The organism is Pseudomonas sp. KK4, assembly GCF_001984065.1.
Taxonomy (GTDB): domain Bacteria; phylum Pseudomonadota; class Gammaproteobacteria; order Pseudomonadales; family Pseudomonadaceae; genus Aquipseudomonas.
Genome location: NZ_LYVP01000008.1, coordinates 1 through 113,803 on the forward strand (window position 1 = coordinate 1; position 113,803 = coordinate 113,803).

109 protein-coding genes, 1 tRNA gene, 1 other RNA gene, 2 pseudogenes and 1 riboswitch (1 of these 114 cut by a window edge) are annotated in these 113,803 nt (G+C 60.9%); of the genes and pseudogenes, 54 read left to right on the forward strand and 59 right to left on the reverse strand.

The genetic code is table 11. The features are described 5' to 3' along the window. The first annotated feature begins 142 nt into the window (after positions 1-142). The 3 genes from B0W55_RS04925 to B0W55_RS04935 all read left to right on the forward strand — a co-directional run bounded on the left by B0W55_RS04925 (position 143) and on the right by B0W55_RS04935 (position 1,974). Positions 143-607, forward strand: a complete 465-nt coding sequence (locus B0W55_RS04925) for a multidrug transporter (RefSeq protein WP_077044906.1) — start codon at positions 143-145, stop codon at positions 605-607. Positions 608-637: 30 nt separating this feature from the next. Then, positions 638-1,462 carry an SDR family oxidoreductase gene (locus B0W55_RS04930; protein WP_077044907.1) on the forward strand — a complete coding sequence of 275 codons (825 nt, stop codon included), beginning with the start codon at positions 638-640 and terminating at the stop codon, positions 1,460-1,462. 116 nt (positions 1,463-1,578) lie between these two features. Next, positions 1,579-1,974: a DUF4440 domain-containing protein gene (locus tag B0W55_RS04935; protein ID WP_077044908.1), complete on the forward strand. Its 396-nt coding sequence runs from the start codon at positions 1,579-1,581 to the stop codon at positions 1,972-1,974. Positions 1,975-2,124: 150 nt separating this feature from the next. Here the strand turns inward: B0W55_RS04935 and B0W55_RS04940 are convergent, their stop codons facing one another. The 4 genes from B0W55_RS04940 to B0W55_RS04955 form a co-directional block, all read right to left on the reverse strand. After that, complete coding sequence (locus B0W55_RS04940) at positions 2,125-2,985, reverse strand: HlyD family secretion protein (protein WP_077044909.1); 861 nt, start codon at positions 2,983-2,985, stop codon at positions 2,125-2,127. 10 nt (positions 2,986-2,995) lie between these two features. Continuing rightward, positions 2,996-3,196 carry a DUF1656 domain-containing protein gene (locus tag B0W55_RS04945; protein ID WP_077044910.1) on the reverse strand — a complete coding sequence of 67 codons (201 nt, stop codon included), beginning with the start codon at positions 3,194-3,196 and terminating at the stop codon, positions 2,996-2,998. Then, positions 3,186-5,366 (reverse strand): FUSC family protein, encoded by a 2,181-nt coding sequence (locus B0W55_RS04950; RefSeq protein ID WP_077044911.1) that lies wholly within the window; start codon positions 5,364-5,366, stop codon positions 3,186-3,188. Before B0W55_RS04950 ends, B0W55_RS04945 begins: the two co-directional genes overlap by 11 nt. A 172-nt stretch (positions 5,367-5,538) precedes the next feature. Continuing rightward, positions 5,539-7,020, reverse strand: coding sequence for an efflux transporter outer membrane subunit (locus tag B0W55_RS04955; protein WP_077044912.1), 1,482 nt, complete (start codon positions 7,018-7,020; stop codon positions 5,539-5,541). Positions 7,021-7,194: 174 nt separating this feature from the next. On the opposite strand from B0W55_RS04955, the gene B0W55_RS04960 reads away from it, so the two are divergent. The 7 genes and pseudogenes from B0W55_RS04960 to B0W55_RS04990 all read left to right on the forward strand — a co-directional run bounded on the left by B0W55_RS04960 (position 7,195) and on the right by B0W55_RS04990 (position 16,814). Beyond that, on the forward strand, positions 7,195-8,163 hold the full coding sequence (locus B0W55_RS04960) for a LysR family transcriptional regulator (protein WP_077044913.1): 969 nt from the start codon (positions 7,195-7,197) through the stop codon (positions 8,161-8,163). A 257-nt stretch (positions 8,164-8,420) separates the two neighbouring features. After that, positions 8,421-9,581, forward strand: a complete 1,161-nt coding sequence (locus B0W55_RS04965) for an efflux RND transporter periplasmic adaptor subunit (protein WP_077044914.1) — start codon at positions 8,421-8,423, stop codon at positions 9,579-9,581. Next, positions 9,578-12,678, forward strand: a pseudogene (locus B0W55_RS04970) (multidrug efflux RND transporter permease subunit). The gene B0W55_RS04965 and the pseudogene B0W55_RS04970 overlap by 4 nt, the downstream one beginning before the upstream one ends. 9 nt (positions 12,679-12,687) lie before the next feature. Next, on the forward strand, positions 12,688-13,365 hold the full coding sequence (locus B0W55_RS04975; protein ID WP_077044915.1) for a heavy metal response regulator transcription factor: 678 nt from the start codon (positions 12,688-12,690) through the stop codon (positions 13,363-13,365). Further along, the gene (locus B0W55_RS04980; protein WP_077044916.1) at positions 13,355-14,719 is read left to right on the forward strand and encodes a heavy metal sensor histidine kinase; all 1,365 of its coding nucleotides are present in this window, start codon (positions 13,355-13,357) and stop codon (positions 14,717-14,719) included. Before B0W55_RS04975 ends, B0W55_RS04980 begins: the two co-directional genes overlap by 11 nt. A gap of 131 nt (positions 14,720-14,850) precedes the next feature. Then, entirely contained in the window at positions 14,851-15,039 is a 189-nt protein-coding gene (locus tag B0W55_RS04985) for a hypothetical protein (RefSeq protein ID WP_077045003.1), read from the forward strand. 275 nt (positions 15,040-15,314) lie between these two features. Beyond that, positions 15,315-16,814, forward strand: a complete 1,500-nt coding sequence (locus B0W55_RS04990) for a sensor domain-containing diguanylate cyclase (RefSeq protein WP_077044917.1) — start codon at positions 15,315-15,317, stop codon at positions 16,812-16,814. 49 nt (positions 16,815-16,863) lie between these two features. Here B0W55_RS04990 and lpxC read toward each other — a convergent pair whose 3' ends face one another. The 18 genes from lpxC to rsmI all read right to left on the reverse strand — a co-directional run bounded on the left by lpxC (position 16,864) and on the right by rsmI (position 36,437). Further along, positions 16,864-17,775, reverse strand: a complete 912-nt coding sequence (gene lpxC, locus B0W55_RS04995) for a UDP-3-O-acyl-N-acetylglucosamine deacetylase (RefSeq protein ID WP_075945611.1) — start codon at positions 17,773-17,775, stop codon at positions 16,864-16,866. 112 nt (positions 17,776-17,887) lie between these two features. Next, positions 17,888-19,081 carry a cell division protein FtsZ gene (ftsZ, locus tag B0W55_RS05000; RefSeq protein WP_053154973.1) on the reverse strand — a complete coding sequence of 398 codons (1,194 nt, stop codon included), beginning with the start codon at positions 19,079-19,081 and terminating at the stop codon, positions 17,888-17,890. 73 nt (positions 19,082-19,154) lie between these two features. Then, positions 19,155-20,414 (reverse strand): cell division protein FtsA, encoded by a 1,260-nt coding sequence (ftsA, locus tag B0W55_RS05005; RefSeq protein ID WP_077044918.1) that lies wholly within the window; start codon positions 20,412-20,414, stop codon positions 19,155-19,157. A 15-nt stretch (positions 20,415-20,429) separates the two neighbouring features. Continuing rightward, positions 20,430-21,296 carry a cell division protein FtsQ/DivIB gene (locus tag B0W55_RS05010; protein WP_077044919.1) on the reverse strand — a complete coding sequence of 289 codons (867 nt, stop codon included), beginning with the start codon at positions 21,294-21,296 and terminating at the stop codon, positions 20,430-20,432. A 4-nt stretch (positions 21,297-21,300) separates the two neighbouring features. Continuing rightward, positions 21,301-22,281, reverse strand: a complete 981-nt coding sequence (locus tag B0W55_RS05015) for a D-alanine--D-alanine ligase (protein ID WP_077044920.1) — start codon at positions 22,279-22,281, stop codon at positions 21,301-21,303. Then, the gene (murC, locus tag B0W55_RS05020; protein ID WP_077044921.1) at positions 22,278-23,738 is read right to left on the reverse strand and encodes a UDP-N-acetylmuramate--L-alanine ligase; all 1,461 of its coding nucleotides are present in this window, start codon (positions 23,736-23,738) and stop codon (positions 22,278-22,280) included. The genes B0W55_RS05015 and murC overlap by 4 nt, the downstream gene beginning before the upstream one ends. Further along, complete coding sequence (gene murG / locus B0W55_RS05025) at positions 23,731-24,801, reverse strand: undecaprenyldiphospho-muramoylpentapeptide beta-N-acetylglucosaminyltransferase (RefSeq protein ID WP_077044922.1); 1,071 nt, start codon at positions 24,799-24,801, stop codon at positions 23,731-23,733. The genes murC and murG overlap by 8 nt, the downstream gene beginning before the upstream one ends. Continuing rightward, a complete protein-coding gene (gene ftsW / locus B0W55_RS05030; protein ID WP_077044923.1) occupies positions 24,791-26,008 on the reverse strand; it encodes a putative lipid II flippase FtsW in 1,218 nt (405 codons plus the stop codon). Before ftsW ends, murG begins: the two co-directional genes overlap by 11 nt. Beyond that, positions 26,005-27,351: a UDP-N-acetylmuramoyl-L-alanine--D-glutamate ligase gene (gene murD / locus B0W55_RS05035; RefSeq protein ID WP_077044924.1), complete on the reverse strand. Its 1,347-nt coding sequence runs from the start codon at positions 27,349-27,351 to the stop codon at positions 26,005-26,007. The genes ftsW and murD overlap by 4 nt, the downstream gene beginning before the upstream one ends. A 6-nt stretch (positions 27,352-27,357) precedes the next feature. Then, complete coding sequence (mraY, locus tag B0W55_RS05040) at positions 27,358-28,440, reverse strand: phospho-N-acetylmuramoyl-pentapeptide-transferase (protein ID WP_008016698.1); 1,083 nt, start codon at positions 28,438-28,440, stop codon at positions 27,358-27,360. Then, a complete protein-coding gene (gene murF, locus B0W55_RS05045; protein ID WP_077044925.1) occupies positions 28,440-29,807 on the reverse strand; it encodes a UDP-N-acetylmuramoyl-tripeptide--D-alanyl-D-alanine ligase in 1,368 nt (455 codons plus the stop codon). Before murF ends, mraY begins: the two co-directional genes overlap by 1 nt. Continuing rightward, positions 29,800-31,263, reverse strand: coding sequence for a UDP-N-acetylmuramoyl-L-alanyl-D-glutamate--2,6-diaminopimelate ligase (locus B0W55_RS05050; protein WP_077044926.1), 1,464 nt, complete (start codon positions 31,261-31,263; stop codon positions 29,800-29,802). The genes murF and B0W55_RS05050 overlap by 8 nt, the downstream gene beginning before the upstream one ends. After that, entirely contained in the window at positions 31,263-33,002 is a 1,740-nt protein-coding gene (locus B0W55_RS05055) for a penicillin-binding protein 2 (protein ID WP_175645471.1), read from the reverse strand. The genes B0W55_RS05050 and B0W55_RS05055 overlap by 1 nt, the downstream gene beginning before the upstream one ends. Further along, complete coding sequence (gene ftsL / locus B0W55_RS05060) at positions 33,002-33,295, reverse strand: cell division protein FtsL (RefSeq protein ID WP_030129814.1); 294 nt, start codon at positions 33,293-33,295, stop codon at positions 33,002-33,004. Before ftsL ends, B0W55_RS05055 begins: the two co-directional genes overlap by 1 nt. Further along, positions 33,292-34,239, reverse strand: coding sequence for a 16S rRNA (cytosine(1402)-N(4))-methyltransferase RsmH (rsmH, locus tag B0W55_RS05065; RefSeq protein WP_077044928.1), 948 nt, complete (start codon positions 34,237-34,239; stop codon positions 33,292-33,294). Before rsmH ends, ftsL begins: the two co-directional genes overlap by 4 nt. Next, a complete protein-coding gene (gene mraZ, locus B0W55_RS05070; RefSeq protein WP_007917012.1) occupies positions 34,236-34,691 on the reverse strand; it encodes a division/cell wall cluster transcriptional repressor MraZ in 456 nt (151 codons plus the stop codon). Before mraZ ends, rsmH begins: the two co-directional genes overlap by 4 nt. Before the next feature lie 444 nt (positions 34,692-35,135). After that, positions 35,136-35,489: RNase P RNA component class A (rnpB, locus tag B0W55_RS05075), an RNA gene on the reverse strand. Between the two features lie 75 nt (positions 35,490-35,564). Further along, positions 35,565-36,437 (reverse strand): 16S rRNA (cytidine(1402)-2'-O)-methyltransferase, encoded by an 873-nt coding sequence (rsmI, locus tag B0W55_RS05080; protein ID WP_077044929.1) that lies wholly within the window; start codon positions 36,435-36,437, stop codon positions 35,565-35,567. A gap of 208 nt (positions 36,438-36,645) precedes the next feature. Here rsmI and B0W55_RS05085 point away from each other — a divergent pair, with 208 nt between their 5' ends. From B0W55_RS05085 to B0W55_RS05100, 4 genes are all read left to right on the forward strand, one after another. Then, positions 36,646-38,457, forward strand: a complete 1,812-nt coding sequence (locus tag B0W55_RS05085) for a penicillin-binding protein activator (protein ID WP_077044930.1) — start codon at positions 36,646-36,648, stop codon at positions 38,455-38,457. After that, positions 38,457-38,819: a YraN family protein gene (locus B0W55_RS05090; protein ID WP_077044931.1), complete on the forward strand. Its 363-nt coding sequence runs from the start codon at positions 38,457-38,459 to the stop codon at positions 38,817-38,819. Before B0W55_RS05085 ends, B0W55_RS05090 begins: the two co-directional genes overlap by 1 nt. Positions 38,820-38,920: 101 nt before the next feature. Continuing rightward, the gene (locus B0W55_RS05095) at positions 38,921-39,514 is read left to right on the forward strand and encodes a phosphoheptose isomerase (RefSeq protein ID WP_077044932.1); all 594 of its coding nucleotides are present in this window, start codon (positions 38,921-38,923) and stop codon (positions 39,512-39,514) included. After that, complete coding sequence (locus B0W55_RS05100; RefSeq protein ID WP_056853208.1) at positions 39,511-40,089, forward strand: BON domain-containing protein; 579 nt, start codon at positions 39,511-39,513, stop codon at positions 40,087-40,089. Before B0W55_RS05095 ends, B0W55_RS05100 begins: the two co-directional genes overlap by 4 nt. A 151-nt stretch (positions 40,090-40,240) precedes the next feature. On the opposite strand, the gene B0W55_RS05105 is transcribed toward B0W55_RS05100, so the two are convergent. The 7 genes from B0W55_RS05105 to rplM form a co-directional block, all read right to left on the reverse strand. Next, positions 40,241-40,657 carry a ClpXP protease specificity-enhancing factor gene (locus tag B0W55_RS05105; protein ID WP_077044933.1) on the reverse strand — a complete coding sequence of 139 codons (417 nt, stop codon included), beginning with the start codon at positions 40,655-40,657 and terminating at the stop codon, positions 40,241-40,243. A gap of 16 nt (positions 40,658-40,673) precedes the next feature. Continuing rightward, positions 40,674-41,291, reverse strand: a complete 618-nt coding sequence (locus B0W55_RS05110) for a glutathione S-transferase N-terminal domain-containing protein (RefSeq protein WP_007989864.1) — start codon at positions 41,289-41,291, stop codon at positions 40,674-40,676. Between the two features lie 150 nt (positions 41,292-41,441). After that, the gene (locus B0W55_RS05115; protein WP_077044934.1) at positions 41,442-42,224 is read right to left on the reverse strand and encodes a cytochrome c1; all 783 of its coding nucleotides are present in this window, start codon (positions 42,222-42,224) and stop codon (positions 41,442-41,444) included. Continuing rightward, on the reverse strand, positions 42,224-43,435 hold the full coding sequence (locus B0W55_RS05120; protein ID WP_077044935.1) for a cytochrome bc complex cytochrome b subunit: 1,212 nt from the start codon (positions 43,433-43,435) through the stop codon (positions 42,224-42,226). Before B0W55_RS05120 ends, B0W55_RS05115 begins: the two co-directional genes overlap by 1 nt. Then, a complete protein-coding gene (gene petA, locus B0W55_RS05125) occupies positions 43,435-44,028 on the reverse strand; it encodes a ubiquinol-cytochrome c reductase iron-sulfur subunit (RefSeq protein ID WP_077044936.1) in 594 nt (197 codons plus the stop codon). Before petA ends, B0W55_RS05120 begins: the two co-directional genes overlap by 1 nt. A gap of 268 nt (positions 44,029-44,296) precedes the next feature. Further along, complete coding sequence (gene rpsI, locus B0W55_RS05130; RefSeq protein WP_003228056.1) at positions 44,297-44,689, reverse strand: 30S ribosomal protein S9; 393 nt, start codon at positions 44,687-44,689, stop codon at positions 44,297-44,299. A gap of 14 nt (positions 44,690-44,703) precedes the next feature. Then, entirely contained in the window at positions 44,704-45,132 is a 429-nt protein-coding gene (gene rplM, locus B0W55_RS05135; protein WP_003228062.1) for a 50S ribosomal protein L13, read from the reverse strand. 245 nt (positions 45,133-45,377) lie between these two features. Between rplM and B0W55_RS05140 the strand changes: the two genes are divergently transcribed. Further along, positions 45,378-46,418: an NADP(H)-dependent aldo-keto reductase gene (locus tag B0W55_RS05140; protein WP_077044937.1), complete on the forward strand. Its 1,041-nt coding sequence runs from the start codon at positions 45,378-45,380 to the stop codon at positions 46,416-46,418. Between the two features lie 134 nt (positions 46,419-46,552). Here B0W55_RS05140 and B0W55_RS05145 read toward each other — a convergent pair whose 3' ends face one another. Beyond that, complete coding sequence (locus B0W55_RS05145; RefSeq protein WP_077044938.1) at positions 46,553-47,689, reverse strand: acyl-CoA dehydrogenase family protein; 1,137 nt, start codon at positions 47,687-47,689, stop codon at positions 46,553-46,555. Positions 47,690-47,911: 222 nt separating this feature from the next. Here B0W55_RS05145 and B0W55_RS05150 point away from each other — a divergent pair, with 222 nt between their 5' ends. From B0W55_RS05150 to B0W55_RS05170, 5 genes are all read left to right on the forward strand, one after another. Continuing rightward, complete coding sequence (locus B0W55_RS05150; RefSeq protein ID WP_175645472.1) at positions 47,912-48,832, forward strand: GlxA family transcriptional regulator; 921 nt, start codon at positions 47,912-47,914, stop codon at positions 48,830-48,832. 222 nt (positions 48,833-49,054) lie between these two features. Beyond that, positions 49,055-51,013, forward strand: a complete 1,959-nt coding sequence (locus tag B0W55_RS05155; RefSeq protein ID WP_077044940.1) for an FAD-dependent oxidoreductase — start codon at positions 49,055-49,057, stop codon at positions 51,011-51,013. 116 nt (positions 51,014-51,129) lie between these two features. Beyond that, positions 51,130-52,017 carry a nitrilase family protein gene (locus B0W55_RS05160; RefSeq protein ID WP_077044941.1) on the forward strand — a complete coding sequence of 296 codons (888 nt, stop codon included), beginning with the start codon at positions 51,130-51,132 and terminating at the stop codon, positions 52,015-52,017. 17 nt (positions 52,018-52,034) lie between these two features. Further along, complete coding sequence (locus B0W55_RS05165; protein ID WP_077044942.1) at positions 52,035-53,225, forward strand: hypothetical protein; 1,191 nt, start codon at positions 52,035-52,037, stop codon at positions 53,223-53,225. A 76-nt stretch (positions 53,226-53,301) separates the two neighbouring features. Continuing rightward, entirely contained in the window at positions 53,302-54,285 is a 984-nt protein-coding gene (locus tag B0W55_RS05170; RefSeq protein ID WP_077044943.1) for an asparaginase, read from the forward strand. Positions 54,286-54,371: 86 nt separating this feature from the next. On the opposite strand, the gene zapE is transcribed toward B0W55_RS05170, so the two are convergent. The 3 genes from zapE to B0W55_RS05185 all read right to left on the reverse strand — a co-directional run bounded on the left by zapE (position 54,372) and on the right by B0W55_RS05185 (position 57,566). Beyond that, positions 54,372-55,466, reverse strand: coding sequence for a cell division protein ZapE (gene zapE, locus B0W55_RS05175; protein ID WP_077044944.1), 1,095 nt, complete (start codon positions 55,464-55,466; stop codon positions 54,372-54,374). 90 nt (positions 55,467-55,556) lie between these two features. After that, positions 55,557-56,912 carry a tryptophan--tRNA ligase gene (locus B0W55_RS05180; protein WP_077044945.1) on the reverse strand — a complete coding sequence of 452 codons (1,356 nt, stop codon included), beginning with the start codon at positions 56,910-56,912 and terminating at the stop codon, positions 55,557-55,559. 24 nt (positions 56,913-56,936) lie between these two features. After that, entirely contained in the window at positions 56,937-57,566 is a 630-nt protein-coding gene (locus B0W55_RS05185; protein WP_077044946.1) for an alpha/beta hydrolase, read from the reverse strand. 144 nt (positions 57,567-57,710) lie between these two features. On the opposite strand from B0W55_RS05185, the gene B0W55_RS05190 reads away from it, so the two are divergent. Then, positions 57,711-58,145 carry a YhcB family protein gene (locus B0W55_RS05190; protein ID WP_077044947.1) on the forward strand — a complete coding sequence of 145 codons (435 nt, stop codon included), beginning with the start codon at positions 57,711-57,713 and terminating at the stop codon, positions 58,143-58,145. A gap of 268 nt (positions 58,146-58,413) precedes the next feature. Here B0W55_RS05190 and B0W55_RS05195 read toward each other — a convergent pair whose 3' ends face one another. The 6 genes from B0W55_RS05195 to B0W55_RS05220 form a co-directional block, all read right to left on the reverse strand. Beyond that, positions 58,414-59,145: an OmpA family protein gene (locus B0W55_RS05195; RefSeq protein WP_077044948.1), complete on the reverse strand. Its 732-nt coding sequence runs from the start codon at positions 59,143-59,145 to the stop codon at positions 58,414-58,416. Between the two features lie 101 nt (positions 59,146-59,246). Further along, entirely contained in the window at positions 59,247-59,888 is a 642-nt protein-coding gene (locus tag B0W55_RS05200) for an MBL fold metallo-hydrolase (protein ID WP_077044949.1), read from the reverse strand. 87 nt (positions 59,889-59,975) lie between these two features. Then, positions 59,976-62,714, reverse strand: coding sequence for a LuxR C-terminal-related transcriptional regulator (locus B0W55_RS05205; protein ID WP_077044950.1), 2,739 nt, complete (start codon positions 62,712-62,714; stop codon positions 59,976-59,978). Between the two features lie 256 nt (positions 62,715-62,970). Then, entirely contained in the window at positions 62,971-64,335 is a 1,365-nt protein-coding gene (locus B0W55_RS05210) for a DUF1329 domain-containing protein (RefSeq protein WP_077044951.1), read from the reverse strand. Between the two features lie 28 nt (positions 64,336-64,363). Continuing rightward, positions 64,364-66,250 (reverse strand): DUF1302 domain-containing protein, encoded by a 1,887-nt coding sequence (locus B0W55_RS05215; protein ID WP_077044952.1) that lies wholly within the window; start codon positions 66,248-66,250, stop codon positions 64,364-64,366. Positions 66,251-66,588: 338 nt separating this feature from the next. Continuing rightward, positions 66,589-68,271: a fatty acid--CoA ligase gene (locus B0W55_RS05220; protein ID WP_077044953.1), complete on the reverse strand. Its 1,683-nt coding sequence runs from the start codon at positions 68,269-68,271 to the stop codon at positions 66,589-66,591. A gap of 262 nt (positions 68,272-68,533) precedes the next feature. Between B0W55_RS05220 and B0W55_RS05225 the strand changes: the two genes are divergently transcribed. Next, entirely contained in the window at positions 68,534-69,427 is an 894-nt protein-coding gene (locus B0W55_RS05225; RefSeq protein WP_077044954.1) for a glycosyltransferase, read from the forward strand. A 47-nt stretch (positions 69,428-69,474) separates the two neighbouring features. Further along, on the forward strand, positions 69,475-70,113 hold the full coding sequence (locus B0W55_RS05230; protein WP_077044955.1) for a CatB-related O-acetyltransferase: 639 nt from the start codon (positions 69,475-69,477) through the stop codon (positions 70,111-70,113). 50 nt (positions 70,114-70,163) lie between these two features. Here the strand turns inward: B0W55_RS05230 and B0W55_RS05235 are convergent, their stop codons facing one another. Beyond that, positions 70,164-70,793 (reverse strand): LysE family translocator, encoded by a 630-nt coding sequence (locus tag B0W55_RS05235; protein ID WP_077044956.1) that lies wholly within the window; start codon positions 70,791-70,793, stop codon positions 70,164-70,166. Between the two features lie 243 nt (positions 70,794-71,036). On the opposite strand from B0W55_RS05235, the gene B0W55_RS05240 reads away from it, so the two are divergent. The 3 genes from B0W55_RS05240 (at position 71,037) to B0W55_RS05250 (ending at position 73,883) form a co-directional block, all read left to right on the forward strand. After that, positions 71,037-72,002 (forward strand): 2-hydroxyacid dehydrogenase, encoded by a 966-nt coding sequence (locus B0W55_RS05240; protein WP_077044957.1) that lies wholly within the window; start codon positions 71,037-71,039, stop codon positions 72,000-72,002. Between the two features lie 33 nt (positions 72,003-72,035). Further along, complete coding sequence (locus B0W55_RS05245; RefSeq protein WP_077044958.1) at positions 72,036-73,034, forward strand: class I SAM-dependent methyltransferase; 999 nt, start codon at positions 72,036-72,038, stop codon at positions 73,032-73,034. A 51-nt stretch (positions 73,035-73,085) separates the two neighbouring features. Next, positions 73,086-73,208, forward strand: a riboswitch (yybP-ykoY riboswitch). Positions 73,209-73,298: 90 nt separating this feature from the next. Further along, positions 73,299-73,883 (forward strand): TMEM165/GDT1 family protein, encoded by a 585-nt coding sequence (locus tag B0W55_RS05250; protein ID WP_077044959.1) that lies wholly within the window; start codon positions 73,299-73,301, stop codon positions 73,881-73,883. A 150-nt stretch (positions 73,884-74,033) separates the two neighbouring features. Here the strand turns inward: B0W55_RS05250 and B0W55_RS05255 are convergent, their stop codons facing one another. After that, entirely contained in the window at positions 74,034-74,849 is an 816-nt protein-coding gene (locus tag B0W55_RS05255; protein WP_077044960.1) for a M48 family metallopeptidase, read from the reverse strand. A gap of 1,360 nt (positions 74,850-76,209) precedes the next feature. Between B0W55_RS05255 and B0W55_RS31465 the strand changes: the two are divergent. Together B0W55_RS31465 and B0W55_RS31470 are read left to right on the forward strand one after the other, a co-directional pair. Further along, positions 76,210-76,407: pseudogene (locus B0W55_RS31465) on the forward strand (HAMP domain-containing protein); the annotation flags it as partial. Between the two features lie 111 nt (positions 76,408-76,518). Further along, on the forward strand, positions 76,519-77,262 hold the full coding sequence (locus B0W55_RS31470; RefSeq protein WP_371807252.1) for a methyl-accepting chemotaxis protein: 744 nt from the start codon (positions 76,519-76,521) through the stop codon (positions 77,260-77,262). 99 nt (positions 77,263-77,361) lie between these two features. On the opposite strand, the gene B0W55_RS05265 is transcribed toward B0W55_RS31470, so the two are convergent. The 3 genes from B0W55_RS05265 to B0W55_RS05275 are packed head-to-tail and all read right to left on the reverse strand — an operon-like array spanning position 77,362 to position 78,473. After that, positions 77,362-77,985, reverse strand: coding sequence for an SOS response-associated peptidase (locus B0W55_RS05265; RefSeq protein WP_077044962.1), 624 nt, complete (start codon positions 77,983-77,985; stop codon positions 77,362-77,364). A 36-nt stretch (positions 77,986-78,021) separates the two neighbouring features. Further along, positions 78,022-78,282, reverse strand: a complete 261-nt coding sequence (locus tag B0W55_RS05270; protein WP_077044963.1) for a putative signal transducing protein — start codon at positions 78,280-78,282, stop codon at positions 78,022-78,024. A gap of 8 nt (positions 78,283-78,290) precedes the next feature. Then, positions 78,291-78,473: a CPXCG motif-containing cysteine-rich protein gene (locus tag B0W55_RS05275; RefSeq protein ID WP_077044964.1), complete on the reverse strand. Its 183-nt coding sequence runs from the start codon at positions 78,471-78,473 to the stop codon at positions 78,291-78,293. A 138-nt stretch (positions 78,474-78,611) separates the two neighbouring features. Here B0W55_RS05275 and B0W55_RS05280 point away from each other — a divergent pair, with 138 nt between their 5' ends. Next, the gene (locus B0W55_RS05280) at positions 78,612-79,778 is read left to right on the forward strand and encodes a 1-acyl-sn-glycerol-3-phosphate acyltransferase (RefSeq protein WP_077044965.1); all 1,167 of its coding nucleotides are present in this window, start codon (positions 78,612-78,614) and stop codon (positions 79,776-79,778) included. A gap of 87 nt (positions 79,779-79,865) precedes the next feature. Here B0W55_RS05280 and B0W55_RS05285 read toward each other — a convergent pair whose 3' ends face one another. Beyond that, positions 79,866-80,135: a hypothetical protein gene (locus B0W55_RS05285; RefSeq protein ID WP_077044966.1), complete on the reverse strand. Its 270-nt coding sequence runs from the start codon at positions 80,133-80,135 to the stop codon at positions 79,866-79,868. 192 nt (positions 80,136-80,327) lie between these two features. Between B0W55_RS05285 and B0W55_RS05290 the strand changes: the two genes are divergently transcribed. Further along, positions 80,328-80,534, forward strand: coding sequence for a hypothetical protein (locus B0W55_RS05290; protein WP_077044967.1), 207 nt, complete (start codon positions 80,328-80,330; stop codon positions 80,532-80,534). Positions 80,535-80,691: 157 nt separating this feature from the next. Here B0W55_RS05290 and B0W55_RS05295 read toward each other — a convergent pair whose 3' ends face one another. Beyond that, positions 80,692-81,276, reverse strand: a complete 585-nt coding sequence (locus B0W55_RS05295; protein ID WP_077044968.1) for a YajG family lipoprotein — start codon at positions 81,274-81,276, stop codon at positions 80,692-80,694. A 201-nt stretch (positions 81,277-81,477) separates the two neighbouring features. On the opposite strand from B0W55_RS05295, the gene B0W55_RS05300 reads away from it, so the two are divergent. Beyond that, a complete protein-coding gene (locus tag B0W55_RS05300; RefSeq protein WP_077044969.1) occupies positions 81,478-81,711 on the forward strand; it encodes a hypothetical protein in 234 nt (77 codons plus the stop codon). 751 nt (positions 81,712-82,462) lie between these two features. Then, positions 82,463-83,971, forward strand: coding sequence for a malate dehydrogenase (quinone) (gene mqo, locus B0W55_RS05305; protein WP_077044970.1), 1,509 nt, complete (start codon positions 82,463-82,465; stop codon positions 83,969-83,971). A gap of 186 nt (positions 83,972-84,157) precedes the next feature. Here mqo and B0W55_RS05310 read toward each other — a convergent pair whose 3' ends face one another. From B0W55_RS05310 to B0W55_RS05325, 4 genes are all read right to left on the reverse strand, one after another. Continuing rightward, positions 84,158-84,445: a PA4642 family protein gene (locus B0W55_RS05310; RefSeq protein ID WP_077044971.1), complete on the reverse strand. Its 288-nt coding sequence runs from the start codon at positions 84,443-84,445 to the stop codon at positions 84,158-84,160. 63 nt (positions 84,446-84,508) lie between these two features. Next, positions 84,509-84,994 (reverse strand): hypothetical protein, encoded by a 486-nt coding sequence (locus B0W55_RS05315; RefSeq protein ID WP_077044972.1) that lies wholly within the window; start codon positions 84,992-84,994, stop codon positions 84,509-84,511. A gap of 144 nt (positions 84,995-85,138) precedes the next feature. Then, positions 85,139-85,612 carry a WbuC family cupin fold metalloprotein gene (locus tag B0W55_RS05320; protein WP_077044973.1) on the reverse strand — a complete coding sequence of 158 codons (474 nt, stop codon included), beginning with the start codon at positions 85,610-85,612 and terminating at the stop codon, positions 85,139-85,141. A 3-nt stretch (positions 85,613-85,615) separates the two neighbouring features. After that, positions 85,616-86,173 carry a hypoxanthine-guanine phosphoribosyltransferase gene (locus B0W55_RS05325; RefSeq protein WP_077044974.1) on the reverse strand — a complete coding sequence of 186 codons (558 nt, stop codon included), beginning with the start codon at positions 86,171-86,173 and terminating at the stop codon, positions 85,616-85,618. 164 nt (positions 86,174-86,337) lie between these two features. On the opposite strand from B0W55_RS05325, the gene upp reads away from it, so the two are divergent. Both upp and B0W55_RS05335 read left to right on the forward strand, forming a co-directional pair. Then, entirely contained in the window at positions 86,338-86,976 is a 639-nt protein-coding gene (gene upp, locus B0W55_RS05330; protein ID WP_077044975.1) for a uracil phosphoribosyltransferase, read from the forward strand. 2 nt (positions 86,977-86,978) lie between these two features. After that, positions 86,979-88,253, forward strand: a complete 1,275-nt coding sequence (locus tag B0W55_RS05335; RefSeq protein ID WP_077044976.1) for a uracil-xanthine permease family protein — start codon at positions 86,979-86,981, stop codon at positions 88,251-88,253. 113 nt (positions 88,254-88,366) lie between these two features. Here the strand turns inward: B0W55_RS05335 and hemH are convergent, their stop codons facing one another. Together hemH and B0W55_RS05345 are read right to left on the reverse strand one after the other, a co-directional pair. Next, positions 88,367-89,392, reverse strand: coding sequence for a ferrochelatase (hemH, locus tag B0W55_RS05340; protein ID WP_077044977.1), 1,026 nt, complete (start codon positions 89,390-89,392; stop codon positions 88,367-88,369). Between the two features lie 13 nt (positions 89,393-89,405). Further along, on the reverse strand, positions 89,406-90,308 hold the full coding sequence (locus B0W55_RS05345) for a TIGR01777 family oxidoreductase (RefSeq protein WP_077044978.1): 903 nt from the start codon (positions 90,306-90,308) through the stop codon (positions 89,406-89,408). A 197-nt stretch (positions 90,309-90,505) separates the two neighbouring features. Here B0W55_RS05345 and B0W55_RS05350 point away from each other — a divergent pair, with 197 nt between their 5' ends. The 12 genes from B0W55_RS05350 (at position 90,506) to B0W55_RS05405 (ending at position 100,656) form a co-directional block, all read left to right on the forward strand. Beyond that, positions 90,506-91,492, forward strand: coding sequence for an NAD(P)/FAD-dependent oxidoreductase (locus tag B0W55_RS05350; protein ID WP_077044979.1), 987 nt, complete (start codon positions 90,506-90,508; stop codon positions 91,490-91,492). Further along, positions 91,489-91,704, forward strand: coding sequence for a TIGR02450 family Trp-rich protein (locus B0W55_RS05355; protein WP_077044980.1), 216 nt, complete (start codon positions 91,489-91,491; stop codon positions 91,702-91,704). Before B0W55_RS05350 ends, B0W55_RS05355 begins: the two co-directional genes overlap by 4 nt. 217 nt (positions 91,705-91,921) lie before the next feature. Then, the gene (locus B0W55_RS05360; protein ID WP_077044981.1) at positions 91,922-92,881 is read left to right on the forward strand and encodes a DUF523 and DUF1722 domain-containing protein; all 960 of its coding nucleotides are present in this window, start codon (positions 91,922-91,924) and stop codon (positions 92,879-92,881) included. After that, on the forward strand, positions 92,881-93,822 hold the full coding sequence (locus B0W55_RS05365) for a MerR family transcriptional regulator (RefSeq protein WP_077044982.1): 942 nt from the start codon (positions 92,881-92,883) through the stop codon (positions 93,820-93,822). Before B0W55_RS05360 ends, B0W55_RS05365 begins: the two co-directional genes overlap by 1 nt. Positions 93,823-93,843: 21 nt before the next feature. Next, on the forward strand, positions 93,844-95,292 hold the full coding sequence (phrB, locus tag B0W55_RS05370) for a deoxyribodipyrimidine photo-lyase (protein WP_175645470.1): 1,449 nt from the start codon (positions 93,844-93,846) through the stop codon (positions 95,290-95,292). Continuing rightward, a complete protein-coding gene (locus B0W55_RS05375) occupies positions 95,285-95,707 on the forward strand; it encodes a nuclear transport factor 2 family protein (protein WP_077044984.1) in 423 nt (140 codons plus the stop codon). The genes phrB and B0W55_RS05375 overlap by 8 nt, the downstream gene beginning before the upstream one ends. Continuing rightward, complete coding sequence (locus B0W55_RS05380) at positions 95,704-96,486, forward strand: SDR family oxidoreductase (RefSeq protein ID WP_077044985.1); 783 nt, start codon at positions 95,704-95,706, stop codon at positions 96,484-96,486. Before B0W55_RS05375 ends, B0W55_RS05380 begins: the two co-directional genes overlap by 4 nt. Next, positions 96,483-97,730, forward strand: coding sequence for an NAD(P)/FAD-dependent oxidoreductase (locus B0W55_RS05385; protein WP_077044986.1), 1,248 nt, complete (start codon positions 96,483-96,485; stop codon positions 97,728-97,730). The genes B0W55_RS05380 and B0W55_RS05385 overlap by 4 nt, the downstream gene beginning before the upstream one ends. Then, positions 97,727-98,542, forward strand: a complete 816-nt coding sequence (locus tag B0W55_RS05390; RefSeq protein ID WP_077044987.1) for a DUF1365 domain-containing protein — start codon at positions 97,727-97,729, stop codon at positions 98,540-98,542. Before B0W55_RS05385 ends, B0W55_RS05390 begins: the two co-directional genes overlap by 4 nt. After that, positions 98,529-99,800: a cyclopropane-fatty-acyl-phospholipid synthase family protein gene (locus tag B0W55_RS05395; protein ID WP_077044988.1), complete on the forward strand. Its 1,272-nt coding sequence runs from the start codon at positions 98,529-98,531 to the stop codon at positions 99,798-99,800. Before B0W55_RS05390 ends, B0W55_RS05395 begins: the two co-directional genes overlap by 14 nt. Then, positions 99,793-100,296, forward strand: coding sequence for a DUF2878 domain-containing protein (locus tag B0W55_RS05400; RefSeq protein ID WP_077044989.1), 504 nt, complete (start codon positions 99,793-99,795; stop codon positions 100,294-100,296). The genes B0W55_RS05395 and B0W55_RS05400 overlap by 8 nt, the downstream gene beginning before the upstream one ends. 54 nt (positions 100,297-100,350) lie before the next feature. After that, positions 100,351-100,656 carry a YkgJ family cysteine cluster protein gene (locus B0W55_RS05405; RefSeq protein ID WP_077044990.1) on the forward strand — a complete coding sequence of 102 codons (306 nt, stop codon included), beginning with the start codon at positions 100,351-100,353 and terminating at the stop codon, positions 100,654-100,656. A 126-nt stretch (positions 100,657-100,782) separates the two neighbouring features. Here the strand turns inward: B0W55_RS05405 and B0W55_RS05410 are convergent, their stop codons facing one another. From B0W55_RS05410 to hemA, 6 genes are all read right to left on the reverse strand, one after another. After that, the gene (locus B0W55_RS05410) at positions 100,783-101,301 is read right to left on the reverse strand and encodes an acyloxyacyl hydrolase (RefSeq protein WP_077044991.1); all 519 of its coding nucleotides are present in this window, start codon (positions 101,299-101,301) and stop codon (positions 100,783-100,785) included. A 112-nt stretch (positions 101,302-101,413) separates the two neighbouring features. Beyond that, positions 101,414-102,205, reverse strand: a complete 792-nt coding sequence (gene murI, locus B0W55_RS05415; RefSeq protein ID WP_077044992.1) for a glutamate racemase — start codon at positions 102,203-102,205, stop codon at positions 101,414-101,416. Further along, positions 102,198-102,953, reverse strand: a complete 756-nt coding sequence (locus B0W55_RS05420) for a molybdopterin-synthase adenylyltransferase MoeB (RefSeq protein WP_077044993.1) — start codon at positions 102,951-102,953, stop codon at positions 102,198-102,200. Before B0W55_RS05420 ends, murI begins: the two co-directional genes overlap by 8 nt. After that, positions 102,947-103,777: a peptide chain release factor N(5)-glutamine methyltransferase gene (gene prmC / locus B0W55_RS05425; RefSeq protein ID WP_077044994.1), complete on the reverse strand. Its 831-nt coding sequence runs from the start codon at positions 103,775-103,777 to the stop codon at positions 102,947-102,949. Before prmC ends, B0W55_RS05420 begins: the two co-directional genes overlap by 7 nt. 1 nt (position 103,778) lies before the next feature. Further along, the gene (prfA, locus tag B0W55_RS05430; protein WP_077044995.1) at positions 103,779-104,861 is read right to left on the reverse strand and encodes a peptide chain release factor 1; all 1,083 of its coding nucleotides are present in this window, start codon (positions 104,859-104,861) and stop codon (positions 103,779-103,781) included. Then, the gene (hemA, locus tag B0W55_RS05435; protein WP_077044996.1) at positions 104,858-106,147 is read right to left on the reverse strand and encodes a glutamyl-tRNA reductase; all 1,290 of its coding nucleotides are present in this window, start codon (positions 106,145-106,147) and stop codon (positions 104,858-104,860) included. The genes prfA and hemA overlap by 4 nt, the downstream gene beginning before the upstream one ends. A gap of 211 nt (positions 106,148-106,358) precedes the next feature. Here hemA and B0W55_RS05440 point away from each other — a divergent pair, with 211 nt between their 5' ends. The 8 genes from B0W55_RS05440 to ychF all read left to right on the forward strand — a co-directional run bounded on the left by B0W55_RS05440 (position 106,359) and on the right by ychF (position 113,282). Further along, positions 106,359-108,083, forward strand: a complete 1,725-nt coding sequence (locus B0W55_RS05440) for a tetratricopeptide repeat protein (RefSeq protein ID WP_077044997.1) — start codon at positions 106,359-106,361, stop codon at positions 108,081-108,083. 4 nt (positions 108,084-108,087) lie between these two features. Continuing rightward, positions 108,088-108,705, forward strand: a complete 618-nt coding sequence (lolB, locus tag B0W55_RS05445; protein ID WP_077044998.1) for a lipoprotein insertase outer membrane protein LolB — start codon at positions 108,088-108,090, stop codon at positions 108,703-108,705. 5 nt (positions 108,706-108,710) lie between these two features. After that, entirely contained in the window at positions 108,711-109,562 is an 852-nt protein-coding gene (ispE, locus tag B0W55_RS05450) for a 4-(cytidine 5'-diphospho)-2-C-methyl-D-erythritol kinase (RefSeq protein WP_077044999.1), read from the forward strand. A 37-nt stretch (positions 109,563-109,599) separates the two neighbouring features. Further along, a tRNA-Gln gene (locus B0W55_RS05455) sits at positions 109,600-109,674 on the forward strand. A gap of 47 nt (positions 109,675-109,721) precedes the next feature. Beyond that, positions 109,722-110,663 carry a ribose-phosphate pyrophosphokinase gene (locus B0W55_RS05460; RefSeq protein ID WP_003171603.1) on the forward strand — a complete coding sequence of 314 codons (942 nt, stop codon included), beginning with the start codon at positions 109,722-109,724 and terminating at the stop codon, positions 110,661-110,663. A gap of 141 nt (positions 110,664-110,804) precedes the next feature. Next, positions 110,805-111,404, forward strand: a complete 600-nt coding sequence (locus tag B0W55_RS05465; protein ID WP_077045000.1) for a 50S ribosomal protein L25/general stress protein Ctc — start codon at positions 110,805-110,807, stop codon at positions 111,402-111,404. A gap of 170 nt (positions 111,405-111,574) precedes the next feature. After that, a complete protein-coding gene (gene pth, locus B0W55_RS05470; RefSeq protein ID WP_008037207.1) occupies positions 111,575-112,159 on the forward strand; it encodes an aminoacyl-tRNA hydrolase in 585 nt (194 codons plus the stop codon). A 22-nt stretch (positions 112,160-112,181) separates the two neighbouring features. Next, positions 112,182-113,282, forward strand: coding sequence for a redox-regulated ATPase YchF (gene ychF, locus B0W55_RS05475; RefSeq protein ID WP_077045001.1), 1,101 nt, complete (start codon positions 112,182-112,184; stop codon positions 113,280-113,282). 184 nt (positions 113,283-113,466) lie between these two features. Here ychF and B0W55_RS05480 read toward each other — a convergent pair whose 3' ends face one another. Further along, on the reverse strand, positions 113,467-113,803 hold the 3' portion of the coding sequence (locus B0W55_RS05480) for an MFS transporter (protein WP_077045004.1). 881 nt of this gene lie beyond the right edge of the window; the window shows 337 of its 1,218 coding nt (coding positions 882-1,218); its start codon lies beyond the right edge, outside the window; the stop codon is at positions 113,467-113,469.

Genomic DNA, 113,803 nt, shown 5'->3' on the forward strand with positions numbered 1-113,803 from the left:
TCTGCCTGAAGAATGCGATCGAATGTGGGAGCGGGCTTGCTCGCGAAGGGGCCGGTACCTCCACCCCTGCAATCCTGCCCATCGCCAACCTCCCCCGCCCTTAGGTAGGATGACCTCCTCTATCCCCCGAGGTTTGCGCGTCATGTTCATCGGCGTCCTGCTGGTCATCACCTGGCTGATCCTGTTGCTGCGCTATCCGGCCAAGGCCCTGCCGGTGTCCCTGGCTGCCGCTGTGGGGCTGGGCGTCGTCGCCACCTGGGTGATCTGGATGGATCACCGCGAACTCAAGCAACTGGAGCGCCTTGAACTGCGCATCAGCTACGCCCCGCAGGCCTGCCCCGCCGATCGTCCTCTGCAACTGACCATGAACAACGGCAACGACGTACCGCTGATTGAATTGCGCTGGCGAGTCGCCGCTTATGCCCCGGGCGACACGGTCAACCTGGCCGACAATCAATACACCGCCCCGCGCTACCGTGGCCCCGGCGAATTGCAGGCCGGTGGTAACTGGCAGGACTGTTTGCCGCTGCCGCCCCTGCGCCCCGGCTATCGCCCGGAAACCCTGGAGTTTCGGGCCGAGCGTTTGCAAGGCAGTTTCTCAGACTGAGCCCCCCACTGATTGCACAAGGAATGCGCCATGCCCGTTGCATTGATTACCGGATGTTCCAGCGGCATCGGCCGCGCCCTCGCCGATGCGTTCAAGGCGGCGGGGTATACCGTCTGGGCCAGCGCCCGCAAGGCTGAAGACGTGGCCGTACTGGACGCGGACGGCTTCACCGCGGTGCAACTGGACGTCAACGACGGCCGGGCTCTCGAGCAGTTGAGCGAGCGGATCAACCAGCAACATGGCGGCCTCGATGTGCTGATCAACAACGCCGGCTACGGCGCCATGGGGCCGTTGCTCGATGGCGGCGTGCAGGCGATGCAGCGCCAGTTCGAAACCAATGTCTTTTCCATCGTCGGCGTGACCCGTGCCCTGTTCCCGGTGTTGCGTCGGGCCAAAGGGATCGTGGTGAACATCGGTAGCGTGTCCGGGGTGCTGGTCACGCCGTTTGCCGGTGCCTACTGCGCGTCGAAAGCGGCGGTGCATGCCTTGAGCGATGCCCTGCGCATGGAACTGGCGCCGTTTGGGGTACGGGTCATGGAGGTTCAGCCCGGAGCCATCGCATCGAGTTTCGCCAGGAACGCCGGCCATGAAGCCGAGCAACTGATCAGCGAACAATCACCGTGGTTCCCGCTGCGTGAAGGTATTCGCGCACGGGCCAGGGCGTCCCAGGACAAACCGACACCGGCCAGTGAATTTGCGGCCGGGTTGCTCAAGGCAGTGCAGCAGGACAAGCCGCCGCGATTGGTGCGCCTGGGCAATGGCAGCCGGGCGCTGCCATTGATGGCGGGGTTGTTGCCCAAAGGCTTGCTGGAGTCGGCGTTGATGAAGCGGTTCGGGTTGCGTGGGCAGCTCTGAGACCTGAGTCGACCCCTTCGCGAGCAAGCCCACAATTTGAGATGCGTGCCCCTGTGGGAGCGGGTTTGCTCGCGAAGACGTCAGAACAAACACTGCAAATTCAAGGTATGACTGGCATGACCGACTACACCGAATACTTCGACGAAGTGATCCAGGCCCATGTCCTGATCGAAAAATGGCTGGCCGAGGAGCAGGACGCGTCGGCACTGGAACGACTGCTCAGTCGCTTTTCCCCACAGTTCTCTATGGTTTCGCCCTTGGGTCGAGCCCTGGATTTCGCCGCGCTCAATGAATTGTTCATGCTCGCGGGCGGCAAGAAACTCGGCTTTCGCATCGCGCTCAGCGAGCTGAGCGGCCTGGCACTGCACGACCGCGGCGCCACCGTCAGCTACCGCGAACAACAGACCGACGCCACCGGCCTGCACTCCGATCGCCGCTCGACCGTGGTGTTCGAGAAGATCAAGGGCAAAATCGTCTGGCGCCACCTGCAGGAAACTTTCTGCCAAGGTTGACCCAACTGCTTTTGTGGCGAGGGAGCTTGCTCCCGCTCGGCGGCGAAGCCGTCGTAAACCATGATGCGCGGTGTACCAGGTCAACGCCCGTCGCGAATATCGGGGCTGCTGCGCAGCCCAACGGGAGCAAGCTCCCTCGCCACGGGGTCATCAACCGGCCGCTGGGTTGACCACCACCGTGCAGGTAATCCCCGCCGCCAACAGCACCCCCTCCGGCACTTCATCGATGTGAATGCGCACCGGCACCCGCTGGGCCAGGCGCACCCAGTTGAAGGTGGGGTTCACATCGGCGATCAGCTCGCGGCTTTCCGGGTTGTCACGGTCGTAGATCCCTCGCGAAATACTCTCCACATGCCCCTTGAGCACTTCGCCGCTCATCAGCTGCATATCGGCTTTATCACCGACCCGCACGTGGGGCAGCTTGGTTTCCTCGAAGAAGCCGTAGACCCAGAACGAGTTCATGTCGACCACGGCCATTTTCGCTTCGCCGATGCGCGCATAGTCGCCGCGGTGCACGTTGAGGTTGGTCACGTAGCCGTCCACCGCCGCCCGCACTTCGGTGCGCTTGAGGTTCAGCTCCGCCGCTTCCAGTTGCGCCTGGGCCTGTTGATAGTCCGCCAGGGCCGAGTCGGCGATGTTGCTGGCGTCGTCGCGGTTTTCCTTGGAGATCACCAGGTTGTCCAGGTCGGCGCGGCGGTGGGCGTTGACCTTGCGCATTTCCCAGGTGGCCTTGCGTGACGCCACCATCGACTGTGCCTGCTTGACCGCCAGGCGGTAGTGCTCCGGGTCGATCTGCATCAGCAGGTCGCCCTTCTTCACCAACTGGTTGTCGCGCACTGGCACGTTCACCACTTCGCCGGTGACGTCGGCGGCCACGTTGATGATGTCGGCGCGCACCCGGCCATCGCGGGTCCAGGGGGTTTCCATGTAGTGCACCCACAGGGTCCGGCCGATCCATATCGCAAGGGCCAGCACCAACAGGGTCGCGAGCAGGCTGAAGAGCTTTTTCATCAAGGCGTTCTCAGTGATAGAGCGTCAGCGACATGGCGCCGAACAGACAGGTAAACAGACTCAGGCGCAGCAGCGCCGGGTGCCAGAAGAAGCGGTACAGGTCGAACCCGGCCAGGAACCGGTCCAGCGCCCAGGCCAGGGCCGCGGCAATCAGGAACATCAGGGTCATGGTCGGCATGTACACGCCGTGGAAGGCGATTTCACGGGGCATGTTCAAGTCCTTGGGGGTTGACGCTCGCGTAGGCGGCCAGGGGTGATTGCGGGTCCAGCAGCGAGGTGCGGATGAAGTGCAGGTAGCTTTTCACGCGGCGCAGGGCCGAGGTGTCGAAGTGCGGGGCGAAGGGCTCGTCGGTGGCCTGCACGCGGCTGAGTGCATGGTCGACGGCGACCAGTGCGCGTTGCAGATTACTCTGGCCCGGTTGCAGGAACAGCCGCACCAGCGCCCGGCCCATCACGCGGATCGACTGGCGCCACGGCTGGGATTCGGCATACGCCGGGTGCACCGGCAGCACCGCCTGTTCCTTGCGCAACTCGATGATCGCGTGCCCGACCTCCAGTACCACGAACATCCAGCGCAGCAGGTCGCGCTGCACTGTCGGCTGCCCGGCCGCGAAGCCATAGGCCTGATGCACCAGGTCGCGGGTGCGGCTTTCGAAACTCGACGCCAGGCCCTTGAGCTTGCCGCTGATGGCGTAGACCACTTGGCCGCGCAAGTCCTGCTCCAGCCGGCGCCACAACCAGCGGCTGTTGGGCGGCAGAATGATCGCCCCCGCCGCCGCGCACACCAGCATGCCCAGGACCATGGCGATGTAGTCGTTGATGAAGGTGTAAGGGTTGTAGACCGTGAGGTTGTCCGGCACCGAACCGATACTGAAGAAGATCAACAGGCCCACCCCGACCCCGACGTACTGCGGCCGCGACGCGAGGAACGCGCCGAGCACGAAGACCGGCGCGAGCATCACGCACAGCAAGGGGAAACCGTCGATCCACGGGAAGATGAAAAACATCTCGACGAAGCCGATCAGCGCGCCGATGAAGGTGCCGCAGGCCATCTGGAACGCCATGCGCTTGGGGTTGGGCGTGGCGGCGGACAGGCCCACGGTGGCGGCGGCGATCAGGGTCATGGTCGCCCCGCTCGGCCACGCCGTGGCCACCCAGTAACTGCCGAGCACCAGCAGAATGAACGAGGCGCGAATCCCCGACGCGGCGGCCGCCAGCCAATTGGTTTGCGGGGTATAGGGCTCGTCCCAGCGTTCGCGTTCATGGCTGTGATCGGCCAGGGAGGCGTGGGTCTGTGCATAACTGTGCAGGTCATCGACGAAGCGATAGAGCAGTTCGTAGGCGGTGTGAAAATCCAGCAACTCGGCGTCGCTCGGGTGGCTCGCCTGGAACGTCGCCCGCAGGCTGCGCACCCGCGTCGGCAGGCCCTCCTTGTAAGCCGTCAGCACTGCGACCAGGCGCGCTGCATCGGCGCTGGTCAGGGCGCGCCCGCTGAAGCCGTCGAGCACTTCGGCCAGGTCCTGCAGGCCCGGTTTGATCGCCGCCAGGGCGGCATCGCTGCAATTGACGCGCAGGCGCTCGAGCAACTGATGCAGGGCGTTGAAACGGGTGGTGATGCCCATGAACTCGCTGTTCAGGCGACTGAGGCGACCGTTGCGCCGGCGCATGTGCGGGTCTTCGAACACCGTGACGCTGCGCAGCCCCTCCAGGCCCACCGCTTCGGCGATGAACCGCACGTTGCTGGCTTCGAAAGCCTCCTGTTTGCTGCGCCCGCGCAAGCCATCGGTGACGAACTGGGCGAACACGCCGAAGCGCTGGTACAAGGCGTTGCGCATGGCGGCGCTGGCCGATTGCGGCAGGATCGCTGCGCTGACCAGGGTCGAGCAGAGGATGCCCAGGGAGATTTCCAGCACCCGCCAGACCGCCATCATGAAGGCGCCCTCGGGATGCGCCAGCGCCGGCAGGCCGACCATGGCTGCGGTGTAGCCGGCCAGCACGAAACCGTAGGCGCGGAAGTTGCGGCTGCGGGTCGCCCCGGCGGTGCAGACCCCGACCCAGATCGCCAGCGCACCGAGGAACAGTTCGGTGTTCTGCGCAAACAGGGCAATCAACACCACCATCACCGTCGACCCGGCCAGGGTGCCGAGGAAGCGATAGAAACTTTTGGCGAACACGTGTCCGCTCTGCGGCTGCATGACGATGAACACGGTGATCATCGCCGTGCGCGGCTGCGGCAATTCCAGGCGCATGGCCAGCCACAGCGTCAGGAACGCTGCAATCAGTACCTTGAAGATATAGACCCAGGTCACGCCGTCACTGCGTGCCCAGTCGAAGAACCCCCGACGCCATTCCAGGGAGTACAGCCAGCGCAAGGCGATCATGGGAGCCTGCTCATTTGAGGAAAGTCCGAATATGTGGCGAGCGAGCTTGCTCGCGCTGGGCTGCGAAGCGGCCCCAAGCATCTGGCGGATAATGCAAATCTTCTGAGTGCTGCGCACTCAAGCGGGAGCAAGCTCCCTCGCCACGAAGACGGCTTGACCTGGCACGCCTTCATTACCGCAACAGCACCGGGGTTTTCGGGGCGGCGGTCTGGCTGTCTGTCGGCACATCATTCCCCGCGCCCAAACCACCACCCAGCGCCGTCACCAATTCGGCATGGGCACTCAGCCGCGCCGCCTGCACCTGCTGCTGCACCTGCTGCTGCTTGAACAGCAAGGTCTGGGCATTGAGCACATTGAGGTAGTCGGTCAGCCCACGCTGATAAGCGATCATCGCGATGTCGTAAGTCTTCTGCGCCGTGGCCACCGATTCGGCGGCGAAGGCTTGCTGCTTGTCCATGGACTCGCGGCGGATCAACTGGTCGGAGATGTTCTTCAGCGCATTGACCAGGGTCTGGTTGTACTTGGCCACCGCCAGGTCATAGCCGGCCGAGGCCTCGCCCAATTCGGAACGCAGGCGCCCGCCATCGAAGATCGGCAGGGAAATCGCCGGGCCGACGCTGTAGTTGAGTTTCTTGCCGGTCAAAAACTCCAGCGCCCCACCACCGGTGGCGATGAAGCCCAGGCTGCCGACCAGATCGACGTTGGGGTAGAAACCGGCGTGGGCCACATCGATGCCCCGAGCCTGCGCCGCCACCTGCCAGCGACTGGCGACCACGTCCGGACGCTGACCGAGCAATTGCGCCGGCAACGACGACGGCAATTTCAGCGCCGCGCCCAGCGACAGGGTCGGCCGTTGCAGTTGCGCGCCCTCCCCCGGGCCCTTGCCGGCCAGCGCCGCCAGTTGATTGCGGCTCAGGGCGATTTCTTCGTCCAGTGCGTCGATCTGCCGATGGGTTTCCGGCAGCGGCGTCTGGGCCTGGCTGACTTCAAAATGGGTGCCGATGCCGCCGTTCAGGCGTTTCTGCGCCAGGTCGAGGATCTGCTCTTGCTGCTTGAGCGTCGCCTCGACGATGTCCCGCTGGGCGTATTGCAGCGAGAGCTCGATGTAGACACGCACGACGTTATTCTGCAATTCGAGCTGGGCCTGGCGCGCCTCGGCCACTGTCATGTGGGCGATGTCCACGGCGCGCTCGCTGTTGTTGCTTTCACGGCCCCACAGGTCGAGGGCGTAGCTGAAGCCCAGCGCGGCGTTGTTGTCCCAGGTGGTGGTGTTGGCCAGGTCACCGGGACCATAGAACTGATCGGTGGCCCAGTTATGGCGCTTGAGGCTGGACTCGCCATTGATCTGCAGCGATTCGGCCGCTTCGGCGACGCCGGCCATGGCCTTGGCCTGACGCACCCGCGCCGCGGCCATGGCCAGGCTCGGGCTGCCTTGCACGGCCAGATCGATCCAGCGGTTCAGTTGCGGGTCGCCATAGGACTGCCACCATTGCGCGGTGGGCCAGTGCGCATCCTGAGCGGCGCTGCGGATGGCTTCGTCGGTGGCCAGTGCATTGGCCTCCAGCGCCTCGCCCTGCGGGGCTATACCTCCGGTTCCGATGCAGCCGCTGATTGCCAGGGTTAAAGCCAAAAGACCGATGATGCGACGCGGCACTGCTGCAAATTCCTGAGGAAGGGGGGGATCGGTGCAATTCTATGGGGGGCCTTTGTGGGCGATAAGCTGGGATTCCTGTGAATCTTTGTTACCGTTAACGAGATAATCCCTTGGTCGGGGTCTCAGACCCTGAAACTTCGTGTCACAATTTGCCATCGCACCCGAGAGCACCCCATGGACACATTGCAAAACATGCGCGCCTTCAGTTACGTGGCCGAGGCCGGCAGCTTCACCGCCGCCGCCGTGCAACTGGACACCACCACGGCCAACGTTTCGCGCGCGGTTTCCAACCTGGAAGCCCACCTGCAAACCCGTCTGCTCAACCGAACGACCCGACGCATCGCCCTGACCGAAGCCGGCAAGCGCTACCTGCTGCGCTGCGAGCAGATCCTGGCCTACGTCGAAGAAGCCGAAGCGGAAGCCAGCGACGCCCATGCACGCCCGGCCGGGCAGTTGAAAGTGCACACCATGACCGGTATCGGCCAGCACTTCGTCATCGACGCCATCGCCCGCTACCGCAAGACCCACCCGGACGTGACCTTCGACCTGACCATGGCCAACCGCGTCCCGGACCTGCTGGACGAGGGCTACGACGTGTCCATCGTGCTGGCCAGCGAACTGCCCGACTCCGGGTTCGTGTCCCAGCGGCTGGGCATCACCTACAGCATCGTTTGCGCCTCGCCGGCCTACGTCAAAGCCAACGGCTGCGCGCAAAAGCCCAGCGACCTGCTCAACCACGCCTGCCTGCGCCTGGTCAGCCCGGTCATCCCCCTGGAAAAATGGGCCTTCGACGGTCCCGATGGCCAGGAAATGGTCACCATCAACAGCTCACCCTTCCTGGTGAACTCTGCCGACGCCATGAAATCGGCGATCATCAGTGGCATGGGCGTGGGCGTCCTGCCGCTGTATGCCGCCATCGAAGGCCTGCGCAATGGCTCGCTGGTGCGGGTGATGCCCAAGTACCGCTCCCAGGAGCTCAACCTGTACGCGATCTATCCGTCGCGGCAATACCTGGATGCGAAGATCAAGACCTGGGTGGAATACCTGCGCGGATCGCTGCCAGAGTTGCTGGCGGCGCATCAGGCGGAACTGGCCGCCTACGAACTGAGCGGCAGCCTGGCCGGGGCGCGGATGGCGAACTGACCTCTTCCCCTGTGGGAGCGGGCTTGCTCGCGAAAGGGCTGGTACATGCCGCATCAATGGCGACTGATACGGCGCTTTCGCGAGCAAGCCCGCTCCCACCTGTTGAGTCGGATCGCCGCCTGCTCGCTCCTGCAAAAGCAATCAGCTGCCCCAAACTGACAGCGCCGTCAGTTGGCAGTCACCTTCCTGACCGTCAAAGAGGTTTATAAAGGAAGCTACCCACCGACCCGATCACCCAGCCCTGGCGCCTCACTCGCATGCGAATCCAGCAAAAACCCGTCCTGCTCGTCGCCCTTCTGATTGTCCTGGCAGCGCTGGGCCTGTGGTACGTCACCAAGCCCGCCAAGGCCAAGCTGGCGGCGCCCAATGCCATTCCGGTGCGGGTGGTCAATGTTGTCGAAAAGGACGTCCCTCGTTATGTCAGCGGCATCGGCTCGGTGCTGTCGCTGCACAGCGTGGTGGTGCGTCCGCAAATCGACGGCATCCTGACCAGGATCATGGTCAAGGAAGGCCAACTGGTAAACAAAGGCGACCTGCTGGCCACCATCGACGACCGCTCGATCCGCGCCAGCCTGGACCAGGCCCGGGCACAGTTGGGTGAGAGCCAGGCGCAACTGCAGGTGGCCCAGGTCAACCTCAAGCGTTACAAATTGCTGAGCGTTGACGATGGCGTCTCGAAACAGACCTACGACCAGCAACAAGCACTGGTCAACCAACTCAAGGCCACCGCTCAGGGCAACCAGGCCTCGATCGACGCGGCCCAGGTGCAACTGTCCTACACCCAGATTCGCTCCCCGGTGACCGGCCGTGTCGGGATTCGCACCGTGGACGAAGGCAACTTCCTGCGCATGACCGACGCCCAGGGCCTGTTCACCGTGACCCAGATCGACCCGATCGCCGTGGAGTTTTCCCTGCCGCAGCAGATGCTGCCGACCCTGCAGGGCCTGATCAACGATCCGCAACATGCCCAGGTCAAGGCCTACATCGGCGCCGACACCGACGGCGAAACCGGCAACCTGCTCGGTGAAGGCCACCTGACCCTGATCGACAACCAGATCAACGCCAACACCGGGACCATCCGCGCCAAGGCCGAATTCAGCAACGCCGCGCAGAAACTCTGGCCGGGCCTGTTGGTGACGGTAAAAATTCAGACAGCACTGGACAAAGATGCCCTGGTGGTACCGCCCACCGTCGTACAGCGTGGCCTGGACCAGCCGTTCGTTTACCGGATCAAGGGTGACAAGGTTGAAACCGTGCCGGTGCAGATGGTCTACCAGGGCAGCGGGCAGAACATCATCACCGGCGTCGCGCCGGGTGACGTACTGGTCAGCGACGGCCAGTCGCGGCTCAAGCCCGGTTCCACCGTGCAGGTACTGACCGACCCGCCGCAAGTGGTGCAATCGGAGACCGAGCAATGAAGGGCCAGGGTTCGGTATCCGCCTGGTGCATCGACCACCCGGTAGCGACAGTGCTGCTGACCTGCGCGCTGGTGCTGCTGGGTTGCATTGCCTTTCCACGCTTGCCGGTGGCACCGTTGCCCGAGGCGGAATTCCCGACCATTCAGGTGGCGGCGCAACTGCCCGGCGCCAGCCCCGAGACCATGGCGTCTTCGGTGGCCACGCCCCTTGAAGTGCAATTCAGCGCCATCCCCGGCGTGACCCAGATGACCTCGAGCAGCGCCCTGGGCTCGACCAACCTGACCCTGCAATTCACCCTCGACAAGAGCATCGACACGCCGCCCAGGAAGTGCAGGCGGCGATCAACACCGCCGCTGGCAAGTTGCCCAAGGACATGCCGAACCTGCCGACCTGGCGCAAGGTCAACCCGGCGGACAGCCCGGTGTTGATCCTCAGCGTCAACTCCGCACTGATGCCCGGCCCGGAACTCAGTGACCTGACCGAAACCCTGCTGTCGCGTCAGATCAGTCAGATCGACGGTGTAGGCCAGGTCGCCATCACCGGTCAGCAACGTCCGGCGATTCGCGTCCAGGTCTCGGCAGACAAACTGGCGGCCATCGGCCTGACCCTGGCGGACATCCGCCTGGCGATCCAGCAAACCAGCCTCAACCTGGCCAAGGGTGCGCTGTACGGTGAATCCAGCATTTCGACACTGTCGACCAACGACCAGTTGTTCCATCCCGAGGACTACAGCCAGCTGATCGTTTCCTACAAGGACGGTGCACCGGTGCACCTCAGGGACGTGGCCAAAGTGGTCAACGGTTCGGAAGATGCCTACGTCCAGGCCTGGGCGGGCACATTGCCCGGGGTCAACCTGGTGATCTTCCGCCAGCCCGGCGCCAACATCGTCGAGACCGTCGACCGCATCCAGGCCGCGCTGCCGGGCCTGGAAGCCATGCTGCCGGCCTCGGTGCAAGTCAAGACCCTGATCGACCGTACACAGACCATCCGCGCCTCGCTGCATGAAGTGGAAATCACCCTGCTGATCGCGATCATGCTGGTGGTGGCAGTGATGGCGCTGTTCCTGCGCCAGTTGTCGGCGACCCTGATCGTGTCGGCGGTGCTGGGCGTGTCGCTGGTCGCCAGTTTCGCCCTGATGTACGTGATGGGCTTCAGCCTGAACAACCTGACCCTGGTGGCGATCGTGGTGGCCGTGGGCTTTGTGGTCGACGATGCGATCGTGGTGGTGGAAAACATTCACCGTCACCTGGAGGCCGGCGACGGTATGCGCGAGTCGGCGATCAAGGGCGCCGGGGAAATCGGTTTTACCGTGGTGTCGATCAGCTTCTCGCTGGTGGCGGCGTTCATTCCACTGCTGTTCATGGGCGGCGTGGTCGGGCGGCTGTTCAAGGAGTTCGCCCTGACGGCCACCTCGACCATCCTGATTTCGGTGGTGGTGTCCCTGACCCTGGCACCGACCCTGGCCGCACTGTTCATGCGCGCGCCGGTGCACGATCCCCACGCCAAGAAAGGATTCGGCGAACGCCTGCTGGCCCTCTACGAGAAAGGCCTGCGCCGCGCCCTCGCCCACCAGAAGCTGATGATCGGCATCTTCGGCCTCTCGGTGGCGTTGGCCGTGGGCGGATACGTGTTCATTCCCAAAGGCTTCTTCCCGGTGCAGGACACCGGTTTTGTGCTGGGCACCACTGAAGCGGCCGCGGACATTTCCTACGGCGACATGGTGAAAAAACACCTGGCCATGGCCGAAATCGTCGCTGCCGACCCCGCCGTCGAGACCTTCTCCCACTCGGTCGGCGTCTCAGGCAGCAACCAGACCATCGCCAACGGCCGTTTCTGGATCGCCCTGAAAAAACGCGGTGACCGCGACGTGTCCGCCAGTGAGTTCATCGACCGGATTCGCCCCAAACTGATGAAAGTGCCGGGCATCGTCCTGTACCTGCGCGCCGGCCAGGACATCAACCTCAGCTCCGGCCCGAGCCGTGCCCAGTACCAGTACGTGCTCAAGAGCAACGATGGCGCGGTGCTCAGCACCTGGACCCAGCGCCTGACGGAAAAACTGCGGGGCAACCCGGCATTTCGCGATGTGTCCAACGACCTGCAACTGGGCGGCAGCATCACCCACATCAGCATCGACCGCAGCGCGGCGGCGCGCTTCGGCCTGACCGCCAGCGATGTCGACGAAGCGCTGTACGACGCTTTCGGTCAACGTCAGATCAATGAGTTCCAGACCCAGATCAACCAGTACAACGTGATCCTGGAACTCGACACCCAACAACGCGGCAAAGCCGAAAGCCTCAACTACTTCTATCTGCGCTCGCCCCTGAGCGGGGAAATGGTGCCGCTGTCGGCACTGGCGCGATTCGATGCGCCCACCGTCGGCCCGCTGTCCATCGCCCATGACGGCATGTTCCCGGCTGCCAACCTGTCGTTCAACCTGGCGCCGGGCGTGGCCCTGGGCGATGCGGTGATCATGCTCAACCAGGCCAAGGCCGAGATCGGCATGCCGGTGGCGATCAGCGGCAACTTCCAGGGCGCGGCCCAGGCGTTCCAGAGCTCCCTGGCCAGCCAGCCCTGGCTGATCCTCGCGGCGCTGGTGGCGGTGTACATCATTCTCGGGGTGCTCTATGAGAGTTTCGTGCACCCGCTGACCATCATCTCGACCCTGCCGGCGGCAGGGCTCGGTGCGGTGATCATGCTGTGGATCTGCGGCCAGGACTTTTCAATCATGGCGCTGATCGGCCTGGTGCTGTTGATTGGCATCGTCAAGAAAAACGGCATCCTGATGATCGACTTCGCCCTCGAGGCGCAACGCCATGGCGGCCTGTCACCGCAGGAGGCGATCTTCCAGGCCTGCATCACGCGGTTCCGGCCGATCATCATGACCACCCTCGCCGCCCTGCTTGGCGCCCTGCCGCTGATGCTCGGCTACGGCACCGGCGCCGAACTGCGCCAGCCCCTGGGGATCGCGGTGGTCGGCGGCCTGCTGGTCAGCCAGGCGCTGACCCTGTTCACCACGCCGGTCATATACTTGTGGCTGGAGCGACTGTTTCATCGGCCAAAACCTACGCCCGTGCCGGCGCTGGCAACCACAGACTGAGGCAGGGTCATGCGCGTTCTGATTATCGAAGACGAGGAAAAAACCGCGGACTATCTGCACCGCGGCCTGACGGAACAGGGTTACACCGTGGACCTGGCTCGCGATGGCGTGGAAGGCCTGCACATGGCACTGGAAAGCGACTATGCGGTGATTGTCCTCGATGTGATGCTGCCGGGCCTGGATGGCTTCGGTGTGCTGCGTGCCCTGCGTGCCCGCAAGCAAACGCCTGTGATCATGCTCACCGCCCGCGAGCGTGTGGAAGACCGGATCAAAGGCCTGCGCGACGGTGCCGACGATTACCTGGGCAAGCCCTTTTCCTTCCTTGAACTGGTGGCACGCCTGCAGGCGCTCACCCGACGCAGCGGTGGCCACGAACCGGTGCAGGTGAGCATCGCCGACCTGTGGATAGATTTGATCAGTCGCAAGGCCACCCGCGCCGGCACGCGCCTGGACCTGACCGCCAAGGAGTTTTCGCTGCTCAGTGTCCTGGCCCGGCGCCAGGGTGAGATCCTGTCGAAAACGGCGATTGCCGAGATGGTCTGGGACATCAATTTCGACAGCGACGCCAACGTCGTCGAAGTGGCGATCAAGCGTCTGCGGGCCAAGCTCGACGGGCCGTTCGATGAAAAACTGCTGCACACGATCCGCGGCATGGGTTATGTGCTGGAGAGCCGTGGTGTCCAGTAACAGCATTGCCCTGCGCCTGAGTGGCATGTTCACCCTGGTGGCGCTGCTGGTGTTTCTGTTGATCGGCTGGGCTTTGTACCAGCAAGTGGACAAAGGCCTGGGCCTGTTGCCCGAAGCCGAGCTGGACGCGCGCTACAGCGTGCTCGAGTCCACGGTCGGGCGTTACGGCACGCCCGAGCATTGGGTGAAAATCCACAACAAGCTCAAGCTGCTCGGTGAAGAGGACAAGCGCATCAGCTTCTGGATCATCAGCGGCGATCCGCACTACGAATACGGCAACCTGACCCCGCAGATCCGTGAGTTTGCCCAGGGGCCGCTGGGGATGCGCGACATGACCCTGCCCGATCAGCCGTATCCGCTCAAGGTACTGGTCAGCCAGTTCCCGGCCAAGGATCAGCGCCCGCCGTTGCGTTTCATGATCGGCATCGACACCGAGACGTTTTTCCAGACTCAGCACCAGTTGCTGATCGCCCTGATCAGCCTGGCGATTGTCGGCGTGCTGCTGGCTTCGGCACTGGGTTACTGGGTGGCGCGCATTGGCCTCAAACCGCTGATCAAGCTGTCCCAGGAGGCCCAGCGTCTGGCCCCGCCGTTGCGTTCCGGGCGCTTGCGGCTGTCGCCGTTGCCGCCGGAGTTGAACCAGTTCGTCAATTCGTTCAACTCGACGCTGGAGCGGGTCGAACAGGCCTACTCGCGGCTGGAATCGTTCAACGCCGACGTCGCCCATGAACTGCGCTCCCCCCTGACCAACCTGATCGGCCAGACCCAGGTGGCGCTGACCCGTGGACGCTCGGCGGAGCATTACTTTGAAGTGCTGCAATCGAACCTCGAAGAACTCGAGCGATTGCGTTCGATCATCAACGACATGCTGTTCCTGGCCAGCGCCGACCAGGGCAGCAAGGCCACCAAACTCACCGCCACGTCCCTGGCCGATGAAGTGGCAACCACCCTGGAGTACCTGGATTTCATCCTTGAGGACGCCCAGGTTCAGGTGCAGGTCAGTGGCGACGCTCTGGTGCGGATCGAGATTGCGCACCTGCGTCGGGCGTTGATCAACCTGCTGAACAACGCAGTGCAGCACACCGAGCCCGGGCAAGTGATTCAGGTGCGGATCGTGGCTGAGGAGCATCAGGTCAGCATCGGCGTCGCCAACCCTGGCTCGCCGATTGCCAACGAACATCTGCCACGGCTGTTCGAACGCTTCTACCGGGTCGATGCTTCGCGCAGCAACAGTGGCCACAACCATGGCCTGGGGTTGGCGATCGTCAAGGCGATTGCGCTGATGCATGGCGGGGATGTGTTTGTGCGCAGTGATCATGGGATGAACACGTTCGGCATCCATCTTCCTGTCTGATCCTGCGGTGATCATTGAATTTTTGCTTTTTGCGTAACAGTCCTTTCATGAATCCGCTCTTTTTCCCATCCCGCGACAGCCTTATCTTTGCCCGCACCAAACAGCACTTGCCAAGCAAGAAGGTTTTAAAGATGTCCAACAGTATGGGTATTGCCAGCGCTTTCGTTCTGTCCGCCTTGTTCGTGTCTCCGTTCGCCATGGCTGAAGAGTCGCACGCGTTTGTTGCACAAAACGCGAGCCGCGCCGCCGCTTACGAAGAGCACCAGACCGAAATGACGGCCAAGGCTCAGCCTGCCGCTCAAGAACAGAAAGACAGCTGACGTACGCGCATCGCTCCTGTTTCCCCGACACTTTTCATCGGCTCTTCCCCTTGAAAAGTTGTCTTCCAAAGCCGCTGCCTCAGCGGCTTTTTTTTCGTCATTAATTACAGTCTCAGTAACGATGCCTCCCCCTGTAGGAGCGAGCATGCTCGCGAAGAAACCAGGGAGACCTCATTCTTTCAGGATTCACGCGTTATCGTTGACGTCCATCGCGAGCATGCTCGCTCCTACAGTAGGGACTACGCTTACTCAGTCATCCAAGCAGACGTCAGCCCATGACCGTACGCCGTACCCCCAAACGTTCAGGCAGCGCCGCACGGCCCGAAATCCTGGTGATCCTCGGCAGCAGCCTGACGGTCATCGCGATTATTTGCATCGTCACTTTCCTGCTGATTCGAGAACACGCCAACGCCCAGCAGGCGGCCACACGCAGCGCAACGACCATCGCGCAACTGATCGATGCCGATGTGCTGCGCACGGTGGAGCTCTACGACATGACACTGCAAGGCCTGATTGCCGCCGCGCAGCGCGACGACCTCAAGCAGGTGTCGGCGCAGATCCGTCATCTGGTGCTGTTCGACCGTTCGACCACGGCACGCTACAAGAGCGACGTCCTGTTGCTCGACAAACAGGGCGATGTGCTCGCCGACTCCTCGCTGATCGACCCCAAACCGGGCAACTTCGCCGATCGGGAATACTTTCTGGCCCATGCCTTCAACCGTGACATGGGGATGTTCATCAGCCGCCCGTTCAAGGCGCGCTGCGATTGTGATGACAGCAACGAATGGCAAATCAGCTTCAGCCGACGGGTTTCCTCGGCCAGCGGCGAGTTTCTGGGGGTGGCAGTGGCGTCGATGCGTCTGGCGTATTTCGACCAGTTGTTCAACAGCCTGGACATCGGCACCGACAGCACCCTGGCAATCATCAACGATGACGGTGTTCTGTTGGCGCAGAAGCCGTTTCTGGAGGGCAACTCGATCGGCAAGAGCTTCGCTGGCCGGCCCAACGTCGTACGCATGTTGCGCGAAGGCAGCGGCAGTTTCGACAGCGTGTCGAGCGTTGACCGCCAGCAACGCCTGTACACCTTCAGCCGGGTGGGCAACTTGCCGCTGACGGTGGTCGTCGCCCTCTCAAGCGACGAGGTGTTCGCCGCCTGGAGGCGCACAGCCCTGGTCATCAGCGGCGCGACCGGTGTGCTGTGCCTGGCCTTGCTATGGCTGACCTGGTTGCTTTGCCGTGAACTGCGCCTGCGCAACAGCGCCGAAAAAGAACTGGAGCAACTGGCCGCCACCGACGCCCTGACTGGCGTTGCCAATCGTCGGACGCTTGACCAGACCCTGCGCCACGAGTGGTTCCGCGCACAGCGCTCCGGTCAGCCCCTGTCGGTGCTGATGATCGACGCCGATCACTTCAAGGCGTTCAACGATCGTCACGGCCACCCGGCCGGCGACGAAGCGCTACGTGCCCTGGCTGAGGTGATTGGCACCAACGTCCATCGCCCGACGGACCTGGTGGCCCGCTACGGCGGTGAAGAGTTTTCGGTGATCCTGGCCGAAACCGACAACGACGGCGCCCGGCAGATCGCCGAACGCATTCGTGAACAGGTGGAACAGTTGCCGCTGGAGGCAGGTGGGGAGCAGCCGATGACGGTCAGCATCGGCATCAGCACCTGGACCACCGCCACGGACATCAGCCTGGAGCAGTTGCTGTTTGCGGCGGACAAGGCGCTGTATCAGGCCAAGGAAGGGGGGCGCAATCGGGTGGTCAGCGCATAAAAAAAGGCCACCCGAAGGCAGCCTTTAAAAAACTAGAGAGGTTTTTTGCTTACACGGCCGCGACAGGGCGCATGTAAGAGATTGGTGCGGTGCTGGCGTCTTCGAACGTCACGACTTCCCAGGCATCTGTCTGCTCAATCAACTTGCGCAGCAGCTGGTTGTTCAGTGCGTGGCCGGACTTGAAGCCCTTGAACTCACCAATCAGGCTATTGCCCAGCAGGTAGAGGTCACCAATTGCATCGAGGATCTTGTGCTTCACGAATTCGTCTTCGTAGCGAAGGCCGTCTTCGTTCAGTACACCATCGGCGTCGACCACGATCGCGTTTTCAACACTGCCGCCGAGTGCGAGGTTGTGCTTGCGCAGGTACTCGATGTCACTCATGAAACCAAAGGTACGGGCGCGGCTGACTTCTTTTACGAACGAAGTGCTGGAAAAATCCACGCTTGCACTTTGGGTGCGGTCACGGAAAACCGGGTGATCGAAATCGATCTCGAAGCTCACCTTGAAACCTTCGAAAGGGACGAAAGTGGCGCGCTTGTCGCCGTCTTCCACTGTCACTTCCCGCAGGATACGGATGAACTTCTTGGCGGCGTCCTGTTCTTCCAGGCCAGCCGACTGAATCAGAAATACGAAGGGTCCAGCGCTGCCATCCATGATCGGTACTTCGGACGCGGAGAGCTCGACGTAGGCGTTATCGATGCCCAGGCCAGCCATGGCCGAGAGCAAGTGCTCCACCGTATCCACTTTGGTGTCACCGTTGACCAACGTGGTCGACATCGTGGTTTCACCAACGTTTTCCGCGCGAGCAGGAATCTGCACCACAGGGTCCAGATCGGCACGAACAAACACGATGCCGGTGTCGACAGGTGCAGGCTTGAGGGTCAGGTAAACCTTCTCCCCGGAGTGCAGGCCAACACCTGTGGCACGGATAATATTTTTCAGTGTGCGTTGTTTAATCATGGCTTGGGCCGCTTCAGCGCAAATTGCGAACTGGTATCAACAAAGGCTGGCGATGATAGCAGACCACGCCTTTGCTGAACACCAATCACCTTCATAGCCCTGATACATTTCATCAATCGGCCTGACGACGCAGGAAAGCCGGGATGTCCAGGTAGTCCAGGTCATCTTGCGGATTCATCTTCGCGGCAGCCGCAGCACCGGCCTGAGCCTGGTTGCGCATGACGGTCGGACGGTCCAGATCACGGTAGTTCACTGCCGGGGCTTCCTGACGAACAGGGGCCTGTTGTTGTGGCTGCGAAGCCATCGAGGTGTGAACGGTGTTGTCGATGACCTTCACAGGCTTCTCGATTTTAGCGCCCAGACCGGTAGCCACGACGGTCACGTGCAGCTCGTCGCGCATGTCCGGATCGATAACGGTACCGACCTTGACCATGGCGTGCTCGGAAGCGAAGGCTTCGATGATGCTACCCACGTCGGAGTACTCACCCAGGGACAGGTCAGGACCGGCGGTGATGTTCACCAGAATGCCGCGTGCGCCTTGCAGGTTCACGTCTTCGAGCAGCGGGTTGCGAATGGCCGCCTCGGTGGCTTCGCGTGCACGGTTCGGACCGCTGGCGCAGCCAGTGCCCATCATCGCCATGCCCATTTCGCTCATCACGGTACGCACGTCGGCAAAGTCGACGTTGATCATGCCCGGACGCTTGATGATGTCGGAGATACCGCGAACGGCACCGGCCAGTACATCGTCAGCCTTGGCGAAAGCCGACAAGAGGCTTGCGTCTTTACCGAGGATGGTCAGCAGCTTCTCGTTGGGGATGGTGATCAACGAGTCGACGCTTTCCGACAGCAGGCGGATGCCTTCGTCGGCCAGCTGCATGCGCTTGCGACCTTCGAACGGGAACGGACGGGTCACCACCGCAACGGTGAGGATCCCCATTTCCTTGGCCACTTCGGCAATGATCGGCGCAGCACCGGTACCGGTACCGCCGCCCATGCCAGTGGTGATGAACACCATGTTGGTGCCCTGCAGGACTTCGGCAATGCGCTCACGGTCTTCGAGAGCGGCCTGACGACCTACTTCAGGGTTGGCGCCGGCGCCCAGACCCTTGGTCACGCCGGTACCCAGTTGCAGGATGGTCCGCGCGCTGATGCTTTTCAGCGCCTGGGCATCAGTGTTGGCGCAGATGAACTCAACGCCTTCAATGTTGCTCTTGACCATGTGATTTACGGCGTTACCGCCGCCACCGCCAACACCGATGACTTTAATGACCGGGCTTGCGGGGATGTTGTCTACGAGTTCGAACATTTTCCCTCTCCTTTACGTTCTCTAGTTTTTTTTCGCCTACTGCGTGGATCTACAACGGTGTTGCGGTAAATCTTCAGAAATTGCCCTGAACCCACTTCTTCAGTCGGTCCAGCAATGGAGGCTGTGCCTCTTCGTTGCTGTAGCTGTCGCGGCTGCCGATGCCCGAGAACGAAATGCCGTCCGATTGCTTCTGCAGGCCGTACATCAACAGGCCAACGCCGGTGGAATAGATCGGGTTGCGCACCACGTCATCCAGCCCCTTCACGCCATGGGGCACGCCCAGGCGCACCGGCATGTGGAAGATTTCCTCGGCCAGTTCGGTGGCGCCTTCCATCTTCGCGGTACCACCGGTCAGCACGATGCCGGCCGGGATCAGGTCTTCGTAGCCACTGCGGCGCAGCTCGGCCTGGATCAGTGTGAACAGCTCGTCGTAACGCGGCTCGACCACTTCGGCCAGGGCCTGGCGAGACAGTTCGCGCGGTGGACGGTCGCCAACGCTCGGCACCTTGATGGTTTCACCGGCACCGGCCAGCTTGGCCAGGGCGCAGGCGTAGCGAATCTTGATTTCTTCGGCGTACTGGGTCGGGGTGCGCAACGCCATGGCGATGTCGTTGGTCACCTGATCGCCGGCAATCGGGATCACCGCGGTGTGACGGATCGCGCCTTCGGTGAAGATCGCGATGTCGGTGGTGCCGCCACCGATGTCCACCAGGCACACGCCCAGCTCTTTCTCGTCGTCGGTCAGTACCGAATACGCCGACGCCAGTTGCTCCAGAATGATGTCGTCGATTTCCAGGCCGCAGCGACGCACGCATTTTTCAATGTTCTGTGCAGCGTTGACGGCGCAGGTGACCACGTGAACCTTGGCTTCCAGGCGTACGCCGGACATGCCCAGGGGCTCGCGGACGCCTTCCTGGTTATCGATGACGTAATCCTGCGGCAGGGTGTGCAGCACACGCTGGTCCGCCGGGATTGCCACGGCCTGGGCGGCGTCCAGCACGCGCTCGAGGTCGGCGGCGCTGACTTCGCGATCACGGATCGCCACGATGCCGTGGGAGTTCAGGCTGCGAATGTGATTGCCGGCCACGCCGACGAACGCCGAGTGGATACGGCAACCGGCCATGAGCTGCGCCTCTTCGATGGCGCGCTGAATCGACTGCACGGTGGACTCGATGTTCACCACCACGCCTTTTTTCAGGCCACGGGACGGATGCGTACCGATCCCGACGATATTGAGCAGGCCGTCGTCCCCGACCTCGCCCACCAGCGCCACCACCTTGGAGGTGCCGATATCGAGACCGACGATCATTTTGCCGCTTTGCACGTTTGCCATGGGTCCTGCCTCTTCTTAATTCTTCGCGACAGCGGGTTGGGCTGTCGTGGGCGCTACAGGTTCCCGCCAGCCAACGGCGAGGCCGTTGGCGTAGCGCAGATCGATGCGCGCGATGTTCGTAATCTGTTCTTTGAGCGTCTTGTCGTAGATGGCGATGAAACGGCGCATCTTTTCCACCAGGTTGCCGCGTCCAAGCAGCAGCTCGATACCGGGGCCTGCGCTGCCGGGGCCGGTGGTCAAAAACCAACTGCCGCGTTCACGCAACTCCAAACGTGCGATGGAGAAGCCCAGTGGCCTGAGCATCTGGCTCAGCACCTGGTATTGCTGCATCACCTGCTGCGGGGCCCGCTGTGGACCAAAAAGCTGCGGCAAGTGTTCATAGTTCGCCAGTTCACGCGGGGTAAACGCCTGCCCCTGATTGTTCAACAGCGATTCGTCGCCCCAGCGCGCCACCGGGAGTTGCTCTTCCAGGCGGATCACCACCTGGTCGGGCCATACCCGACGCACTTCGGCGTGGGCGATCCATGGCATCTGTTCCAGCTCTGTGCGCATGCTTGCCAGGTCGATGGTGAAGAAGCTCGACGCCACATACGGGGCGATTCGCTGCTGCACCGCCTGCTGGCTGATGTAACTCAAGTCGCCCTGCACGTTGATCCTGGTGATCGGCCGGTCGGCGTAGGGCAGCAAACGCTGCGCGCCTTCATAGGTACCGAACCCCAATGCCACCAGCAGCACCGGCCAGAACAGGCTTTTGAGGAAGCCAAAATTGGCTTTGGGCAGGCGCGCAGACATCGGCTCTTTGGCCACCATTCGGCTGGCACCGCGCGGCACCGGCTTGCGGCCGGGTGCGGGGGGCTGATGTCTCAACTGTGCGCCTTGCATGGTCTTAACCTCGCGGCTCTTGCAGGCCGTTGGCGTTGCGGGCAACGCTTTCAGCCAGAATGGCCAGAACCAGTTGTTGGAAATCCAGACCGGCAGCACGGGCCGCCATCGGGACCAGGCTGTGATCGGTCATGCCCGGTGCCGTATTGACCTCCAGGAACCAGAACTGCCCGTCGGCGTCCTGCATCACGTCCGCCCTGCCCCAACCGGCGATACCCAGCGCCTCACAGGCTTTCGCCGTGAGGTCCATGAGTTCCTTTTCCTTGGCGCTGTCCAACCCGCACGGAATGCGGTACTGGGTATCGTTGGCCACGTACTTGGCGTCGTAGTCGTAGAAACTGTGCGTCGTGCCCAGGGCAATCGGAGGCAACACCTGGTCACGCAGGGTGGCGATGGTGAACTCCGGACCTTGAATCCATTGCTCGACCAACACTTGCGAATCGTAGGTACTGGCCGCTTTCCAGGCGTCGATCAATTCGGACGCGGAGCTCACTTTGGCCATACCGATACTTGAACCTTCATGGGCCGGTTTGACGATCAAAGGAAAGCCCAGTTCCGCAGCAGCGCAAATACAATCGGCCTCGCTGCTCAGCACGGCATGACGCGGCGTCGGAATGCCCAGGCTGTGCCAGACCTGCTTGGTGCGCAGCTTGTCCATGGCCAGGGCGGAAGCAAGGATGCCGCTGCCGGTGTAGGGAATGCCCAGGCATTCGAGCAGGCCCTGCATGCTGCCGTCTTCACCGCCACGACCGTGGAGGATGATGAAGGCGCGGTCTATTTTTTCGTTCAGCAGACGCTGCAGAAGGTCATCACCCACGTCGAGACCGAACGCATCCACGCCCGCGCTTTGCAGCGCATCGAGGACGGCGTTGCCCGACTTCAGGGACACTTCGCGCTCGGCACTCTTGCCGCCGAACAGCACGGCAACGCGGCCGAAGTCTTTCGGCGCGACAGTGGAGACGAGGTTGGCGTAGGCAGCAGTCATTTCAACTTTCCCTCTGCCGAGGCCGCCACGGCACCGGTGAACAACGGACTCTTCAACAGGCTAGGGGCCAGACCGCCCACATCACCGGCGCCCTGACACAGCAGGATGTCGCCGGCACGCAGCAGTGGCTTGACGATCGGTGCCAGGTCGACACCGCGCTCGATGTAGATCGGATCGAGTTGGCCGCGCTGACGGATGCTGTTGCACAACTTGCGGCTGTCAGCGCCCGGGATCGGCTCTTCGCCCGCGGGATACACTTCCATCAGCAGCAGGACGTTGGCATCGGCCAGTACATTGACGAAATCGTCGTACAGGTCGCGGGTACGGCTGTAACGGTGCGGCTGGTAGACCATCACCAGACGACGCTCCGGCCAGCCACCGCGTACGGCCTTGATCACCGCCGCGACCTCGGTCGGGTGGTGGCCATAGTCGTCGACCAGCATCACATTGCCGCCCTCGACCGGCAGTTCGCCATAAACCTGGAAGCGTCGGCCAACACCCTGGAACCCGGACAGGCCCTGGACGATGGCTTCATCGCTGACACCTTCGTCAGTGGCAATGCAAATGGTCGCCAACGCGTTGAGCACGTTGTGGTTGCCCGGCATGTTCACCGAGACGTCCAGCGGCTCACGATCAGGACGCAGCACAGTAAAGAAGGTCTGCATGCCCTGCTGGCGTACATTGATTGCGCGCACATCACAGTCATCGCCGAAGCCGTAGGTCACGGCCGGACGCTTGACCAGCGGCAGGATTTCCCGCACCACCGGATCGTCCAGGCACACCACGGCCAAACCATAGAACGGCAGGTTATGCAGGAATTCGACGAAGGTTTTCTTCAGTTTGTTGAAGTCACCGTCGTAGGTTGCCATGTGGTCGGCATCGATGTTGGTGACCACGGCCACCAGCGGCTGCAGGTGCAGGAAGCTGGCATCGCTTTCGTCGGCCTCGGCGATCAGGTAGCGGCTGGTGCCGAGCTGGGCATTGGTGCCCGCGGCATTCAGGCGGCCACCGATCACGAAGGTCGGGTCTAGGCCACCGGCGGCGAACACCGAGGCGATCAGGCTGGTGGTGGTGGTTTTGCCGTGGGTACCGGCGACGGCGATGCCGTGGCGATAGCGCATCAGCTCGGCCAGCATTTCGGCACGTGGCACCACAGGAATACGGCGTTCCAGCGCAGTGGCGACTTCCGGGTTGGAGGTGTTCACGGCGCTCGAGACCACCAGCACGTCGGCGGCGGCAGCGTTCTCGGCGCGGTGGCCGATGAAAATCTGCGCACCGAAGGATTCCAGGCGCTCGGTGACCGGCGAAGCCTTGAGGTCGGACCCGGAGACTTGATAGCCCAGGTTCAACAACACTTCGGCAATCCCGCACATGCCCACACCGCCGATGCCGACGAAGTGGATGCGGCGGATGCGGCGCATTTCCGGTTGAGGCATGGCTTTCTGATTCTCAACCATGGGCCACCTCCAGGCAGGTATCAACGACGTTACGGGTGGCATCGGGTTTGGCCAGGCGGCGGGCGGCAGTGGCCATTTCGTTCAATCGTTGCGGTTGCATCAGGACCTCTGTCAGGCGAGCGGCAAGATCCGCTGCGCCAGTCGTTCTTTGCGGCATCAGGAAGGCAGCGCCTTCACGGGCCAAATAATCGGCGTTGCGGGTCTGGTGATCGTCGATCGCGTGGGGCAAGGGCACCAGCATCGAGGGCAGACCGGCGGCAGCCAGTTCACTGATGGTCAGCGCACCTGCGCGGCACACCACCAGGTCGGCCCAGCCATAGGCTTGGGCCATGTCTTTGATGAAAGGCTGCACTTGCGCCTCGACGCCAGCCGCGCGATAGCGCTCTGCGGTCACTTCATCGTGGTTTTTGCCGGCCTGATGGAACACGTCCGGGCGCAAGTCGACGGCGACTTGCGACAAGGCTTCAGGCAGCAACTTGTTCAACGGCTCTGCGCCCAGGCTTCCGCCCAGGATCAGCAAACGCGCCTTGCGACCGCACAGGGCGGGTCGCTGTGTTTCGAGGAACAGCTCGGTGCGCACCGGGTTACCGGTGGTGCGTCGGCTGCTCGACAGGGTAAAGGTGTCGGGGAACGCTTCACAGACTCGGGCGGCCAACGGCACCAGCAACCGATTGGCGGTACCCGCCACGGCGTTCTGCTCATGAACGATCACCGGCACACCGGCCAGTTTGGCGGCAACACCGCCGGGACCGGTCACATAACCACCGAATCCGACCACGCAGACCGGCCGCAGCTGGCGAATGATCGCCCGTGCCTGCCAGACCGACTTGAGCAACATGAACGGCGCCTTGAGCAGGGACAACTTGCCCTTGCCCCGCAGACCGCTGGCATTGATCCGGTGCAGTTCGATGCCCGCCGCAGGCACCAGTTCGTTCTCGATGCCACGCGGCGTGCCGAGCCAGTGCACGGTGTAACCACGGGCCTGGAACTCGCGGGCACAGGCCAGCGCCGGGAACACGTGGCCACCGGTGCCGCCGGCCATGATCAATACGTTAGCGCCCATGGTTCGGCTCCTCGGCGAAGTCGCTCTCATGGAACTCCATCTCTTCGCTGCCCAGGTGGGTTCGACTCTCCCACTCGATGCGCAGCAACAACCCGAGACAGGCACAGCAGATCACCAGCGAACTGCCGCCATAACTGAGGAACGGCAGGGTCAGGCCCTTGGTCGGCAGCAGGCCGACGTTCACACCGATGTTGATCAGGAACTGACCAATCCACAGGAACGACAGGCCATAGGCGACATAGGCTGCAAAAAACTGCTTGGCCTTCTCGGCCCACAGGCCGATGTACATGCCGCGAATACACACGAACACGAACAGTGCGACCGTGCACAGCGAACCCACTGCGCCCAATTCTTCGGCCAATACCGAGAACACGAAGTCGGTGTGGGCTTCGGGCAGGTAGAACTGTTTCTGTACGCTGTTGCCCAGACCAACGCCCAGCCATTCGCCGCGACCGAACGCGATCAATGCCTGGGACAACTGGTAACCGGCACCGAACTGGTCGGCCCAAGGGTCGGCAAAGTTGGTCAGACGCGCCATTCGATAGGGCTGCATTTGAATCAGCAACACCACCGCCCCGACGGCCAGCACCACCATCAGGGAAAAACGGAACAGCCCCACGCCGCCAAGGAACAGCATCGCGGCGGCGGCGCCCATCATCACGACCGTGGCACCGAAGTCCGGCTCCATCAGCAGCAGGCCCGCCATCGGCAACAGCACGATGAACGGTTTGAAGAAGCCCATCCAGCTTTCACGCACTTCCTTCTGGCGGCGCACCAGATAGCCGGCGAGGTAGATCACCACGAACACCTTGGCGATCTCGGACGGCTGCACGTTGAAGAAACTGAAACCGATCCAGCGCATCGAGCCGTTCACTTCACGACCGATGCCCGGCACGATCACCATCACCAGCAAGCCGAAGGCGCCGAGCAGCATCAGCCAGCCCAGGCGTTGCCAGGTGGCGATCGGAATCATCATCGTGACGACGCAGGCGCCCAGGCCCAGCACCACGTAGATAAGGTGGCGAATCATGTAGTACAGGGCGCTGCCCGATTGCACCGCGCCCACTTCGGTGGATGCCGAGGCAATCATGATCAGCCCCAGGCCAAGCAGTGCCAGGCAACCGGCGAGCATCGGGAAGTCGAGGTCGATACCGCGCCCGGTGATCAGCGGCGATGGATACGGCTTGATGATGCCTCTGAGACTCATGCCAGATCCTCCACGGCTTGGACGAACTGGTGACCACGGTCTTCATAGTTCTTGAACATGTCGAAGCTGGCGCAGGCCGGCGACAGCAGCACCACGTCACCCGGCCGGGCTGCGGCGCGGCATTGCGCCACGGCCTCAACCAGGGAAGCTGCACGAATCTGCGGCACGGCATCGCCGATGGCGGCGCCGATCTTGTCGGAATCACGGCCCATCAGGATCACGGCGCGGCAGTTGGCTGCGACCGGATCGCGCAGATCCTTGAACTCCGCACCCTTGCCGTCGCCACCGGCGATCAGCACGATCTTGCCGTCGATGTCCGCACCCAGGCCTTCGATGGCCGCCAGTGCGGCACCGACATTGGTGGCCTTGGAATCGTTGTAGTAGCCCACGCCATCCAGGTCACGGACCCACTGGCAACGGTGCTCCAGGCCAGCGAAATTGCGCAGGGCCGAGAGCATGGCGTCGAACGGCAGGCCCACGGCATGACCGAGGGCCAGTGCCGCCAGGGCGTTGGACTGGTTATGCGCACCGCGCACTTTCAGCTCGCGCACCGGCATCAGGTTCTGGAATTCGAAGGCCAGGTATTTTTCGCCGTTTTCTTCGCGCAGCCCGAACGCCTTGAAGTCCGGCTTGGTCAGGCCGAAGGTCCAGCAGGGCTGGCCCTCGCCCATCAACGGACGGCTCAGGGCATCCTGGCGGTTGACCACGAACTGCCTGGCACCACGGAAAATCCGGTGCTTGGCCAGGTGGTAGGCCGGCAGGCCGCTGTAGCGGTCCATGTGGTCTTCGCTGATGTTGAGCACGGTGGCCACTTCGGCGTTGAGCTGGTCGGTGGTTTCCAGCTGGAAGCTCGACAATTCCATCACGTACAGCTCGACATCGTCGCTCAGCAGGTCCAGCGCCGGAGTGCCGAGGTTGCCGCCGACCGCGACACGCTTGCCCGCCGCCGCCGCCATCTCGCCGACCAGGGTGGTCACGGTGCTTTTCGCGTTCGAGCCGCTGATGGCCACGATCGGCGCCTTCGCGTTACGCGCGAACAGCTCGATATCACCGGACAGTTTCACGCCGCGGGCAGCTGCCGCCTGCAAGGCAGGGGTCGCCAGCGCCAGGCCAGGGCTCACGTAGAGCTCGTCGGCACGGCACAGGAACTCGACGTCCAGCTCGCCACAACGCACTTCCACGTGCGGATAGTCACGTTTGAGCGTGGCCAGTTCCGGTGGATTTTCCCGCGTATCGGCCACCGCAAAGGCCACGCCCCGGTTCGCCAGGAAGCGAACCAGGGACATGCCGCTCTTGCCGAGGCCGACAACGATGCGGAAGTGGTCAGAAGCGATCAGAGACACGGGTTTCTACCTCAGCTTCAGCGTGGCAAGGCCGATCAGCACGAGAATCACGGTGATGATCCAGAAACGGACAATCACGCGCGGCTCGGGCCAGCCCTTGAGTTCAAAGTGGTGGTGAATCGGCGCCATGCGGAATACGCGGCGACCGGTCAGCTTAAAGGAGGCAACCTGAATGACGACTGACAGGGTTTCCATCACGAACACGCCGCCCATGATGAACAGGACGATTTCCTGACGGACGATCACCGCGATGGTGCCCAGGGCAGCGCCCAGCGCCAGTGCGCCGACGTCGCCCATGAAGACTTGCGCCGGGTAAGTGTTGAACCACAGGAAGCCCAGGCCGGCACCGATCAGCGCGCCGCAGAACACGATCAGTTCGCCCGCGCCGGGAACGTAAGGAATCAACAGGTATTCGGCGAACTTCACGTTACCCGACAGGTAGCAGAAGATCCCCAGGCCACCGCCGACCATCACGGTCGGCATGATCGCCAGGCCGTCGAGGCCGTCGGTCAGGTTGACCGCGTTGCTCGAACCGACGATCACGAAGTAGGTCAGCACGATGAAGCCGGCGCCCAGCGGAATGCTGTAGTCCTTGAGCATCGGCAGGATCAGGGTGGTTTCCACCGGGGTGGCGGCCGTCATGTAAAGGAAGATCGCCGCACCCAGGCCGAACACCGACTGCCAGAAATACTTCCAGCGGCTCGGCAGGCCACGGGAGTTCTTCTCGATCACCTTGCGGTAGTCATCGACCCAGCCGATGGCGCCGAACAACAGGGTGACCAGCAAGACAACCCAGACATAACGGTTGGTCAGGTCAGCCCACAACAGGGTGCTGACGCCGATCGACGACAGAATCAGTGCGCCGCCCATGGTCGGGGTGCCCGACTTGGACAGATGCGATTGCGGGCCATCGTTGCGAACGGACTGGCCGATCTGACGGTTCTGCAAGGTGCGGATCATCCACGGGCCATAGCACAGCGACAAGACCAGCGCGGTCAGCACACCGAGAATCCCGCGCAGGGTCAGGTACTGGAAGACCGCGAAGCCTTTGTAGAACTGTTGCAGATACTCCGCTAGCAGCAGCAGCATTAATGTTTCTCCAGACTGGACCCGCACAAAGCGGCAACGATGTTTTCCATCGCGGCGCTGCGCGAGCCCTTGATCAAAATGGTGGTGTTTGTGTCTTGCTCGGCGCCCAGCGCCTTGATCAGTTCAGCCTGTGTGCTGAAGTGAAGGGCCTGTGGTCCGAAGGCGTTGACGGCATGGAGCATCATCGGCCCGACGGCATAGAGCGCGGACACCTTGCCCCGGGCGTACTCGCCCACGTCACGGTGACCCTGCTCTGCCCAATCGCCCAACTCGCCGATATCCCCGAGCACCAGGACGGTGCGGCCGGAAAAGCCGGCGAGTATATCAACGGCGGCGCACATGGAGGTGGGGTTCGCGTTGTAGGTGTCATCGATCACGCGCATGCCATTGCTGGCCAGTTGCGCAACAGTGCGCCCCTTGACCGGTTGCACCGCGCCCAGGCCCGTGGCGATGCCGAACAGCGACACGCCCAGCGCATGGGCGGCAGCCGCAGCGGCCATGGCGTTGGCGACGTTGTGGGTGCCGAGCAGATTCAGTTGAACGCGCTCAACACCTTCAGGGGTATGCAGGTTGAACGCCGGGCAACCCCGGGCGTCAGTGGTCAGGTCGCTGGCATGGAAGTCGGCGCGGCTGTCGGTCAGGGCGAAGGTCAGTACCTTGCGGCCGGCAGCGCGTTTCTTCCAGATCTCGAAAGCCTTGTCGTCCAGATTGAGCACGGCGATGCCATCGGCCGCCAGACCTTCAATAATTTCGCCCTTGGCCTCGACGATTTTTTCCGGGCCGCCGAACTCGCCAACGTGGGCGGTCCCGGCATTGTTGAGAATGGCCACGTGGGGCTTGGTCATGCCCACGGTGTAGGCGATTTCGCCGAGGCGTGAAGCGCCCAGTTCGATGACCGCGGCGGTATGTTCCGGCGCCAGTTCCAGCAGGGTCAGCGGAACACCGAGGTCGTTGTTCAGGTTGCCACGGGTGGCCAGCACCGGACCACGGGTGCGAAGGATGCTTGCGAGCATTTCCTTGACCGTGGTCTTGCCGCTGGAGCCGGTCACCGCAGCGACTGGCGAAGTAAACGCGGCACGGTTCTGCGCGCCGAGATGCCCCAGCGCCTGACGGGTATCGCTGACCAGCAATTGCGGCAACGTGCTGTCGGCCACTTCACGCTCGACCAATGCGGCGACGGCACCTTTGGCGGCCACCTCATTGAGATAGTCATGACCATCGAAACGCGGGCCGGCCAGGGCGATGAACAACTGCCCCGGCTTGATCGCACGACTGTCGATGCTGACGCCGTCGAAAGTGGCATCGGTGCTGATCAAACGGCCAGTGAGGGCGTTGGTCAGTTCACTCAGTTTCAATGCCTTAAGCATGGGCCACCTCCCACGCGGTCAGGGCATGATCGGCCTCGACCAGATCGGAGAAGGCATGGCGCTCGCCGTTGATTTCCTGATAATCCTCGTGGCCTTTACCGGCGAGCACGATCACGTCGTCCGCCGAAGCACCGGCGATCAACTGGGCAATGGCCTGACCGCGACCCGCCACAAAGGTGACTTTATCCACAGCCGCGAAACCGGCGCGGATGTCTTCGAAAATAATGGCCGGGTCTTCGGTGCGTGGATTGTCGTCGGTGACCAGAACGCGATCAGCCAGGCGCTCAACGACTTCAGCCATCAGCGGGCGCTTGCCGCGATCGCGGTCGCCGCCGCAGCCGAACAGGCATAGCAGTTGGCCTTTGACGTGGGGGCGCAGTGCTGTGAGGACTTTTTCCAGGGCATCAGGCGTGTGGGCGTAATCGACCACCACCAGTGGCTGGCTGCCGCCGCCGAGGCGCTGCATGCGACCGGCCGGGCCTTCGAGCTTGGGCAGGACCTTGAGAATTTCGTCGAGGGCATAGTCCAGGCCGAGCAAGGCGCCGACCGCAGCCAGCACGTTGCTCAGGTTGAAACGACCGAGCAACGTGCTGCGCAAATGGTGCTCGCCCTGGGGCGTGACCAGTGTGGCGCGCACGCCTTCGTCATCGAACTGCGCCTCGCGGCAATACAGGTAGGCGCTGCTGTCGAGCAGGCTGTAGGTGATCAACCGCGACTCGCGTTTTTCCGCGGCCAGTTGCCGACCGAAATCGTCATCGAGGTTAACCACCCGGCATTTCAGATCGTTCCAGGCGAACAGCTTGGCCTTGGCCTCGCCATAGGCCTGCATGGTGCCGTGGTAATCCAGATGATCACGGGACAGGTTGGTCATCACCGCCACGTCGAATGCCAGCGCGGTCACCCGGCCCTGATCCAGACCGTGGGAGGAGACTTCCATGGCCACGGCTTTGGCCCCGGCCTTTTTCAGGTCGCCCAGGGTCGCTTGCACGGCGATAGGATTGGGCGTGGTGTGCAGGCCGCTTTGCAGCGCGCCATAGAAACCGGACCCCAGGGTGCCGACGATGCCGCAATGCTGGCCGAGCAGATCCAGCGCCTGGGCGATCAGTTGGGTCACGCTGGTTTTGCCGTTGGTGCCGGTCACGCCGACCAGGTTCAGGTGATGGCTTGGCTCGCCATAGAAGCGGCCGGCGATATCCGACAACTGCGCCGCCAGGCCCTTGACCGGAATCAATGGCACATCGGTGATCGGCAGCACGGTGGCACCTTCCACTTCGTACGCCACGGCGGCAGCACCGCGCTGCAGTGCATCGGCAATGTGCGCGCGACCGTCGAACTTGCCGCCGGGCACGGCGAGGAACAGGTCGCCGGCGCGGACGTTGCGACTGTCCAGCGCCAGTTCACGGATCAACAGATCGTGGCCGGCGTGGGGAAATATTTTGTTCAGACTTAGTGACATCAGCCGCGCCCTCCATTGGCTTTCAGCGGTACGACCGGGGTGGCGTTGGCTTGTTGGGTCGGTGGCAGGTTGTCCGGCGTGACGTTCATCAGGCGCAGGGTGCCGGACATCACGCGGCTGAACACCGGCGCCGAGACCAGACCACCGAAGTAACCGGCCTTGGTCGGCTCATCGATGACCACCACGATGGCGTAACGCGGATCGCTCATCGGGCCGAAACCGGCGAACAGCGAACGGTAGGAGTTTTCGGCATAGCCCTTGGTGCCGACCGACGTTTTACGTGCAGTACCGGACTTGCCGCCCACGTGATACGCCGGCACCTGCGCACGGAACACGCCGCGCGGGGCTTCGATCACTTGTTGCAGCATGCCTTGCATGGTTTTGGCGACAGCTTCCGGCAATACCTGGGTGATTTGCGGCGCCTTGTCGGTTTTGATCAGGGTCAGCGGTGCGAGGCGACCATTGTTGGCCAGCGCCGAGAAGGCGTGAACAAGCTGGATCGCGGTTACGGAAATACCGTAGCCGTAGGACAGCGTGGCCGTCTCTGCCTTGCGCCATTCCCGGTAATTGGGCAGGTTGCCGACACGTTCGCCCGGGAAGCCGAGACCGGTGTCCTGGCCAAGACCGACCTTCTGCGCCAGACGGAAAATGGTTTCGCCGCCGATATCGAACGCGACCTTACTCATGCCGACGTTACTGGAATTGATCAGAATGCCGGTCAGGTCGAGCACCGGCCCTTCCGTCTTGGAAACGTCCTTGATGGTGTACTTGCCGATCTGCAGGGAGCCTGGATACACCTCGACGGTGTCGCTCGGCTTCCAGCGCCCGGTTTCGATGGCGGCGCTCATGGAGATCGCCTTCATGGTCGAACCCGGTTCGAACACGTCGATCATCGCGCGGTTACGCATCATCGCCGGTTGCAGGTTGCGGCGGTTGTTCGGGTTGTAGGTCGGCTGGTTGACCATGGCGAGGATTTCGCCGGTCTTCACATCCATGATCACCAGGCTGCCGGCCTTGGCGCCGTTCTCGATGATCGCGTTGCGCAATTCGCGGTTGGCCAGGTACTGCAGGCGCAGGTCAATGGACAACGCCAAGGGCTTGCCGGCCTTGGCGTTTTTGGTCACCTGAACATCTTTGATAAGTCGACCGCGCCGATCCTTGATGACCTGTCGCTTGCCGGGCACGCCGGCCAGCCATTCGTCATAGGCCAGCTCGACACCTTCGCGACCATGGTCGTCGATATCGGTGAAGCCGACCATGTGGGCAGTGACTTCACCGGCCGGATAGAACCGGCGGAATTCTTCAATGCCGTAGACGCCCGGTACTTTCAGGTCGAGCACGGACTGGCCTTGCTCCGGGGTCAGCCCGCGCACCAGGTAAATGAATTCTTTATTGGCTTGTGCTTCCAGACGCTCGGCCAGGGCTTTGGGATCTTGCCCCAACGCGGCGGCCAGCGCTGGCCACTTCTCTTTGGCCAGCTGCATTTCCTTGGCGTTGGCCCACAGCGTGGTAACCGGGGTGCTGACAGCCAAAGGCTCGCCGTTGCGGTCGGTGATCAGACCACGGTGAGCCGGAATCGGAATATGACGAACGCTACGCGCGTCGCCCTGGCCCTTGAGGAAGTCACGATCGACGACTTGCAGGTCGATGATCCGCCAGGAGATCGCCGCCACCATGACGCCGAGCAACCCCAGCACCAGGCGGAAACGCCAAGGGAACAGTGCGCCTTCGAGTTTCATCATGGCGCCACCATCTGCACTTCGGCGGCACCGGGGATGCGCATCTTCAATTGTTCAGTAGCCAGCACTTCGATGCGGCTGTGAGCCGTCCAGGTGCTTTGCTCAAGGATCAACCGGCCCCATTCGGCCTGGGCCTTGTCGCGCACGCTCAACTCGTTGTACAGCGAGTTGAGCAACTGACGGTTCCAGTGCGCGCTGTAGGACACGCCAATGGCAGACACGAGGACGCCAACGAACAGCAGGAGCATGAAAAAGCTGCCGCCGGGCAATGGCTTGGCAAAAAGCTTGCTCACCGCAACTTCTCCGCCACACGCATGACAGCGCTACGGGAACGTGGGTTGGCTTTGAGTTCGGCGTCGGAGGCCGTCTGCGCTTTGCCATGGACTTTGATTTTCGGTTCAAAGGCGACATGCCGAACCGGCAGGTTGCGCGGCAGGTTGTCGGCTTCGCCTTTCACCAGTTTGCGCATGAACAGTTTGACGATGCGATCTTCCAGCGAGTGGAAGCTGATCACCACCAGGCGACCGCCCACTTCCAGGCATTCCAGAGCGGCTTCGAGGCCGGCTTCCAGATCGCCCAGTTCGTTGTTTACATGGATACGCAGGCCCTGGAACGCACGGGTTGCGGGGTTCTTGCCTTTTTCCCAGGCAGGATTGGCGACTTTCAGCACTTCGGCCAGATCGCCGGTACGCTCGAACGGCTTGATGTCACGGCGCTCGACCACGGCACGGGCCATGCGCCCGGAAAAACGTTCTTCGCCGTATTCCTTGAACACCCGGGCAATTTCCTCAGCCGGGGCGGTGTTGACGAACTCGGCCGCGCTGATCCCGCGGGACGGGTCCATGCGCATGTCCAGAGGGCCATCGTTGAGGAAGCTGAAGCCGCGCTCAGGGTCATCGAGTTGCGGGGAAGAGACGCCAAGGTCCAGCAGAATGCCGCTGACCTTGCCCTGCAGGCCGCGCTCGGCGACTTCGGATCCGAGCTCGGCAAAGCTGCGCTGCACAACGACAAAGCGGCCGTCTTCGGCCGCTAGCGTCTGCCCGGTGGCAATCGCTTGAGGGTCTTTGTCGAATCCGAGCAGCCGACCATCCGGACCGAGCCGGCTGAGGATCAACCGACTATGCCCGCCACGCCCGAACGTGCCGTCCAGATAGCAGCCATCAGGACGTACGGCGAGAGCCTCGACGGCTTCGTCAAGCAGTACGGTGATGTGGTTAAAGCCGCTATCAATAGTCACAGGATCAAATCACGCAGTTCGTCAGGCATGGCGCCCGGTTGTTGAATAGCAGCCAGGTCCGCGGCAGAAACCGCATTCCAGGCATCCTCGTCCCACAGTTGGAACTTGTTCAATTGGCCTACCAACATCGCGCGCTTATCCAACTTGGCATATTCACGAAGACGCGGCGGGACCAGGAAACGACCACTGCCATCGAGCTCGAGGTCGACGGCATTACCAATCAGCAAACGTTGCAGGCGGCGGTTCTCTTCGCGAAGCGAAGGCAGTGCGCGCAGTTTGGTTTCAATAATTTCCCACTCATCAAGGGGGTAGACACACAAACACGGATCAACGGCATCAATTGTGACGATTAACTGACCGGAACTACGCGAATCGAGCTCGTCACGGTACCGGCTCGGCATGGCGAGACGGCCCTTTGCATCGAGACTGATAGCATTGGCTCCGCGAAACACGTCAGCGTTTCTCCAAATGTTAGCGTTTTACGCTTAAAAAACCCACTTCATGCCACTTTCCGCCACTTGTGCACACTATAGGAATGCGCCCACCGCACCGTCAAGGCGCGGATTAAAGGAAAACCCTTACAGAACTGAGATTTAGGAGCATAAGAGGAAGGGCCACGAGAATTCGGCAGATAAAAACGACCAATAACTTGAAGCAGCGCTGAAGGCTGCGTTCGGAAGTTAAAGTAATTTATTAAGAGTAAGATTTTTTCGGTATTACGAAAGTGCTTATGCCAACGATTCTGAAAGGAGGGAAATCAGTACTGCATGGGGGTCACGCGGTCGCTGCCAGAGCAGGCTAATCGATATCACACATACACTCTACCGATGATGAAAAAAGAACGCCATCGCATCATCGGGGCTCTGCTCATTGATTTAAGCAGAGGCAGGAAAAAGGTGGAGAGTCGATCTGTAAGCCGGGTTCTGTCTTGAACAGTCATTCGTCTACGATGGCCATCACTGGACATCTTTAGCAACCTACCCGGTCCCAGCGCGGGCCACGCCTTGGGACCCTATTTGGTCTTGCTCCAAGTGGGGTTTACCTAGCCACGAACTGTTGCCAGACGTGCGGTGCGCTCTTACCGCACCTTTTCACCCTTACCGGCGCCGAAGCGCTTAGGCGGTTATTTTCTGTGGCACTTTCCGTAGGCTCACGCCTCCCAGGCATTACCTGGCACTTCGCCCTATGGAGCCCGGACTTTCCTCCCCCCCCTAATTTTCATAGAGGGCAGCGACTGTCCGATCGACTCTCCGCCGCGCAGGTTAACGGCAGAGCGCCCGAAGAACAAGCGCTAATAGCCTTTGTGCACGCCTGCGCGTCGGGTTTCACTCACCCTTCTGCTGATCCAGCGCAATCTGATACAGGACATTCTTGCGCTCGCCGGTAATTTGCGCCGCCAGGGCCGCCGCACGCTTGAGCGGCATCTCTTCGAGCAACAGATTGAGGATGCGCATCGCCTCACTGCTGACGGCGCCTTCAGCCTCGGGCGCCGACCAACCCGCGACCAGCACCACGCACTCGCCACGCTGCTGATTGCTGTCCAACTCGACGAACTGACGCAACTCGGCCAACGGTAAGCCTTTAAGGGTTTCGAACGTTTTGGTCAGTTCCCGCGCCAGCAAGGCCGGACGTTCGGCGCCGAACACCAGCTCCATATCCTGCAGGCACTCGAGGATGCGATGGGGGGCTTCATAAAAGATCAGCGTGCGCGGTTCTTCCTTTATGGCCTCCAGGCGAGCGCGCCGCCCCACCGCCTTGGCCGGCAGGAAACCTTCAAAGATGAAACGATCGGACGGCAACCCTGCCGCCGACAACGCAGCGATCAAGGCACAGGCCCCCGGAACCGGAACCACACTGATCCCGGCGGCGCGGGCCTGGCGCACCAGGTGATACCCCGGATCGGAAATCAGCGGCGTTCCCGCATCAGAGATCAGCGCGACATCGTCCCCCGCCAGCAAACGGGTAATGAAGCGGCTGCCCTCATCTCGCTCGTTGTGCTCATGGCAAGCCGCCAACGGCGTAGGAATGCCGAAATGCTGCATCAACCGCTGAGAATGACGAGTGTCTTCTGCGGCGATCAAAGCCACGTCACGCAAGATTTTCAGCGCGCGCGCACTGATGTCGTCCAGGTTGCCGATGGGCGTCGCCACCACATAAAGCGAGCCCGCAGCGGAATTCAAAGCACCTGGAACAGTCAAAGCGCACACCTCATGATCAATAAAGCCGCCATTGTAGCGCGTAGCAACGCTGACGATACGCGCAAGAAACACTCGGCTTCGCCGCCTTTTGTGCCGCACCGCAACATTTACACCAGCTAAATTGATCGATTCACGCCAGTAACATCGCGCCCCGGCCAGTGGTTGGGTACAATTCCACGCTAATTTGATCGAGTATCAGGAACACTACATGATCGCTTGCCTGCGGCTGTTCACTGCCCTCTGCCTCGCTGCCTTGCTGACAGCTTGCGTCAGCTCGTCCTCCTCCAGCCTTGGCGAACTTCCACGGACCCCGGATGCCAGTATCGAGCAACTGCTCGAGAAAGCCGCTCAAAGCAAATCGCCGGAAGACGCTGCCCTGTTGCGACTGAGCGCAGCGGACCTGGCCTACCGCCAGGGCAATGCCGCGCAATCCGCGCAGATCCTGCAACAAGTACCGGTGGAGCAGCTAAAACCTGGCCAGCAGGTGTTCGCCAGTACCCTCGCCGCAGAATTGGCCATGACCCGCAATCAGCCGAAAGCCGCGCTGACGGCATTGAGTCATCCAAGCATGCAACGCTTGAGCGAGCTGCCGGAAGAGCAACAGGTCCGCACCGGCATCGTTCGCGCCCGCGCCCTTGAAGCCGATGGTCAGACACTGGCTGCCGCGAAGGAACGCATCTTCATTGCACCGATGCTCAAAGACGAAGCCGCCAGCAAAAACCACGAAGCGATCTGGGCCCTGATCGCCTCGCTGCCGACCGACCAGTTGCAGCCGTCGACCACCGACGATCTTGGTGGCTGGATGGCTCTGGCCCTGGCGGTGAAAACTGCCGGCACCCTGGAGCAGCAACAGGCCGCCATCGACAACTGGCGCGCGCAGAACCCTAAACACCCGGCCGCCATTCAACTGCCGCTGCCACTGACCAAGCTCAAGGAGCTGGCCAGCCAGCCCCTGGGTAAAATCGGCCTGCTGCTGCCGCAGGACGGCCCGCTGGCCTCGGTCGGCAAGGCGTTGCGCGAAGGCTTCATGGCCGCTCACTACCAGGCGCAACAGGCAGGTCAGAAGCCACCAGCCATTGAGTTCTACGACAGCTCGAAGCTGACCTCCCTCGACGAGTTCTATCGCAAGGCCCAGGCCGATGGCGTGCAACTGGTCGTCGGCCCGCTGGAGAAGCCACTGGTCAAACAACTGAGCGCACGCCCGCAATTGCCGATCACCACCCTGGCGCTGAACTACAGCGAAGGCGAACAAGGTCCGCCTCAACTGTTCCAGTTCGGCCTTGCCGCTGAAGACGAAGCCCGCGAAGTCTCCCGTCGCGCCCGTGCCGACGGCTTGCATCGTGCCGCCATCATGGTACCGAAAGGTGAATGGGGCGACCGCGTGCTGCGCGCGTTCAGCCAGGACTGGCAAGCCAACGGTGGCAGCATCGTCGCGACCGAGCGTGTCGACCAACCGGTGCAACTGGCTCAACAGATCGCCGACATGTTCCAGTTGCGCCAGAGCGAAGGCCGCGCCAAGAGCCTGCAAAGTACCGTAGGTTCGCAGGTCGCCGCCCAGCCCTCCCGTCGCCAGGACATCGAGTTCATCTTCCTGGCCGCCACGCCACAACAGGCTCAACAGATCAAACCGACCCTGAACTTCCAGTACGCGGGCGACGTTCCGGTCTACGCCACGTCCCACGTGTTCAGCGCCAGCGGCGACGTCAACCAGTACAACGACATGAACGGCATTCGTTTCTGCGAAACCCCATGGTTGCTGGACGCCAATGATCCACTGCGCAAGCAGGTCACTGCACAATGGCCGCAAGCCGCCAGCAGCCTGGGCCGCCTGTACGCCATGGGTGTCGACGCCTACCGTCTGGCGCCGCGTCTGGGCCAGCTCAAGACCCTGCCGGACAGCCGCATTGAAGGTCAGTCGGGCAGCCTGGGCATGACCCAGAACCAGCGTGTCGTGCGCCAGTTGCCTTGGGCCGAGTTCGTCAACGGCCAGGTGCAGCGCCTGCCGGACACCCCGCGCTGATGCCCGACAGGTCACGCCAGCAAAGCGGTAAAGATGCCGAGCGCCAGGCGCTCGGCCATCTTCAACAGCAGGGTCTGCGCCTGGTGGCGCAGAACTGGCTGTGTAAACGTGGTGAGCTTGATCTGGTCATGCTAGATGGCGATACAGTAGTATTCGTTGAAGTTCGCTATAGAAAAAACACTCAATGGGGTGGCGCGCTCGGTAGCATCGATGGGCGCAAACGGCAGAAGCTGATTTTTGCCGCGCAGTATTTTCTTCAGCGCGAGTCGCGCTGGGCCAATTCCCCTTGCCGTTTCGACGTGGTTGCCATTGATAGCGACCTCGATCAGTTGAACTGGGTGCAGAATGCCTTCGACTGCTGACCGATCATGCCCCGAAACGGACAACACCCAACACTTTTGCTCTTTGCATTGCGGGCTGCACATTCACGTGCCGAAAAGCCGCGCTCATTAAGGTCACACAGATGGACATGCAATCCCGAATTCGCCAGCTTTTCCAGGCCAGTATCGACACCAAGCAACAGGCGATGGAAGTACTTGCACCGCACATCGAGCAAGCCAGCCAGGTCATGGTCAACGCCCTGCTCAACGAAGGCAAAATGCTTTCCTGCGGCAACGGCGGTTCTGCCGGTGACGCCCAGCACTTTTCCTCCGAGCTGCTTAACCGCTTCGAGCGCGAGCGCCCGAGCCTGCCGGCCATTGCGTTGACCACCGACAGCTCGACGATCACCTCGATCGCCAACGACTACAGCTACAACGAAGTCTTCTCCAAACAGATCCGCGCCCTTGGTCAGCCGGGCGATGTTCTGCTGGCGATATCCACCAGCGGCAACTCCGCAAACATAATTCAAGCGATCCAGGCCGCACATGATCGCGAAATGATTGTCGTAGCATTGACCGGTCGCGATGGCGGCGGCATGGCATCACTGCTATTGCCCGAGGACGTGGAGATTCGCGTACCCGCCCATGTCACGGCACGTATTCAGGAAGTCCACCTGCTGGCGATCCATTGCCTTTGCGACTTGATCGACAGCCAACTGTTCGGGAGTGAAGAATGACCCCTAATCGCCTAGGCCTACTGGCCCTGACCCTGTGCCTCGGCATCAGCGGCTGCACCTCGGTGGTGAACGCCAGCCGCGAAGCCCCGATTGAAGATGACCGCGGCACCCGCACCTTCGGCAGCAAGATCGACGACTCCCTGATCGATACCAAGGTCGGCGTGAACATTGCCAAGGCCGACCCTGCCCTGGATAACGACTCGCACATCGTCGTCACCAGCTTCAATGGCGTGGTATTGCTGGCCGGGCAAACCCCGCGTGCCGACCTCAAGGCGAAGGCCGAACAGGCCGCCGCTGCTGTTCAGCGGGTTAAGACCGTTCACAACGAACTGCAGATCCTGCCACCGTCGGGCTTTCTTGCCCGCCAGAATGACACCTGGCTGACCTCCAAGATCAAGACCCAGATGCTCACCGACCCGAACATTCCTGGTTCGCGGATCAAGGTCGTTACCGAGAACGGCATTGTTTATCTGCTGGGCTTGCTGACCAAGCAAGAGGCCGCGCAGGCGACCAACCTGGTGCAGGGGGTTTCCGGTGTGCAGAAGATTGTGAAGTTGTTTGAGTACATAGACTGATACTGCTGCCACCTGTGGGAGCGAGCACGCTTGCGATGAACCTGAGGACACCGCGGGGCATCAAAATCCCGCGTCATCGTTTTCGACCATCGCGAGCCAGCTCGCTCCTACAGGTAATAAAAAAGGCAATCCTTGCGGATCGCCTTTTTTATTACTTCACCACCTTCAAACTAGGCCGACCGCTTGGCCGCGGCGGCTCGCTGTCGGGTGGCGGAATGTCATCGTCCGGTTCGATTTCATCATCGTCCTCGCCCATAGGCGATTCCAGATCGAACACCATGCCCTGACCATTCTCCCGGGCGTAGATACCCAGGATCGAGGCAATGGGCACGAACAGCGTATGCGGCACACCACCAAAGCGGCCTTCGAAGCTCACTGCTTCGTTGTCCATGTGCAGATGGCGCACGGCCTGTGGCGATACGTTCAGGACAATCTGCCCGTCACTGGCGAAACCCTGCGGCACCTGAACCGACGGGTATTCGGAATTGACCAGCATGTGCGGTGTACAGTCGTTGTCCACGATCCACTCATAGAGCGCGCGGACCAGATAAGGTCGACTGGAGTTCATAGCGGCTCCTTAAGCCTTAGCGCATATCGCGTTCGACACCAGACAGACTCGCCTGGAAAGCCTCACGCGCAAACTGGCGCTCCATGTAATCAAGCAGCGGCTTGGCTGGCCGCGGCAGTTCGATACCCAGAATCGGCAATCGCCAGAGTATTGGCAATAGGCAGCAATCCACCAGGCTTTGTTCCTCACTGAGGAAAAACGGTTTGTCGGCGAACAACGGCGACACGCCGGTCAGGCTTTCACGCAGTTCCTTGCGTGCCACGGCACGAGCCGCTTCCTTGGTCCGCGAATCCAGAATCAGATCCACCAAACCACACCAGTCTCGCTGGATGCGGTGCATCAACAGACGACTGTTGGCACGCGCCACAGGATAAACCGGCAACAATGGCGGATGCGGGTAACGCTCATCCAGGTATTCCATCACCACCGTGGACTCCCACAACGCCAGGTCACGATCGACCAGGGTGGGCAAACTGCCGTAAGGGTTCACTTCGATCAGTTTAGGCGGCTGACGGCCCGCTTCCACGTAAATGATCTCGGCGCTGACACCCTTCTCTGCCAGTACGATTCGCACTCGGTGGGAATAGTGGTCGGCGGGGTCGGAGTAACAGGCCAACCGATTGGTCACGCCCATGGCGGTCCTCCTCGCTTGTAGAAATGATCGAAAGCGGAAAAACGAGCGCGCCCAGAGGGCGTCTCCCGTAACCCCTGGCCAGCCAGGCTCGTTACACCTTCAGAGACGCCCTTGGGCGCGCGCGATTAACAGCAATAGCTTGAAGCTTTATCAGTGCACGTCTTTCCAGTATTCACGCTTGAGCAAGTAGGCGAATACGAAGAAGAACGCCAGGTACAGCAATACGTACGTACCGATGCGCTGATGTTGCAGCTTAACCGGGTTAGCCGAGTAAGCCAGGAAGGTTACCAGATTCTTGACCTTCTCATCGAACTGCTCTTCGGTCAAAGCACCACTCTTGGGCACGATCGTCAGCTGATCGCACGCTTCATGGGTCAGCGCCGTACCGGTCAACGGGTCATATTGCTTCTTGCCGTTTTCGACGATCTGAACCTGTTTGCAACCGACGACCTGACGCCCTTGCAAGCCCACCAGCACGTTCGGCATGCCGACGTTCGGGAAGACCTTGTTGTTCACGCCCCAAGGGCGCGACGGATCTTCATAGAACGACTTCAGATAACCGTACAGCCAATCAGTACCGCGAACGCGAGCCACCAGGGTCAGATCGGGCGGTGCCGCACCGAACCAGGTCTTGGCGTCGGCCGGCTGCATGCCGATGCTCATGTGGTCGCCGATCTTGGCACCGGTGAACACCAGCTTCTCGAGCATCATTTCGTGGGGAATGCCCAGGTCATCGGCAACACGCTCGTAGCGCTGGAACTTGGCGCTGTGGCAACCCATGCAATAGTTGGCAAAGGTACGTGCGCCATCCTGCATGGCCGCCTTGTCCGATACGTCGATGTCGACTTTTTCCAGCTCCGGGCCACCGTGTTCAGCAGCGAAAGCGAACACTGGCAGCGTAGCGAGCATCAATACCGCAAATAGCTTTTTCATCAGCCAGTCACCCTTTCCGGAACCGGTTTTGTCTTCTCGAGCCTGGTATAGAACGGCATCAGAATGAAGTAGGCGAAGTACAGGAAGGTACATACCTGCGACAGCAACGTACGCTCAGGGGTCGGCGCCAATACACCCAGAATGCCCAGGATGACGAACGCGATGCAAAACACCCACAGCCAGATCTTGCTCAGCCAGCCTTTATACCGCATCGACTTGACCGGGCTACGGTCCAGCCACGGCAGGACGAACAACACAGCGATGGCCGCACCCATGGCGATGACGCCGAAGAGCTTGTCCGGAACCGCCCGCAAGATCGCGTAGAACGGCGTGAAGTACCAGACCGGAGCGATATGCTCTGGGGTCTTGAAGGCGTTCGCCACTTCAAAGTTCGGCTTCTCGAGGAAGTAGCCGCCCATTTCCGGGAAGAAAAATACGATCGAACAGAAGATGAACAGGAACACCACCACGCCGACGATATCTTTCACGGTGTAGTACGGATGGAAGGCAATGCCGTCCAGCGGTACGCCGTTTTCGTCTTTGAATTTCTTGATGTCCACGCCGTCCGGGTTGTTCGAACCCACTTCGTGCAGCGCCAGGATGTGCAGCACCACCAGACCGAGGATCACGATCGGCAAGGCAACCACATGCAAGGCAAAGAAGCGGTTGAGGGTAATACCGGAAATCAGGTAGTCACCACGGATCCACTGGGTCAGATCGTTACCGATGACCGGGATCGCACCGAACAGCGAGATGATCACCTGGGCGCCCCAGTAGGACATCTGGCCCCACGGGAGCAGGTAGCCCATGAAGGCCTCAGCCATCAGCGCCAGGTAGATCAGCATGCCGAAGACCCACACCAGCTCACGCGGCTTCTGGTACGAACCGTAGAGCAGGCCACGGAACATGTGCAGATAGACCACGATGAAGAACGCCGAAGCGCCGGTGGAGTGAAGCAGGCGCAGAATCGAACCGTACTCGACGTCGCGCATGATGTATTCGACGGACGCGAAGGCTTCTTCGGCCGACGGGGTGTAGCTCATGGTCAGCCAGACACCGGTGACGATCTGGTTGACCAGAACGAGCAGCGCGAGGGAACCAAAGAAATAGAAGAAGTTGAAGTTCTTCGGGGCATAGTACTTGCTGAGATGGTCTTCCCACATTTTGGTCGCGGGAAAGCGCGCATCAACCCAATCCATGAACTTGCTCATCACGCTTTCTCCGTATCGACGCCAATGACGATGATGTCATCGGTCTCATAGGAATGCGGGGGAACTGGCAGGTTCAAAGGCGCAGGTTGCGACTTGTAGACGCGACCAGCCAGGTCGTAGTGGGAACCGTGGCAAGGGCAGAAATACCCACCTACCCAGTCCTTGCCCAGGTCTGCGGGAGCGACTTCGGGACGGAATGTCGGCGAGCAACCCAGGTGCGTGCAGATACCGATCAGCAGCAGAACCTCAGGCTTGATCGAACGGAATTCCGGATTGACATAAGTCGGTTGTGTCGAGTTCTTGGAGTCCGGGTCAGAGAGCTGACCCTCGATCTTCTTCAGATTACCCAGGATTTCCTGTGTACGGCGGACGATGAACACCGGCTGGCCGCGCCATTCAGCAATCATCTGCTGGCCTGGCTCGATTTTGCTGACATTCACTTTCACCGGTGCACCTGCGGCTTTCGCCTTGGCACTGGGAAACCATGACCCCACGAACGGGACCGCAGCCCCCACCGCTCCTGCAGCACCCACCACGGATGTGGCTGCTACCAAGAAGCGACGCCGGCCTGCATTCACGCCGTCATTGCTCATTCAGTCCTCTCCCATCAGCTTTGTGGCCTGTTAAATCAGGCATCTACTAAGTAAAACGCTGTACTTATAAAAATTTTGCCGAATGGTAATGAAAACCCCCAATTCTGACAAGGTAATTACCGGGAGGGCTCTCCCTCAAGCCTTGTAGTATAGGGCGTCTACGGCTGTGGCAAGTTGTCACAGCGCAATTCTTTAATAAATCGCACGCACAAAAAAACGCCCAGCTCCGTGAGGAAACTGGGCGTTCTTTTTTGAACGTGGAAGCGAATTAACGCTTCGAGTACTGCGGACGCTTACGCGCTTTACGCAGACCCACTTTCTTACGTTCAACTTCACGTGCATCGCGGGTTACGAAGCCGGCTTTACGCAGTGCGCTGCGCAGAGTTTCGTCGTAGTCCATCAGAGCGCGGGTGATACCGTGGCGGATTGCGCCAGCCTGACCACTTACACCACCGCCGATCACGGTGACGTAGATGTCGAACTTCTCGACAGTCTCAGTCAATTCCAGCGGCTGACGAACCACCATGCGGGCAGTTTCGCGGCCGAAGAAATTATCCAGCGAACGGTTGTTGATGGAGATGTTACCAGTACCCGGACGCAGGAAAACGCGTGCGGTTGCGGTCTTGCGACGGCCAGTGCCGTAATTTTGAGTCGCCGACATAATGAACTATTCCGTTAAATCTTCAGTTCTTGGGGCTGCTGAGCAGTATGAGGGTGTGCAGCGCCCGCATAGACTTTCAGCTTACGGTACATGTCGCGACCCAGCGGGTTCTTAGGCAGCATGCCTTTGACCGCGGTCTCGATCACGCGCTCAGGGGCCTTGGCGATCAGCTTTTCAAAGTTGATCGACTTGATGCCGCCCGGGAAACCGGAGTGGGAGTAGTACATTTTGTCAGTGGTTTTAGCGCCGGTAACACGGATCTGCTCGGCGTTGATTACGACGATGTAGTCGCCGGTGTCAACGTGAGGAGTGTACTCAGGCTTGTGCTTGCCACGCAGACGGCTCGCGATTTCGGTGGCCAGACGACCCAGGGTCTGACCAGCAGCGTCGACGACAAACCAGTCGCGCTTTACTGTTTCCGGTTTAGCAGTAAAAGTTTTCATTCTTTATAGCCTCAGGGGCCGCCCTGTAAATTAGACGGCGGATCTTACTGAATAGTGCGTACTTTGACAAGTCAAAGGCAGCCGGATACAGACGCTTTCGGGGGCTCGGGTCGGCGCGTCCGTTCAACGGCAAGATTCTTCGGCGGCGGCGCATCACTTCCACTGCAGAAAGAGGTGCGCAATTATGCAGATTGCGAAAAATAATTCAACCTGCTTTTATGATTGTTTTGCCCAAGGAGCACCCGATGGACTATCGCCAGCTAGGCCGGACCAATCTGAACGTGAGTGCACTCTGCCTCGGCACCATGACCTGGGGTGAGCAGAACAGCGAAGCCGACGCCTTCGCCCAGATTGAGCGAGCCAAGAGCGCCGGGATCAATTTCATCGACACCGCCGAGATGTACCCGGTGCCGCCCAAGGCCGACACCTACGCCACCACCGAACGCTACATCGGCAATTATTTCAAGAGCCGCGGCGACCGCGCCGACTGGATCCTGGCCAGCAAGATCGCCGGCCCCGGCAACACCATCGACTACATTCGCGACAAGAACCTTCGGCACAATCGACAGCACATCACGGAAGCGGTGGATGCCAGCCTCAAGCGTCTGCAGACCGACTACATCGACCTCTACCAGTTGCACTGGCCCGAGCGCAGCACCAACTTCTTCGGGCAACTGGGCTACAAGCACAAGATCGAAGCCAACCTGACGCCGCTGGAGGACACCCTCGAAGCCCTCGACGAGCAGGTCAAGGCCGGCAAGATCCGCCACATCGGCCTGTCCAACGAAACCCCGTGGGGCACCATGCGTTTTCTCGCCCTGGCCGAAGCCCGCGGCTGGCCGCGCTCGGTGTCGATCCAGAACCCCTACAACCTGCTCAACCGCAGCTTTGAGGTGGGTCTGGCGGAAATCGCCATCCGCGAACAGTGCGGCCTGCTCGCCTATTCGCCACTGGCATTCGGCTTCCTTTCGGGCAAGTACGAGGGTGGCGCCCGTCCGCCGAAGGGCCGCCTGAGCCTCTACAGCCGCTTCAGCCGCTACTTCAACCCGCAATCGGAAGCCGCGTGCAGCCGCTACGTGGCGCTTGCCCGTGAGCACGGCCTGGACCCGGCGCAAATGGCGCTGGCCTTCGTCACGCAACAGCCGTTCGTGACCAGCAACATCATCGGCGCGACCACCCTCGAGCAACTGGACAGCAACATTGCCAGTTTTGATCTGAAGCTGTCGGATGAAGTGCTGGAAGGGATCGAGGCGATTCACAAGGATCAGCCGAATCCTGCGCCATGATTGATTTATAAATCGCCTTCGCGAGCAAGCCCGCTCCCACATTGGGTCAGTGCCGATCACAGAAGTGTGGTCAGCCCCTGATCCGGTGTGGGAGCGGGCTTGCTCGCGAAAAGCGTGCGCAAAATCAACCCCGGTCAAAGCGACCGCGCAATGATCTCCTTCATGATCTCGTTGGTCCCCGCATAGATCCGCTGCACCCGCGCATCTGCCCACGCCCGGGCCACCGGATACTCCCACATGAAGCCGTATCCGCCGTGCAACTGCACACACTCATCCAGCACCTTGCATTGCAGGTCGGTGCCCCAGTACTTGGCCATCGCCGCGGTCGGCACGTCCAGCTTGCCTTGCAGATGCAGCTCCAGGCAGCGGTCGACGAAAACCCGTCCGATCTGTATTTCGGTGGCCATCTCCGCCAGCTTGAAACGGGTGTTCTGGAAATCGGCGATGGCCTTGCCGAACGCCTTGCGTTCGCGGGTGTAATCCAGCGTCCACTGCAACGCCGCTTCGGCCGAAGCCAGGCCGCCAATGGCCACGGTCAGGCGTTCCTGCGGCAATTCCTGCATCAGGTAGGCGAACCCCATCCCGGCCTGGCCCAACAGGTTTTCCTTCGGCACCCGGACGTCCTGGAAGAACAACTCCGATGTATCCTGCGCCTTCATGCCGACCTTCTCCAGACGCTTGCCCTTGTCGAAGCCCGGCGTATCGGCCTCCACCAGAAACAGGCTGGTGCCCTTGGCGCCGGCCTTCGGATCGGTCTTGGCAACGACGATCACCAGGTCCGCGAGGAAGCCGTTGGTAATGAAGGTTTTCGAGCCGTTGATCACGTACTCGTCACCGTCGAGCACCGCCGTGGTCTTCACGCCTTGCAGGTCGGAACCGGCGCCCGGCTCGGTCATGGCGATGGCGCTGACCATCTCGCCGGAGACCAGTTTCGGCAGGTATTTGTGTTTCAGCGCTTCACTGCCGTAGTGCAGGATGTACGGCGCCACGATGTCCGAATGCAGGGAGAAACCGATACCGGTCAGTCCCAGCCGTCCCACCTCCTCGATCACCACCGCGCTATAGAGAAAGTCTGCCCCCAGGCCGCCGTATTCTTCCGGCAAGTGCGAGCACAACATCCCCGCCTCCCCCGCCTTGTTCCAGAGTCTGCGGTCGATATAGCCCTGTTTTTCCCATTGCCCATGGAACGGCACGGCCTCTTTTTCGAGAAACGTTCGCACGCTGTCACGGAAGAGTTCGTGTTCGGAACTGAACAAGGTTCTAGGGATCATGCGGCACCTGTCGTTATTTTTTTGGAAGAGGTAGACCTTCAGAGACTATGCCTGGCGTCCGATACAGGACACTGGACACATCCGACAAAAAATAAGACGATCCAGCCGTCTGGTGACCACTTTCCCTTATAAAAATAAAGTTGAATTATGTCTAACCAAGCCTCCACGCCCCTGCGGCGCGTCAGCATCCTGGCGATCGACCGGGTTTTCGCTTCCACCCTCATGCAAGCCAAGGATTTTTTTCACCTCGCCAGCCTGCGCTACGGCAAACAACTGGGCCACGGCCTGGTCCCGGCGTTTGAAACCCGCCTGGTCAGCCCCGACGGTAAACCGGTGAACAGTTTCAGCGATGTGATGATGCCGGTGGACGGCGGGCTGGAAAATGCCGACATCATCGTCATTCCCGCGTTCTGGGACGATTTCGAAACCCTGTGCCTGCGCTATCCGCAAGTGCTGCCCTGGCTGCGCCAGCAACATGCCCGCGGCGCGGTGCTGTGCGGTGAGGCCACCGGAGTCTTCTGGCTGGCCGAGGCTGGATTGCTCGATGGCAAGGAAGCAACCACCTACTGGCGCTTCTTCAATGCCTTCGCCGAACGTTTCCCTCGTGTGTACCTCAATCAGGACAAGCACCTGACCGACGCCGATAACCTGTACTGCGCCGGCGGCACCACCTCGGCCTGCGATCTGTACATCTATCTGATCGAGCGCTTCTGCGGCGCCAACGTGTCCCAGGCCGTGGCCCGGGATATCCTCTATGAAGTGCAGCGCAGCTACTCGCCGGGTCGCATCGGTTTCGGCGGACAGAAACTGCACCAGGATGTGATCATCCTGCAGATCCAGCACTGGCTGGAAGAACACTTCGCCGACAAATTCCGCTTCGAAGACGTCGCCCGTGAACACGGCATGAGCATCCGCAACTTCATGCGCCGCTTCCAGACCGCCACCGGTGACAAGCCGTTGCACTACCTGCAACGCCTGCGCATCGAAACCGCCAAAGGCCTGCTGTCCGGCAGCCGCAAGAGCATCAAGACCATCAGTTACGAAGTGGGCTACGACGATGCCAGCTTCTTCGCCCGGCTGTTCCGCCAACATACGGAGCTGTCGCCGAACCAGTATCGACAGCAGTTCCAGCAGGCGGCCTGACCTCCTCTGCAGGAGCGCCGCTTGCTGGCGATGAACGATGACGCGGTCAATCAGATAGACCGCGTCATCGTTCATCGCCAGCAAGCTGCGCTCCTACGGCGGTTCGCTTTCCCACACTGAAAAACGAATAAGGAACACCGAAGAACGGATTTGCCTCATGTAAAAGAGCCGATCAATCCCCCAGTCTGACGCCCTGAAAACCACCATCAGGGAAGATCAACAGTGACTATCGGATCAAGCTACAACTACCCCTCACACGTCATCGGCAAAGACACTCGAACCAAACGCGCGGCCAGATCCAAATGGACCGCCCGCTTTCCCAGCCCACCGGATCTGTGCTTCGACTACCGGACATTGATTGAACAGGACGGCGGTATCGCCAGGGCCACCGACCCGCAACACAGAATCTGCATCATCGGCGCAGGCGTCACCGGGCTCACGGCCGCCAGAGAGCTCTATCGCTGCGGCTTCACCCAGATATCCCTCATCGAACAATCCACCCGCATCGGCGGCCGGCATCTGACGGTTCATGGCAGCCCGAAATCCTCACTCAGCCATACCCCCTTCGAAATGGGCGCCATGCGCATGCCTTTTTTCAACAGGGCCGATGAGTCACCCACGCAAGGCCGGTCCCTGATGGCGTACTACGCCCAGGCGTTTGACCTGGCGTTTTCAGACTTTGCCAACCCGGGAAGCCCCTGGGTTCGCTCGACCGGCATCTACCTTCGTGAAGGCAGCATGGGCGACGGGCCGGCACCGCAAATGTTGATATGGAAAAACCAGGACGGCATGACCCCGCCTCCCGGTGAGGCGCTGCAAAAGGTCTACGCCAAATGGAAAACCTTTGCCGATCGCATGACCCGCCATGTTTCCGAGCTTTACGGCAGCGAAGCGTGGGAGGCGACCTGGGCCGCAATGGTCGAAAGGTACCAGGGCGTTTCCTTTCGCGATCTGGTCAGCATGCCGGCGGTGCAAGCCTGGAATGAACAGTCGCCCGGGGACTTCGGCGGGATGGGAATGTCCGCAGAAGAGTCGGCGATCTTCTACGCGATAGGCATCGGTGACGGCAGTTGGGGCGCGTTCTATGACGTTTGCTGTCTTTATCCTCTGCGCACGGCCATTTTCGGCTTCAGCAGCCAACTGCAGCTCATCCATGGACGGGTAGACAGCAACGGCGATCCCCTGGACGCTCCCCACCTGAACAGCGAAGCCGTTGTCGACTCGGCCGGCCTGACGTTCGACAGGCCCCGCTACATCGGGCTCGCCGCGCTGGATGAATGCCTGCTGTTCATGCCCATCGATGAAACCGGCAAGTCCGTTTACGAGTACAGCCGGGAACGGAGCAACGGCTTGCTCACCGACTCATCGGTCACCCGGCTCACAAAGCTGCCCAACCAGCAGATTCGCGTCCACTTCAACTGGAACCACAGTCAGCAAGGGCAAACCCGCGAGCGCTTCGAGGATTTCGACTCGGTCATCATGACCCTGCCGTCCTGGCTGATCGAAACGCGGATCCAGCTTGAACGCTTCACCCAGCACATGCTGCCGTTCAACGTCATCAACGCCTACAAAACGGCGCACTGGGAAACCAGCTGCAAGGTATTTGCGCCCTTGAAAAAATCATTTCTGTCGAAAAACGGCAACATCCCGCAAGTCCTGGTCACCGACAGTTTTATCCATGATGTCTACACCTATCGTTACAACGATCACTACAGCTACGACTGCATCCTCCTGAGCTACACATGGGAAGACGACGCCACCAAGCTTGCCTCCTTCAGTGACAAGGAACTGGTGACGAAATGCGCCAAGGAACTGGATCGCATCCTCCTGAACGCCGTCAACATCCGGGAGAAAATCTCGCCCTACATCGGCATCGATCAGGCCGTGGTTCAACGCTGGATCACCGATAAAAACGCCTTGGGTTGCGCCAAGTTGTATCGGCCGGGCACCTACTACGACGCGGTCAGCCTGATGAAATACAACCGCGACTTCGGTCATGTTTCCGGCTTGTACCTGTCCGGCGAATCCTTTTCGGTCGACGCCGGCTGGACGGAGCCCTGTTTTCGGGGAGCCGTGGATGCAGTCATACACATTTGCAACAAAACCGGCGCGACTTTCAAAGGAGGTTTTTCCATGGGGGACTATCCGCACTACCGGGTGAAACCTGAACCTGTGAATTGATCTCGGACGCGGACTACAACCTAAACAGAAACGGCTGACTTACGCGCCCACAGGACTTCAACTCTTATAAACACGCCATTAAACAGCGTGTGAATAATAAAAAGAGGTCATCTGCAATGAGTCAGCCAACAAGCCCCGTTCGTGTAGCCGTCGTGCAATTCGACCCCCAGGTCGGCATCGACAACCATCAAGACAACCTGCGCCGCGGCCTGCACTTGGCCCAGGAGGCCGTCAGCGGCGGCGCGAATCTGATCGTGCTGCCGGAGCTGTGCAGCACCGGCTATTTCTTCAGCAATCGCCAGGATGCCTTTGCCCATGCCGAAGCGGTGCCTGACGGGCCAAGCGTGCAGATCTGGATCGACTTTGCCTGCAAACACAAGGTTTATCTGGTCACCGGCCTGGCCGAACGGGACGGCATGCAGCTGTTCAACACCGCCGTGCTGCTGGGGCCGGACGGTTTTATCGGCAAGTACCGCAAGGCCCATCTGTGGAATCTCGAGAAGCTCTGGTTCACGCCGGGCGATCTGGGCTTTCCGGTGTTCGACACACCCATCGGCCGCATCGGCCTGCTGATCTGCTGGGACATCTGGTTTCCGGAAGTGCCGCGAATCCTCAGTCAACAAGGCACCGACATCATTTGCAGCCTGAACAACTGGGTCTGGACCCCGCCGCCGCTGTTCGACGATGCCGGCAAATGCATGGCGTCGTACCTGACGATGACCGCCGCACACGTCAACAACGTGTTCATCGCCGCCGCCAGCCGCATCGGCGAGGAACGCGGTGCTCGCTATCTGGGCTGCTCGTTGATCGCCGGAACCAACGGCTGGCCGATAGGTACCGTGGCGTCTGCAGACCGGCAGGAAACACTGTACGCCGACATCGACCTGACCAGCTCGCGCAGTGCGCCGATCTGGAACGACCTGAACGACCTGCACCGTGATCGCCGCGCCGATCTTTACGACCGGATGCTCGGTTACACCCGACACCCGTGCCTGCCGCGCTGACCAGGGAGGCATGGGCCATGGAAATTTCAACGTCAAAAAATCCAAGATCACCTGTCGATGCGGCGGTCATCTTACTGATGATCGGTATAGCACTGCTGATCATCTGGCTATCGATGAGCAACCGCTCGACCTGGGAGGCGCATTGGCCGAGCTACGGTGACATGGTCTCGGCCCTGCATGAGCCCGTTGCCTGGCTGCGCTGGGTACTGGGCGACATCAGCGAGGTGGCGTTCTACAAACACGAGTTCGCCTCGATCGGCCTGCTGGCCGGCGCCTACCTGGCCTATTGGGCCAATCGCACCGGGAAAGCCTGGCAAGGTTTCGCCATTTGCTACGGCACCGGGCTCTGGCCCTGGCTGATTACCAGTTCGTTGCTGGGGTTGCTCCTGGGCAACCTGCTGTGGGGCTGGACGGTGAGCGCCAACGACTGGCAACCCACCTTCGTCGCGTTCGTGTCATTGCCGGCGGCGATGGTGCTGATGTTCGGCGGTGGCTGGAAGGTCACGATCAACGGCGCAATCATGGGAGCGGTCCTCGTCACGCCGATGTGCCTGCTGATCGTCAACTACGTGTGTAATCCGCTACAACTGCCGGCGGTCATCGGTAATGTGCTGGGCATGGCCAGCGCCAGCGTCGTGGCGTTTCTGGCCTGCCGCCATTGCCCGAGCCTGGTGAAATCCGGGCAACCCGAGAAGCCATCGGCGCTGGCCGCGACGGCCGTCGCCAAGGTACCCGACTATGGCCTCGTCTGGACCCTTCGCCGGGTCTTGGCGGACTTCTCCGAGGCGCCGTTCTTCGGCAATGAATGGGCGAGCCTGGGCCTGTTGCTGGGTGCCTTGCTGGCCTACAGCCTCAATCCCCTGAGCCCGGCCTATGGCTCGGACCTGCTGTTGCACATCATCGGCGGGCAGGCACTGGCCTCGGCGATCGGCGTGCTGATCTGGCGTCGGCAGTGGATGTTGCGCGGCTGGTACCCGACCTACATACCGTTGGTGTCAGTGGTCCCGGCGACGATTCTGGCCTACGGCGGCAGCTGGCAGATCATTGTCTCCAGTGCGCTGCTGGGGGCATTGCTCGCACCGCCTCTGGCCGTTGCGATTGCCAGGCGCTTGCCTGACGACATGCATGCCTACATTGCCAACGTCCTGTCGATGGCCATCAGCACGCTGCTGATCGTGCCGCTGATTGGCTTGCTGTTCGCGCAATAACCAACCTGCCCCCTCGGCTGTATCCGGGTTGAACACGGATACAGCCACTCTTCATATCAAACAAGCGAGGTAAGACATGGACCTGCCCAAACTGGCCATTGCGGCACTCGGTGGCACGGTGAGCATGCTGGCCAGCCATAGCGCAGAAGGTGTGATCCCGGCGGTCAGCGGAGAAGCCCTGCTGGCTGCACTCCCGCAGCTGACGGAGCTGGCCCGGGTAAACGTTGAAACCCTGGGCCTGCTGCCCAGCGCGTCGCTGGACTTCGAGTTTTTACTGAGCGTTTTGTCCTGGGCGATGTTTCAGGTCAAACAAGGCGCCGTGGCCGTTGTGATCAGCCAAGGCACCGACACGCTCGAAGAGTCGGCGCTGTTTTTCGATTACCTGTGGCCTTACGACAATCCGCTGGTGCTGACCGGTGCCATGCGCTCGGCCGCGCAGCCGGGAGCCGACGGGCCGGCGAACCTGCTGGATGCCTGTCGCGTTGCGTTGGCACAGAACAGTCGCCAGCGTGGGGTTCAGGTGGTGATGAACGGGCAGATTCTCCCGGCGCGCTACGTTCGCAAAATCGATTCGCTGGCGTTGCAGGCGTTCGCCTCACCCATCGTGGGTCCCGCCGGACTGCTGGTGGAAGACCGGGTTCGCTATCTGCGCCCACCCGACCCGCGCACGGTATTACCCCTGCCGCAGCTGACCACGCAGAAAGTCGCGATGCTTGAAGCGTCGCTGTCGGCTGACACCCTGCTGCTGGAAAACATCGTGGCCCTCGGTTACGACGGGCTGGTGATCGCCGGTTTCGGGGCCGGTCATGTTTCGCAGAGTTGGATGCCGGAAATTGAGCACATCGCCAGCCAAATCCCCGTGATCGTCGCGACCCGCACCGGATCCGGCTCTACCGCGAGCGCATCTTATGGTTTCGCTGGAGGCGAGATGGATCTGATTCGCCAGGGTGCCTCGATGGCAGGGTTTCTGTGCCCGCGTAAAGCCAGGATTCTGCTTTGGCTGCTGTTGGGTTGTGGGCAACAAGGTGATTTGAACCGGTTTCTCAAAGCTGGCACATAAGCTGGTGGGAGCGGTGTGTTTCAAGTCTTCCAAGCATAAAAAAGGCCTGCATCGCGCAGGCCTTTTTCTTTTTCATCCGATCCTTATTACGGCTTGTGCGCCCGGGACAGGAATTCGTGGGATTGCATTTCCAGCAATCGGCTGAGGGTACGCTGGAACTCGAAGTTCAGGCGACCGCCGGTGTAGAGGTCTTTCAACTCGACTTCGGCGGAGATGATCAGCTTCACGTTACGGTCGTAGAACTCGTCGACCATGTTGATGAAGCGTCGGGCGATGTCGTCGGTGGTGACGCTCATCTGCTCGACGCCGCTGAGCAGCACGGCGTGGAAGATCTTGCCCAGTTCGATGTAGTCGTTCTGGCTACGGGGGCCGTCGCACAGTTCGCGGAAGTCGAACCAGGCCACGTCATCGCAGGTGCGCAGTGCACGGATCTTGCGGTTTTCGATGATCAGGTCATCGTTTTCGATCGCTGCGGTGCATTCCGGTGTCAGCGCGCGGAAGCTTTTGCGCAGGCTTTCTTCCGATGCCGCATTGAGCGGGAAGTGGAACAGTTCGGCCTGTTCGAGGTGACGCAGGCGATAGTCGACCCCGCTGTCGACGTTGACGATGTCAGTGTTCTGCTTGATCAGCGCGATGGCCGGCAGGAAGCGAGCACGTTGCAGGCCGTCCTTGTACAGGCCGTCCGGCACGATGTTCGACGTCGCGACCAGGGTCACGCCGTTCTTGAACAGCTCTTCCATCAGGGTGCCGAGGATCATCGCGTCGGTGATGTCGGAGACGAAGAATTCATCGAAGCAGATCACTCGCGATTCGGCGGCGAAACGCTTGGCGATGATGGTCAGCGGGTTTTTCTCGCCGCCCAGGGTTTTCATTTCTTCGTGCACGCGCTTCATGAAGCGGTGGAAGTGCGTACGGGTCTTTTCCTTGAACGGCAGCGCTTCGAAGAAGGTGTCAACCAGGTATGTCTTGCCGCGACCGACGCCGCCCCAGAAGTACAGGCCCTTGACCGGTGCCTGATCCTTCTTGCCAAACAGTTTACCCAGCAGGCCCGGTTTATTCTGCTCGGCCGCGACCAGGTCGTCGTAAAGGCGCTGCAAATGACGCACGGCCGTTTCCTGCGCGGCGTCATGGAAAAAATCCGGGCGTTTCAGATCAGCTTGATATCGTTCTAGGGGCGTCATAATTCGTTAGCAAGGCAACAAAAACGGGCCGTCACTGTAGCGATGGCCCGTGGGAATGGCAATCAACCCTTGGTAGGGTCGAACCGTTGATTATTCCTGAACAGGTGTCAGCGCAATTCGCAACGCCTCAATCGCACCGTCGCGCGCGGCGCTGTCGGCGAACGCCGGGCTGTCGGCAACGCACTCGCCTTCCAGCCAGACACTGAAACTCAGGTCTTCACTGCGTACGTCCAGCGGCTGGCCCGCTTGCAGTTGCTTGGTCACAAACCCGGCGGCCTTGCCGTCGGCGAAGTTGCGCGACAACAGCAGTTGCTCGCCATCGGCCGACAGCAGGCGGAAGCGGAAGCTGCCGTCGTCCTCACGGAAACTGACGAAACGCGCGGCTTTGGCGGCTTTTTTCTTGGTGGTGGCCGCAACCTGGGTCTGGGCGACGAATGAACGCAGGCCGACCGCTTCGCGCAGCTCGTTGAGGAACGGCGTGGCGACGGCACGGGCCTTTTTCGCGCCGTGTTGCAGGATGTCTTCCAGATCCGCCGGGCGCTCGATCAGTTGGTTATAGCGCTCGCGGGCTTCGCCCAGCTCGTTATCCAACAATTGGAACAGACGATTCTTCGCTTCGCCCCAACCCAGGCCCTGCAGCAGTTCGCTGCGGAAATCCTCGGCTTGCGCTGGGGTGGCAAAGGCCTGGAACAGGGTGAACAGGTGCGAGTTGTCCGGATCTTTCGCTTCACCCGGCGCGCGGGAGTCGGTGACGATCCGCGAAATCGCGTCTTTCATTTCCTTGGCGCTGCTGAACAACGGAATGGTGTTGTCGTAGCTCTTCGACATCTTGCGACCGTCGAGGCCTGGCAGCGTGGCCACGCTTTCTTCGATCAGCGCCTCGGGCATGGTGAAGAACTCTTTGCCCTGGCCGAACAGGTGGTTGAAGCGCTGGCCGATATCACGGGCCATTTCCACGTGCTGGATCTGGTCACGGCCAACCGGCACCTTGTGCGCGTTGAACATCAGGATGTCCGCGGCCATCAGCACCGGGTAGCTGTACAGGCCCATGGTGATGCCGGCGTCCGGGTCTTCACCGGTCTCGACGTTCTTGTCCACCGAGGCCTTGTAGGCGTGGGCGCGGTTGAGCAGGCCCTTGGCGGCGACGCACGTCAGCAGCCAGGTCAGTTCAGGGATTTCCGGGATGTCGGACTGGCGGTAGAAGGTCACGCGGTCGACATCCAGGCCACCGGCCAGCCAGGTCGCGGCGATTTCCAGACGCGAGCGCTGGATGCGCAGCGGGTCATCGCATTTGATCAGGGCGTGGTAGTCGGCCAGGAAATAGAACGAATCGGCGTTGCTGTCACGGCTGGCCAGGATCGCCGGGCGAATGGCGCCGGCGTAGTTGCCCAGGTGCGGCGTGCCGGTGGTGGTGATGCCGGTGAGGATACGGGTACGAGTCGTCATGGGTAATCGCTTGTCAGACTGCAATCAATTCGAAAGGCGCGGCAGGAGCAGATCCTTGAGATCGGTCAGCTTGCCATGAAAAAAGTGACCGCATTCTGCCACTTTCAGCAGCTCATGGGGACGTTCGAGTTTTTCCGACCAGTCGTAAACCAGCTGTGGGTCGATCACTTCGTCGGTTTCCGGCTGGATCAGGGTCAATTCGCCCTGCTGCGGCAACGGGTCGTGCTCGCCCAGGCGCATCACTGCCGGTGCGACCATGAACAGGTGCTTGAGTTGCTCGCCCTTGGCTTCGAGCCGTCCACCGAGGCTGGCGGCGACGAAACCGCCGAAGGAGAAACCGAACAGGGTCAGCGGCAGGTCCGGGTGTTTGTCCCGTAGCCATGTGGCGGCGGCCTGGGCATCATCGACTTCGCCGGTGCCCATGTCATGGGAGCCCTCGCTGGCACCGACGCCGCGATAGTTGAAGCGCAGGGTGATCAGGCCGGCATCGCGCGCGGTGCGCTGCAGGGTCGAGACCACTTTGTTGAGCATGGTGCCGCCCTGCACAGGGTTCGGGTGGCAGATCAAGGCAATGCCGCGCGGCTGCTCGCTGTCCAGATAAAGCGCTTCCAGTTGCCCGACCGGGCCGTCAATGACTACAGGGGTTTCACGCATAAGCAAGGAAGGAACTCCGTGACCTCGGATCGGGTCGACTCGTCTAGCAAATTGTCTGCAACTGTCTATTGCGAGCGAATCGCGGTATACAGCGCAGGTTCGAGCCGTTAACGTAAAGCAAAGCCGTTTATAGAGGAAGGACTCGTGGAACACTCGCTCTTAGTTTGGTTGTTGCCGACTCTTGCCCTGGTTGTGGGTGTCGCCATTGGATTCCTGATCGCTCGCCTTGCGCCGAATGCCGCGCCGAGCAGCACCCAACGTCAGCTGGACGACATTCAGGAACGTTTCGACAGTTATCAGAACGAGGTGGTGACCCACTTCAACAGCACCGCGACACTGGTCAAGAAGCTGACTCAGAGCTATCAGGAAGTGCAGGATCATCTCGCCGAGGGTGCCAACCGCCTGGCCCTGGACGAGCAGACTCGTCAACGCTTGCTGGCCTCGCTGCACGCCGACTCGGTGCAGGCTCCACGGGAACGCCTGACCCCGCCGCGCAATCAGGAGCCGCCACGGGACTACGCCCCCAAGGCCCCGAACTCGCCGGGCATGCTCGATGAGCAGTACGGTCTGAAGAAGTAAGCAGGTTTCAAGCGACTTGAAAAAGCCCCCGGACGAGTGATTGTCCGGGGGCTTTTTTATCGACTCAAGGTTTTTGGTGCCTGTTCTGGCGTCTTCGCGAGCAAGCCCGCTCCCACAGGGTTCGGTGTGAAACACCAACCTTCTGCACGACCTCTATCACTGTGGGAGCGGGCTTGCCCGCGAAGGGGCCAGGACTGACGACACAAAAAAACCGCCCGATCTGTTGAGGATCGGGCGGTTTTTTTATGCCTGGGGTTCAATCAGGCCATCATGGGTACTGCTGAACGGTGCCCGGTTGCTGCTGACCACCATACTGCTGGCCAGGAATCGCCTTGAGGTTGACCTCGACACGACGGTTCTGCGCGCGACCATTGACGTCGGCGTTGCTGGCCACCGGGTTGTCCGGGCCGGCGCCACGGGCGCTGAGGTTGGTGCCGCTCACACCTTGCGAGGTCAGGTAAGTCGCGACGCTCTGGGCCCGACGCTGGGACAGGTCCATGTTGTGCTGACGGCTGCCGGTGCTGTCGGTGTAGCCAACGATTTCGATCTGGTTCTGATTGAACTCCTTCAGCGAGCCGGCCAGGTTGTTCAGCGGCTGGTAGAAGCTCGAAGCGATATTCGCCGAATCGGTGGCGAACGTAATGTTACCCGGCATGATCAGCTTGATCTGATCGCCCTGGCGCTGCACTTCAACACCGGTGTTGGCCATGCTGGCGCGCAGTTTTTTCTCCTGCTGGTCAGCGTAGTAACCATAGCCGGCAGCGGAGGCACCAACCACCGCGGCGCCGATCAGCGCGCCTTTGCCACGGTTATTGTGGTCAATTGCGGCACCGGCCAAAGCACCGGCCAGAGCACCCAGACCGCCGTATTTGGCGGTTTTGCTCATGCCCGTGGAGCCGCTATCGGCCTGACCCTGGTTGTCGTACGGGTTGGGCGATGCACAACCGGCCAACATCGCCACGGCAGTAGCAACAATAATCAAACGACCTTTGGTGAACATGAAGTGCTCCTACTTTTTACATTCTGTGGTGCAACGGCCGTAAGCATCGACCTTGCGGGCGTTGGATTACTTCCCGGTGCAAAAATTCCGCTGGTTACAATTCAGGCCCGAACGAACGGGTTCTCACGCATTTCATCTCCCAGGCGTGTATCCGGACCATGCCCGGTCACCACGGTCGCCTCTTCGTCGAGGGTGTACAGGCGCTGCTTGATCGAGCGCACGATCGTCGCCTGATCGCCGCCCCACAAATCCGTACGCCCGACCCCGCGGCGAAACAGTGTGTCACCGGCAATCAACAATTTAGCATCGGCGAACCAGAAGCTCATGGAACCCGGCGTGTGACCAGGCGTATGCAGCGCAACGCCGCAGCCACACGCCAGCGCCTCATCGTCGGCCAGCCAGCGATCGGGCGACGGCACTGGCGTATAGGGCACACCGAACATCCGGCATTGCATCTCCAGGTTGTCCCATAGGAACTGGTCTTCCTTGTGCAGATGCAGGGTCGCGCCGGTTTTCTCCTTCAACTGACCGGAAGCCAGGAAGTGATCGAGGTGTGCATGGGTATGAATGATGCTGACCACTTTCAGACCCAGCGCATCGAGCCGGGCCAGGATCAGCTCATGATTGCCGCCCGGATCAACGACGATGGCCTTTTTCGTCAGCGGATCGCCGATGATCGTGCAGTTGCACTGCAACGGGCCAACGGGGAAGGTTTCGCGGATAAGGGTGGGTTGCTGAGACATCGGGAGCCTGCTCGATAAACGGGGACGGGCGATTTTCGCACAATTGAGTATCGGGTCATCCGGTACGGCGTGTAACGTGAACATTGCTTAACCCAACATCCCCAACGCCTTGGCCCGCGCCACCGCCTGGGTCCGTCGCTCGACCCCCAGTTTGCTGTTGATATGGCTGGCGTGGGTCTTGACCGTGTGCAGCGAAATGAACAACTGGTCACTGATTTCCTGGTTCGAGCAGCCTTGAGCGATCAGGCGCAACACCGCGAGCTCCCGGGTGCTGAGTTGTTCCGCTGCGGGGGCAGACTCCAGGGTTTGGCGGGCTGGGGATTCGGGAAGCTGTTCTGAAAGGCTTTGCGACAGCGCGGTCGGCGCACAGAGTTGCAGTTGGCCGCGCAGCCAGTCCGGATGCTCGGCCAACAGTCTCTCGAAGGGCTGCAACACGCCACCGGTGGCGGCCTCCAGTGCCTGACCCAACGCTTTGCGTGCCTCAGGTTCGCGCCCTGCCCCCAACAACAACGCAACCTTTTGCGTCAGCGCCATGGCGCTGAGCAGTTGCCGGCCACTTTGCTGGCCATGTTCGAGCAGCGCATTCAGGCGACCTTCGGCCAGCATGGGTTGCCCCTGGATAACCTCCAGCAAGGCCTGCTGCAGTTCGATGTGCATCGGCAGTTGCGGATGAAACTCCGGCGGCGCCGCCGGGTGCTCGCCGTTGTACGTCTGGCTCAATCGGGCCAGCCAGGCCCCGGCCAGATCGATGCGCCCCTGGGCCAGCCACAACTCGCATTTGACCAAGGTGATCATCGCCAGGTAGTAGATCGGTGGCACGTCCCAGATGTGCATCAATCGCTCGGCTTCGGCCAACTCCGCGAAGGCCTTGGCGAATTCGCCGCTGCTGCCTTCGAGCCGGGCGATCACGCAATGACCGATCAATACGCTGATATCGCGACAGGCCCTCGCTTCGCTCAATCCGGTTTGCAGGCGCAGGCGCGCCGCTTGTGGTTGCAGGCGCAGTGCCAGCAAAAAACCCTCGTACAACGTCAGTCGCGCGCGAACGGCATACAGGCGTTGCGGTGACAGCCCCTGCAGGCGACGCAATCCCTGACGGACCTCATCCAGCGATCGAAGGATCTCCCCTCGCGCCTGCAGCACGCGCGCCCGGTCGTAGTGGGCCAGCGCTTCGAACAAGGGGTTGCCGACCCGTTGCGCCAGCTCAAGGGAATCACGGTTCAAACCACGGGCGCGCCACAGGTCACCATCGGCGATGGCCAGGTTGGACAGCGTGGACAGGCACATCAGGCGTTGCCCGTAGCGTTTGGAGGGAAGGCTCTCCAGGGCTTCAGTGCAATAGCGCAGCGTCAGCTCACGGTTGCCACGGCCGCGGGCGATGATCCCGCTCAACGCCAGCCATTGCGCCAGCATCGATTTTTGCGCGGTGGCTGAAGGCGCCGGCAGGAAGCGGCTCAGATGACTGGCGAGCTCCTCGGCGGCATCCAGTTGGCAGGCCAGCCCCAGGGCCCAGCTGTAGAGCACGATCAGCCGTGGCGTGCTGATCAGCAGGCTGTCGGGCAAGTCCATTTTCCAGCGCAGCAACATGCCGACGTTCTGTTCGGCCAGCAGTTGCTCCTCCGACAGGTTTTGCACCAGGTTCGCCGCGACATCCAGATGCCCGGCGCGTAAAGCCTGCTCCACCGCCTCATCGAGCAAGCCCTGAGCGTTGAACCAGCGACAGGCACGCAAATGCAGGCTGGCGGCCGGGACCATCGACTGGGCGGCGGGTCGCGAACGCAACAGATCGGAAAACAGGTGGTGATAGCGATACCAGTGGCCATGTTCGTCCAGCGGTACCAGAAACACCTGGTGGGCCGCCAGGAAGCGCAGGATCTCGGCGCTGTCATGGGCGTCGCGGACGGCGTCGCACAATTCGCTGCAAAAACGTTCCTGGGGGGCGGTGTCGTAGAGAAAGGCCTGAACCTCGGCGGGCAAACAGTCGATGACTTCTTCGAGCAGATAATCGCGAATCAGTCCTTCCCCACCGTGGAGCGCCTGGGGCAATGCGCCCTGGGTGCCCGCTTCCGACGCCGCCAGGAGCCAGAAACGCAAACCGGCGACCCAGCCTTCACTGCGCTGGATCAGGTTTTCCAACGCCTCGCCACGCAAGGAACTGCTGTGGCGATCGAGCAGGCTCAAGGCTTCATCGTGGGTCAGGCGCAGGTCCTGTTCGTGCAGCTCCAACAGTTGCCGCGAGAGGCGCAGGCGTGCCAGATGCCAGTCGGGACGCTGACGGCTGGTGACCATGACCAGCAAGCCATCGGGGAGGTGATTGAGGAAAAACTGCAGGCAGCGATCAAGCACCGGGCCCTGGGCCAGATGGTAGTCATCCAGTACCAGTAATAGCGGCGTTGCCGTCGACAGGTGCACGGCCAACTCGTCGAGCAGGCCGTCCAGCCATTCTTCGAAGGCGAAAGGCTGGTGTCGCTGACGCATTTTCAGCAGGCCCAGGGACTGCCTGCCGAGCTGCGGATAATAGTCCTGGAGGCCTTCGAGCAACCGCTCGAGGAATCGCCCCGGATCACTGTCCCGCGGGCTCAATCCCAGCCACAGGCTCTGCCAATGGGCCGGCAGCGACTGGCAGAACTCTACCGCCAGCGAACTCTTGCCGAACCCCGCCGGTGCGCTGACCAACAGCAACCGACCACCCAGCCCCGCACTCAAGCGCTCGCACAACCGAGGCCGCAGCACATGGCCGTCGGGCAATGGCGGTCGATAAAAGCGCCCGTCCAGCGCGGCGACAGCGACGCTTGCAGGACCTGGTGGTGGGGACAGATCAGTCATGGCCGGCTCTTGTTTGAATTGCGGGTGGCGGCGTTGCAGATGTCCGCAGACTAGCGGTAAACGGTAAGGGAATGAAGGTAATTGCTACAAATGGCTACAAAAAGTCTCGAAACAATACTGCGACATCGACGCGTGGACTCCATGACGCTCGTAGTAGCTGTTGAGGCTGCTACAGGGGAGCCACTGTCCGCGCACAAAAAAACGCCCCGAACCAGTCGGGGCGTTTCAAGAGGATGCGGCCTCGGATCAGTGCAGGTTAGCGAACACCGTCCTGACGCAATGCAGCCGGGGTGAAGTCGCTGGTGGTGGCCTGGAAGCCGAAGTTATACGCCGATTTCTCTTCGTTCTTCATGCCCAGCGCCAGGTAACGGCCCGATTGCAGGTCGTACAACGCTTCCAGGGCATACCACGGCACCTGCTTGTCGTAGTAGTCCTCGGCATGGGCCTCGGCGACGCGCCACAGCTGACCGCGACCGTCGTAGTGGTCGATCACGGCAGCTTGCCAGGTGTCTTCGTCGATGTAGAAATCACGCTTGGCGTAGATGTGACGCTGACCTTCCTTAAGGGTCGCGACCACATGCCACACGCGGCGCAACTCATAACGCGCCAGGTCCTGGTTGATGTGGCCGGCCTTGATGATGTCGGCGTATTTCAGATTCGGATCGTCAAGCTTGTAGCTGTCCGAAGCGATGTACATCTCTTTCTTGCCTTCGAGTTTCCAGTCGTAACGATCCGGCGCACCGTTGTACATGTCCAGGTTGTCGGAGGTCCGCAGGCCGTCGGCCGCAGTACCCGGTCCGTCATAGGACACTTGAGGCGCGCGACGCACACGACGCTGGCCAGCGTTGTAGACCCACGCCGAACGCGGCTCCTTCACTTGGTCCAGGGTCTCGTGCACCAGCAGCACACCACCGGCCAGACGTGCCGGCGCGGTCACTTTCTGCTTGAAGTAGAACAGGATATTGCCCGGGTTCTTCGGGTCGTAATCCTTCATTTTGTCGCGGAACACGAATTGGTCTTCAAAGTACACCAGGCTGAACGAACCGTTCGGCTGTGGCGTGGCCTGGGTCACCAGACGGGTCACGCTGCCGCCGCGATAGCGGGTGATGTGGTTCCAGATGACCTCGACACCGCTCTTGGGAATCGGGAACGGCACGGCCGTTTCGAAGTTCTCCAGACCGTTGCCGCCGGACACCAGATTGGTGTTGGTGGCGTTGCGCTTGATCGCGGCAAATACATCATCCGGCACCGTCGATCCACGATGGGATGGGTAGACCGGCATCTTGAAGGTTTCCGGGTAGCGCTTGAACATCGCGTACTGACCGGGGGCAAGCTTGTCCTTGTACTGCTCGACGTTCTGCGCCGTGATGGTGAACAACGGCTTCTCACTGGCGAACGGGTTGGACAGGAAACCCTTGCTGTCGACGGTACCGGCGTTTTTCGCCAACGGCTTCCAGGCCGGGATCGAACCGTCGGCGTTACCGGCCATTTCGGCGCCCATCGGGGTCAGGCTCTTGCCCAGTTTGTCCGCTTCGGCCGCAGGGACCGCCGCCATGACGCTGGTTGCCAGCAACGACAGCCCGAGGACACCGGCGTGGAACAGACTCTTGGTTATTTTCATATGTGTGTTCGTCCTGAAAATACTGTGCTTAGAAGTTCACGCCGAAGCTGAGCGCAACGAAGTCGCGGTCATCCACGGTGGTGTACTTGCCGTCGAAGAAGTTGGTGTACGCCAGGCTTGCGGTGTAGGTGTTCTGGTACTCGGCGTCGACACCCAGGCTGACCGCTTTGCGACCTTCCTCGAAGTTGCCGCCAGGGCCAGGCGAATAACCTTCCACGTCGTGGGACCAGGCCACGTTCGGCTTGAGGTTCACGCCGGCGAACACGTCGTTGTATTCCCAGATGGCACGACCGCGGTAACCCCAGGAGGTGGCGGTGGTGAAGCCTTCGTTGTTGCAATTGCGGTTGAGGTTGTTGGTCGGCGTACCAGGACCGGCACCGGCGATGGTGCTGGCGTTGAGTGCCTGGCAGGTGTTCTGACCGCCGGTAGGCGGCAGCTCGCCCGGGCCATAAACCGGGTCACGGCCATAACGGACGTCGGAAGTGCTTTCCAGGCCGCCGACATGGGTCACGCCCACTTCGCCCACCAGGGTCAGACGGCTGGCGCCCATGACCTGATCGAAGAAATGCGTCAGGGTGGTCTGGAACTGAGTCACTTCCTTGCGGCGATAGCCGTGCAGGTCCGAACCTGGTGGGGCCGAGAGCAGCGAAGCGTTGGTCAGTGCGCCGCCCAGAGGACGTACACCGGCGAACAGGATGTCGGTGGAGTTGAGCTGCACCGGCGCGTTCGGACGGTAGCTGACTTCACCGCTCCACGCCGTACCGGTAGGCAGGGTGGTGGAGAAGCTCAAGCCGTAGAGGCGGATGTCTTCCGGGTACTCGACGAAGTAGCTCGAGTTACCCGCGACGATCAGCGGTGCCAACGCGCGCAGTTGCGCAGGCAAGGCCGCAGCACCGGCGAAGGTCGATGCTGGCGCCCCCGTTGCACTGAAGATCGGCGCGCGGCTGTGGTAGTTCATGAAGTAGGCACCGAACTCGGTGTCCAGCGGGTCGAACATGTATTTGAACGACGCACCCCACTGGCCGCTGTCCCGCGCATCACGGTCCGGACCACGGCGTACCAGTACACCTTCGTTGTCGACGTCGACACCCAGGCGGGTCAGCGTCGGCAAGGCGGCCGCCGGGATGGTCGAACGCTTGTTCAGCACGCGCAGGTTGTTGGTGCAGCCATCGGCAATGATGTCGGGCTGGGAGAAGAAGGTGCTGCAGTTGTCGACGACAGTCTGGTCCCACTCAAGCTGGTAGAACGCTTCGGCCGACAGGTTGTCGGTCAGGCTCTGGGACACGTAGAACATGTTGACCGGAATCAGGCCTTCCTTGATCTCGGCGCCTGGACGGCGGAACGCAGACACGTCGATCGGGTTGATCGAGTTGATGCCACCGCCGATGAAGGTACTTTCACCCCAGCTCACTACCTGCTTGCCCAGACGCACGGAGCCCGGCTGATCGGCCACCTGGTAGTTGTGGTAGACGAAGGCGTCGAGGATCTGGCCGCCAGAGGACTTGGCGCCTTCCTTGCGGTTGCTGTCGCTGATGTCCTTGAACGGACGGCTTTCGTCCTTGAGTTCGAAGTCGTACCAGTATTTGCCACGGACGAAAACGCCGGTGTCGCCGTACTTCAGCTCAAGGTCATGGATGCCCTTGAAGATTTTCGAGAAAGTTTCACCGCTCTTGAAGTTCAGGTGACCGTCATCGGAAGTCTGCGACAGGCCTTTGCCGCCGTTGTTGACGCCGATGAGGTTCTTGTTGGCGTTTTCAGTAGACCAACTGGCACCAATCGACAGGGACGAGTCGAACTGACCTTCAATTTCTCCGATGTTGAAACTGACGCCGAATGCAGGTCCGGCGAGCGTAGAGGCAAGGCTGACGGCCAGAGGCAGTTTAGCCCGGCGCCAGAACTGGTTTACTGATGTCATCGACGCTACTCCATGTGCATTTTATTGTTATGGCAGTGAGCACTTTTAAAAACGCTTGGATAACAGGGAGCCATGGCATCCCAAAGTCATTCCCAAGTTGCATCGCCCCGGTTGTGCGTTTGCTTCCGTTCTTAAAAATCCTTGAGCGGACTATAGCCAGCAGGTAGTAGTGCTTGATCCCTCTAAAGTGTGATTTGCAGCTGCCAGCCACTCTGGAACAGTCCTTTCGCCAGACCGACACCCGTCGGCACGGCAAGGATGGCTGAAAATTCGGATTTGACAAGCCAAGCGCTTGCTTGGTGGGGCTGGCGTGCCCTTTCGGGCACGCCAAAGGAGGCTTAAAGCGTCGAAAGGAAGGTGCTGTTGGTGGCCTGCCACTCGGTGATGTCGATGCGGATTTTTTTCTTGTCGAGCTTACCGACACTGGTCTTGGGAATTTCAGTAACAACAGCAATCTGGCTAGGGATCGCCCATTTGCTCAGGTGCCCCAACTCCACGAACGGCTTGAGGTGCTCCTTGAGTTCCCGTGCCCCGATCTCATGGCCATCACGCAGCACCAGCAAGGCAAACGGGCGCTCGCCCCACTGTGGATCGGCGATCCCCACCACTGCTACTTCGCGTACCGATCCGTGTCGACTGATCAGGTCTTCGAGGTCCAGGGAGGAGATCCATTCGCCGCCGGTCTTGATCACGTCCTTGATCCGGTCGCGAATATCGATCACCCCCATGCTGTCCAGGGTGGCCACGTCGCCTGTGTGCAACCAGCCGCCGGCCCAGAGCTCGGCGCCTTTTTGCGGCTCATTGAAATACCCCTCGGTGAGCCACGGCGCACGCAGCACCAGCTCTCCCTGGGTCTCGCCGTCGGCAGGCAGGAAATTGCCGTCGGTGTCGACGATCGCCGCCTCCACCAAGGGCCCGGGTACACCGGCCTTGATCCGATAGGTGGTGCGCTCGTCTTCGGTGCCGGCCATCAATTCGTCGTTGAGGTGAGCGCACGAGACCAGCGGCCCGGTCTCCGACATGCCATAAGCGGCGGTCAATTGAATGCCCTTGGCCTTCGCCGCTTCGTAGAGCGCGCGGTTGAGGGCGCTGCCGCCAATGACGATTTTCCAGCCGCCGAAATCGACGTCTTGCGCCGCCTTGGCGTTGAGGACCATTTGCAGGATGGTCGGCACGCAATGGGAGAACGACACCTTTTCCTTGCGCCACAGCTCCACCAGGAACTCCGGATCGTAGCGCCCCGGGTAAACCTGCTTGAGCCCGAGCATGGTCGCCACATATGGCAGGCCCCAGGCATGGACGTGGAACATCGGGGTGATGGGCATGTACACATCGTTTGTACCCAGCAGGCGCACACTGTCGATGGCGCCCATGATGGTCGACACGCCCATGGTGTGCAGCACCAGTTGCCGATGGGTGAAGTACACGCCTTTGGGATTGCCGGTGGTGCCGGTGGTATAGAAGGTGGTGGCGACCGAGTTTTCGTCGAAGTCCTGGAAGTCGTACCGGGGGCTCGCCGCCGCCAGCAACTGCTCGTACTCGCCGACCAGGTTGGGCAGGTCAGCGCTCTTTTCCGGCTGATCGGTCAGCAGCAGGGTTTTCTCGACCGTGGTCAGGTGCCCTGCAATGGCTTTGTACAGGCCGACGAACTCGCTGTTGACCAGCACGAAGCGGTCCTCGGCGTGATTCATGGTGTACAGGATCTGTTCCGGCGACAGGCGTACGTTAATGGTGTGGATCACCGCGCCGATCATCGGAATGGCGAACATGCATTCCAGATAGCGATGGCTGTCCCAATCCATGACCGCCACGGTGTCTCCGGGCTTGACCCCGGCGGCGGTCAAAACATTGGCCAGGCGTGCAACACGCTCGATCAGAGTGGGATAGCTATAACGCAACTGGTCGCGGTAGACAATTTCGCGGGTTTTCTCATATCGCGTACCGGACATCAGCAACCGTTTGATCAGCAGCGGATACTGGTAAGCGCCTTCGGCTGGGGGGATAACGCGTGTCTGCAACATAAGAATCCCTTTTCTGACTGCGCGGTCTTGGCTGAAAGTAAGCACTTTAGCCCCCCCGATCGCCAGCCAAATCAGCCAAAGGAATGATTTGCAGAGCCGCGAAAATGCTAGCCTGAAGCCATCATCCTTCCCTGTTAAACATAACGTTGTGATGGATGCCGCAACGCCTTTCGTGCGAGCCTATGTATCTTCTGCGAAACAAATGAGCCTGCCGGCAGGCGCAGACATGTCTCGTCAATAGCGATCGGTACTGCAAACAACGATGAACACACAAGTCACTTCCGTTGCAGATTGCACCAGCACGCAAGCCCCCCTGGTGTCCATCGTGGCGCCTTGCTACAACGCGCAAAAGTATCTGGAAGAAGCGATCAAAAGCATCTTTGAACAGGACTATCCGAACTTTGAAGTGATCATTGTCGACGACGGGTCCAGCGACAACAGCGTCGAAATGCTCAAGCAACTGCAGAAAACCTATGACTTCCAGTTGTACTCGCAACCTAACCAGGGCGTGAGTGCAGCGCTCAATCACGGCTTGCGCTACGCCAAGGGCGACTACGTCTCGACTCCGGATCTGGACGACATCATGCTGCCGCACTCCCTGAGCGTTCGAGTCGATTACCTGAACAAACATCCGAATGTCGGCTGCGTCGGTGCGCTGATCATCTACATGGACAGCGATGGCAAGACCATCAAGCAACAACAGCGCGACCGGATCCAGACCTACGACTTCGACAGGATTCTCAGCGGAGCCGTCGTCATCGGCGCCCCTGTCGCGCTCTATCGCATGAGTGCGATGCGAAGCGCGGATTTCTATGCCCCGCACCTGCGGGTGCAGGACTTCCAGATGACCCTGCGCATTGCTCGCCTGGGCTACGAGATCCACGAATTACCGGTTTGCGTGACCCGTTATCGCCGACATGCCAACAACCTGTCGCGCAAATACAAGGTGTTGCTGCAGGCGGACCTTGAGGCCATCGAGCCGTACCTGAGTCATCCCGCCTACCAGAGCGCCCGCACTCAATTGGTGAACAAGGCGCTCAAGTACGCCGTAGTCGAGGACAAGAAGGAAGCCTGGAAGCTGCTGCGCTCCATTCCTTTGCGACACCTCAATCGAACCAGCTTCAAACGCCTGAAGCGACTGATGCTTCATCGCTAGGCGCCTGTCACCCGCAACCCTTTTTTCCGTTTCCCCAGGCCTTGCCGATGAAATTTCTCGAAAAACTCAAAGAACGAAAAACCAGAAAACATCTGAAGCGCCTGGAAAAACTGCAAAGGGCACCGGAGAAAATCCGCCTGCGCTACCCCCGCTATGAAGTCGGCGTAGGCACCTACGGTATCCCGGAAGTGATGGAGTTCGGCGACGATACCGTCCTGAAGGTCGGTTCTTACACCTCGATTGCCGAGGGCGTGAAGATTCTGCTGGGCGGCGGACATCGCACCGACTGGGTCAGCACCTACCCCTTTCCCTTGATGATTGACGAAGCCCGAGACATCCCCGGTTGCAGTCCGACCAAGGGCGATGTGGTGATCGGCAGCGACTGCTGGATCTGTGCCGATGTGCTGATCCTGTCCGGCGTGACCATCGGTCACGGCGCGGTGGTCGCGGCAGGCGCCGTGGTGACCCGTGATGTCGAACCCTATGCCATCGTAGGCGGCAATCCCTGCCGGCAGATTCGCTGGCGGTTTGAAGAGGACGTGCGCCGTGAGTTGCTGGCATCGGCGTGGTGGGACTGGCCCATGGAAGAGGTGAAGACTGCATCGAGGCTGCTCAGCAGCAGCGACCTGGAGGGGTTCCTCGAATATGCCCGCCAGCGTCAGCCTTCGGTGGCCAACGCCATCTGATCCCGCACTTTGGCCGCAACATGGCGTGTCGCGGCCACCTCACACCTGACTCAATGCATCTCGGTAAAGGCCAGTTTCACGCCGATGGCGATCAGCACTGCGCCCATGGTCCGGTCGAACCAGTGACCCATGCGGGCGAAACCGGCGCGCACGCGCTGCTGGCTGAACAGCATCGCCACCAGGCAAAACCAGGTCGCGGTCGCTACCGCCAGGTAAACCCCGTAACCGGCCTGCACCATCAGCGGCGTATGGGGGTTGATCACCACGGTGAACAGCGACAGAAAAAACAGCGTGGCTTTCGGGTTGAGACCGTTGGTCACGAAACCTGACGTGAAGGCGCCACGGGCGGTGCGCTCGCCGACTTCCTTGTGCAAATCATCGGCCACAGGTTTTGCCGGTTGCGCACGCAAGGCCTTGAAGCCGATGTACAGCAGATAGGCCGCCGCCGCCCATTTCAACGCGTTGAACAGCACGATCGACTGGGACACGATCAGACCGATCCCCAGCAGCGAATAGCCAACGTGCAGGAAAATCGCCGTGCCCACGCCCAGCGCGGTCCAGGTGCCGGCGCGACGACCGTGGGTCACGCTCTCGCGCACCACCACGGCGAAGTCCGGGCCGGGGCTGGCCACGGCCAGCAGGTGGATCAGGGCTACGGTCAAGAACTCGGTCCAGTACATGGGGGCTCCTCTGGGACACATCGGTCAAATTGAAAATCATCGGCTGACGCCGTCCTTGTGGGAGCGGGCTTGCTCGCGAAGAGGGAGTGTCAGTCGACCTAGAGGCTTGGATGACACACCGCATTCGCGAGCAAGCCCGCTCCCACAGGGTCCATCGTGCAGCCTGGGTGTGCGTAACGATTTGTTTCATCTGGTAGGCTCGGCAGATTACGCCTTCAGTTCATCGCACAAAAGGTACAGTTGATGCCGAACAATTGCCGCGCCGTTTTCCTTGACCATCCTTCCCTGGACCTTGGCGACCTGGACCTCAGCCCGTTGCGCGAGTGCTTCAGCGAGTTGCAGCTATTTCCCCAGACGTTGCCCGACCAGGTGATCGAGCACCTCAAGGGCGCCACCGTCGCCATCACCAACAAGATCATGATCGACGCGGCCGCCATCGCCGCCAGCCCCGAACTGAAGCTGATCCTGATCACCGCCACCGGCACCAACAACGTTGACCTCGTCGCCGCCCGCGCCCACGGCATAACCGTGTGCAATTGCCAGGGCTACGGCACGCCGTCAGTGGCGCAGCACACCATCATGTTGCTGCTCAACCTCGCGACGCGCCTGGCCGATTATCAGAAAGCGGTCGGCGAAGGTCGCTGGCAGCAGGCCAAGCAGTTCTGCCTGCTCGACTACCCGATTGTCGAACTGCAAGGCAAAACCCTGGGCCTGCTCGGTCACGGTGAACTTGGAAGCGCCGTCGCACGCCTGGCCGAAGCGTTCGGCATGCGCGTCCTGCTGGGTCAGATTCCGGGGCGCCCTGCCCGACCCGACCGCTTGCCGCTGGACGAATTGCTGCCGCAGATCGACGCCTTGACCCTGCACTGCCCGCTCAACGAGCACACCCGGCATTTCATCGGCGCCCGTGAACTGGCCTCGATGAAGCCCGGCGCGTTCGTGGTCAACACCGCCCGTGGCGGCCTGATTGACGAGCAGGCACTGGCCGACGCTTTGCGCAGTGGCCATCTGGGCGGCGCCGCCACCGACGTGCTGAGCGTGGAGCCACCGGTCAACGGCAATCCGTTGTTGGCCCCGGACATCCCCCGCCTGATCGTCACCCCGCACAACGCCTGGGGCAGTCGCGAGGCGCGGCAGCGAATCGTCGGCCAGGTCACCGAAAACGCCCTGGGCTACTTCAGCGCTAAGGCGCTGCGGGTCGTCAGTTGATAAACTGCGGCACTTTTTTTCACAGGAGCAGTTATGGATCCGCGCAGTGAAGTACTGCTTCGTCAGGCTGAATTATTTCAAGGCAATGTGTTGCTGGCCGGTTTGCCCGCCGATGACTTGCTCGGCCGCCTGCCCGCCGCTCGCGGCTGGTGCTGGCATGCCGGCGATCAGGCGGCGCTGGATGCACGCTTCGAGGGACGCAGCGATTTTGGCGTAACCGTCCCCGAGTTCGCATTCGACAGTGCCGTGGTGTTCCTGCCCAAATCCAAGGACCTGACCGATTACATCCTCAACGCCGTGGCCTCGCGCCTGGCAGGTCGCGAGGTGTACCTGGTGGGGGAAAAACGCAGTGGCATCGAAGGCGCGTCCAAGCAATTGAACCCCTTCGGCAAGCCACGCAAGCTCGACAGCGCACGGCATTGCCAGCTCTGGCAAGTCACCGTGGCCGATGCCCCGCAAGCCAAGCCGCTGGAAAGCCTGGCCCAGGAATACGAACTGCCGCTGGCCGAAGGCCCGCTCAAGGTCATCAGTCTGCCCGGCGTGTTCAGCCACGGCCGACTGGATCGTGGCAGCGCGCTGTTGCTCGAGCATCTGGACAAGCTGCCCAGCGGTCACTTGCTGGATTTCGGTTGCGGCGCGGGTGTGTTGGGGGCTGCGGTAAAACGCCGCTATCCGCATAACCAGGTGACCTTGCTCGATGTCGACGCCTTTGCCGCCGCCAGCAGTCGCTTGACGCTGGCGGCCAACGGTCTGGAAGCCGAGGTACTGACGGGCGATGGCATCGACGCCGCGCCCATGGGTTTGAGTGCGATCCTGAGCAATCCGCCCTTCCATGTCGGGGTGCACACCGATTACTTCGCCACAGAGAACTTGCTGAGAAAAGCAGCCAAACATCTGAAAAACGGTGGCGAACTGCGGCTGGTAGCCAACAGTTTCCTGAAGTATCAGCCGCTGATCGAAGAGCATTTGGGCGTGTGTGCAATCAAGGCGGAAGGGCAGGGTTTCCGGATCTACCGGGCCAAGCGCGGCTGAAAATGTTTTGAAAAAGAAGGCTTGCCGAATGGATTTTGCCTAGGCAGAATCCGCTCCGTCCTAGGGGAGTAGTCTCCCACGAGCGCCATGCTCGTCCGGCATGCGTCAACATACTTGGTCCTCAGACCATGGCGCATGCGACCCAAGCGACCGCACCAGACGGATCGCAGGGTTTGACAAGACCTATGACACGAACACCTTACCCGGGGCGGGAAGGCTGTACGTGTCATAGCCGTGTCGACCCGCCCCTTAGGAAAACCCCTGATGCTGGATTCATTACTCGTACCCACCGCAATCGTTGCCTTGGCCGAAATCGGCGACAAGACGCAACTGCTCGCGCTCATTCTCGCTGCCCGCTTCCGCAAACCCTGGCCCATTATCGCCGGTATCGTTGCCGCGACCCTGGCCAACCACGCGGCGGCCGGTGCGGTGGGCGCCTGGGTGGGCAGTTTCTTCTCCGATACGTTGTTGCACTGGATCCTCGCCGCGAGCTTCACCGCCACGGCCTTGTGGACCCTCGTACCGGACAAGATGGATGACGACGAAGCCAGTACCGCACGCAAATTCGGGCCGTTCCTGACCACCCTGATTGCGTTCTTCCTGGCGGAAATCGGCGACAAGACTCAGATCGCGACCGTGATGCTGGCCGCGCAATATCCTGAGTTGTGGCTGGTGATCATCGGCACCACCCTGGGCATGTTGATTGCCAACGTGCCGGTGGTACTGGCGGGTAATTTTGCTGCGGACAAACTGCCACTGACGCTCATTCGCCGACTGGCGGCTTCGGCGTTCTTCATTCTGGCGATCGTTGCGGTTTACAAGGCCATGCAGAGCAGTGGCTGGGTTTGATGCGGTAGGGCGTTAGACCGCGTCATCGTTCTTCGCGAGCAAGTCGAATCGTCGCACCGCCGCTCCCACATTTGGAATGCATTCCAATGTGGGAGCGGCGGTGCGACGATTCGACTTGCTGGCGAAGGCGTCCTTAGCTACGCCACGAACCTACTTCTTGGCCTGCTCGTAAAGCGGCATCACCTTCGGAATCGCCGCCTGCAACGATGCAGTCCGGCTGCCGGAGGACGGGTGAGTGCTGAGGAATTCCGGTGGAGCCCCTTCGCTGGCCTTGCTCATCTTATTCCACAGGGTGATCGCCGCGTTCGGGTTGTAGCCGGCGCGGGCGGCCAGCTCGAGGCCGATCAGGTCCGCTTCGTTTTCATTGGCGCGACTGTTGGGCAGGGTCATCCCGTAGTTGGCCACAGTGTCCGCCAGCGCCAGGCTGTCCTGGCCCAGACCCAACAAGGCACCAGCGCCCTGCTTGGCCATTTCGATACCGTATGCCTTGGACATCGCCTCACGACCGTGTTCGCGCAAGGCGTGGGCGATTTCATGGCCCATGACCGCGGCGAGTTCATCATCGGTGAGTTTCAGGCTGTCGATCAACCCGGTATAGACAAAGATCTTGCCGCCAGGCCCGCAGTTGGCGTTGAGTTCGTCGCTCTTGATCAGGTTGACTTCCCACTTCCACTGCGCCGCATCCGGACGGAAATTCGGTGCCTGGGCAATCAGCCGATCGGCGATGGCCTGAACCCGCTTGGCATCGGCGCTGGTCTTGTCCAGCACGCCCTGGCTGCTGGCCTCACTCACCGTCTTGGTATACGACTGGGCGTACATCTGGTTGACCTCGTCGGAGGACAACATACTGAACATGTACTGTTTGCGCTCAACGCCCACCGCGCCGCCGCTGGTCGTGTTGACCGACTGGCATCCGGTGAGCAGCAGGCTTGCACTCAGTGCACACCAAACCAATGTCTTGTTCATCAAAAAACTCCCTGAAAAAATCTGTTCGTATCCTAGGCGTGCAAATGTATCGACGCCAGATACAACGACAGTAAGACGCGCAATTCGGACAAAGCTCTCGTCGCCGATGAAAAAAAGCCGCCCCTTTCGACAAAAATGGGTCGTTAGCGAATCACAATGATTCATTTACGACATCCGCCCCCATAAAACCGGGTATTTTTCCATCACCCGCTCATGCCCGTCCTGCCCCAGCCGATATCTGCGCAGTCGTCCTCTCGTGTGCGGAACCACCATGAAATTCAAGTCAATCCAGTTTTCCGTGGCGGCCCTGGCGGGCGCCATCGTTCTGAGTGTCGTGGCAGCGCTGGTGGTCTACGCGCTGTTTTCCGGTGCCAGGACCCAAGCCATGGTCCAGGAACGGACCCAGGCGCAGTTCGAGCAAGTCATCGAACAGCGCCTGACCTCCCTGGCGCAGACCCAGGTCAGCCAGATCCAGCGCGAACTTGAAGCGCCGCTGTTGATTGCCGGTGGCCTGGTGCGGGTCAACACCCTGATCGGTACGTCGGGCGCCGATGGCAAGCCGGCTTTGAGCCTCAGCCGCGAGCAGTTGATCGGCCTGATCAAGGAAAACGTCGCCAAGAACCCGAAAATCCTCGGTACCTATATCGGCTGGGAAGCCAATGCGCTGGATCACAACGATGCAGCCTACGTCGGCACCCAGGTCACCGGCATCGACTCAGCCAACGGCCGGTTCCTGCCCTGGTGGTTCCGCAATGCGGACGGCAGCCTGGGCCAGGACAAACTGGTGGACGTGGACGACCAGAAAACCCTGTCCACCGGGGTCCGCGCCAGCGAGTACTACCTGTGCTCGAAGGAAACCAAAAAACCCTGCGTGATCGACCCGGCGCCCTACAAGGTCGGCGACAAAATCGTCATGCTCGCTTCGTTCATTGAACCGATCATGCTCAACGGCGCCTTCCAGGGCATCGTCGGCGCCGACCTGTCGGTGAACTTCATCCAGGAAATGCTCCTGGGCGCCAACCAGAAGTTGTACAGCGGCGCCGGGGAGATGGCCCTGATCGGCGGCAACGGCCGGATCGTGGCCTACACCAAGGACCCGAGCAAATTCGGTGAAAAGGTCAGCGACATCCTCGACAGCCAGCAGATTGCCAACATGGCCAATCTCAAGCGCGGCGAAGTCACCTACAGCGTCGACAAGACCCAGGGCCGGATCGAGTTGTACCTGCCGTTCGGCATCGGCCAGACCGACGCCCGCTGGACCCTGATGCTGCAACTGCCACTCAACGCGGTGATGGCCGACCTGCAAACGCTGCAGGCTGACCTGAACACCCAGCGCAAGTCCGACACCTTCGGCATGGCCATGGTCGGCCTGCTGATTGCCGGTCTAGGCTTGCTGGTGATCTGGCTGGTGGGCCATGGCATTGCTCGTCCGCTCAAGCAAATGGTGGCCATGCTTGACGACATCGCTCAGGGCGAAGGCGATCTGACCCGCCGCCTGACCAGCGATCGCTCCGACGAACTGGGCTCGATCGCCAAGGGCTTCAACACCTTCCTGGCCAAATTGCAGGCGATGATCACCCAGGTGGTGACGTCGGTGCAGAGTGTCAGCGATTCCTCGGAACACACCGCCGACATCGCCATCCGCACCAATATGGGTGTGCACAAGCAAATGGCCGAGATCGATCAAGTGGCCACGGCGGTACAGGAAATGACCGCCACAGCCCAGGACGTGGCGCGCAACGCGACCCAGGCCGCGCAAGCCGCGAGCCATGCCGACCAGGCGGCCAGCCAGGGCATGGAAATCGTGCGTGACACGTCCAATTCCATCGGCGCCCTTGCGGTGGAAATCGGCCGTGCGGTAACGGTGGTGCAAACCCTGGCCAAGGACAGCGAGAACATTAACGCCATCCTCACGGCGATCCGCGGAATCGCCGAGCAGACCAACCTGTTGGCCCTGAACGCAGCCATCGAAGCGGCGCGGGCCGGTGAACAGGGTCGCGGCTTTGCCGTTGTCGCCGATGAAGTGCGCAACCTGGCGCAGAAAACCCAGAAGGCCACCGAAGAAATCCAGACCATGATCCAGCAGTTGCAACAAGGCACGCGGGACGTGGTGCGGGTGATGGAGGACAGCCAGAACCGCACGGACGAAAGCGTGCAGCACGCGGCCAAAGCGGCGCAGGCACTGGAAACCATTACCCAGGCCGTGTCGGTGATCAACGACATGAACACCCAGATCGCCAGCGCCGCCGAGGAACAAAGTGCGGTGGCCGACGATATCAACCGCAACGTGATCAATATCGGGCAAGTGGCCAATGAAGTGGCCGGGGGTGCCGATGAGTCCAGCGCGGCCAGCGCCGGCCTGACCAAACTGGCCGAGCAGCAGCGGCGGTTGATCAATCAGTTCAAGGTCTGATCCAGAGGCCTCCTTCGCGAGCAAGCCCGCTCCCACATTGGCTCTATGTTGGACTGTGAGAGTGGGCTTGCTCGCGAAGGGGCCTTAACAGGCACAGGGTCAACCCGGGGTCAGGCACTCGGGCCCATTGAGCTTCGGATCATTGACCATGTTCGCCAGCACCCGCTCGCGCAATGCGGCAGGTTCACTGGCCAACAGGGCTTGCAAGGCATACAGCGGTGTTTCGGGATCGAGCCAGGCCGCCTGCCCCGCCGCGTCCAGAATCAACGGTCGACGCTGACTGGCCGCCGGCTGGGTGATGACTGCTGTGCTCAGCCACACCTGTTCCTGCACCGGATACGCCTCCCAGATGGCTGCGAAAAACAGCGACGAACCTTCCCCCGGCGTCAGCCAGTAAGGGCGTTTGCGCGTGGTGCCGCGCCATTCGTAGAACCCGTTGGCCGGCAACAGGCACCGGCGCAGGCGCAGGGCTTCGCGGAACATGGGCTGCTCGGCCACGGTTTCGGCGCGGGCGTGGGCCGGGGTGCGGGACAGGTCAGTCAGCCACGGCGGCGTCAGCCCCCAGCGCGCACGGGCCAACTCGCGCTGGCCGTCTTCGCCGGCACGCAGGATCAACACCGAATCATTGGGGGAAATGTTCCACTGGGCCTGCTGATCGGCGGGGAAACCGGGCAGTGCCGCGAAGGCGGGGTTCCAGCGAAACAGGGCATAACGTCCACACATGGGGCAGCACGACTCTTGATCAAACGAACGACCAGCCTAACAGACCAGCGTGCCGGGAAAGCTCTCAGGTTCATCACCGGGGAGCGGCAGGGCGGCATTGTACGCACTGATCAGCTCGCGGGCGTATTCAGCCTGGTCGTTATCCACCGCCAGGCCCAGCAAGCCGAAAATCGGCAACTCGCCGCTGGCACCCACCAGATCGCGCCCGACCAGATGCGCCTCGATGCCTTCGCTGGCGAGCATGCCCTGCAGCAATTCGCCTTCCATCAGGTTTTCCGGTTCGTAGATTCGCCGCATAGTCGCCTTCAATCGTTCTCGCTGAACACTTCCAGGTGCCATTCCTCGCCGTGAACCTGCAACACGAACGTTATCGGCCGGCAGCACACCTGACAGTCTTCAATATAGGTCTGGTCCCCTGCGGACAGGTCCAGCGTGGTCTCGACCTGTTCACCACAATACGGACATTCATAATCTGCATTTTCCAGCATCGCGGTCTCCCGGGTGACTTGTGCGTATAATCGCCGGTCTATTTGCAGGGCTATTTTCGTCTGGCTACTTTTCAGACCGTACCCCGCCGGTTTTCGATCAAAACCTTTACTTACCCTAGCCGTTTCCAACAAGAGAGCATGATGGGCGAATTCGATGCCATCCGACCTTACGACGACAGCGAAGTCCCAGCGGTGCTGGCAAGGCTGCTCGGCGACAAGGCGTTTCTAGATATCCTCACCCACTTCCGCTTCCCGCGTTTCGCCGGCGCCCTGGGCTGGGCGCTCAAACCTCTTATAGCTCATCGACTGCGCCGTGAGTTCGCCGGCATCAGCTCGGTGGCCACTTTGCAGGACAAAGTCGAGCATTACGTCGATCACACTATCGAGCGCGCCACGGACGGGGTGACCTACACCGGCGTCGAGCAGTTCAAGTCCGGCAGTGCTTACCTGTTCATCGCCAACCACCGCGACATCGTGATGGACCCGGCCTTCGTCAACTACGCCGTGTACCACGCCGGCCTGCCGACCCCGCGCATCGCCATCGGCGACAACCTGCTGCAAAAGCCCTTCGTCAGCGACCTGATGCGCCTGAACAAGAGCTTCATCGTGCACCGTTCGATCACCGGCCGTCGCGAGAAAATGGCGGCCTATCAGTTGCTTTCGGCCTACATCAACCATTCGATCCGCAACGATTGCGCATCCATCTGGATCGCCCAGGCCGAAGGCCGGGCCAAGGACGGCGACGACCGTACCGAATCGGCGATTCTCAAGATGTTCCACATGAGCCGCAAGGACGAGCCGTTCGGCGAAGTCATTCGTTCGCTGAACCTGACGCCGGTGTCGATCAGCTACGAGTACGACCCCTGCGACCAGGCCAAGGCCCGCGAACTGTACATCCGCGCCACCACCGGCACCTACACCAAGGCGCCGGGCGAGGATGACGTGAGCATCGCCAAGGGCATCACGGGCTACAAAGGCCGGGTGCACGTAAACTTTGCCGCGCCGATCACCGAGTTGTTCGAAGACACCAAGCAATTGGCGATCGAGATGGACAAGCAGATTCTGGGCGGTTATCGCCTGTTTCCCGTGCATTACCTGGCTTACGCCCAGTGGCAGGACGCCGACCCGCAATTGCAGGTGCCAAGCGCCGGCGAACTGTTCCCGGCCGATGAACTGGCCAAGGCGCAGGCGCAATGGCAGGAACGCCTGGACGCCTGCCCTGAAGAGCATCGCCCGTTCCTGGTGCTGCAATATGCGATGCCGGTGCGTAATCAGTATCGGGTGAAGGCGGGGTTGTCGCTTTAACCGCCGCAAAACCGGAGCGGCAACCTGTGGTGAAGGGATTTATCCTCTCACCACAAAAGCTCCCTCGCCACGAGGCTCTTGTCGGGTTCAGAACTTGGTGCTGAACCAGGACACCAACAGCGCCAGCCCCATGCAGGCAAAGCCGAAGCTGTAGAAAAACCGGTTCATGCGCAGGGTCGCCCAGTCCAGGGTCGGCTCATCGCTGGCCTGGCTTTGGCGTTGCGCAGCGATGGCGCGCTGTTCGCGGCGTCGGGTGGCGTGCAGCAACCAGCCACCCGGAAAGGTCAGGAGCAAGGCCAGCAGGTTGATCAATTTGGCGGGATGGGCGGTTAACAGCGTCATCAAATGCAGCGACATCACGGGCCTCAGGCAGAACGGGTAAAGCAGACGCCGGACCGACGACCGCGGCGCGATTCTACCGAATGCCTCCTTGCCTGCCCTCCCTTTCCGACAATTAACGAAGCAATCGACCGATGGTTGTCCTGCGTCACGGCTTCGTCATCTGATTGCGCCAGTCTGTCGCCCCTCGAAACCGACACGGACTGCGTCATGCTCCACGCCGAAAACCAGGATCGCCTCTACCTCATCGCACACAGCGATGAACAACAAACCCTCGTCGGCAGCCTTGCCTTCAATGTCCAGGATCGTCACTGGCTGGTGTACTGCGCACTGGGCGGTCATCAACATGCGGATTTGCCGGAAGCGGATTTGCTGACAGGCGTGAGCGTGCTGGACTTCTACTCCCAAGCCGCCTGACACCGTAAAACCTGTAGGAGCGAGCTAGCTCGCGATGGGGCATCAGATGCCCCGCGTCATCGTTGACGACCATCGCGAGCAGGCTCGCCCCTGCAGGAGGCACAAAAAAGCCCGGGGCCATCGCTGGCACCGGGCTTTTTTTGCAGCTGGCGAACGCTTATTCGCCGAGGATCTGACCCACTGTCGGGTCCTTGAACAGACGGGTCAGGGCATCGCTCAACACATCACTGACCAGTTTGGTATTGGTTTCCTGGTTCGGCGCCATGCCGAAACGCTGGTCCAGGGAGGCGCCGTAACGGCCGCTGTAACGACGGTTGGCGTTTTGCACGTCAGAGCGGAAGGTCGCGCCGATGGTGGCTTCGGTCACGTACATGCCTTCTTTGGGCGACTGATACTTCAGCTCGGCCAGGGTCACGGTCAATTGCGGGGCGCTCGCCGCATTAGTGGTCGGGGTAAAGCCCAACAGGCGTACGGCGGCTTCGGCCTGGGCCTGCAACTTCGGCAGGATCTGCGCCCCCTGCACGGTGATCGCGCTGGTCTCCGGGTACAGGCCGCCACGGGTGCCCAGGGTTGGCGACGCACGACCGTCCACCACGCGCACCACCACCGGCTGACCATGGCCGACCGGGGCCAGTTGCGCCGTCAGCTTGGGTTCCGGGTTCAGTTGTTGCGGACTGTGGGCGCAGCCGACCAGCGTCAGGCTGGTTACAGTGATCAAACCGAACAACAGGCGTTGCAACATGCTCTTCTCTCCAGAATCAGGCACAAGGCCGGCAGTATAGCGGTGCGCCACCGCGGCTAACTAGCGTCTGGCAGCTATTACTGAATTCTCTGACACATCCGGTGCGAGGCGGTTCCTGTCACAGTTTTTTCACCCGCCCTTCACCGGCACGTCACGACAGGCTGACAACCTTGGCGGCAATTACCCAAAAGGTCATTTGCCATGCGCTTTCTCATCTCTTTGTTCGCGCCACGTCCGTTGCATCGCTGCTTCGCCCTGCTCGACCACAAGGGCCATTGCCAGGCATTCAAACAGTGCAGTCTGCAGCCCATGGGCGATGGCTGGGTCGAAATCGAGGAAATCCGCCTCAACTGGCTGCATCAGCCCCTGCCTGCCAGCGCCCGCGTGGTCCCGCGCCCGGCTCGCTCCCGTGTACGGCAACTGCTGACCACCTGACCGGACGCCTAATAAAAGTCGTTAAACACACCCATTTCCCTGCGTTTCTTAGATACAATCTCCCCCCGATTATAAGGACGTCTCCTGATCGGGCCTCGCAGCATCGTCAATGTTCCGGTATTGCTCCGAATTTGACACCCCGCACTGCCCACAGAGAGCCGCCCACACAGATCGAGTGAAGCTGGCGCGCTTGCTGTTCCTTTGGCAAAAACCCGCTTTTCACGAATCTGCAGAGCTGTCATTCCGCTCGGTCACTGAGCTGTTTTGCCCGATTTTCCCGCCATGCATCACTGGCGGCCAATCATCCGGGCACGGTGCCAGGCTGGGACAGCCCTTTTTTGAGGTTCACGTCTTCAAAAGAGCGTGAAAAAAACGGGTTTTCACAACTTCACAAGAGTGTGGCGAGCAAATGAATAGTTTTGCGTCTGAATATGCACCATTAGCGTCTACAACAGCCCGACGACACAGGACCGAGTACACCTCGTATACCGGAGCCTGAAGCCTGTCCGCTACGGATTTGGTTGCACAAACGGATGTATCGACCATAAGTCGAATTGCCAGCAGCGCGTCGAAATGAGTTCATGGAGCTCTGATCAGACCCGGCAGGCAGCGTCCGTCGAAGTTGCAAAAAATTGCGAAGATTCGGACATGGCGATCCTGCCATGAATTCCCAGGGGCCACACTGACACGCCCCGGAACGCCTGGCAGCCATGCCGTCAATTTGGTGCTGCAGATTTTGGAGACGCGTTAAATGGCGCATAACGAAGCAGTCGACGTAGTACTGGTAGGGGCCGGCATCATGAGTGCCACCCTCGCAGTGCTGCTCAAAGAGCTCGACCCCGCGATCAAGCTGGAAGTCGTCGAGCTGATGGATTCCGGTGCCGCGGAGAGTTCCAACCCGTGGAACAACGCCGGTACCGGTCACGCCGGCCTGTGCGAGCTCAACTACACGCCGCAGGCTGCCGATGGCACCGTCGACATCAAGAAAGCCGTGCACATCAACACCCAGTTCGAGGTGTCGAAGCAGTTCTGGTCGTACCTGACCAAAAAAGGCACGTTCGGCTCGTGCAAGTCGTTCATCAGCCCGGTGCCACACCTGAGCTTCGTCCAGGGTGACAGTGGTGTTTCCTTCCTCAAGTCGCGTTTCAACGTGCTGAGCAAGCACCACGCCTTCGCCGACATGGAATACACCGAAGACAAGGCCAAGATGGCCGAGTGGATGCCGCTGATGATGCCGGGACGTTCGGCTGATGAAGTGCTCGCCGCCACCCGCGTGATCAATGGTACCGACGTCAATTTCGGCGCGCTGACCAATCAGTTGCTCAAGCACCTGACCAGCGCACCCGATGCCCAGGTCAAGTACTGCAAGCGCGTGACCGGCCTGAAGCGCAACAATGGCGGCTGGACCGTCAGCATCAAGGACGTCAACAGCGGCAGCAGCCGTGAAGTCGATGCCAAATTCGTGTTCCTGGGCGCTGGCGGCGCGGCCTTGCCGCTGCTGCAAGCATCGGGCATCGAAGAGAGCAAAGGCTTTGGCGGCTTCCCGATCAGCGGCCAGTGGCTGCGTTGCGACAACCCTGAAGTGGTCAAGCATCACCAGGCCAAGGTCTACAGCCAGGCGGCCGTGGGTTCGCCACCGATGTCCGTGCCGCACCTGGACACCCGCGTGGTCGATGGCAAGAAGTCCCTGCTGTTCGGGCCATACGCCGGTTTCACCACCAAGTTCCTCAAGCACGGCTCCTTCATGGACCTGCCGATGTCGGTTCGCGCCGGCAACATCGGGCCGATGCTGGCCGTGGCGAAAAATAACATGGACCTGACCAAATACCTGGTCAGCGAAGTGATGCAATCGATGGAGCAGCGCCTGGACTCCCTGCGCCGCTTCTACCCCGAAGCCAAAGCCGAAGACTGGCGCCTGGAAGTGGCCGGCCAACGGGTGCAGATCATCAAGAAAGACCCGAAAAAAGGCGGCGTGCTGCAGTTCGGCACCGAGCTGGTCGCGGCCAAGGACGGCTCACTTGCCGCTCTGCTGGGCGCTTCCCCGGGTGCATCGGTGACGGTTTCGATCATGCTCGAGCTGATCGAAAAATGCTTCCCGGGCAAGGCCAAGGGTGAATGGGCTGCCAAACTGGCGGAAATCTTCCCGGCTCGCGAGAAGGTGCTGGAAACCGACGCGGCGCTGTATCGCAAGATCAACGCGCAGAACAACGTGGCACTGGAACTGGTTCAAGCCAGCAGCGAGACCGAAAGCTACGCTTGATTCGACCCCATGAAAAACGCCCCGTCCCTCTCTGAGGGCGGGGCGATTTTTTGTGGCTGTGGATAGTTTGTGGCGAGGGAGCTTGCTCCCGCTGGGCTGCGAAGCGGCCCGAAAATCGAATGATCTACGGTGATTTGTGAATGCTGCGCACTCAAGCGAGAGCAAGCACCCTCGCCACAAATGCCATCAGCCGCGAGCTTTGTTGATCAGCTCGATGTAATCCGGCGCGTTGCGCTGATCCTGGATCAGGGCGATGAAATCATTGCCTTGCTCATCCTTGCCGTCTACGTCGTAACCGGCCTCGACGAAGAACGTCAGGAACCGTTCGAAATCGTCGATACGCAGGCCACGGTAGGCCTTGATCAGTTTGTGCAGGGACGGCGAAGTGGCGTCGACCGGTTCGAAATCGAGAAACAACTTGATCTGCTCGTCGCCGATCTCGTCACCAATCACTTGTTTCTTATCTTTACGCATTGCCGACTCCAGCTCGCAGACATTTCACGGGGCGGGCAGTTTACCCCTGCCCGGGCCCGGCACTCAACGCGGACGAACGCTGCCGGTGTGCAGATCGGCCCACACATGGCCGTTGGCGTAGCTGAGGAACTGGCAATACACCGTGTCGTTGCGCAACAAATCGATGATCACCCGGTACTGCGCCACCGGGTAATACAGTGTCAGGGTCTTGCTCTGGTCGTCGTAGACCGGTTTTTTCAGGCTTTTGCTTTCGCCGTCAAAATTGACCAGCACCTGACTGATCGTCGCGCCCTTGTTCAGGGATTTGCCCTTGAGGCGGATCGACAGCGGCGACGTGACCGGAATTGGCTGCTGATTGGACTGGCGCTGGCTGCCGACCACCACCGAATATTCGGTGACTTGCAGCAGTTGCTGCTGTTCCGGTTCGGCATCACGCAGGGTCAGGTCATCGGGGGGCAGGAATTGCGCGTGCATCGGCGCCGGGGCAGCGGCCAGGGGCAGGCTAAGGGTGAGCAAAAGGGCGGCGCAGCTGCGGATCAACAGACTCATGAAAAGCTCCGAGGGTGAACGCGTCCCCCTGTAGGAGCGAGCATGCTCGCGATGGTCGTCAACGATGACGCGGGTAACCAGGTGCCCCGCCGTGGCCTTGGGTTCATCGCGAGCATGCTCGCTCCTACAGGGGGAGATAAGGGATCAATCGAACTGCGCGCGCATCCACGCTTGATAGTCAGCCACGCCAGGTTCGCCTTCACGGGGCGCCCAGTCAGCCAGCTCGCCTTCGCCCACCGGACGATAAGGCCCTGCCTTGCATTCGAACATCAGGCTGTCGGCTTCCAGCACCACCAGGCCGTGGAACACACCGGTCGGCAAATCCACGCCGACACAGTCGCCGCCCGCCTGCAAGATCCGCTTGTTCACCACTGCGCCAGCTTCGTCGAAAATCAACAATCCCAGCCGCCCCTTGAGCACCAGCAAGGTCTCTGCCTTGTTGTCGCCCAGGTGGCGATGAGGCGGGATGTAGGTGCTCGGTTGCAGGCCCACCGCCATGCGGTGGCAGGCATCTTCCATCTGGTGGAAGTTGTGATGCTGGCGTCCACGCGGGTTGACCCCGGCTTTCTCGGCCAATTCAGTGAACAGCGTTTGATCAAGAAAGCTCGGTGTGGCCATTGCTTACATTCCTTTAACGGCGAAAATCCCGTTGGCGTTGCGCCAGTAGCCTTTGTAGTCCATGCCGTAGCCGAAGATGTAGCGGTCGATGCACGGCAGACCGACGAAATCGGCCTTCAGGTCCGGACGCGCCTTGCGGTCGTGGTCCTTGTCGATCAGCACGGCGGTGTGCACTTTGCGCGCGCCGGCGTGTTTGCAGAAATCGATGATCGCGCCCAGGGTGTGACCTTCATCGAGGATGTCGTCGATGATCAGTACGTCACGGTCAATGAACGACACTTCCGGCTTGGCTTTCCAGAACAGCTCGCCACCGCTGGTTTCGTTGCGGTAACGAGTGGCGTGCAGGTAGGACGCCTCCAACGGGAATTGCAGATGAGTGAGCAGTTTGCCGGCGAAGATCAGGCCGCCGTTCATCACGCAGAACACCACCGGATTGGTGTCCGCCATCTGTTCGTTGATGTGCGCACCGACGCGGGCGATGGCCGCCTCGACTTCAGCTTCGGTGTACAGGCAGTCAGCCTCTCGCATGATTTGACGGATATGCTCGAGATCAGCGGACATGGCGCTCTCCAAGGGGTGGGGTATTCAGGAAAAGCGGGCAAAGGTACGCATCCCGCACGGTCAGATCAAGCGTTTGTGGACTAACGTACTGTATGTCTATAGGACAACACCCTCGGATAGATTAATCTAGGCCGGTTTTTTTGCCCGCCGCCGGAGCCTTTCCCATGCCCATCCTCGAGATCCGCCATCCGCTGATCCGTCACAAACTCGGCCTTATGCGCCGCGCAGACATCAGCACCAAGAATTTCCGTGAGCTCGCTCAGGAAGTCGGCGCCCTGTTGACCTATGAAGCCACCAAAGACCTGCCGCTGGAAGCCTACGATATCGAAGGTTGGTGCGGCACCGTGTCGGTGGAAAAAATCGCCGGCAAGAAAATCACTGTCGTCCCGATCCTGCGCGCCGGCATCGGCATGCTCGAAGGCGTGCTCAGCCTGATCCCGGGCGCCAAGGTCAGCGCCGTGGGCGTGGCCCGCAACGAGGAGACCCTCGAAGCCCACACCTACCTGGAAAAACTGGTACCGGAAATCAACGAACGCCTGGCCATGATCATCGACCCGATGCTCGCCACCGGCGGCTCGATGGTCGCCACCATCGACCTGCTGAAAAAAGCCGGCTGCCGGGACATCCGCGCCATGGTGCTGGTCGCAGCACCTGAAGGCATCGCTGCCGTCGAGAAAGCTCACCCGGACGTGAAAATCTACACCGCTTCCATTGATCAGAAACTGAACGAGCACGGTTACATCATCCCGGGCCTGGGCGATGCCGGTGACAAGATCTTCGGCACCAAGCAGAAGGACGCGTGACCATGCAGGATGAGTTCAACGATCCGCTCTGGCGCACGGTGCTGTCTGGCGCACAGATGCTGTTCGTGGCCTTCGGCGCCCTGGTGTTGATGCCGCTGATTACCGGCCTTGACCCGAACGTGGCGCTGTTTACCGCAGGTCTGGGGACGATTCTGTTCCAGATCGTCACCGGACGTCAGGTGCCGGTGTTCCTGGCGTCGAGCTTTGCCTTCATCACCCCGATCATTCTCGCCAAGGGCCAGTTCGGCCTGGCCGCGACCATGGGCGGCGTGATGGCGGCCGGTTTCGTCTACACCTTCCTGGGCCTGGCCGTGAAGATCAAAGGCACCGGTTTCATCGACCGTTTGCTGCCGCCCGTGGTGATCGGCCCGGTGATCATTTCCATCGGCCTGGCCATGGCACCGATTGCCGCCAACATGGCGATGGGCAAGGCCGGCGACGGCTCTGAGCTGATTCACTACCAGACGGCGATGATGATCTCTATGCCGGCACTGCTGACCACCCTGATCGTCGCGGTATTCGGCAAGGGCATCTTCCGCCTGGTGCCGATCATTTCCGGCGTGCTGGTGGGTTTTGGCATGTCGTTCTATTTCGGCGTGGTCGATACGGCGAAGATTGCTGCCGCACCCTGGTTCGCGATCCCGGCCTTCACCGCACCCGAGTTCAACTGGCAGGCGATCCTGTTCATCGTTCCGGTGGCCCTGGCCCCGGCCATCGAGCACATCGGCGGCGTGATTGCCGTGGGTAGCGTGACCGGTCGCGATTACCTGAAGAAGCCCGGCCTGCATCGCACCCTGCTCGGCGATGGCATTGCCACCACCGCCGCCGGCCTGTTCGGCGGACCACCGAACACCACCTACGCCGAAGTGACCGGCGCGGTGATGCTGACCAAGAACTACAACCCGAAAATCATGACCTGGGCGGCGATCTTCGCCATCAGTTTGGCGTTCATCGGCAAATTCGGTGCGCTGCTGCAAAGCATTCCGGTGCCGGTGATGGGCGGGATTCTGTGCCTGTTGTTCGGGTCGATTGCGGCGGTAGGCATGAACACGCTGATTCGCCACAAGATCGACCTGGGCGAAGCGCGCAACCTGGTGATCGTCTCGGTGACCCTGGTGTTCGGCATTGGCGGCGTGCTGGTCGGCACCGGGACCGGTCCGGACGACTTCGGCCTCAAAGGCATCGCGCTGTGCGCGGTGGTGGCGATTGCGCTCAACCTGATCCTGCCGGGCAATGACAGCTGGAAGCACAAGAAGGCGGATGAGCCGCTGATCTAAGCGAGCCTCTGGATCGCTATCGCGGGCAAGCCTCGCTCCTACGGGATCTGTGTCGTTCCTCAATAAGGGGATCGACACAGGACTTGTAGGAGCGAGGCTTGCCCGCGAGGCTTTTAAAGCATCAACGGCGCTCGCTCGCACAAGACACTCAACGCATGGGCCCAGCGCGGGTCGTCGTTGAGGCACGGCACCAGCACCAATTCCTCTCCTCCCGCTTCGCGGAACTGCTCTTTGCCGCGATCACCAATCTCTTCCAGCGTTTCGATGCAATCGGCGACGAAGGCCGGGCACATCACCAACAGTTTCTTCACGCCCATTGCCGCCAACTCGTCCAGGCGAGTCTCGGTGTAGGGCTCGATCCACTTCGCCCGCCCCAGACGCGACTGGAACGACACCGACCACTTGCCGTCCGGCAACCCCATGCGCTCGGCAAACGCCTGCGCCGTACGCAGGCATTGCGCCCGATAGCACGTAGCCAACACCTGCGGCGAGGCGTTCTTGCAGCAGTCTTCATTTCTCAGGCAATGCTGGCCGCTCGGGTCGACCTTCTTGAGGTGTCGCTCCGGCAAGCCGTGGAAGCTCAGCAGCAGGTGATCGTAGTCCTGTTGCAGGTGAGGCTTGGCCGTCGCCACCAAGGCATCGAGGTATTCGGGCTGATCGTAGAACGGCTGCAGCACCGACAGTTGCACATCGAGGTGCTTGTCGCGCAGTACCCGCCTGGCTTCTTCGATCACCGTGGTGGTGGTGCTGTCGGCGAACTGTGGATAAAGCGGCGCCAGGGTGATGCGCTTGTGGCCCTGGGCGACCAGGCGCAGCAGCGACGTCTCGATGGACGGCTCGCCGTAGCGCATCGCCAGCGCCACCGGGCCGTGGTGCCACTGGGCAGTCATGGCCTGTTGCAGACGTTGGCTGAGCACCACCAGCGGCGAGCCCTCCGCCCACCAGATCGAGGCATAGGCATGGGCCGACTGCTCGGGCCGCTTGATCAGGATCAACGACACCAAAAGACGCCGCACCGGCCATGGCAGGTCGATCACGTAGGGGTCCATCAGAAACTGATTGAGGTAGCGGCGTACGTCCGCCACCGAAGTGGAGGCCGGTGAGCCCAGGTTGACCAGGAGCAACGCGTGATCGGTCATGCAACGTCCTATTTCAGAGGCGGCTGGACAGGTCGTCCAAGGCCGCACGCAAATCAGTGAACTGGAAAGTGAAACCCGCTTCAAGCAAACGCGCCGGCATGGCTCGCTGCCCCCCCAGCAACAGCAACGACATTTCGCCCAACCCGACCTTCAACGCAAAGGCCGGCATCGGCATGAACGCCGGGCGATGCAACACACTGCCCAGGGTCTTGGCGAACTCGCGATTGCGTACCGGTTTCGGCGCACAGGCATTATAGGGACCGCGGGCTTCCTGGCGATGCAGAAGAAAATCAATCAGGGCGATTTGATCGTTGATATGGACCCACGGCATCCACTGCCGGCCATTGCCGATCGGCCCGCCCAGCCCCAATTTGAACGGCAGCAACAGCCGCGACAAAAAGCCGCCTTCGGCGGACAGCACCAGCCCCGTGCGCACGAGCACCACACGAATGCCCATCGCTTCGGCACGTTGAGCGGTTTCTTCCCAGGCGATGCACAACTGGCTGGCGAAATCATCGATCACCGGTGGCGAATCTTCAGTGAGCTCGCGCTCGCCCCCGTCGCCGTACCACCCCACGGCAGAGCCGGAAAGCAAGACCTGGGGCTTTTGCGCTCGGGTTTCGAGCCAGGCCAGCAGGGTTTCGGTCAGGGCGATGCGACTGCTCCACAGCAAGGCCTTGCGTTTATGAGTCCACGGGCGATCAGCGATCGGGGCGCCGGCGAGGTTGACGATGGCATCGACGGGGTCCGGCCCCATCTCCTCCAGCCGTGCGATTGCCCGCACCTGGGCACCACAGATTCTGGCCACTTTCGCAGGTTCGCGGCTCCACACGGTCAGGCGATGTCCCTGGGTCAACCAGTGTCGACACAGCTGGCGCCCTATCAAACCAGTACCGCCGGTCAGCAATATGTGCATGACGTCTTCCTCGCGTGGCGTTTAACCCTGATCACTAGTCTATTTTTATAAGCAAGGGATCTTTGATATCGGGCAGTGTCTGTGTTTAACAATAGGCCAAGCTGTCTGAACGATAAGGCTAAAAGTTGTACCAAAAAACAATATTGTACAGGTTTTAACCACGGCGTAGTCTGTACAGAAAGGTAAACGAGGCCCTTATGACTGTACCTATCGCAATCATCGGCACCGGCATTGCCGGGCTCTCAGCCGCCCAGGCCCTGACCGACAAGGGGCATGTCGTGCAGCTTTTCGATAAAAGCCGCGGCAGTGGCGGCCGCATGTCGAGCAAGCGCAGCGATGCGGGGGCCCTGGACATGGGGGCGCAATATTTCACGGCCCGTGACCGGCGCTTCGTCACCGAAGTGCAGCGCTGGCAAGCCAACGGCTGGGTTGCCGAATGGACACCGCAGCTGTACACCTTCCACGGCGGCCGGCTCGATCTGTCGCCGGACGAGCAGACGCGCTGGGTCGGCACCCCACGCATGAGCGCCATCACCCGCGCCTTGCTCGGCGACCTCGAAGTGCATTTCGCCTGCCGGATCACTGAGGTCTATCGCGGCGAAGAACACTGGCATCTGCAGGACGCTGAAGGCTTTACCCATGGGCCCTTCAGCCATGTGGTCATTGCCACGCCGGCCCCGCAGGCCACCGCCCTGCTGGCCTCGGCACCCAAACTCGCCGGTGCCGCCGCCGGGGTCAAAATGGACCCGACCTGGGCCGTCGCCCTCGCCTTCGAAACACCGCTGGATACCCCGATGGAGGGCTGCTTCGTGCAAGACAGCCCACTGGACTGGCTGGCGCGCAACCGCAGTAAACCCGGGCGCGACAACACCCTGGACACCTGGGTCCTGCATGCCACCAGTGCCTGGAGCCGCCAGCACATCGACCTGCCCAAGGAAGCAGTGATCGAACAATTGCACGGCGCCTTCGCCGAGCTATTGCACAGCGCCATGCCCGCACCGACCTTCAGCCTCGCCCACCGCTGGCTTTACGCTCGTCCCAGCAGCAGCCACGAATGGGGCACCCTGGCCGATGCCGACCTGGGCCTGTACGCCTGCGGCGACTGGTGCCTGTCGGGGCGCGTGGAAGGCGCCTGGCTCAGCGGCCAGGAAGCGGCGCGCCGACTGCATGAGCACTTGCAGTGAACCGCCTCAATCCGAACAAATTGCTGCTGTCGAAGTGGACAGCAGCTCGCCCGCTCAACCGCGAAAAACACTTTCTGGTGACCGAGCTGTTGCGCGACGAGGAAGGCACGGTTCGCCAAGTCGAGTTGCAAGCGGTGCTGACCCGGCGCACTGAACGCTTTGCCTGGCAAACCCTGCAGGACAGCGCGACTTGGCGCACAGGCTGGCACTAGCCCTTGTGGGAGCGGGCTTGCTCGCGAAGACTTATCACGACTCGCCACCTCATTCGACTGATACCCCGCCTTCGCGAGCAACCCCGCTCCCACAGGGAATCATCACCGCGCGCAAAACCTGTACAAAGAATTTGACTTGTACACCTTTGAATCTATGATGAACCTAAGTTGTACAGATTTAATAATCTGTACAGGTTTTTGATTCCGAGGTGCTCCGATGCTGCCACTCGCCCCCAAACCGAAAATCGCCATCAGCGCCTGCCTGATGGGCGCCGAGGTGCGCTTCAACGGCGGGCACAAGGCCTCACGGCTGTGCAGCCATGTCCTGACCGATTACTTCGACTTCGTCCAGGTTTGCCCGGAAGTCGCCATTGGGATGGGCATTCCGCGTGAACCGATCCGGCTGGTGGGCGATACCGATCGGCCCGAGGCGGTCGGCACGGTCAATCCCCTGCTCAATGTCACCGGACAGTTGGCGCAGTACGGACAGCAAATGGCCGCCCAACTGGATGATATCTGCGGCTACATCTTCATGCAGAAGTCACCGTCCTGCGGCCTGGAGCGGGTCAAGGTCTACCACGCCAACGGCGCGCCGCAGGACGGCGGCGGTCAGGGTATCTACGCCCGGGCGTTTTGCGCGCAGCATCCAGACTTGCCGGTGGAAGAAGACGGCCGTCTCAATGACCCGGTGCTGCGGGAAAATTTCCTCACCCGCGTCTTCGCCTACCACGCCTGGCAGCAACTGCTGCAGCAAGGCCTGAGCCGTCGCGGGCTCACGGAATTTCATTCGCGGTACAAGTATTTGCTGATGGCCCACAACCCGGTGCAATACAAAGCCCTGGGCAATCTGCTGGGCAACATGGGCCGCACCGATCCGCAGGAACTCGGGCCACGCTATTTCAGCCAACTGATGGCCGCGCTGAAAAAATGCGCCACGCGCCGCACCCACACCAATGTCTTGCAGCACATCAGCGGTTACCTGAAACAGGCCATCAGTGCCGAGGATAAAGAGGAAGTGCAGCACGTCATCGGCCAGTACCGCCACGGCATCGTGCCGCTGGTGGTGCCGCTGACGCTGCTCAAGCATCACTTTCGCCAGCACCCGGACCCTTACATCGCGCAGCAGGTTTACCTGCAACCGCATCCGGAAAATCTCAGCCTGCGAAACGCCATCTGATGAAAGCCCAACCTGACACCAGCGCCAGCGAAGACTTCGGCAGCGACTTCAAAAAAGCCCTCGATGACGGCTGGCTGCCCATTCGCGAAGTCGCCCGGCAAACCGGGGTCAATGCCATCACCCTGCGTGCCTGGGAACGGCGCTATGGCCTGATCGTGCCGCAGCGCACGCCCAAGGGGCATCGGTTGTTTAGCGCCGAGCATGTGCAACGCATCCTGACAATCCTCACCTGGCTCAACCGTGGCGTTGCCGTCAGCCAGGTCAAGCAACTGCTCGATGCCCCCCAGGCCACGGCAGAAGTCGTGGAAAACGACTGGCATCGGCTGCGCCAGACCTTGATGCAAGCGGTGACGCAACTGGCCGAGCGCACGCTGGACGATACTGTCAATCAAACCATGGCGCTGTACCCGCCGCGCACCCTGTGCGAGCAACTGTTGCTGCCGTTGCTGGCCGATCTGGAGCAACGCTGGCAAGGCCAGTTTGGCGCGCAGATGGAGCGGGTGTTTTTCTATTCCTGGCTGCGCAGCAAATTCGGCGCGCGCATCTACCATAACAACCGGCAGTTGCGCACTTCGCCCCTGTTGCTGATCAATCATTCGGACTTGCCGCTCGAGCCGCACCTGTGGCTGACCGCATGGCTGATCAGCAGCGCCGATTGTCCGGTGGAAGTGTTCGACTGGCCGCTGCCCGTCGGCGAACTGGCGCTGGCGGTGGAGCATCTGCAGGCCCGGGGCGTACTGCTGTATTCCAGCAAAGCCATGAACCTGCCGCAGTTGACGAAAACCTTGAACGGCGTCAACGGCCCGAAAATCATCGTCGGACCAACGGTGTGCATCCACCACGCCGAGTTGTCCGCCAAAACATCCGTGATTGCTGATCTGTCCCTGGCCGAAGACCCGTTATCGGCTCATCAGGACCTGGTCCAGCGCGGACTCATCTGAATGAACAGTGCGAACGCTCCCATGCAATTGATCTGGCTGCGCAGCGACCTGCGCCTGCACGACAACACCGCCCTCTCGGCTGCCGCAGCCCGAGGCCCCTGCGTGGCCGTGTACCTGCTGAGCCCGCAACAGTGGCAGGCGCATGACGACGCCGCGTGCAAAGTGGATTTCTGGTTGCGTAACCTCCCGCCGTTGAGTGGCGCGCTGAGCGAACTGAACATTCCCCTGCTGATCCGCAACGCACCTCGCTGGGATGACGCGCCGACGGTTCTCCTTGATCTATGCCAGCAATTGAAAATCGACGCAGTGCACGTCAACGACGAGTACGGCATTCACGAAAGCCGTCGTGATGCGGCGGTACGCGAGGTGCTGAAAACTCACGGCATCGGGTTCCACAGTTATCTCGACCAACTGCTGTTCGCCCCCGGCACCGTCCTGACCAAATCCGGCAGCTACTTTCAAGTGTTCAGCCAGTTCCGCAAAGTGTGCTACGAACGCCTGCATCGCTCCCTGCCAAATCTGGTCAGCACGCCCATGGCGCAAGCGCCGCTGGGCATCGACAACGACGACATACCTTCGAGCGTCGACGGGTTCGTAACGCCGACCCAGAACCTGCGAGACCTCTGGCCTGCCGGTGAAGCCGAAGCGCAGCGCCGCCTCGACAGCTTTGCCGACGCGCAGATCGACTACTACAAGAACGAACGGGACTTTCCGGCCAAACCCGGCACCAGCCAGCTCTCGACCTACCTGGCGGCCGGGGTGATTTCGCCGCGCCAGTGCCTGCACGCGGCCCTGCAAAGCAATCAGGGCGAGTTCGAAAGCGGCAAGGTCGGCGCGGTGACCTGGATCAACGAACTGCTGTGGCGCGAGTTCTACAAACACATTCTGGTCGGTTACCCGCGAGTGTCTCGCCACCGCGCCTTTCGCCCGGAGACCGAAGCCCTGGCCTGGCGCCATGCCCCCGAAGAACTGGCTGCCTGGCAACAAGCGCGCACCGGCTTGCCGATCATCGATGCGGCCATGCGCCAACTTCTGGAAACCGGCTGGATGCACAACCGCCTGCGCATGGTGGTGGCGATGTTCCTGACCAAGAATCTGCTGATCGACTGGCGCGAAGGCGAACGCTTTTTCATGCGCCACCTGATCGATGGCGACCTGGCCGCGAACAACGGCGGCTGGCAGTGGAGTTCCTCCACCGGCACCGATTCGGCGCCGTACTTCCGGATTTTCAACCCGCTGAGCCAATCGGAAAAATTCGACCCCGAAGGGATATTCATCAAGCACTGGCTGCCGGAACTGGCGGCGCTGAACAAAAAAGACGTGCACAACCCGGCGAACCTGGGTGGCCTGTTCGGGGTGGCGGATTACCCCTCGCCGATCGTCAATCTCAGCACCTCCCGCACGCGGGCACTGGCGGCGTTCAAAAACCTGCCATCGCGACATGCGGATGCCGGAGGTGACCGTGAGTGATTTTCTTCGGCGCTTCGCCCGGCAATTTGCAGGCCTGGACAAAGACAACCTTCAACGCCTGAACGAGCTGTACACCGCTGACGTGCACTTCACTGACCCGCTGCATGACGTGCAGGGCCTGGAGCAGTTGCGCGACTACTTCGGTGAACTGTACGCCAACGTCAGCGAGCTGCATTTCGAGTTTCACGGCTTCGACCAGGTCGCTGAAGGCGAAGGTTATCTGCGCTGGGTCATGAGCTACCGTCATCCCCGACTGGCCAACGGGCGGGTGATCCGCGTCGACGGCTGCTCACACCTGCACTGGCGCGACAAGGTTTATTGGCACCGCGACTACTTCGACGCCGGGGCCCTGCTCTACGAACATTTACCCGTATTGGGCCGGGCAATCGCCTGGCTGAAAAGGAGAATGGGATGAGTTTTACATCTCCACGGCGCTATTGGCTGACCGGCGCCAGCAGTGGCATCGGGGCGGCACTGGCCGAAGAAATACTGAAAACCGGCGCCCACCTGGCCGTCAGTGCACGCTCGGTGGCGCCACTCAAAGTGCTGTCGCAGCGTTACCCCGGTCAAGTACTGGTGGTCCCCGGCGACTTGACCAACAGCCAGACCGTGCGCGAAATCGGTGAGCAAATCGCTGAAGTCTGGGGCTCGCTCGATACCGTGATCCTCAATGCCGGCACCTGTGAATACGTGGATGTCCAGCAGTTCGACGCTTCGATCATCGAACACGTGGTACGCACCAATCTACTGGCCAGCAGTTACTGCATCGAAGCGGCCCTGCCGCTGTTGCGGGCAGGGCTTGCACCGCATCTGGTGGGCGTCGCCAGTTCGGTGACCTACCTGCCACTGCCCAGGGCCGAGGCCTACGGCGCGTCGAAAGCCGGGCTGCGCTACCTGTTCGAGTCGTTGCGCATTGACCTGGCGCCGGAAGGCATCGAAGTGACTGTGGTCAGCCCGGGCTTTGTCGACACCCCGTTGACCGCGAAAAACGATTTCCCGATGCCGCTGAGCTGGCCGGTGGGCAAAGCCGCGCGACACATCTTCGCCAAGCTCCAGCATCGTCCATTGGAGATCGCTTTCCCGGCCCTGTTCATGGCCGCGCTCTGGCCACTGTCGAAAATGCCCAACCGGGTCAAGCTCGCCATCGGCAAACGCATGGTACGCAGCAATCCACCCATCAAGGATTCGCCGTGAATATCGCCATCATCGGCAGCGGCATTTCGGGGCTGACCTGCGCTTACCTGCTTAACCGCAACCACGAGATCACACTCTTCGAGGCCGGTGACCGGGTCGGCGGCCACACCCATACCGTGGAGGTGACCGTCGATGGCCAGCGCCATGCCGTGGACACCGGTTTCATTGTGTTCAACGATTGGACCTACCCGAATTTCATCCGTTTGCTGAGCCAGATCGGCGTCGGCTTCAAGCCGACGCAAATGAGCTTTTCGGTCACCGACCCGGACAGCGGCCTGGAGTACAACGGCAACAATTTAAACAGCCTCTTCGCTCAGCGTCGCAACCTGTTTTCGCCAGGTTTCTGGGGCATGCTGCGCGATATCCTGCGGTTCAACAAACAGGCTCAGGCCGACCTCGCCGAAGGCCGGATCAGCGCCGATACCACCCTGGACCAGTACCTGAAGGCCGGGGGTTATGGCGAACGCTTCATCCTGCATTACATCGTGCCCATGGGTGCAGCAATCTGGTCGATGTCCATGGCCGACATGCTGGGGTTTCCGCTGCAAGGCTTTGTCCGTTTTTTCAAGAATCACGGTTTGCTGTCGGTCAACCATCGCCCGCAATGGTGCGTGATCGAGGGTGGATCGAGCGCGTACATCGCGCCGTTGACCGCCGGTTTCAAAGACCGGATCCGCCTCAACTGCCCGGTGACACAGGTAGAACGCGACGAAGACGGCGTCGTTATCCACAGCGCCGCTGGCAGTGAGCGCTTCGACAAGGTTGTGTTCGCCTGCCACAGCGATCAGGCACTGGCCCTGCTGACCAAGCCCAGTGCCGCCGAACAATCGATCCTCGGCGCCCTGCCCTACGCCGACAACGAAGTGGTGCTGCATAGCGACACCCGCCTGCTGCCCTCCAACAGGCTCGCGTGGGCCAGCTGGAATTATCGCCTCGGCGGTGCCGGCCACACGCGGACTGCGGTGACGTACAACATGAACATCCTGCAAGGGATCCAGAGTGATACCACGTTTTGCGTCAGCCTCAATCAAAGCGCCGGCATCGAGCCTTCCCGAGTGCTCGGCCGGTTCACCTATGCCCATCCGCAGTACAGCCTGAGCACCGTGGCCGCCCAGCAACGCTGGGAAGAATTGAACGGGGCGCAACACAGCTTTTATTGCGGCGCTTACTGGGCCAACGGCTTCCATGAAGATGGCGTGGTCAGCGCGCTGCGCGTTGCCCGATCGTTCGGTGAAGCGCTGTGAACAGTGCCCTCTACAGCGGCTGGATCGCACATCGGCGGTTCTCGCCGAAAAACCACCAGTTCCGTTACAGAATCGGTTTGCTGTACCTGGATCTGGCGGAGCAGGACGCCGTGCTGGCGCTGTCGCCGCTGTCGGGCAGGCGCCGTTTCTCGCCGTTTTCGTTCCGCGAAAGCGACTATCTCAAGGCCTTCACCGCCAACGGCATGCGCTTGAGCGATGCGGTGCGCGAACAGGTGTGCCTGGGGATCGGTCATGCTCCGCAAGGTTCGATCTGCCTGCTGACACAGCCCCGCAGTTGGGGCCTGGCGTTCAACCCGGTCAGTTTTTTCTATTGCTACGAAGCCGACGGCCAATTGGCGGCGATCCTCGCCGAAGTGACCAATACCCCGTGGCGCGAGCGCTATCACTACGTGTTGCCGGCCAGAACACCGCAGGACCTGCGCGACTTTCATCAACATTTCGCCGTCGCCAAGGCCTTTCATGTCTCGCCGTTTTTGCCTCGGGATCTTGAACACCGGATGAGCTTCAGCCCCGCCGCGCAATCGCTCGGTGTGCACATGGCTGACTGGCAGGGCGAGCTGAAATTGTTCGACGCCACGCTCAACCTCAAACGCGAAGCCCTCGATCGCAGCAGCCTGCACCGTTATCTACGGCGTTTTCCGTGGATGACCGCAAAAACCTGCCTGGCTATTTATTGGCAAGCCCTGCGCCTGCTGATCAAACGCGTGCCCATTTTTAACCATCAGGCTGCCGATGGCAGCTTCCAGACCGCCATCGTTCCGCCCAAGGATCGCCGCCATGAAATCCTCTAGTGTCTTGGCCAAAGCCAGCTTATTGAATGCCAACGGCCTGACCGGATCGCTGTTGCGCCGCGGCGTACTGCGCCAACTCGCGCACCTTGAACACGGTCAACTGGTGATTGTCGACGAGGGCGAACGCCATGTGTTCGGCACGGCCGGCAGTCATTTGTTGGGGGAGATCCATATCCACGACGCGGCAGCCTGGGGACTGGTGGCGAGCAATGGCTCGATCGGCGCCGGCGAGGCTTATATTCACGGCTACTGGAGCTCGCCGGACCTGACGGCGGTGATCCGGGTTTTCGTCAGCAATCTGGATGTACTGGATGCGCTGGAAGGTGGCCTGGCCAAACTCGGTCGGCCGTTCGTCCGGGCCCTGCACTGGCTCAACCGCAACACCCGTGCGGGTTCGCAGAAAAACATCGCCGCCCACTACGATCTGGGCAATGAGTTGTTCGAACAGTTTCTGGACCCGACCATGATGTATTCGGCCGCGCAATTCATGAGCCCCGAAGACAGCCTCGAACAGGCGCAGTTGAACAAGCTGCAACGTATCTGCCAGAAGCTCGACCTCAAACCCAGCGATCATTTGCTGGAAATCGGCACGGGTTGGGGCAGCATGGCGCTGTACGCGGCGCAGCATTACGGCTGCCAGGTCACCACCACCACGCTCTCCAGGGAGCAGCATGCCTACACCGCGCAACGGATCCAAGCCCTGGGGCTGCAAGACCAGGTCACGCTGTTGCTCAAGGATTACCGCGATCTGAGCGGCCAATACGACAAACTGGTGTCGATCGAGATGATCGAAGCGGTAGGTCATCGCTTTCTGCCCACCTACTTCAAGCAATGCGCGCATTTGCTCAAGAGCAACGGATTGATGCTGTTGCAGGCCATCACCATTCGCGAGCAGCGCTACGAACAGGCCAGGCGCAGCGTCGATTTCATCCAGCGCTACATCTTCCCCGGCGGCGCCTTGCCCTGTGTGCAAAAGATGCTGGAGATCGTCAGCCGCGACACCGACATGAACCTGTTGCACATGGAGGACTTCGGCCTGCATTACGCGCGCACCCTGCGCCTGTGGCATGTGAATTTTCGCCGTGCCCAGGTTCGCCTGGGCGAATTGGGGTACGACGAGCAATTCCTGAGGTTGTGGGAGTTTTACCTGTGTTACTGCGAAGGGGGCTTTCTGGAACGCAGCATCGGTACCGCGCAGCTGTTGCTGGCCAAACCGGCAGCGATCACCGCCCCCTTGCTCGGCCGCTTCGATGCTTGAACGGCTGGCCAATGCCGCGCTGTTTCAGCTTGGCTGGTTCGTTTGCGTGATCGCAGGCAACAGCCTGTGGCTGTGGGTGCCACTGGCGGCACTGGTGATTCATCTGCTGTGGATAAGCAGTTGGGCCGAGGAAGGTAGGTTGATACTCAGCGTGGTGATCGTCGGCACGTCCGTCGACAGCCTGCTGCGCTGGCTGGGGGTATTCGACTTCAGCGATAACTCACCCCTGATTCCGCTCTGGTTGATGCTGCTGTGGGCGCTGCTGGCAACCACCCTGCGCCATTGCCTGGTGTGGACGGCCAGGCCCTGGTGGCGGGCCAGTGTGCTGGGCGCGGCAGGCGGCCCGCTGTCATATTACGCCGGCGGACAGTTGGCCGGGGTGCAGTTCCCCTACGGCCAGTTACCGACGCTGGTCGGGATCGCACTGCTGTGGGCGCTGCTGTTTCCGCTTCTGCATGCCATGGCATTGCGATTGGCTGGCGATGCGCATGAGTGAACATCCCGTCCGGCCTTTCCCACAGCCTCGGCCGTCTGCCTTACACTGCGCGCCATGAAAACCATTCCCCATACGCAAATCGCCGAACCGGTCGTGACGTGCTCGACCTGTGCGGCTTGCTGCTGTCAGCTTGAAGTGATGCTGATCACCGACACAGGCGTGCCGCAGCGGTTTATCGATACCGACGACTGGGGCGGGGAGGTCATGCTGCGCCTGGACGACGGCTGGTGCGCCGCGCTGGATCGGGACACGATGATGTGCACCATCTATGAACAGCGTCCGCTGATTTGTCGGGAGTTCGAGATGGGGGCGCCGGAATGCATCGAGGAGCGTCAGGGTATTGCTACGGCGTACCGCTGAAACCCGAACCACCACATAACGCTGTGGGAGCGGGCTTGCTCGCGAAAGGGAGTGTCAGTCGACATCATATTGATTGACACACCGCTTTCGCGAGCAAGCCCGCTCCCACATTGGTTAACTGTGAACCTACAACGGCATCGTGTAATGCAAAGCGTAGCTTTCTACACCGTCGTTCGGGGTGCTGATACCGGCGTTGGAGTAGTGCGTGGCGCGAATGCCGACCTCATGTCCACCGGCGAAGCGCAGGCCGAAACCCAAGCGGTCTTCGAACTGAAATGCGCTGCCCAATTTGTTGCTTTCCACTTCGGTATTGGCGAATAGCGCTACACCGACTCCGAGTTCAACATAGGGTTTAACGTTCTGGCCAGCGAACTCGTAAACGAATACGGGAGAGAACGACAGGCTATGGTTGCTGGAGGTCTCGTCGCCTTCCCAATAGGTGTAGGCCCCGCTCCAGTATCCGGTCAGGCGACCCACATCGGTCTGCCACCAGCTCTTGTCCCAATCGAATTGCATGCCCAGTCGATAAGTCATGGTCGAGTCACTGGTCTGTCCGACCGCGAACTCCACGCCAGCGGCCTGTGCGGTAAAACTGTGCCCCATCAAAGCGGCCGCAATCGCGGCCAAGCAGAATAGTCGCTTCATAGAAACATCCTTTTGCGGACGATGCCGTTTGGTTTTTGTGTTGCTCACGCTATAGAAGTCGACGATTAATCAGAAGTTCAGCCCCAATTGCTTCATTCCCCCAAAACGTTGTTTACCTTTCGAAGCATCGCACAACGCCAGTGTTATGCCACAGGGTCGGCAATATATTTGCGAAGTGCACCGGATCGCCACTGCTCCAGAATTGCGCGTCACGGGCAGGCCCGGCGGCGAGCAGATCGCGCTCGTTCAACAGGCGTTGAAGCTGGCGCGCAACGGCGGCGCCGGTGTCGATCAGACTGATGTCGTCGGGGATCATCTGCCTGAGCAGCGGCTTGAGGAAGGGGTAATGGGTGCAGCCCAGAATGATGGTGTCGGCGCCTTCGCCGAGCAGCGGCCGGACATAACCTTCCAGCAACTGACGCAGGGCGGGGCTGTGCAGGTCGCCGCTTTCAATGAGCTCCACCAACCCCGGGCACGGCTGGGTCATCACCCGCACGTCATTGGCAAAACGGTCGAGCAGCGCTGCAAACTTGGCACTCTGCAAGGTGCCAGTGGTGGCCAGCACCCCGACCACGCCGCTGCGGGTCGCGGCGGCGGCTGGCTTGACCGCCGGTTCCATGCCGACAATGGGCCACTGCGGGTAATCGCGGCGAAGGTCGGCAACGCCGGCGACGGTCGCAGTGTTACAGGCGAGCACCAGCGCCTTGGCGCCCTGCTGCTGGAAAAATTCAGCAATGACGCTGCAGCGCCGCTGAATGAATGCCGGGGTTTTCTCGCCGTAGGGAATATGTCCGCAATCGGCGACGTACAACAGAGACTCGTTGGGCAACAAGCGCTGGATCTCGGCCAGCACCGACAGCCCGCCCACACCGGAGTCGAACACGCCGATCGGCGCTTCACGCATGCCGGGGTCCACAGACGCTGCAGCCTGGATCGCGCTTGACCCGCAGTTCACGAAACCGCGTGCCCAAGGCATCGATCAGCAACAGGCGCCCCACCAGTGGCTCGCCGAAACCGGCCAGCAACTTCAAGGCTTCGAGAGCCTGCAGACTGCCGACCAGCCCTACCAGAGGCCCGACCACACCGGCCTCGCTGCAGGTCAATTCAGCTTCGCTGCCATGCCCGTATAAACAGTGGTAGCAAGGGCTCTCGGGGCGACGAGGATCGAACACCGACAACTGCCCTTCCAGGCGAATCGCCGCACCGCTGACCAGTGGCCTGCCAGCCGCGACACACGCTGCGTTCACCGCTTCACGGGTGCCGAAATTGTCTGAGCAGTCGAGGACCAGATCCACACCGGACACGACCTGGGCGAGGGAGTCTTCATCCAGCGCCGCACGATGGGCCACCAGCCGAACCTCTGGGTTGATGGCCGTCAGGCGCTTGATCGCCGAATCGACTTTGCTGCTGCCGACGCTGTCGGTGTCGTGGATGATCTGGCGCTGCAGGTTGGTCAGGTCGACCGTGTCGAAGTCCGCCAGATGCAATTCACCGACGCCGGCCGCAGCGAGGTACAGCGCCACCGGTGCGCCGAGACCGCCGAGGCCGACGATCAGTACGCGACTGTCCTTGAGCCGCAACTGACCGTCGATGTCGATGTGTGCCAGCAGGATCTGCCGGCTGTAGCGCAGCAATTCCTGATCATTCAGCACGGCAGGCGTCCCAGACTGATGCGTTGATGACCGCCCAGATCGGTGCGGCTGTGAACCGCTTCGAAACCGCGGGTCAGCAGCAAATCACGCACCGCTTCGGCCTGATCGTAGCCGTGCTCGAGCATCAGCCAGCCGCCGGCCTCCAGATGCTCCGGCGCCTGGGCGACGATCAGGCGCAGGTCGTCAAGCCCGTCGACACCGGCCACCAGGGCACTGGCGGGCTCGAAGCGCACATCGCCCTCGACCAGATGTGGATCGGCTGCGGCGATGTAGGGAGGATTGCTGACGATCAGTTGGAAACGCTGGCCTTGCAACGCACTGAACCAGTGGCTGCACAGGACCGTTGCGTTATTCAGGTGCAAGCGTTGGCGGTTGCGCTCGGCCAGGGCCACGGCTTCGGGCACGCGGTCCACGGCCGTGACCTGCCACACCGGACGATCACTGGCCAACGCCAGGGCGATGGCGCCGCTGCCGGTCCCCAGGTCCAGGACCTTCGCTGGGGTGGAGGGCAACAGTTCGAGGGCGGCCTCCACCAGCAATTCGGTGTCCGGGCGTGGAATCAGGGTATGCGGCGCCACTTCCAGGTCGAGCTTCCAGAAACCCTGCTGACCGAGGATGTAGGCCACCGGCTCGCCACCGCGACGGCGCTCAAGATAGTCGGCAAAGGTCAGCGCCGCTTCACTCGGGACAATGCGCTCGGGCCAGGTGTGCAAAAAGCTTCGGGATTTGCCCAACGCCGCCGCCAGCAACAATTCGGCGTCCAGACGCGCCGTGGGCGAATCCGGCAGTTCAGCGGCACGCAACAAACTGGCAATGATCGTCATTTTACTCACCTATCGCTGCCAATTGATCGGCCTGGTATTCGGCCAGCAGCGGTTCGATCACCGCCTCCACACCACCGGCGAGAATCTCGTCGAGGGAGTACAGCGTCAGGTTGACCCGGTGATCGGTCACCCGGCCCTGGGCAAAGTTGTAGGTACGGATGCGCTCGGAGCGGTCACCGGAACCCACCAGCAACTTACGCTCGCTGGCAATGGCATTGGCCGCGGCACTGGTCTGCTGGTCATTGAGTTTGGCCGACAGCCAGGCCATCGCTCGGGCGCGGTTCTTGTGCTGCGAACGCTCTTCTTGGCACTCGACCACGATACCGGACGGCAAGTGGGTGATCCGGATCGCCGAATCGGTCTTGTTGACGTGCTGACCACCGGCACCGGAGGAGCGGTAGGTATCGATCCGCAGGTCCGCCGGGTTGATCTCGATCGCTTCCTGTTCGTCCGGCTCGGGCAGTACCGCGACGGTGCAGGCCGAGGTGTGGATGCGCCCCTGGGATTCGGTCGCCGGCACCCGTTGCACACGGTGCGCGCCGGATTCGAATTTCAGCTTGCCGTAGACATTGTCGCCTTCGACCCGGGCGATGACTTCTTTATAGCCGCCGTGCTCACCCTCGTTTTCCGAGAGGATTTCCACGCGCCAGCCACGACGCTCGGCGTATCGCGAATACATGCGGAACAGGTCGCCGGAGAAAATCGCCGCTTCGTCACCGCCGGTGCCGGCGCGGATTTCGAGGAATACGTTGCGCCCGTCGTTCGGGTCCTTGGGCAGCAGCATGCGTTGCAGGTTGGCTTCCAGCTCGACCAGGCGTTCCTTGGCTTCGCGGACTTCTTCCACGGCCATTTCACGCATGTCCGGGTCGCTGTCCTTGAGCAACGCCTGGGCGCCTTCGAGATCGCCCTGGACTTTGAGCAGCTGTTTATAGGCATCGACGATCGGCTCGACTTCCGCATACTCCTTGGAATAGGTGCGGAACTTGTTCTGATCGGCAATGACTTCGCCGTCGCCCAGCAGGGCGGTCAATTCCTCGAAACGGTCCTGGAGGATGTCCAGTTTATTGAGCAGTGACGCTTTCATTGCGGTTTCTTATCCGAAAAGCTTTCCGATGAGCCCTCATTGAGGGCAAAGAGTTCCTGGGCCATCGCCAGCGCATCGAGGCGCCCTTCGGCAGAGAGCTTTTTCAACTGCACGCTCGGTGCGTGCAACAGTTTGTTGGTCAGGCCTCGGGCCAGTTGCACCAGCACGTCTTCGGCGCTGGCACCGTTGGCCAGCAGGCGCTGGGCTTTTTGCAATTCCTCGTCGCGCAGGCGTTCGCTCTGTTGACGATAGGCCTTGAGCACGTCCACCGCCGCCAGTTCGCGCAGGCGGACCATGAAATCTTCGGCACCGACCGAAACCATCTCTTCGGCGGCTTGCGCAGCGCCCTGTCGGCTCTTGAGGTTTTCGGCGACCACTTCATGCAGGTCATCGACGCTGTAGAGGTAAACGTCGTCCAACTCGCCCACTTCAGGCTCGATATCCCGGGGGACGGCGATATCCACCATGAAGATCGGCTTGTGCTTGCGCAGCTTCAACGCACTTTCGACCGCGCCCTTGCCAAGAATCGGCAATTGGCTGGCGGTGGAACTGATGACGATGTCGCTGCGCACCAGCTCAGCCGGAATGTCCGACAGCAGCACCGCATGGGCACCAAACTGCTCGGCCAGGGTGCTGGCGCGCTCCAGGGTACGGTTGGCGACCACGATGCGCTTTACACCCAGGTCATGCAGGTGCCGGGCGACCAGGGTGATGGTCTCGCCCGCGCCGATCAGCAACGCCTGGCTGCGTTGCAGGTCGCTGAAGATCTGTTTGGCCAGGCTGACCGCGGCAAACGCTACGGAGACCGGGTTTTCGCCGATGGCGGTGTCGGTGCGCACCTGCTTGGCCGCGTTGAACGTGGCCTGGAACAACCGCCCGAGCAATGGCCCGATGGTGCCGGCCTCGCGAGCCACGGCATAGGCCGATTTCATCTGGCCGAGGATCTGCGGTTCGCCCAGCACCAGCGAATCGAGCCCGGAAGCGACCCGCATCATGTGACGAACTGCCGCATCATCTTCGTGCACATAACTGCTCGCACGCAGCTCTTCGAGGCTCAAATGATGATATTCGGCCAGCCAGCGCAGCACGATATCGGCCGACAGGTGATCCTGTTCTATATAGAGTTCGCTGCGATTGCAGGTGGAGAGGATCGCAGCTTCGCGGCTGTCGGTCAGTCGGCAAAGCTGCTGCAAGGCCTCAACCAGCTGCTCAGGGGTAAAGGCCACGCGCTCGCGGACGTCTACTGAAGCAGTCTTGTGGTTAATACCGAGTGCGAGGAAGGCCATTCAAAGTCGCTGGTGGTGACGTGAAGCCGGCAATTGTCCTACTTCGTCAGATTCAGAACAACCACTCGATCTCTATTGAGCCGGTAGACGCCCCCGGGCTTGCGAGCGGTTCTCGTTTACAACCTGACCGGGTAAATTGGCCGGCCGGTTATGTTTGACCCAAGGCTTGTGTCATGATGATCCGACCGCAGGTTAGTCGTCCTCTTCCTATATGAATAGATCTTCCGCGTTGCTTCTCGCTTTTGTCTTCCTCAGCGGCTGCCAGGCCTTGGCACCCGTGTCGCCGGACGGTACGCCGCCGGCTGAAGACAGCACCCCGGCACCTGAAAAGCCCAAGGTTTACAGCTCATTCAGCGAAGACACGGTCTTCAGCCTGCTGACCGCTGAACTGGCTGGCCAGCGCAATCGTTTCGACATTGCCCTGGACAACTACGTGACCCAGGCGATCAACACCCAGGATCCGGGCGTCTCCGAACGGGCATTTCGCATCGCCGAATATTTGGGCGCCGACCAGCCTGCCCTGGACACCGCTCTGATCTGGGCGAAAAACGCCCCGGACGACCTTGAGGCGCAGCGCGCCGCTGCCGTGCAACTGGCCCGCGCCGGGCGCTATGACGACTCCATGGTCTATATGGAGAAAGTTCTGCTGGGCAAGGGCGACACGCATTTCGACTTCCTCGCCCTGTCTGCGGCCGACACCGACCAGGACACGCGCAATGGTTTGATGAAGAGTTTCGACCGCCTGTTGCAGCGCCACCCGAACAACGGACAGCTGATTTTCGGCAAGGCCTTGCTGATGCAGCAGGACGGAGACGCTCGAGGCGCATTGACGCTTCTGGAAGACAATCCGCCTGACGATGGTGAAATTGCCCCGATCCTGCTGCGCGCGCGCCTGCTGCAGTCGCTCGATCGCGGCAAGGAAGCCTTGCCGCTGCTGCAAAAAAGCATCAAGAAATACCCGGACGACAAACGCCTGCGCCTGACCTACGCGCGGATGCTGGTCGAACAGGACCGCATGGACGACGCCAAGGCCGAGTTCTCCAGCCTGGTCCAGCAATACCCCGATGACGATGAATTGCGCTATTCCCTGGCGCTGGTGTGCCTGGAAGCCAAGGCCTGGGACGAGGCCAAGGGCTACCTGGAAGACCTGATCGCCCGGGAAAGTCACGTCGATTCGGCGCACCTGAACCTGGGACGAATCGCCGAAGAACGCAACGACCCACAAGGCGCACTGATCGAGTACGCCCAGGTCGGTCCGGGCAACGACTATCTGCCGGCGCAGCTGCGTCAGGCCGACATCCTGATGAACAATGGCAAGACCGCCGAAGCCCAGAGCAAGCTCGCCGCTCAGCGCGATGAGCAACCGGACTACGCGGTCCAGTTGTACCTGATCGAAGCCGAGACCCTGTCTGCCAACAAACAGGGGGACAAAGCCTGGAAAGTCCTGGAAAAGGCATTGCAGCAATATCCTGACGATCTGAACCTGCTGTATACCCGAGCCATGCAGGCGGAAAAACGCAATGATCTGGCGCAGATGGAAAAAGACCTGCGACTGATCATCAAACGTGACCCGGACAACGCGATGGCACTGAACGCCCTCGGCTACACCCTGTCCGACCGTACGACGCGCTATGCCGAAGCCAAGGCGCTGATCGAGCAGGCCCACCAGATCAATCCGGAAGACCCGGCGGTACTCGACAGCCTCGGCTGGGTGAACTTTCGCATGGGCAATCTGGACGAAGCGGAACGCCTGCTGCGCCAGGCCCTGGAACGCTTCCCCGACCAGGAAGTCGCCGCACACCTGGGCGAAGTTCTGTGGGCCAGTGGCAAGCAGCGTGAAGCCCGGCAAATCTGGGACAAGTTCCTCAAGGCACAACCCGACAGCCCTATCCTGCGCAGTACCATCAAGCGCCTGACCGGATCAGAGACTCTTTAAGATTATGTTTTTGCGCCACCTCATTGTTTTCAGCTTCATCGCCCTGCTCGCCGGTTGCGCGGGTTTTGGCGCCCGGGAATCGGTCGAAGGGCATGGCAATCCTGCTCAATGGCGAGAACACAAGCAGCAGCTTACCGGGCTGGATGGCTGGCAGATCGACGGCAAGATCGGCATTCGCGCACCCAAGGATTCCGGCAGCGGCACCCTGTTCTGGTTACAACGTCAGGACTACTACGACATCCGTCTTTCGGGCCCGCTGGGTCGCGGCGCCGCACGCCTGACCGGGCGGCCAGGCAAGGTGTCGCTGGAAGTCGCCAACCAGGGTCGCTATGAAGCCCAAAGCCCGGATGCGCTGCTGGAAGAACAATTGGGCTGGAAGCTGCCGGTGTCCAATCTGGCCTGGTGGGTTCGCGGACTTCCGGCGCCCGACAGCAAAAGCCGCCTGACCCTGGACGGTGACAGTCGCCTGGCCAGCCTGGAACAGGACGGCTGGCAGGTGGAATACACCGCTTATACCGAACAGAACGGTTACTGGCTGCCCGAGCGGATCAAGCTGCACGGCACCGACCTTGATGTCACGCTGGTGATCAAGGCCTGGCAACCACGCAAACTGGGACAATGAAGGACATGCCTGCTGCTCGCCTGACCCTGCCCTCCCCGGCCAAGCTCAATCTGATGCTGCACATTCTCGGTCGTCGCGAAGATGGCTACCACGAACTGCAGACGCTGTTTCAGTTCCTCGATTACGGTGACGAAATCACTTTTGCCCTGCGCGATGACGGGGTGATTCAGCTGAATACCGAGTTTGAAGGTGTGCCTCACGACAGTAACCTGATCGTGAAAGCCGCGAAAAAACTTCAGGAGCAATCCGGTTGCGCGCTGGGCATCGATATCTGGATTGACAAGGTTCTTCCCATGGGCGGCGGGATCGGTGGCGGAAGCTCGAACGCCGCGACGACCCTGCTCGGTCTCAACCATCTCTGGCAACTGGGCTGGAATGAAGACCGACTGGCCGCGCTGGGCCTGACGCTGGGTGCCGACGTCCCGGTTTTCGTGCGGGGTCACGCGGCTTTTGCCGAGGGCGTAGGAGAGAAACTGACCCCGGTTGAACCCGAGGAACCGTGGTATGTCGTGCTGGTGCCGCAAGTCTCTGTTAGCACAGCAGAAATTTTTTCCGATCCGTTGTTGACACGTAACACTCCTCCCATTAAAGTGCGCCCCGTTCCCGAGGGAAACAGTCGAAACGACTGCTTGCCGGTGGTAGCAAGGCGTTATCCAGAAGTTCGTAACGCATTGAATTTGCTAGGTAAATTTACCGAAGCGAAACTCACCGGAACTGGAAGTTGTGTGTTTGGGGGCTTCCCAAGCAAAGCTGAAGCTGATAAAGTCTCGGCCCTTCTTACAGAGACCCTTACAGGTTTTGTAGCAAAAGGAAGCAACATTTCGATGTTGCATCGCAAGTTACAGACTCTGCTCTAACGGAACACGAGTACTGGGTACTCGTTGCAACAGATACAGGGGCGTCGCCAAGCGGTAAGGCAGCAGGTTTTGATCCTGCCATGCGTTGGTTCGAATCCAGCCGCCCCTGCCATTTTCCTATACTCATCCAGGTATACCCTCAGCCTTCAGGTACTGCGCGTGTCCAAGATGATGGTCTTTACGGGGAACGCTAACCCCGATCTGGCTCGGCGTGTCGTACGTCAGCTGCATATCCCTCTCGGTGACATCTCTGTCGGTAAGTTCTCCGACGGCGAAATAACTGCCGAGATCAATGAAAACGTCCGCGGTAAAGATGTCTTCATTATTCAGCCGACTTGCGCTCCGACCAACGATAACCTGATGGAACTGGTAGTGATGGCCGATGCCTTCCGCCGCTCCTCGGCTACTCGTATCACTGCTGTTATTCCTTACTTTGGTTATGCCCGTCAGGATCGCCGTCCGCGCTCCGCACGTGTGGCTATCAGCGCGAAAGTCGTAGCTGACATGCTGACCGTAGTCGGCATCGACCGTGTTCTCACGGTTGATCTGCATGCTGACCAGATTCAGGGCTTCTTCGATATTCCGGTAGATAACATCTACGGCTCCCCGGTTCTGGTGGATGACATCGAAGATCAGCGCTTCGAAAACCTGATGATCGTGTCCCCGGACATTGGCGGCGTCGTGCGTGCACGTGCCGTTGCCAAATCCCTGGGCGTGGATCTCGGGATCATCGACAAACGCCGTGAGAAAGCCAATCACTCTGAAGTGATGCATATCATCGGTGATGTCGAAGGGCGTACCTGTATCCTGGTTGACGACATGGTCGATACCGCCGGCACCCTGTGCCACGCGGCCAAGGCCTTGAAAGAGCATGGCGCTGCCAAGGTTTTCGCCTACTGCACGCACCCTGTGCTGTCGGGTCGGGCGATCGAAAACATTGAAAATTCCGTGCTGGACGAGCTGGTGGTGACCAACACCATCCCGCTGTCCGCTGCAGCACAAGCCTGTGCGCGTATCCGTCAACTGGATATCGCACCGGTAGTTGCCGAGGCGGTTCGCCGCATCAGCAATGAAGAATCGATCAGCGCGATGTTCCGCTAAGGGCCCTGCCCTTCTCGAACCTCTCGTTGACGAAAAGCGCCCCGCCCCGGCATTCCTGTCGGGGCGGGGCTTTTTTGCCCATATCGCCTTTAGCGCTGGTCGCAAACGCTGGGGCGAATGTGGTTATTTTGGAGATACAACATGAACGATTTTACTCTGAATGCTGAAGTGCGTTCCGACCTGGGGAAAGGTGCGAGCCGCCGCCTGCGTCGTCTCGCAAGCCTGGTTCCAGCTGTAGTTTACGGTGGCGACAAAGCCCCTGAATCCATCAGCATGCTGGCCAAAGAAGTTGCCAAACTGCTCGAAAACGAAGCGGCTTACAGCCACATCATCGAGCTGAACGTTGGTGGCACCAAGCAGAACGTCGTGATCAAAGCCCTGCAGCGTCACCCAGCCAAAGGCCACGTGATGCACGCTGACTTCGTACGCGTAGTCGCTGGCCAGAAACTGACCGCGATCGTTCCAGTGCACTTCATCAACGAAGAAGCACCGGTCAAGAAAGGCGGCGAAATCTCGCACGTTACTTCGGAAATCGAAGTGTCCTGCCTGCCGAAAGACCTGCCTGAATTCATCGAAGTCGACCTGGCTGACGCCGAAATCGGTTCGATCATTCACCTGTCCGACCTCAAGGCTCCTAAAGGCGTTGAGTTCGTTGCTCTGGCACACGGCGATGACAAGGCTGTTGCCAACGTCCACGCTCCACGTGTTGCTCCAGAAGCTGCAGAAGGCGCTGCAGAGTAATTTTACTCTGCATGCCGGAGTGACCGGAAACATCGCGGACTAGAGCGTAGCGAGAAAGCGGGCGAGAACGCGGAGTTTACATCCATGGTAAATGAGCATTTTTCGTCCACTTTCGCCGCACACCTTGAATGCGGCGATGTTATTCACCACTCCAAGGAAGGGCCCCTATCGTGACTGCCATCAAACTGATCGTTGGCCTGGGAAATCCAGGCGCTGAATACGAACAGACCCGGCACAACGCAGGGGCCCTTTTTGTTGAGCGCATCGCGAACGCCCAAGGCGTCAACCTTGTGGCCGATCGCAAGTATTTCGGCCTGACCGGGCGCTACTCGCACCAGGGTCAGGATGTTCGTCTGCTGATTCCCACCACCTACATGAACCGCAGCGGCCAGGCCGTGGCGGCACTCGCCGGTTTCTTCCGCATCAAGCCCGAAGAAATCCTGGTGGCGCATGACGAACTCGACCTGCCTCCGGGCGTTGCCAAACTCAAACAGGGCGGCGGCCATGGCGGTCATAACGGGTTGCGCGACATCATCGCGCAACTGGGCAATCAGAATACCTTCTACCGCCTGCGGCTTGGCATTGGCCACCCGGGCGTAGCCAGTATGGTTTCAAATTTCGTCCTGGGTCGTGCGCCACGCGCCGAACAGGAAAAACTCGATGCCAGCATCGACTTTGCCCTCGGCGTGCTGCCGGATATCCTCGCCGGTGAATGGAACCGCGCGATGAAAAACCTGCACAGCCAGAAGGCCTGACTCACTCCTCGGGGAAAACACCATGGGATTCAATTGCGGCATCGTCGGTCTGCCTAACGTCGGCAAGTCCACCCTGTTCAACGCCCTGACCAAATCCGGTATCGCGGCCGAGAACTTCCCCTTCTGCACCATCGAGCCCAACAGTGGGATCGTGCCGATGCCGGATCCGCGCCTGGAGGCCCTGGCAGCCATCGTTAATCCGAAGCGTATCCTGCCGACCACCATGGAATTCGTCGACATCGCTGGCCTGGTCGCCGGTGCATCGAAAGGTGAAGGCCTGGGCAACAAGTTCCTCGCCAACATCCGTGAGACCGATGCCATCGCCCACGTGGTCCGCTGCTTCGAAGACGAGAACGTGATTCACGTCTCCAACAGCGTCGACCCGAAACGCGACATCGAAATCATCGACCTGGAACTGATCTTCGCCGACCTCGACAGCTGCGAGAAGCAACTGCAGAAAGTTGCGCGCAACGCCAAGGGTGGTGACAAGGACGCCGTGGTCCAGAAAGGCCTGCTGGAGCAATTGATCGCTCACTTCACCGAAGGCAAGCCTGCGCGCAGTCTGATGAAGAACATGAGCACCGACGAGAAAGCGGTGATCAAGGGCTTCCACCTGCTGACCACCAAACCGGTCATGTACATCGCCAACGTCGCTGAAGACGGTTTCGAGAACAACCCGCACCTGGACGTGGTCAAGGCCATTGCCGAAGAAGAAGGCGCGATGGTTGTACCGGTCTGCAACAAGATCGAAGCGGAAATCGCCGAGCTTGAAGACGGTGAAGAGAAAGACATGTTCCTCGAAGCCCTGGGCCTCGAAGAGCCTGGCCTGAACCGTGTGATCCGCGCTGGCTACGAGATGCTGCACCTGCAGACCTACTTCACTGCCGGTGTCGAAGAAGTCCGCGCCTGGACCGTCCGCGTCGGCGCCACCGCGCCACAAGCCGCTGGCGTGATCCACACCGACTTCGAAAAAGGCTTCATCCGCGCCGAAGTGATCGCCTACAACGACTTCATCCAGTACAAGGGTGAAGCCGGTACCAAGGAAGCCGGTAAATGGCGCCTGGAAGGCAAGGATTACATCGTCAAGGACGGCGACGTGATGCACTTCCGCTTCAACGTCTAAAGCCTGCGCTCAAGAAAAAGCCGCGTTTGATACGCGGCTTTTTTGTGCCTGGATAATTCTCGCCACACCACAACCCCTGTGGGAGCGGGCTTGCCCGCGAAAGCGAATTAACATTCAACGATGATGTTGACTGATACATCTTCATTCGCGAGCAAGCCCGCTCCCACATTGGATGGCGTGGTGGTCAGGCCTTCCTGGTTCTCGGCAGGAAGATCGCCAACACCCCCAGCAACGGCAGGAACGAACACAGAAAGTACACGTACTCGATGCCGTGAATATCCGCCAAATGCCCCAACAGTGCCGCGCCGATCCCGCCAAAACCAAACATCAAGCCAAAGAACACCCCGGCAATCATCCCGACATTCCCCGGCACCAGTTCCTGGGCGTACACCACAATGGCCGAGAACGCCGAAGCCAGGATGAAGCCGATGACCACGCTGAGAATGCTGGTCCAGAACAGATCGACGTGGGGCAGGATCAGGGTGAACGGTGCCACACCGAGGATCGAAAACCAGATCACC

Excerpts from the sequence above, each read along its gene's own strand:
- B0W55_RS05365 (WP_077044982.1), top strand. The coding sequence starts at position 92,881 with ATGAAAGCCCAACCTGACACCAGCGCCAGCGAAGACTTCGGCAGCGAC.
- B0W55_RS05100 (WP_056853208.1), top strand. The coding sequence starts at position 39,511 with ATGACCCCTAATCGCCTAGGCCTACTGGCCCTGACCCTGTGCCTCGGC.
- B0W55_RS05170 (WP_077044943.1), top strand. The coding sequence starts at position 53,302 with ATGGACCTGCCCAAACTGGCCATTGCGGCACTCGGTGGCACGGTGAGC.
- B0W55_RS05145 (WP_077044938.1), bottom strand. The coding sequence starts at position 47,689 with ATGATCCCTAGAACCTTGTTCAGTTCCGAACACGAACTCTTCCGTGAC.
- zapE (WP_077044944.1), bottom strand. The coding sequence starts at position 55,466 with ATGACGCCCCTAGAACGATATCAAGCTGATCTGAAACGCCCGGATTTT.
- B0W55_RS04985 (WP_077045003.1), top strand. The coding sequence starts at position 14,851 with ATGTCCAACAGTATGGGTATTGCCAGCGCTTTCGTTCTGTCCGCCTTG.
- upp (WP_077044975.1), top strand. The coding sequence starts at position 86,338 with ATGCCCATCCTCGAGATCCGCCATCCGCTGATCCGTCACAAACTCGGC.
- B0W55_RS05310 (WP_077044971.1), bottom strand. The coding sequence starts at position 84,445 with ATGCGTAAAGATAAGAAACAAGTGATTGGTGACGAGATCGGCGACGAG.
- B0W55_RS05140 (WP_077044937.1), top strand. The coding sequence starts at position 45,378 with ATGGACTATCGCCAGCTAGGCCGGACCAATCTGAACGTGAGTGCACTC.
- B0W55_RS05265 (WP_077044962.1), bottom strand. The coding sequence starts at position 77,985 with ATGTGTGGACGTTATGCCCTGTTTCGCTGGAACCCCGCCTTCGCGGCA.
- B0W55_RS05165 (WP_077044942.1), top strand. The coding sequence starts at position 52,035 with ATGGAAATTTCAACGTCAAAAAATCCAAGATCACCTGTCGATGCGGCG.
- B0W55_RS05055 (WP_175645471.1), bottom strand. The coding sequence starts at position 33,002 with ATGAAACTCGAAGGCGCACTGTTCCCTTGGCGTTTCCGCCTGGTGCTG.
- B0W55_RS05105 (WP_077044933.1), bottom strand. The coding sequence starts at position 40,657 with ATGAACTCCAGTCGACCTTATCTGGTCCGCGCGCTCTATGAGTGGATC.
- B0W55_RS05245 (WP_077044958.1), top strand. The coding sequence starts at position 72,036 with ATGGATCCGCGCAGTGAAGTACTGCTTCGTCAGGCTGAATTATTTCAA.
- B0W55_RS05180 (WP_077044945.1), bottom strand. The coding sequence starts at position 56,912 with ATGACGACTCGTACCCGTATCCTCACCGGCATCACCACCACCGGCACG.
- B0W55_RS04935 (WP_077044908.1), top strand. The coding sequence starts at position 1,579 with ATGACCGACTACACCGAATACTTCGACGAAGTGATCCAGGCCCATGTC.
- B0W55_RS05230 (WP_077044955.1), top strand. The coding sequence starts at position 69,475 with ATGAAATTTCTCGAAAAACTCAAAGAACGAAAAACCAGAAAACATCTG.
- B0W55_RS05215 (WP_077044952.1), bottom strand. The coding sequence starts at position 66,250 with ATGACATCAGTAAACCAGTTCTGGCGCCGGGCTAAACTGCCTCTGGCC.
- B0W55_RS05050 (WP_077044926.1), bottom strand. The coding sequence starts at position 31,263 with ATGTCACTAAGTCTGAACAAAATATTTCCCCACGCCGGCCACGATCTG.
- B0W55_RS05380 (WP_077044985.1), top strand. The coding sequence starts at position 95,704 with ATGAGTTTTACATCTCCACGGCGCTATTGGCTGACCGGCGCCAGCAGT.
- B0W55_RS05410 (WP_077044991.1), bottom strand. The coding sequence starts at position 101,301 with ATGAAGCGACTATTCTGCTTGGCCGCGATTGCGGCCGCTTTGATGGGG.
- B0W55_RS31470 (WP_371807252.1), top strand. The coding sequence starts at position 76,519 with ATGGCCGAGATCGATCAAGTGGCCACGGCGGTACAGGAAATGACCGCC.
- B0W55_RS05350 (WP_077044979.1), top strand. The coding sequence starts at position 90,506 with ATGACTGTACCTATCGCAATCATCGGCACCGGCATTGCCGGGCTCTCA.
- ftsW (WP_077044923.1), bottom strand. The coding sequence starts at position 26,008 with ATGAGTCTCAGAGGCATCATCAAGCCGTATCCATCGCCGCTGATCACC.
- B0W55_RS05255 (WP_077044960.1), bottom strand. The coding sequence starts at position 74,849 with ATGAACAAGACATTGGTTTGGTGTGCACTGAGTGCAAGCCTGCTGCTC.
- B0W55_RS05210 (WP_077044951.1), bottom strand. The coding sequence starts at position 64,335 with ATGAAAATAACCAAGAGTCTGTTCCACGCCGGTGTCCTCGGGCTGTCG.
- B0W55_RS05345 (WP_077044978.1), bottom strand. The coding sequence starts at position 90,308 with ATGCACATATTGCTGACCGGCGGTACTGGTTTGATAGGGCGCCAGCTG.
- B0W55_RS04945 (WP_077044910.1), bottom strand. The coding sequence starts at position 3,196 with ATGCCCCGTGAAATCGCCTTCCACGGCGTGTACATGCCGACCATGACC.
- B0W55_RS05085 (WP_077044930.1), top strand. The coding sequence starts at position 36,646 with ATGATCGCTTGCCTGCGGCTGTTCACTGCCCTCTGCCTCGCTGCCTTG.
- murI (WP_077044992.1), bottom strand. The coding sequence starts at position 102,205 with ATGCGTGAAGCGCCGATCGGCGTGTTCGACTCCGGTGTGGGCGGGCTG.
- B0W55_RS05240 (WP_077044957.1), top strand. The coding sequence starts at position 71,037 with ATGCCGAACAATTGCCGCGCCGTTTTCCTTGACCATCCTTCCCTGGAC.
- B0W55_RS05110 (WP_007989864.1), bottom strand. The coding sequence starts at position 41,291 with ATGGGCGTGACCAATCGGTTGGCCTGTTACTCCGACCCCGCCGACCAC.
- hemH (WP_077044977.1), bottom strand. The coding sequence starts at position 89,392 with ATGACCGATCACGCGTTGCTCCTGGTCAACCTGGGCTCACCGGCCTCC.
- B0W55_RS05395 (WP_077044988.1), top strand. The coding sequence starts at position 98,529 with ATGAAATCCTCTAGTGTCTTGGCCAAAGCCAGCTTATTGAATGCCAAC.
- murC (WP_077044921.1), bottom strand. The coding sequence starts at position 23,738 with ATGGTTGAGAATCAGAAAGCCATGCCTCAACCGGAAATGCGCCGCATC.
- B0W55_RS05115 (WP_077044934.1), bottom strand. The coding sequence starts at position 42,224 with ATGAAAAAGCTATTTGCGGTATTGATGCTCGCTACGCTGCCAGTGTTC.
- B0W55_RS05095 (WP_077044932.1), top strand. The coding sequence starts at position 38,921 with ATGGACATGCAATCCCGAATTCGCCAGCTTTTCCAGGCCAGTATCGAC.
- B0W55_RS05250 (WP_077044959.1), top strand. The coding sequence starts at position 73,299 with ATGCTGGATTCATTACTCGTACCCACCGCAATCGTTGCCTTGGCCGAA.
- B0W55_RS04930 (WP_077044907.1), top strand. The coding sequence starts at position 638 with ATGCCCGTTGCATTGATTACCGGATGTTCCAGCGGCATCGGCCGCGCC.
- B0W55_RS05195 (WP_077044948.1), bottom strand. The coding sequence starts at position 59,145 with ATGTTCACCAAAGGTCGTTTGATTATTGTTGCTACTGCCGTGGCGATG.
- mqo (WP_077044970.1), top strand. The coding sequence starts at position 82,463 with ATGGCGCATAACGAAGCAGTCGACGTAGTACTGGTAGGGGCCGGCATC.
- B0W55_RS05120 (WP_077044935.1), bottom strand. The coding sequence starts at position 43,435 with ATGAGCAAGTTCATGGATTGGGTTGATGCGCGCTTTCCCGCGACCAAA.
- B0W55_RS05320 (WP_077044973.1), bottom strand. The coding sequence starts at position 85,612 with ATGGCCACACCGAGCTTTCTTGATCAAACGCTGTTCACTGAATTGGCC.
- B0W55_RS05295 (WP_077044968.1), bottom strand. The coding sequence starts at position 81,276 with ATGTTGCAACGCCTGTTGTTCGGTTTGATCACTGTAACCAGCCTGACG.
- B0W55_RS04940 (WP_077044909.1), bottom strand. The coding sequence starts at position 2,985 with ATGAAAAAGCTCTTCAGCCTGCTCGCGACCCTGTTGGTGCTGGCCCTT.
- ftsZ (WP_053154973.1), bottom strand. The coding sequence starts at position 19,081 with ATGTTCGAACTCGTAGACAACATCCCCGCAAGCCCGGTCATTAAAGTC.
- rpsI (WP_003228056.1), bottom strand. The coding sequence starts at position 44,689 with ATGTCGGCGACTCAAAATTACGGCACTGGCCGTCGCAAGACCGCAACC.
- B0W55_RS05405 (WP_077044990.1), top strand. The coding sequence starts at position 100,351 with ATGAAAACCATTCCCCATACGCAAATCGCCGAACCGGTCGTGACGTGC.
- B0W55_RS05090 (WP_077044931.1), top strand. The coding sequence starts at position 38,457 with ATGCCCGACAGGTCACGCCAGCAAAGCGGTAAAGATGCCGAGCGCCAG.
- lolB (WP_077044998.1), top strand. The coding sequence starts at position 108,088 with ATGTTTTTGCGCCACCTCATTGTTTTCAGCTTCATCGCCCTGCTCGCC.
- B0W55_RS05465 (WP_077045000.1), top strand. The coding sequence starts at position 110,805 with ATGAACGATTTTACTCTGAATGCTGAAGTGCGTTCCGACCTGGGGAAA.
- ychF (WP_077045001.1), top strand. The coding sequence starts at position 112,182 with ATGGGATTCAATTGCGGCATCGTCGGTCTGCCTAACGTCGGCAAGTCC.
- hemA (WP_077044996.1), bottom strand. The coding sequence starts at position 106,147 with ATGGCCTTCCTCGCACTCGGTATTAACCACAAGACTGCTTCAGTAGAC.
- B0W55_RS05205 (WP_077044950.1), bottom strand. The coding sequence starts at position 62,714 with ATGACTGATCTGTCCCCACCACCAGGTCCTGCAAGCGTCGCTGTCGCC.
- B0W55_RS05400 (WP_077044989.1), top strand. The coding sequence starts at position 99,793 with ATGCTTGAACGGCTGGCCAATGCCGCGCTGTTTCAGCTTGGCTGGTTC.
- mraY (WP_008016698.1), bottom strand. The coding sequence starts at position 28,440 with ATGCTGCTGCTGCTAGCGGAGTATCTGCAACAGTTCTACAAAGGCTTC.
- B0W55_RS05010 (WP_077044919.1), bottom strand. The coding sequence starts at position 21,296 with ATGCAAGGCGCACAGTTGAGACATCAGCCCCCCGCACCCGGCCGCAAG.
- B0W55_RS05235 (WP_077044956.1), bottom strand. The coding sequence starts at position 70,793 with ATGTACTGGACCGAGTTCTTGACCGTAGCCCTGATCCACCTGCTGGCC.
- B0W55_RS04975 (WP_077044915.1), top strand. The coding sequence starts at position 12,688 with ATGCGCGTTCTGATTATCGAAGACGAGGAAAAAACCGCGGACTATCTG.
- B0W55_RS05270 (WP_077044963.1), bottom strand. The coding sequence starts at position 78,282 with ATGCGGCGAATCTACGAACCGGAAAACCTGATGGAAGGCGAATTGCTG.
- B0W55_RS05275 (WP_077044964.1), bottom strand. The coding sequence starts at position 78,473 with ATGCTGGAAAATGCAGATTATGAATGTCCGTATTGTGGTGAACAGGTC.
- B0W55_RS04965 (WP_077044914.1), top strand. The coding sequence starts at position 8,421 with ATGCGAATCCAGCAAAAACCCGTCCTGCTCGTCGCCCTTCTGATTGTC.
- B0W55_RS05220 (WP_077044953.1), bottom strand. The coding sequence starts at position 68,271 with ATGTTGCAGACACGCGTTATCCCCCCAGCCGAAGGCGCTTACCAGTAT.
- murF (WP_077044925.1), bottom strand. The coding sequence starts at position 29,807 with ATGCTTAAGGCATTGAAACTGAGTGAACTGACCAACGCCCTCACTGGC.
- B0W55_RS05160 (WP_077044941.1), top strand. The coding sequence starts at position 51,130 with ATGAGTCAGCCAACAAGCCCCGTTCGTGTAGCCGTCGTGCAATTCGAC.
- B0W55_RS05335 (WP_077044976.1), top strand. The coding sequence starts at position 86,979 with ATGCAGGATGAGTTCAACGATCCGCTCTGGCGCACGGTGCTGTCTGGC.
- B0W55_RS04990 (WP_077044917.1), top strand. The coding sequence starts at position 15,315 with ATGACCGTACGCCGTACCCCCAAACGTTCAGGCAGCGCCGCACGGCCC.
- ispE (WP_077044999.1), top strand. The coding sequence starts at position 108,711 with ATGCCTGCTGCTCGCCTGACCCTGCCCTCCCCGGCCAAGCTCAATCTG.
- B0W55_RS04925 (WP_077044906.1), top strand. The coding sequence starts at position 143 with ATGTTCATCGGCGTCCTGCTGGTCATCACCTGGCTGATCCTGTTGCTG.
- rplM (WP_003228062.1), bottom strand. The coding sequence starts at position 45,132 with ATGAAAACTTTTACTGCTAAACCGGAAACAGTAAAGCGCGACTGGTTT.
- murG (WP_077044922.1), bottom strand. The coding sequence starts at position 24,801 with ATGGGCGCTAACGTATTGATCATGGCCGGCGGCACCGGTGGCCACGTG.
- prfA (WP_077044995.1), bottom strand. The coding sequence starts at position 104,861 with ATGAAAGCGTCACTGCTCAATAAACTGGACATCCTCCAGGACCGTTTC.
- B0W55_RS04950 (WP_077044911.1), bottom strand. The coding sequence starts at position 5,366 with ATGATCGCCTTGCGCTGGCTGTACTCCCTGGAATGGCGTCGGGGGTTC.
- B0W55_RS05225 (WP_077044954.1), top strand. The coding sequence starts at position 68,534 with ATGAACACACAAGTCACTTCCGTTGCAGATTGCACCAGCACGCAAGCC.
- B0W55_RS05015 (WP_077044920.1), bottom strand. The coding sequence starts at position 22,281 with ATGACTGCTGCCTACGCCAACCTCGTCTCCACTGTCGCGCCGAAAGAC.
- B0W55_RS05300 (WP_077044969.1), top strand. The coding sequence starts at position 81,478 with ATGCGCTTTCTCATCTCTTTGTTCGCGCCACGTCCGTTGCATCGCTGC.
- phrB (WP_175645470.1), top strand. The coding sequence starts at position 93,844 with ATGCAATTGATCTGGCTGCGCAGCGACCTGCGCCTGCACGACAACACC.
- B0W55_RS04960 (WP_077044913.1), top strand. The coding sequence starts at position 7,195 with ATGGACACATTGCAAAACATGCGCGCCTTCAGTTACGTGGCCGAGGCC.
- petA (WP_077044936.1), bottom strand. The coding sequence starts at position 44,028 with ATGAGCAATGACGGCGTGAATGCAGGCCGGCGTCGCTTCTTGGTAGCA.
- B0W55_RS05440 (WP_077044997.1), top strand. The coding sequence starts at position 106,359 with ATGAATAGATCTTCCGCGTTGCTTCTCGCTTTTGTCTTCCTCAGCGGC.
- B0W55_RS05360 (WP_077044981.1), top strand. The coding sequence starts at position 91,922 with ATGCTGCCACTCGCCCCCAAACCGAAAATCGCCATCAGCGCCTGCCTG.
- ftsA (WP_077044918.1), bottom strand. The coding sequence starts at position 20,414 with ATGGCAAACGTGCAAAGCGGCAAAATGATCGTCGGTCTCGATATCGGC.
- lpxC (WP_075945611.1), bottom strand. The coding sequence starts at position 17,775 with ATGATTAAACAACGCACACTGAAAAATATTATCCGTGCCACAGGTGTT.
- B0W55_RS05325 (WP_077044974.1), bottom strand. The coding sequence starts at position 86,173 with ATGTCCGCTGATCTCGAGCATATCCGTCAAATCATGCGAGAGGCTGAC.
- B0W55_RS05185 (WP_077044946.1), bottom strand. The coding sequence starts at position 57,566 with ATGCGTGAAACCCCTGTAGTCATTGACGGCCCGGTCGGGCAACTGGAA.
- B0W55_RS05280 (WP_077044965.1), top strand. The coding sequence starts at position 78,612 with ATGATGGGCGAATTCGATGCCATCCGACCTTACGACGACAGCGAAGTC.
- B0W55_RS05290 (WP_077044967.1), top strand. The coding sequence starts at position 80,328 with ATGCTCCACGCCGAAAACCAGGATCGCCTCTACCTCATCGCACACAGC.
- B0W55_RS05200 (WP_077044949.1), bottom strand. The coding sequence starts at position 59,888 with ATGTCTCAGCAACCCACCCTTATCCGCGAAACCTTCCCCGTTGGCCCG.
- B0W55_RS05285 (WP_077044966.1), bottom strand. The coding sequence starts at position 80,135 with ATGTCGCTGCATTTGATGACGCTGTTAACCGCCCATCCCGCCAAATTG.
- B0W55_RS05315 (WP_077044972.1), bottom strand. The coding sequence starts at position 84,994 with ATGAGTCTGTTGATCCGCAGCTGCGCCGCCCTTTTGCTCACCCTTAGC.
- prmC (WP_077044994.1), bottom strand. The coding sequence starts at position 103,777 with ATGACGATCATTGCCAGTTTGTTGCGTGCCGCTGAACTGCCGGATTCG.
- B0W55_RS05150 (WP_175645472.1), top strand. The coding sequence starts at position 47,912 with ATGCAAGCCAAGGATTTTTTTCACCTCGCCAGCCTGCGCTACGGCAAA.